The 115,343-nt window shown below is 49.2% G+C and carries 94 protein-coding genes and 3 pseudogenes (2 of these 97 running past the window's edge); 63 read left to right on the forward strand and 34 right to left on the reverse strand.

Features of this window, described 5'->3' with window-relative positions; translation table 11 throughout:
- A protein-coding gene (locus tag ACR9Y8_RS21950) for a helix-turn-helix domain-containing protein (RefSeq protein ID WP_481215402.1) crosses the window boundary here: on the forward strand, positions 1-654 show its 3' portion. 297 nt of this gene lie to the left of the window's left edge; 654 of the gene's 951 nt are visible here — the last part of the coding sequence; the start codon falls outside the window, past its left edge; its stop codon occupies positions 652-654.
- Between the two features lie 86 nt (positions 655-740).
- Positions 741-1,964: an MFS transporter gene (locus ACR9Y8_RS21955; protein WP_481215403.1), complete on the forward strand. Its 1,224-nt coding sequence runs from the start codon at positions 741-743 to the stop codon at positions 1,962-1,964.
- Positions 1,965-2,001: 37 nt separating this feature from the next.
- Here ACR9Y8_RS21955 and ACR9Y8_RS21960 read toward each other — a convergent pair whose 3' ends face one another.
- Genes ACR9Y8_RS21960 through ACR9Y8_RS21970 form a run of 3 tightly spaced genes read right to left on the reverse strand, consistent with a single transcriptional unit; the run spans position 2,002 to position 5,242 of the window.
- Entirely contained in the window at positions 2,002-3,543 is a 1,542-nt protein-coding gene (locus ACR9Y8_RS21960; protein WP_481215404.1) for a YifB family Mg chelatase-like AAA ATPase, read from the reverse strand.
- Between the two features lie 39 nt (positions 3,544-3,582).
- Positions 3,583-4,704 carry a FecR family protein gene (locus ACR9Y8_RS21965; protein ID WP_481215405.1) on the reverse strand — a complete coding sequence of 374 codons (1,122 nt, stop codon included), beginning with the start codon at positions 4,702-4,704 and terminating at the stop codon, positions 3,583-3,585.
- The gene (locus tag ACR9Y8_RS21970; RefSeq protein WP_481215406.1) at positions 4,691-5,242 is read right to left on the reverse strand and encodes an RNA polymerase sigma factor; all 552 of its coding nucleotides are present in this window, start codon (positions 5,240-5,242) and stop codon (positions 4,691-4,693) included. The genes ACR9Y8_RS21965 and ACR9Y8_RS21970 overlap by 14 nt, the downstream gene beginning before the upstream one ends.
- 265 nt (positions 5,243-5,507) lie before the next feature.
- Between ACR9Y8_RS21970 and ACR9Y8_RS21975 the strand changes: the two genes are divergently transcribed.
- From ACR9Y8_RS21975 to ACR9Y8_RS21985, 3 genes are read left to right on the forward strand one after another with little or no spacing between them, the layout of a single operon-like run.
- Positions 5,508-8,939, forward strand: a complete 3,432-nt coding sequence (locus tag ACR9Y8_RS21975; RefSeq protein ID WP_481215407.1) for a SusC/RagA family TonB-linked outer membrane protein — start codon at positions 5,508-5,510, stop codon at positions 8,937-8,939.
- A 17-nt stretch (positions 8,940-8,956) separates the two neighbouring features.
- On the forward strand, positions 8,957-10,315 hold the full coding sequence (locus tag ACR9Y8_RS21980) for a RagB/SusD family nutrient uptake outer membrane protein (protein WP_481215408.1): 1,359 nt from the start codon (positions 8,957-8,959) through the stop codon (positions 10,313-10,315).
- 19 nt (positions 10,316-10,334) lie between these two features.
- Positions 10,335-11,600: a TlpA family protein disulfide reductase gene (locus ACR9Y8_RS21985; protein ID WP_481215409.1), complete on the forward strand. Its 1,266-nt coding sequence runs from the start codon at positions 10,335-10,337 to the stop codon at positions 11,598-11,600.
- 50 nt (positions 11,601-11,650) lie between these two features.
- Here the strand turns inward: ACR9Y8_RS21985 and ACR9Y8_RS21990 are convergent, their stop codons facing one another.
- The 7 genes from ACR9Y8_RS21990 to ubiE form a co-directional block, all read right to left on the reverse strand.
- A complete protein-coding gene (locus ACR9Y8_RS21990) occupies positions 11,651-12,007 on the reverse strand; it encodes a hypothetical protein (RefSeq protein ID WP_481215410.1) in 357 nt (118 codons plus the stop codon).
- Between the two features lie 70 nt (positions 12,008-12,077).
- Positions 12,078-12,506: a MauE/DoxX family redox-associated membrane protein gene (locus ACR9Y8_RS21995; RefSeq protein ID WP_481215411.1), complete on the reverse strand. Its 429-nt coding sequence runs from the start codon at positions 12,504-12,506 to the stop codon at positions 12,078-12,080.
- Between the two features lie 90 nt (positions 12,507-12,596).
- Positions 12,597-13,514: a helix-turn-helix domain-containing protein gene (locus tag ACR9Y8_RS22000; RefSeq protein WP_481215412.1), complete on the reverse strand. Its 918-nt coding sequence runs from the start codon at positions 13,512-13,514 to the stop codon at positions 12,597-12,599.
- Between the two features lie 151 nt (positions 13,515-13,665).
- The gene (locus tag ACR9Y8_RS22005; protein ID WP_481215413.1) at positions 13,666-14,994 is read right to left on the reverse strand and encodes a MutS-related protein; all 1,329 of its coding nucleotides are present in this window, start codon (positions 14,992-14,994) and stop codon (positions 13,666-13,668) included.
- A gap of 176 nt (positions 14,995-15,170) precedes the next feature.
- Positions 15,171-16,517, reverse strand: coding sequence for a dihydroorotase (locus tag ACR9Y8_RS22010; RefSeq protein WP_481215414.1), 1,347 nt, complete (start codon positions 16,515-16,517; stop codon positions 15,171-15,173).
- A 141-nt stretch (positions 16,518-16,658) separates the two neighbouring features.
- A complete protein-coding gene (gene porT, locus ACR9Y8_RS22015; RefSeq protein WP_481215415.1) occupies positions 16,659-17,369 on the reverse strand; it encodes a type IX secretion/gliding motility protein PorT/SprT in 711 nt (236 codons plus the stop codon).
- Complete coding sequence (gene ubiE, locus ACR9Y8_RS22020; RefSeq protein ID WP_481215416.1) at positions 17,342-18,088, reverse strand: bifunctional demethylmenaquinone methyltransferase/2-methoxy-6-polyprenyl-1,4-benzoquinol methylase UbiE; 747 nt, start codon at positions 18,086-18,088, stop codon at positions 17,342-17,344. Before ubiE ends, porT begins: the two co-directional genes overlap by 28 nt.
- Before the next feature lie 55 nt (positions 18,089-18,143).
- On the opposite strand from ubiE, the gene yihA reads away from it, so the two are divergent.
- Positions 18,144-18,752 (forward strand): ribosome biogenesis GTP-binding protein YihA/YsxC, encoded by a 609-nt coding sequence (yihA, locus tag ACR9Y8_RS22025; protein WP_481215417.1) that lies wholly within the window; start codon positions 18,144-18,146, stop codon positions 18,750-18,752.
- On the opposite strand, the gene ACR9Y8_RS22030 is transcribed toward yihA, so the two are convergent.
- From ACR9Y8_RS22030 to ACR9Y8_RS22070, 9 genes are all read right to left on the reverse strand, one after another.
- Complete coding sequence (locus ACR9Y8_RS22030; protein WP_481215418.1) at positions 18,731-18,853, reverse strand: hypothetical protein; 123 nt, start codon at positions 18,851-18,853, stop codon at positions 18,731-18,733. The two genes, yihA and ACR9Y8_RS22030, sit on opposite strands and share 22 nt — an antisense overlap.
- A 158-nt stretch (positions 18,854-19,011) precedes the next feature.
- Positions 19,012-19,488 carry a ribonuclease H-like YkuK family protein gene (locus tag ACR9Y8_RS22035; protein WP_481215419.1) on the reverse strand — a complete coding sequence of 159 codons (477 nt, stop codon included), beginning with the start codon at positions 19,486-19,488 and terminating at the stop codon, positions 19,012-19,014.
- 145 nt (positions 19,489-19,633) lie between these two features.
- Positions 19,634-20,017 (reverse strand): CoA-binding protein, encoded by a 384-nt coding sequence (locus ACR9Y8_RS22040; RefSeq protein ID WP_481215420.1) that lies wholly within the window; start codon positions 20,015-20,017, stop codon positions 19,634-19,636.
- Positions 20,018-20,051: 34 nt separating this feature from the next.
- Entirely contained in the window at positions 20,052-20,996 is a 945-nt protein-coding gene (locus ACR9Y8_RS22045; RefSeq protein WP_481215421.1) for a TIGR01777 family oxidoreductase, read from the reverse strand.
- Between the two features lie 56 nt (positions 20,997-21,052).
- Positions 21,053-21,562: a GbsR/MarR family transcriptional regulator gene (locus tag ACR9Y8_RS22050; protein ID WP_481215422.1), complete on the reverse strand. Its 510-nt coding sequence runs from the start codon at positions 21,560-21,562 to the stop codon at positions 21,053-21,055.
- A 71-nt stretch (positions 21,563-21,633) separates the two neighbouring features.
- The gene (locus tag ACR9Y8_RS22055) at positions 21,634-22,023 is read right to left on the reverse strand and encodes a VOC family protein (RefSeq protein WP_481215423.1); all 390 of its coding nucleotides are present in this window, start codon (positions 22,021-22,023) and stop codon (positions 21,634-21,636) included.
- A gap of 191 nt (positions 22,024-22,214) precedes the next feature.
- Positions 22,215-23,879, reverse strand: a complete 1,665-nt coding sequence (locus tag ACR9Y8_RS22060) for a pyruvate dehydrogenase complex dihydrolipoamide acetyltransferase (RefSeq protein ID WP_481215424.1) — start codon at positions 23,877-23,879, stop codon at positions 22,215-22,217.
- Between the two features lie 158 nt (positions 23,880-24,037).
- Positions 24,038-25,927 (reverse strand): DNA polymerase III subunit gamma/tau, encoded by a 1,890-nt coding sequence (locus tag ACR9Y8_RS22065; protein WP_481215425.1) that lies wholly within the window; start codon positions 25,925-25,927, stop codon positions 24,038-24,040.
- Positions 25,928-26,029: 102 nt separating this feature from the next.
- Positions 26,030-28,102 carry a M48 family metallopeptidase gene (locus ACR9Y8_RS22070; RefSeq protein WP_481215426.1) on the reverse strand — a complete coding sequence of 691 codons (2,073 nt, stop codon included), beginning with the start codon at positions 28,100-28,102 and terminating at the stop codon, positions 26,030-26,032.
- A 330-nt stretch (positions 28,103-28,432) separates the two neighbouring features.
- Between ACR9Y8_RS22070 and ACR9Y8_RS22075 the strand changes: the two genes are divergently transcribed.
- Positions 28,433-30,556, forward strand: coding sequence for an ATP-binding protein (locus ACR9Y8_RS22075; RefSeq protein ID WP_481215427.1), 2,124 nt, complete (start codon positions 28,433-28,435; stop codon positions 30,554-30,556).
- A gap of 147 nt (positions 30,557-30,703) precedes the next feature.
- On the opposite strand, the gene ACR9Y8_RS22080 is transcribed toward ACR9Y8_RS22075, so the two are convergent.
- Positions 30,704-31,861, reverse strand: a complete 1,158-nt coding sequence (locus tag ACR9Y8_RS22080) for a hypothetical protein (RefSeq protein WP_481215428.1) — start codon at positions 31,859-31,861, stop codon at positions 30,704-30,706.
- Between the two features lie 174 nt (positions 31,862-32,035).
- On the opposite strand from ACR9Y8_RS22080, the gene ACR9Y8_RS22085 reads away from it, so the two are divergent.
- Positions 32,036-32,638, forward strand: coding sequence for a hypothetical protein (locus ACR9Y8_RS22085; RefSeq protein ID WP_481215429.1), 603 nt, complete (start codon positions 32,036-32,038; stop codon positions 32,636-32,638).
- A gap of 187 nt (positions 32,639-32,825) precedes the next feature.
- On the opposite strand, the gene ACR9Y8_RS22090 is transcribed toward ACR9Y8_RS22085, so the two are convergent.
- On the reverse strand, positions 32,826-34,160 hold the full coding sequence (locus tag ACR9Y8_RS22090) for a DUF6600 domain-containing protein (RefSeq protein WP_481215430.1): 1,335 nt from the start codon (positions 34,158-34,160) through the stop codon (positions 32,826-32,828).
- Positions 34,161-34,605: 445 nt separating this feature from the next.
- On the opposite strand from ACR9Y8_RS22090, the gene atpD reads away from it, so the two are divergent.
- The 3 genes from atpD to ACR9Y8_RS22105 all read left to right on the forward strand — a co-directional run bounded on the left by atpD (position 34,606) and on the right by ACR9Y8_RS22105 (position 37,560).
- Positions 34,606-36,108 (forward strand): F0F1 ATP synthase subunit beta, encoded by a 1,503-nt coding sequence (atpD, locus tag ACR9Y8_RS22095; RefSeq protein ID WP_481215431.1) that lies wholly within the window; start codon positions 34,606-34,608, stop codon positions 36,106-36,108.
- A gap of 114 nt (positions 36,109-36,222) precedes the next feature.
- Entirely contained in the window at positions 36,223-36,474 is a 252-nt protein-coding gene (gene atpC, locus ACR9Y8_RS22100; RefSeq protein ID WP_298731805.1) for an ATP synthase F1 subunit epsilon, read from the forward strand.
- 840 nt (positions 36,475-37,314) lie between these two features.
- On the forward strand, positions 37,315-37,560 hold the full coding sequence (locus ACR9Y8_RS22105; RefSeq protein WP_481215432.1) for a helix-turn-helix domain-containing protein: 246 nt from the start codon (positions 37,315-37,317) through the stop codon (positions 37,558-37,560).
- A gap of 338 nt (positions 37,561-37,898) precedes the next feature.
- On the opposite strand, the gene ACR9Y8_RS22110 is transcribed toward ACR9Y8_RS22105, so the two are convergent.
- Positions 37,899-38,450: a YqgE/AlgH family protein gene (locus ACR9Y8_RS22110; RefSeq protein ID WP_481215433.1), complete on the reverse strand. Its 552-nt coding sequence runs from the start codon at positions 38,448-38,450 to the stop codon at positions 37,899-37,901.
- Between the two features lie 452 nt (positions 38,451-38,902).
- On the opposite strand from ACR9Y8_RS22110, the gene ACR9Y8_RS22115 reads away from it, so the two are divergent.
- Both ACR9Y8_RS22115 and ACR9Y8_RS22120 read left to right on the forward strand, forming a co-directional pair.
- On the forward strand, positions 38,903-40,264 hold the full coding sequence (locus ACR9Y8_RS22115; RefSeq protein WP_481215434.1) for a sensor histidine kinase: 1,362 nt from the start codon (positions 38,903-38,905) through the stop codon (positions 40,262-40,264).
- Positions 40,265-40,285: 21 nt separating this feature from the next.
- On the forward strand, positions 40,286-41,098 hold the full coding sequence (locus tag ACR9Y8_RS22120; RefSeq protein WP_481215435.1) for a HesA/MoeB/ThiF family protein: 813 nt from the start codon (positions 40,286-40,288) through the stop codon (positions 41,096-41,098).
- Positions 41,099-41,168: 70 nt separating this feature from the next.
- On the opposite strand, the gene ACR9Y8_RS22125 is transcribed toward ACR9Y8_RS22120, so the two are convergent.
- On the reverse strand, positions 41,169-42,074 hold the full coding sequence (locus tag ACR9Y8_RS22125; protein WP_481215436.1) for a S66 peptidase family protein: 906 nt from the start codon (positions 42,072-42,074) through the stop codon (positions 41,169-41,171).
- Between the two features lie 162 nt (positions 42,075-42,236).
- Between ACR9Y8_RS22125 and metG the strand changes: the two are divergent.
- From metG to lpxB, 9 genes and pseudogenes are all read left to right on the forward strand, one after another.
- Positions 42,237-44,339, forward strand: a pseudogene (gene metG, locus ACR9Y8_RS22130) (methionine--tRNA ligase).
- Between the two features lie 108 nt (positions 44,340-44,447).
- Positions 44,448-44,831: a four helix bundle protein gene (locus ACR9Y8_RS22135; RefSeq protein ID WP_481215437.1), complete on the forward strand. Its 384-nt coding sequence runs from the start codon at positions 44,448-44,450 to the stop codon at positions 44,829-44,831.
- Positions 44,832-44,843: 12 nt separating this feature from the next.
- Complete coding sequence (locus ACR9Y8_RS22140) at positions 44,844-47,243, forward strand: 3-hydroxyacyl-CoA dehydrogenase/enoyl-CoA hydratase family protein (protein ID WP_481215438.1); 2,400 nt, start codon at positions 44,844-44,846, stop codon at positions 47,241-47,243.
- 135 nt (positions 47,244-47,378) lie between these two features.
- A pseudogene (locus ACR9Y8_RS22145) lies at positions 47,379-47,697 on the forward strand (ATP-binding cassette domain-containing protein); the annotation flags it as partial.
- Positions 47,683-48,177, forward strand: a complete 495-nt coding sequence (locus ACR9Y8_RS22150) for an AAA family ATPase (protein WP_481216239.1) — start codon at positions 47,683-47,685, stop codon at positions 48,175-48,177. The pseudogene ACR9Y8_RS22145 and the gene ACR9Y8_RS22150, both read left to right, overlap by 15 nt.
- A 5-nt stretch (positions 48,178-48,182) precedes the next feature.
- The gene (locus tag ACR9Y8_RS22155) at positions 48,183-48,962 is read left to right on the forward strand and encodes an ABC transporter permease (RefSeq protein WP_481215439.1); all 780 of its coding nucleotides are present in this window, start codon (positions 48,183-48,185) and stop codon (positions 48,960-48,962) included.
- A 54-nt stretch (positions 48,963-49,016) separates the two neighbouring features.
- Positions 49,017-49,790: a 5'/3'-nucleotidase SurE gene (gene surE, locus ACR9Y8_RS22160; protein ID WP_481215440.1), complete on the forward strand. Its 774-nt coding sequence runs from the start codon at positions 49,017-49,019 to the stop codon at positions 49,788-49,790.
- 35 nt (positions 49,791-49,825) lie between these two features.
- Entirely contained in the window at positions 49,826-50,143 is a 318-nt protein-coding gene (locus ACR9Y8_RS22165; protein ID WP_481215441.1) for a hypothetical protein, read from the forward strand.
- A gap of 105 nt (positions 50,144-50,248) precedes the next feature.
- Positions 50,249-51,352 carry a lipid-A-disaccharide synthase gene (gene lpxB, locus ACR9Y8_RS22170; RefSeq protein WP_481215442.1) on the forward strand — a complete coding sequence of 368 codons (1,104 nt, stop codon included), beginning with the start codon at positions 50,249-50,251 and terminating at the stop codon, positions 51,350-51,352.
- Here the strand turns inward: lpxB and ACR9Y8_RS22175 are convergent.
- Positions 51,341-51,514, reverse strand: coding sequence for a DUF6728 family protein (locus tag ACR9Y8_RS22175; RefSeq protein WP_481215443.1), 174 nt, complete (start codon positions 51,512-51,514; stop codon positions 51,341-51,343). The two genes, lpxB and ACR9Y8_RS22175, sit on opposite strands and share 12 nt — an antisense overlap.
- Before the next feature lie 82 nt (positions 51,515-51,596).
- On the opposite strand from ACR9Y8_RS22175, the gene ACR9Y8_RS22180 reads away from it, so the two are divergent.
- From ACR9Y8_RS22180 to ACR9Y8_RS22210, 7 genes are all read left to right on the forward strand, one after another.
- Positions 51,597-53,030 (forward strand): alpha-L-fucosidase, encoded by a 1,434-nt coding sequence (locus ACR9Y8_RS22180; RefSeq protein ID WP_481215444.1) that lies wholly within the window; start codon positions 51,597-51,599, stop codon positions 53,028-53,030.
- Between the two features lie 205 nt (positions 53,031-53,235).
- A complete protein-coding gene (locus ACR9Y8_RS22185) occupies positions 53,236-53,955 on the forward strand; it encodes a response regulator transcription factor (protein WP_481216240.1) in 720 nt (239 codons plus the stop codon).
- 45 nt (positions 53,956-54,000) lie between these two features.
- Positions 54,001-54,786 carry a 2'-5' RNA ligase family protein gene (locus tag ACR9Y8_RS22190; protein WP_481215445.1) on the forward strand — a complete coding sequence of 262 codons (786 nt, stop codon included), beginning with the start codon at positions 54,001-54,003 and terminating at the stop codon, positions 54,784-54,786.
- Between the two features lie 212 nt (positions 54,787-54,998).
- Positions 54,999-57,242 (forward strand): RelA/SpoT family protein, encoded by a 2,244-nt coding sequence (locus tag ACR9Y8_RS22195; protein ID WP_481215446.1) that lies wholly within the window; start codon positions 54,999-55,001, stop codon positions 57,240-57,242.
- 142 nt (positions 57,243-57,384) lie between these two features.
- Positions 57,385-58,650: an adenylosuccinate synthase gene (locus tag ACR9Y8_RS22200; protein ID WP_481215447.1), complete on the forward strand. Its 1,266-nt coding sequence runs from the start codon at positions 57,385-57,387 to the stop codon at positions 58,648-58,650.
- A 92-nt stretch (positions 58,651-58,742) separates the two neighbouring features.
- Positions 58,743-59,207 (forward strand): hypothetical protein, encoded by a 465-nt coding sequence (locus tag ACR9Y8_RS22205; RefSeq protein ID WP_481215448.1) that lies wholly within the window; start codon positions 58,743-58,745, stop codon positions 59,205-59,207.
- Between the two features lie 72 nt (positions 59,208-59,279).
- A complete protein-coding gene (locus ACR9Y8_RS22210; RefSeq protein WP_481215449.1) occupies positions 59,280-60,533 on the forward strand; it encodes an anthranilate synthase component I family protein in 1,254 nt (417 codons plus the stop codon).
- Here ACR9Y8_RS22210 and ACR9Y8_RS22215 read toward each other — a convergent pair.
- Complete coding sequence (locus ACR9Y8_RS22215; protein ID WP_481215450.1) at positions 60,517-61,452, reverse strand: TIGR01777 family oxidoreductase; 936 nt, start codon at positions 61,450-61,452, stop codon at positions 60,517-60,519. The genes ACR9Y8_RS22210 and ACR9Y8_RS22215 overlap by 17 nt on opposite strands.
- Positions 61,453-61,663: 211 nt before the next feature.
- Between ACR9Y8_RS22215 and ACR9Y8_RS22220 the strand changes: the two genes are divergently transcribed.
- From ACR9Y8_RS22220 to ACR9Y8_RS22240, 5 genes are all read left to right on the forward strand, one after another.
- Positions 61,664-63,178: a hypothetical protein gene (locus ACR9Y8_RS22220; protein WP_481215451.1), complete on the forward strand. Its 1,515-nt coding sequence runs from the start codon at positions 61,664-61,666 to the stop codon at positions 63,176-63,178.
- 15 nt (positions 63,179-63,193) lie between these two features.
- Positions 63,194-64,171: a hypothetical protein gene (locus ACR9Y8_RS22225; RefSeq protein WP_481215452.1), complete on the forward strand. Its 978-nt coding sequence runs from the start codon at positions 63,194-63,196 to the stop codon at positions 64,169-64,171.
- Positions 64,172-64,405: 234 nt separating this feature from the next.
- Complete coding sequence (purQ, locus tag ACR9Y8_RS22230) at positions 64,406-65,098, forward strand: phosphoribosylformylglycinamidine synthase subunit PurQ (protein WP_481215453.1); 693 nt, start codon at positions 64,406-64,408, stop codon at positions 65,096-65,098.
- Positions 65,099-65,156: 58 nt separating this feature from the next.
- Positions 65,157-65,612 carry a protein-disulfide reductase DsbD domain-containing protein gene (locus ACR9Y8_RS22235; protein ID WP_481215454.1) on the forward strand — a complete coding sequence of 152 codons (456 nt, stop codon included), beginning with the start codon at positions 65,157-65,159 and terminating at the stop codon, positions 65,610-65,612.
- A 2-nt stretch (positions 65,613-65,614) separates the two neighbouring features.
- Complete coding sequence (locus ACR9Y8_RS22240) at positions 65,615-67,609, forward strand: protein-disulfide reductase DsbD family protein (protein ID WP_481215455.1); 1,995 nt, start codon at positions 65,615-65,617, stop codon at positions 67,607-67,609.
- A 218-nt stretch (positions 67,610-67,827) separates the two neighbouring features.
- Here the strand turns inward: ACR9Y8_RS22240 and hisS are convergent, their stop codons facing one another.
- Together hisS and ACR9Y8_RS22250 are read right to left on the reverse strand one after the other, a co-directional pair.
- A complete protein-coding gene (gene hisS, locus ACR9Y8_RS22245; protein ID WP_481215456.1) occupies positions 67,828-69,180 on the reverse strand; it encodes a histidine--tRNA ligase in 1,353 nt (450 codons plus the stop codon).
- A 138-nt stretch (positions 69,181-69,318) separates the two neighbouring features.
- Positions 69,319-69,753, reverse strand: a complete 435-nt coding sequence (locus ACR9Y8_RS22250; protein ID WP_481215457.1) for a low molecular weight protein-tyrosine-phosphatase — start codon at positions 69,751-69,753, stop codon at positions 69,319-69,321.
- A gap of 630 nt (positions 69,754-70,383) precedes the next feature.
- Here ACR9Y8_RS22250 and ACR9Y8_RS22255 point away from each other — a divergent pair.
- The 21 genes and pseudogenes from ACR9Y8_RS22255 to ACR9Y8_RS22355 all read left to right on the forward strand — a co-directional run bounded on the left by ACR9Y8_RS22255 (position 70,384) and on the right by ACR9Y8_RS22355 (position 92,746).
- Positions 70,384-71,298, forward strand: a complete 915-nt coding sequence (locus tag ACR9Y8_RS22255) for a PstS family phosphate ABC transporter substrate-binding protein (RefSeq protein WP_481215458.1) — start codon at positions 70,384-70,386, stop codon at positions 71,296-71,298.
- 72 nt (positions 71,299-71,370) lie between these two features.
- Entirely contained in the window at positions 71,371-73,101 is a 1,731-nt protein-coding gene (locus ACR9Y8_RS22260) for a tetratricopeptide repeat protein (RefSeq protein WP_481215459.1), read from the forward strand.
- 160 nt (positions 73,102-73,261) lie between these two features.
- Complete coding sequence (locus tag ACR9Y8_RS22265; protein WP_481215460.1) at positions 73,262-75,019, forward strand: tetratricopeptide repeat protein; 1,758 nt, start codon at positions 73,262-73,264, stop codon at positions 75,017-75,019.
- Between the two features lie 190 nt (positions 75,020-75,209).
- Positions 75,210-75,584, forward strand: a complete 375-nt coding sequence (locus ACR9Y8_RS22270; RefSeq protein ID WP_481215461.1) for an NADH-quinone oxidoreductase subunit A — start codon at positions 75,210-75,212, stop codon at positions 75,582-75,584.
- 52 nt (positions 75,585-75,636) lie between these two features.
- Entirely contained in the window at positions 75,637-76,200 is a 564-nt protein-coding gene (locus tag ACR9Y8_RS22275) for an NADH-quinone oxidoreductase subunit B (RefSeq protein ID WP_481215462.1), read from the forward strand.
- 34 nt (positions 76,201-76,234) lie between these two features.
- On the forward strand, positions 76,235-76,738 hold the full coding sequence (locus ACR9Y8_RS22280) for an NADH-quinone oxidoreductase subunit C (protein WP_481215463.1): 504 nt from the start codon (positions 76,235-76,237) through the stop codon (positions 76,736-76,738).
- Positions 76,739-76,850: 112 nt separating this feature from the next.
- Positions 76,851-78,065, forward strand: coding sequence for an NADH-quinone oxidoreductase subunit D (locus ACR9Y8_RS22285; protein WP_481215464.1), 1,215 nt, complete (start codon positions 76,851-76,853; stop codon positions 78,063-78,065).
- 19 nt (positions 78,066-78,084) lie between these two features.
- The gene (nuoE, locus tag ACR9Y8_RS22290) at positions 78,085-78,576 is read left to right on the forward strand and encodes an NADH-quinone oxidoreductase subunit NuoE (RefSeq protein ID WP_481215465.1); all 492 of its coding nucleotides are present in this window, start codon (positions 78,085-78,087) and stop codon (positions 78,574-78,576) included.
- A gap of 15 nt (positions 78,577-78,591) precedes the next feature.
- Positions 78,592-79,953, forward strand: a complete 1,362-nt coding sequence (gene nuoF, locus ACR9Y8_RS22295) for an NADH-quinone oxidoreductase subunit NuoF (protein WP_481215466.1) — start codon at positions 78,592-78,594, stop codon at positions 79,951-79,953.
- A gap of 24 nt (positions 79,954-79,977) precedes the next feature.
- Positions 79,978-81,075, forward strand: coding sequence for an NADH-quinone oxidoreductase subunit G (locus ACR9Y8_RS22300; protein ID WP_481215467.1), 1,098 nt, complete (start codon positions 79,978-79,980; stop codon positions 81,073-81,075).
- Between the two features lie 108 nt (positions 81,076-81,183).
- Positions 81,184-82,139, forward strand: a pseudogene (gene nuoH / locus ACR9Y8_RS22305) (NADH-quinone oxidoreductase subunit NuoH).
- Between the two features lie 25 nt (positions 82,140-82,164).
- Positions 82,165-82,674 (forward strand): NADH-quinone oxidoreductase subunit NuoI, encoded by a 510-nt coding sequence (gene nuoI / locus ACR9Y8_RS22310; RefSeq protein WP_481215468.1) that lies wholly within the window; start codon positions 82,165-82,167, stop codon positions 82,672-82,674.
- A 7-nt stretch (positions 82,675-82,681) separates the two neighbouring features.
- Positions 82,682-83,179: an NADH-quinone oxidoreductase subunit J family protein gene (locus tag ACR9Y8_RS22315; protein ID WP_481215469.1), complete on the forward strand. Its 498-nt coding sequence runs from the start codon at positions 82,682-82,684 to the stop codon at positions 83,177-83,179.
- 52 nt (positions 83,180-83,231) lie between these two features.
- A complete protein-coding gene (nuoK, locus tag ACR9Y8_RS22320; protein ID WP_149841774.1) occupies positions 83,232-83,549 on the forward strand; it encodes an NADH-quinone oxidoreductase subunit NuoK in 318 nt (105 codons plus the stop codon).
- A gap of 50 nt (positions 83,550-83,599) precedes the next feature.
- Positions 83,600-85,498 carry an NADH-quinone oxidoreductase subunit L gene (gene nuoL / locus ACR9Y8_RS22325; protein ID WP_481215470.1) on the forward strand — a complete coding sequence of 633 codons (1,899 nt, stop codon included), beginning with the start codon at positions 83,600-83,602 and terminating at the stop codon, positions 85,496-85,498.
- A 21-nt stretch (positions 85,499-85,519) separates the two neighbouring features.
- A complete protein-coding gene (locus tag ACR9Y8_RS22330; protein WP_481215471.1) occupies positions 85,520-86,962 on the forward strand; it encodes a complex I subunit 4 family protein in 1,443 nt (480 codons plus the stop codon).
- 133 nt (positions 86,963-87,095) lie between these two features.
- Complete coding sequence (locus tag ACR9Y8_RS22335; protein ID WP_481215472.1) at positions 87,096-88,472, forward strand: NADH-quinone oxidoreductase subunit N; 1,377 nt, start codon at positions 87,096-87,098, stop codon at positions 88,470-88,472.
- A gap of 206 nt (positions 88,473-88,678) precedes the next feature.
- Entirely contained in the window at positions 88,679-89,953 is a 1,275-nt protein-coding gene (locus ACR9Y8_RS22340) for an ABC transporter permease (RefSeq protein ID WP_481215473.1), read from the forward strand.
- A 106-nt stretch (positions 89,954-90,059) separates the two neighbouring features.
- Positions 90,060-90,533: a RidA family protein gene (locus ACR9Y8_RS22345; RefSeq protein ID WP_481215474.1), complete on the forward strand. Its 474-nt coding sequence runs from the start codon at positions 90,060-90,062 to the stop codon at positions 90,531-90,533.
- A 17-nt stretch (positions 90,534-90,550) separates the two neighbouring features.
- Positions 90,551-91,654 (forward strand): D-TA family PLP-dependent enzyme, encoded by a 1,104-nt coding sequence (locus ACR9Y8_RS22350; protein WP_481215475.1) that lies wholly within the window; start codon positions 90,551-90,553, stop codon positions 91,652-91,654.
- An 18-nt stretch (positions 91,655-91,672) separates the two neighbouring features.
- The gene (locus ACR9Y8_RS22355) at positions 91,673-92,746 is read left to right on the forward strand and encodes a dipeptidase (RefSeq protein WP_481215476.1); all 1,074 of its coding nucleotides are present in this window, start codon (positions 91,673-91,675) and stop codon (positions 92,744-92,746) included.
- A 79-nt stretch (positions 92,747-92,825) separates the two neighbouring features.
- Here the strand turns inward: ACR9Y8_RS22355 and rplI are convergent, their stop codons facing one another.
- The 4 genes from rplI to ACR9Y8_RS22375 all read right to left on the reverse strand — a co-directional run bounded on the left by rplI (position 92,826) and on the right by ACR9Y8_RS22375 (position 97,808).
- A complete protein-coding gene (rplI, locus tag ACR9Y8_RS22360; protein WP_298731903.1) occupies positions 92,826-93,272 on the reverse strand; it encodes a 50S ribosomal protein L9 in 447 nt (148 codons plus the stop codon).
- A 9-nt stretch (positions 93,273-93,281) separates the two neighbouring features.
- Positions 93,282-93,548, reverse strand: coding sequence for a 30S ribosomal protein S18 (gene rpsR / locus ACR9Y8_RS22365; protein WP_298731905.1), 267 nt, complete (start codon positions 93,546-93,548; stop codon positions 93,282-93,284).
- 4 nt (positions 93,549-93,552) lie between these two features.
- A complete protein-coding gene (gene rpsF, locus ACR9Y8_RS22370) occupies positions 93,553-93,906 on the reverse strand; it encodes a 30S ribosomal protein S6 (protein ID WP_481215477.1) in 354 nt (117 codons plus the stop codon).
- A 611-nt stretch (positions 93,907-94,517) separates the two neighbouring features.
- Complete coding sequence (locus ACR9Y8_RS22375; protein WP_481215478.1) at positions 94,518-97,808, reverse strand: Ig-like domain-containing protein; 3,291 nt, start codon at positions 97,806-97,808, stop codon at positions 94,518-94,520.
- Between the two features lie 268 nt (positions 97,809-98,076).
- Between ACR9Y8_RS22375 and htpG the strand changes: the two genes are divergently transcribed.
- Together htpG and ACR9Y8_RS22385 are read left to right on the forward strand one after the other, a co-directional pair.
- Complete coding sequence (gene htpG / locus ACR9Y8_RS22380) at positions 98,077-99,924, forward strand: molecular chaperone HtpG (RefSeq protein ID WP_481215479.1); 1,848 nt, start codon at positions 98,077-98,079, stop codon at positions 99,922-99,924.
- Between the two features lie 300 nt (positions 99,925-100,224).
- Positions 100,225-101,022: a carboxylesterase family protein gene (locus tag ACR9Y8_RS22385; RefSeq protein WP_481215480.1), complete on the forward strand. Its 798-nt coding sequence runs from the start codon at positions 100,225-100,227 to the stop codon at positions 101,020-101,022.
- Between the two features lie 121 nt (positions 101,023-101,143).
- Here ACR9Y8_RS22385 and recJ read toward each other — a convergent pair whose 3' ends face one another.
- Complete coding sequence (gene recJ, locus ACR9Y8_RS22390) at positions 101,144-102,856, reverse strand: single-stranded-DNA-specific exonuclease RecJ (RefSeq protein ID WP_481215481.1); 1,713 nt, start codon at positions 102,854-102,856, stop codon at positions 101,144-101,146.
- A 112-nt stretch (positions 102,857-102,968) separates the two neighbouring features.
- Entirely contained in the window at positions 102,969-103,934 is a 966-nt protein-coding gene (locus tag ACR9Y8_RS22395; protein ID WP_481215482.1) for a polyprenyl synthetase family protein, read from the reverse strand.
- A 475-nt stretch (positions 103,935-104,409) separates the two neighbouring features.
- Here ACR9Y8_RS22395 and ACR9Y8_RS22400 point away from each other — a divergent pair, with 475 nt between their 5' ends.
- The 6 genes from ACR9Y8_RS22400 to ACR9Y8_RS22425 all read left to right on the forward strand — a co-directional run bounded on the left by ACR9Y8_RS22400 (position 104,410) and on the right by ACR9Y8_RS22425 (position 115,024).
- Positions 104,410-105,777 (forward strand): OmpA family protein, encoded by a 1,368-nt coding sequence (locus tag ACR9Y8_RS22400; protein WP_481215483.1) that lies wholly within the window; start codon positions 104,410-104,412, stop codon positions 105,775-105,777.
- 131 nt (positions 105,778-105,908) lie between these two features.
- The gene (locus ACR9Y8_RS22405) at positions 105,909-107,864 is read left to right on the forward strand and encodes a KUP/HAK/KT family potassium transporter (RefSeq protein WP_481215484.1); all 1,956 of its coding nucleotides are present in this window, start codon (positions 105,909-105,911) and stop codon (positions 107,862-107,864) included.
- A 176-nt stretch (positions 107,865-108,040) separates the two neighbouring features.
- Positions 108,041-110,503 carry a T9SS type A sorting domain-containing protein gene (locus ACR9Y8_RS22410; RefSeq protein WP_481215485.1) on the forward strand — a complete coding sequence of 821 codons (2,463 nt, stop codon included), beginning with the start codon at positions 108,041-108,043 and terminating at the stop codon, positions 110,501-110,503.
- 12 nt (positions 110,504-110,515) lie between these two features.
- Positions 110,516-111,112, forward strand: a complete 597-nt coding sequence (locus tag ACR9Y8_RS22415) for a Crp/Fnr family transcriptional regulator (protein ID WP_481215486.1) — start codon at positions 110,516-110,518, stop codon at positions 111,110-111,112.
- Positions 111,113-111,138: 26 nt separating this feature from the next.
- The gene (locus ACR9Y8_RS22420; RefSeq protein ID WP_481215487.1) at positions 111,139-113,586 is read left to right on the forward strand and encodes a T9SS type A sorting domain-containing protein; all 2,448 of its coding nucleotides are present in this window, start codon (positions 111,139-111,141) and stop codon (positions 113,584-113,586) included.
- A 304-nt stretch (positions 113,587-113,890) separates the two neighbouring features.
- Positions 113,891-115,024, forward strand: a complete 1,134-nt coding sequence (locus tag ACR9Y8_RS22425) for an oxidoreductase (RefSeq protein WP_481215488.1) — start codon at positions 113,891-113,893, stop codon at positions 115,022-115,024.
- On the opposite strand, the gene ACR9Y8_RS22430 is transcribed toward ACR9Y8_RS22425, so the two are convergent.
- Positions 115,019-115,343, reverse strand: the 3' end of a protein-coding gene (locus ACR9Y8_RS22430) for an acyltransferase family protein (RefSeq protein WP_481215489.1). Its footprint extends 803 nt past the window's final position; 325 of the gene's 1,128 nt are visible here — the last part of the coding sequence; its start codon lies off the right edge, out of view — the gene reads right to left on this strand; it ends in the stop codon at positions 115,019-115,021. The two genes, ACR9Y8_RS22425 and ACR9Y8_RS22430, sit on opposite strands and share 6 nt — an antisense overlap.

Consider the following 115,343-nt stretch of genomic DNA (forward strand, 5'->3'; position numbering starts at 1 on the left):
TCAGGACCGGTGTTCCGCCACTACTGCTTTTTTAATAAACCGTTCATAGAAGGTTATATCCCACCGGACGTGCAATATGCCTGTTCCCTGTTTAATCCTTCCGTGCATCCCGTTATCGTATTGTCGCCCGAAGAAAGGGAACGCATCAGTGTATACTTTAAGGAAATGCAGGCACAGCAGGAGTCCGAATATCCCTTTAAATGGGATATGATCCGCAATATGCTGCAGCTCCTGATCCATGAAGGCATCCGCCTACAGCAAATGCAGCTATCTCAACCCGGTATTATACAAGACCGCCTGGTGAATGCCTTTTTCACCTTGCTGAATCAGCAGTTCCCGGTTGATTCTCCCCGGAACGCACTGAAGTTATTGATGCCTTCGCACTTTGCAGACCTGCTCCATGTGCATGTGAACCATCTTAACAGCGTAATAAAAAAGCACACGGGTAAAACAACCCGTACCATCATCCAGGAGCGTATCATTGCAGAAGCAAAAGCCCTGCTGAGAAATACAGACTGGAACATCGCTGAGATTGCGTACGCCCTTGGTTTTGAATATCCTTCACACTTTAATAAATTCTTTAAGCACTATACTGCAATAGCGCCCATGGAGTTCAGGCTGGGCAGCGTAAGCACCCCTGCTTATCATCTTTGATTTATATAAGGATACCTTTGAACCGTATAATCCGGCGGCGCCTGGGTGAAGTATCTTTGCATTATCACCAACTAAGCGTTTCACAGATGAAAAGAATCAAAGCATCCAGAATAGGTTTGAACACCATTGTTGCACTAGGTTTAATTCCGCTTTCCGGCTTTGCCATGGATATTTTTATTCCATCATTGCCCGATATGGCAGCAAAATTACAGGCTACGCCCTCCGCTATTCAGTTAACACTCTCCCTGTTCATCATCAGTTATGGTGTTTCCCAATTGATCGTGGGAGGTTTGATAGATACCTACGGGCGGTACTGGCCTAATCTTATATCCATGCTGGTATTTAGCATAGCAAGTTTCGTAATAGCCTATTCCTCCAGCTTACAGGTCATTTACGCCATGCGGATCTTACAGGGTTTTACCATTGCGGTGATCGCAGTAAGCAAGCGCGCCTTTTTTCTTGATATGTTTACAGGAGAGCTGTTGAAGAAATATACCAGCATGTTCTCTGTTATCTGGTCTATAGCGCCGATCGTAGCGCCTTTCCTGGGAGGTTTCTTTCAAACAGGCTGGGGCTGGACCTCCAACTTTATCTTCCTGGGTTGTTTTGGCCTGTTCTTCTTTGTAATTGAACTGATCGTAGGAGGAGAATCCCTCAAGGCAGCACAGCCATTTAGTCCGCGTACCATCCTTACCGCTTATGGCAATATGCTGAAAACGCCGGATTTCACCTCCGGGATGATCATACTGGGGCTCACCTATGCGATGGTATTGCTGTATGGAATGTGCAGCCCCTTCCTCATCGAAAACCGGCTGCATCTTGCCCCCACCGTAACAGGTTACTGTTCGCTCTTCTCGGGCGTTTCAGTGATGATCGGCGGCTCGCTTTCAAGAATGCTGATCGACAAACCTTTCATGAGGAAACTGCTGCTGGCCAGTGGGTTGCAGCTGATAACAGTAGCCGTGCTGATACCACTCACGATCTATTATCACAGTTTATGGACCCTGTTGCTTTATGTCTTCCTGCTACATAGCGCAGGCGGATTTATCTTCAACAACCTGATGTCCTATTGCCTGATCCGCTTCCCGCAATATGCAGGTAAAGCCAGCGGACTGGTAGGCGGTGGCTTCGGCATCGTAACTTCCATTTTCAGCTCGCTATTGGTAAACACCGTTAACATCACCAACCAGGCAATGCTCGGCTGTGCTTACACCGTATTAGCTGTGCTCGTGCTGCTGATATTGGTAAAAACAAAATGGAAAGATGCAGAAGAACTGAACCTTAAACCCGCTGTTTCCGGTGGAAAATAAAACTACTGTCAACTGACAACTGACAACTGTCAACTTTCTACATCCCCCAGCTCTCGCGGTCCAGGCTTCTGAACTGTATCGCCTCAGCGATATTCTCTTGCTGAATATGCTCACTGTCTCTCAGGTCTGCAATGGTCCGGCTCACTTTTAGGATCCGGTCATAAGCCCTGGCAGACAGTTTGAGCTTATTGATGGCGTTCTTCAGCAATGTGCCGCTGTCATGATCCAGGCGGCATATTTGTCTTAACAGCTTGCTGTTCATCTGTGCATTGCAGTAAATGCCTTCATATCCCGCAAAGCGTTGTGATTGTATCTCCCTGGCACGTATCACACGCTGTCTGACCGTATCGCTTGATTCTCCCTGGTCCTGCGCATGCAATGCTGTAAAGGATACCGGTGTCACCTCTACGTGAAGATCAATACGATCCAGCAGCGGGCCGGATACCCTGTTCAGGTATTTCTGCACCAGGCCCGGTGCACAGGTACAATCCTTATCCGGATGGTTGTAGTAACCACATGGACAGGGATTCATGGCCGCGATCAACATAAAGCTGGCAGGAAAATCAACAGCGGTTCTCGCCCGCGAGATGGTTACCTTTCTTTCTTCGATCGGCTGCCGCATTACTTCCAGCACTTTCCGTTTGAACTCAGGCAGCTCATCCAGGAATAGTACACCGTTATGCGCCAGTGATATTTCACCTGGCTGCGGAATAGAGCCACCGCCTACCAGCGCTGTATCGCTGATGGTATGATGCGGGTCGCGGAAGGGACGCCTGGCTATCAGCGAAGCATGTTCCGGCAGCTTGCCCGCTACAGAATGGATCTTGGTAGTTTCCAGCGCTTCGTGCAGGCTTAAGGGTGGGAGAATGGTAGCGATCCTTTTGGCCAGCATCGTTTTACCCGCGCCCGGCGGGCCAATCATCAGGGCGTTATGCCCGCCTGCTGCCGCTACTTCCATGGCACGTTTCACCAGGTACTGCCCTTTTACATCGCTGAAGTCTACCTCAAAATCCCGCTGGGCAGCCAGGAATTCCTGGCGGGTATCTACACGAACAGGCTGCAGTGAGCGCGGGTCCTGCAGGAACCCGATCACCTCGCGGATATGCGATACCCCGTATACATCCAGCTCGTTCACCATGGCTGCCTCACGGGCGTTCTGCAAGGGCACTATGAGCCCCTTGAAACCTTCCCGCCTGGCCTGTATGGCAATAGGCAAGGCTCCTTTAATAGGCTGAATGGTGCCGTCAAGCGACAGCTCTCCCATGATGGTATACTGTGATAAGGCTTCGCCTGGCATCTGCCCCGAAGCAGCAATAATGCCAAGGGTAATAGGCAGGTCATAGGCAGAACCGGCCTTCTTAATGTCTGCCGGGGCCATGTTCACTACCGTGCGGAAACGCGGAAAACGGTAGCCCAGGCTGATAATGGTAGATTCAATTCGTTTCTCGCTTTCTTTTACAGCGTTATCAGGCAGCCCCACTATAAAGAAACGGGTGCCTTTCGGGAAAACATTCACTTCGATGGTGATGCTTATTGCCGCAACGCCCTGTACCGCGCTGCCAAAGGTTTTAACAATCATGGATGATGATATGGTTGGTAGGTGACGAAAATAAATGAATTATTTGATATGCAGCACGCTGCCTTTATAATGGAAACGCAGCTCCGAAGTTTTCTGCAGATGTTCCAGTAAAACAGACAAGGGCTTGTTTTTATGGATCACGCCGGAGAAGCGTTTATTAACAATACCGGGGTTATCCAGCACAACGTTTACGCCGTACCAGCGGGGTATTACCCTGGCAATCTCCTGCAGGGGCGTGTCGTGAAAAAGGTACTCATCCTTCAGCCAGGCCAGCACTTCGGTTTTGTCAAATGTCCGTACCTCCATACCCTTCTGCGAATCATACATGGCCTGTTTGCCCGGCTGCAGTGTCCGGACCTCATTACCGGCCTTTATCTTTACGGCTCCTTCCAGGAGGGATACGGTTGTTCGTCCGTCATGGTAAGTGTTTACATTGAAGGTGGTGCCGAGTACTTCTATGACCGACTGCGGCGTGTGTACAATAAAGGGCTGGCCTGCCTTCCGCGCGATCCTGAAGTATGCTTCGCCATTTACCCTGATCTCCCTTTTGTTACCTTTAAACGTGAATGGAAAGCTTAAGGTAGTGGCAGCATTGAGCCGGATCTCTGTCCCCTCCGATAATAGAAGTGTATAACTCTTCCCCGGAGGGATGATCAGCGTATTGATCATTTCATTACCGGCGGCAGTAAATGTCAGCGTATCGTGAATACGCCGCAGATAAGCGTTTTCCAGGCGGATGCTTTGCGGGCTGTTATTACCCAGGCTGATCATCCGGCCATTACCCAGTTGCAGGCGCACTTCCCGGTTGGCGACAGGCACTGGTTCAGGTCCCTGCCGCCGCAGCTCCGGCCAGAGTAAGCAAACACTCAATAGCAGCAATATAACTGCCGCATACCCTATGTCGCAGAATAATTGCTGGCGCCTGTGTTGGCCCCGGTGCAGGGAGACGACCACTTTTTCAATAAATTCCTCATGTCGGGCAGGGTCAAGCGCCTCGCGCCCGGCAGGCGTGGAGAAGGTAGACTGCAGAGAGGCCCAGGTACTGGCAACGGCAGGGTCCTCGCTGATAAGCTTGTCTATAAGCGCTTCGTCAGCTGGACTGATATTGCCGGATATTTTTTCAATTAAGAGGATGTGTATATCTTCACTATTGTATTCCATCGCCCCCAAAACGTTTTCTTAAAATGCTGATCGCACGGGTTAGCTGCGACTTGACGGTATTCACGCTCACGGCCATCTGTGCGGCCACTTCACTTTTCTTTTTATTTTCAATAACGATCATGTGAAACACCCTTGACGCCTGTGGCGGCAGGGCGCTCATATAATAACTTACATTTTTGCCTACAGGCGCCTGGAGGCACTCCGGCAGCGGAGGATGGATGTACTCCTCTCCGTACGCCGCATATTCCCGGGTTTTGCGACTGTATACTTCCTGTTTGTCCAGCGCGTCATTACAACGGTTACGGACAGACTGGTAGAAGAAGTATTTAACAGACCGGTCGATATTGATCCGGTGTCGTTTTTCCCATAATGCCAGAAAGAACTCCTGTACCACATCCTCCGCCAGCTGGAGGTCTTTCAGCCGGAAGTAGGCTTCCGTCCTCAGGGGCATACTGTACTTCTGGAAAAGCGCACGAAACCCCGCTTCCTGGTTGTTTTTCATTTGCTGGAAAAGAAGTTGGTCATTATCTGCAACCATGATCAGACGATTTTAACCGGTCTCCGGATAATATGTACGCGCTTTTGATCACAGTGGTTTTATAAAGGCCTCCTACTAATTGAAAAATCCCGTAAATTTCTTACGTTAACAAGTAATTAACTAGAATGTGGAATTTTTAAATAATCTTCCGGTATGGTGAAAAATGTTAGGTATCCTTACACCCTTTTTGCAAATTGAACCGTCTCATAAATGTCCTGTGAACAAAAGATTTCCATACCCCGGTAAACGGACTAACCTATGGCTGGTGATCTTACTGCTTGCCGGCAGCTTGTCCTGTTCCTATGCCTATGGCTTTTATCAGGCCAAAGATAAAGTAACGGTGTGGGGTGATGATATTGCCCTACGTGAAGTTTTTTCTATCATACAGAAACAGACGGGCTACCATTTTTTCTATTCCGGGGAACACCTGGATAGCCGCGAAAAGATCAGCATCCATGTAAAGGATGTTCCACTGGACAGAGTGCTGCAGTCCCTGTTCAAAGGCAGAGGACTCGAATGGACCTACAGCGAAAACGTAATTCTGATAAGAAAAGCAGCAAAGGCTGACAGGATATTAGCGGAGGGGCGGGACTCCCTCCTGACGATGATCACAGGCAAAGTAACCGATGCAGCTGGCGCTCCCTTGGTGGGCGCCACTGTGTTGGTGAAAGGAACAGGCAGGGGAGGAGTCACCGACGAAGAGGGCAGGTTCTCCCTCCCCCAGGTAAGCACCGGCGCCTCACTGCTCGTTAGCTTCGCGGGGTACCAAACCCGCCAGCTGAAAATAAGCTCGCAGGCAGCGCTGAACATACAGCTGGAAAGGAACATTATCGACATAGCAGGTGTATCGGTGGTGTCTACCGGTTACCAAACGCTTCCCAAAGAAAGAGCTACCGGCTCGTTTGTGAAAATTGGCAATGACCTCCTTAGCAGGAGAGTGAGCACCGGGATACTCGACCGCCTGGAGGGTGTCAGCAGCGGGGTGCTGTTTGACCGCCGTGATCCGGCTAATCCACAGATACAGATCCGTGGCCTTTATACCCTTACCTCTACCATTGCGCAACCTTTGATCGTAGTAGATAATTTTCCTTACGAAGGTGATATCAACAACTTCAATCCGAATGATGTTGAAAGCATCACTATCCTGAAAGATGCTGCGGCAGCCTCCATCTGGGGCGCTAAAGCAGGAAACGGTGTAATAGTGATCTCTACTAAAAAAGGCAGCTTTGAACAACGGCCCGTTATTTCATTCAATTCGAACATAACCATCCTGGATAAACCTGATCTATTTACCCTGCCTCAGATACCCGCTTCGGACTTTATTGATCTGGAGCGGTTTTTATTTGATAAGGGCTTTTATAATAATCAGCTCAGCAGTCCGAGGCGGCCTTTGACACCTGTAGTGGAACTATTGGCAAAACAAAGGAACGGCGAGATCTCCCCCGCAGAGGCAGATGCCGCCATCAATGCCTTACGGAAGGTAGATGTAAGGAATGATTTCGAAAAATATATCTACCGCAAAGGCGTCAACCAGCAATATGCCGCCAGTATCAGTGGAGGCGGTAAAAATGTAAAATATTTCTTTTCAACAGGGTTCGACAGGAACCTTACCACACTTAAAGGAAATGATTACCGGCGTATCACCATCCGTTCAGATAATACCATACAAGCCTTACCCAGGCTGCAGCTGATGGCTGGTGTGCAATACACGCAAAGCGATCAGGCCAGTAACAGCCTTGGGGGATATGGGACCGTGAATTACCGCCTGCTGAACAGGGCCCTGCCTCCTTATGCGCGCCTGGCAGACAACAATGGTAATCCCCTCACAATAGATAACAAGTACAGGACAACCTTTCTCGACACCGTAGGCCATGGTATGCTGCTCGACTGGAGATATCGCCCCCTGGAAGAACTGAACTTGAATGACAATACCACAGATACTAAGCTTTTGCTGGCTAACCTGGGCGCGAAATACGATATCCTTCCTTCGCTCAGCGCTGAAGTAAAGTACCAGTATCAGCGGACAGACAGAAACTCCCGGGTATACCACGATGAGCGTAGCTTCTATACCCGCGATCTGATCAACCGCTTCACACAGCTTGGTAGTGGAAGCCCGGTATATATCGTTCCACGCGGCGGCATTCTTGACCTCGCAAATACCAACCAGGAAGGCCATATGTTAAGAGGCCAGCTGAACTTTGACCACCGCTGGCGCAGTAAACATGAAGTGGCCGCCATCGCCGGAGCCGAGCTGCGGCAGCTCCATACCCTTGGTAACAGCTACCGTGTCTTTGGATCAGACAATCATACCAGCGCAACGAATGTAGATTATGTGAGCCTTTATCCGCTCATTACAGGCGGAATGGACGTCATTCCTTCCTTTGCTGATTTTACCGGCCTGCTGGACCGCTTCGTCTCTCTTTACCTGAATGCCGCTTACACCTATGATGAGAGATACACGGTCTCTGCAAGCACGCGCAAAGACGCTTCCAACCTGTTTGGCGTGGAAACCAACCGCAAAGGAGTGCCGCTCTGGTCTTCCGGTATCGGTTGGAAGATCTCCAATGAACATTTTTACAACTCCTCGCTATTACCGTATCTGAATCTTCGTATCACTTACGGCGCAAGCGGTAACGTGAATAACACGATTACGGCGCTTACTACTATTATGCGCAACTCAGCAGCATCCCAGAATACAAACATTCCTTTTGCCTACGTCGCGAATGTAGCCAATCCAAACCTGCGCTGGGAAAAAGTGAAGACCCTGAATATCGGTCTTGATTTCGCATTGCGGGACAACCGCCTTTCAGGCAGCCTGGAATTTTATCGTAAACAATCTATAGACGTGATCGGCCTGGAGCCGCTGGATCCTACCACCGGTCTGGGTACCATACTTACCAATTCCGCAGATGTGAAAGGGAAAGGCATAGAAGTACAGCTGCACAGCCAGAACATCACAAGCGGTGCTTTCAGATGGCAAACCAGCTTTATTCTCAATTATGCCGACTATAAGGTGGGCCGTTATCTTTCAACGGCGCCTACCAACGGCTTTATCAATGATGGTACTTCTATTAATCCCCTGCCCGGCTATAATCCCTATGTGGTGGTAAGCTACAGATGGGCGGGTCTGGACCCTGCCACCGGCGATCCGCAGGGATATATCGACGGTCACGTAAGTAAAGACTATGACGCGCTTACGCAAACACCCATCAACGAACAGGTGATCCATGGCCCCGCATTGCCGCCGGTTTCAGGGAACCTGTTAAATACATTTACCTGGAAAGGCCTTTCTCTTTCTGCAAACATCACTTACAAGCTGGGATATTATTTCAGAAGGAGCACGATCGCTTATGGCTCCTTGTATGCCTCCGGCACCGGTCACAGTGACTACCTGAAACGCTGGCGCCAGCCCGGCGATGAAAAGTTCACCAACGTTCCTTCCATGATCTATCCCAATCCCAGCTTCAGTCGTGATAACTTCTATACCAATTCCGAGATCACCGTTGAAAAAGGTGATCACATCAGGCTGGAAGATATCCGCCTGAGCTACCGCTATCGGAATTACCAGCTATACGCCTATATGAGCAATCTGAATGCATTGATATGGAAAGCCAACAAAGCAGGGATTGATCCGGACGCGCCCTCCGGCCTCAGGCCACCCCGTACCATTGCACTGGGAGTGAAAGTGGATATTTAATTAAATTATTTGCCAGCATGAAGAGTTATCGCATATTGTCCTTCTGTATCATCACGCTCATCACGTGCAATCTTTCATCCTGTAAAAAGTTCCTGGATGCAAAGCCTGATGACAGGTTGGCTGTGCCCTCTACAATAGCGGACCTGCAGCTGTTGCTGGATGATTATACCCTGAACACGCAATACCCTTATGCACAGGAGCTGGCGGCTGATAATTTCTACTTTACAACAGATGACTGGAAGACCCTGAGCCAGCTGGACCGGGATATTTATAACTGGCAAAAGGACGACCAGACACTCGACCGTTGGGCGGCCGCTTATCAGGCAGTGCTCAAGACGAATGTGGTCCTGGATAATATTGGTGATGTGCAGCACAATGTAAGCGAACAGCCCGCCTGGAACAATGTTAAAGGCTCCGCACTGTTCTTTCGCGCTTTTTACTTTTACGGTGTTGCACAGGTATTCACCTTACCCTATAATAAAAGCAGCGCATCTACCACCATGGGTATACCCTTACGCCTCAACGCAGATTATACGGAAGTGTCTGTAAGGGCCAACCTTGAAGCAACTTACCAGCAGATCATAGCAGACCTGCAGCAGGCCGTACCCCTGCTGCCCTTAACGCCTGCCATTAAAAGCAGGCCCTGTAAGCCAGCTGCTTACGGGCTGCTGGCGCGGGTGTACCTTGATATGCAGGATTATGCGCGGGCGGGGGCCTATGCAGATTCCTGTCTGCAGCTCTATAGCCGGCTGATAGACTACAATACCCTGGATCCTGCTGCAGACGTACCCATTAAGCGTTTCAGCGATGAAGTGATCTTCGAGGCTTTAGCGCCGGTTTCCGACATCGCGGCGTCATTATACAGGATAGATACGACTCTATACGCTACTTACAACGCGAATGATCTTCGCAGGAAAATATATTTTAGTAACAATACTGGCTTTACCACCTTTAAAGGCGACTACAGCGGGCTGGGTACCCTCAGCAACATCAATATTTTTACGGGCATTGTAACCGATGAAATGTACCTGGTAAAAGCAGAATGCAACGCAAGGGCTGCCAATACTGCTGCTGCCATGCAGGCATTGAATGCATTACTGCAAACAAGATGGAGAACAGGCGCCTTTGTTCCCATCACCGCCACAGGTCCGGCAGATGCGTTGCAGAAAATATTAACGGAAAGAAGAAAGGAACTGCTCTTCAGGGGCGCCCGCTGGTCAGACCTGCGCCGCCTGAAAGACGATCCGCAGTTTACAATAAAGCCCGTGCGCATACTCGATGGGCAAAGATATGAGCTGGCTCCCAACAGCCCCCGGTATGCATTACAGCTGCCGCGTTCCGTAATCGAAAAAACGGGAATGCCTCAGAATCCATGATCAGATAACCATATGTGAAATGTTGACAGCGACCTTCTTAAACATGCAACTGCTGTTGCAGGCTATCATCCCTGTGCATCAGCAGGGGCTGAGCGTTGGAGATAAATGTCCCGACCTTGTCATTTCCTCCATCATAAATTACCCCGGCAACAGCGCCCGCCTTTCTGATTTCAAGGGAAAACTGGTGATACTCGACTTCTGGTCTACCTGGTGTCTTCCCTGTGTAGCGGCCTTGCCTAAAATGGACTCACTCCAAAAGGTTTTTGGCGATAACCTGGTTATCCTGCCCGTCACCGCTCAGAAAAAGGAAATGATAGCAACTTTCTGGAAAGCCAACCGCTACACCAAATCACTTTCCATTCCTTCGGTGGTGGAAGACACTGCCTTAAGTGCATCCTTTCCGCACGATGGTGTACCGCATGAAGTATGGATAGATGGCGACGGCATTGTGCGCGGCATCACCACTGAGCAATATGTGAATGCTGCTAACATTCAACGCCTGCTGAACGGCGAAGCGGTCAACTGGCCTGTAAACAGCACCAACTATGATTTCCGTTACGAGGCTCCGCTGCTCATGCCCGCTGATAACGGCCCCGCCACACCGGGAAGTGTATACTATTCCGCTATTACAGCATACCTGCCATCTGGTCTCAGATCCATGTCTGAATTCAGTACAGACAGCGCCAACAGGTATGTACGCTATTACGCCATTAATCAGCCCATTATCGGTCTTTATAAGCAAGCCCTGAAGTACACTGCGCTTTACGGACATCATAACCGCTTCATAGTAGAAACAGGAGATTCCGCCCGCTTCTTTTACGATCCCGGTAAATACTATTACGAAGAGTGGATGGCGCGCAACGCTTACACTTATGAAGCCCGCATGCCGTTGCATACATCGGAAAAAGCCATGCTGACCGCCATGCTCGCAGATCTCGACAGGTACCTTGGGCTACGTGGACGATTTGAGCAAAGGCGGATGCATTGCCTGCGATTGGTGAAAAAGAAAAACGGTCTTCTCCCGGCACTAAGTGCGAATGCGCCTCCGCAGAGTAAAAGAGGCATCCTCCTGTTCTCCGGCATAGATGAAATGGTGTTGTCCCTCAACCTGACAGAAGGCATTCCGCCGGTCATCAATGAAACAAACATAAAAACGCCCGTAGTGCTAAGCCTCAACGGGTCATTGCTCAAAGATCTGCCAGGCCTTCGTGCGGCCTTGCAGGCTTACGGGCTTGACCTGCTGCCTGCACTGCGTGAAATGGAAGTGTTCGTGCTCTCAGAATAAAAAAGTCACCCCAATTGCTTGCGAGGTGACCTTAACGCGGCTATCGGCCTTCATGGTTTCTCCTTTAGCAGGCTGCCAACGCTTGAGCCGCCAGTATTGAAATAAGTTACAAGCTGATTGTCGAGGGTAGTGCCCTGGGTGATCACCGGCAGGCTGCCACTGGTTTCCGCCTGGATAGCACAGAGGCGTACGTTACTGCTGCACTCAAAAGGTGCGGTAGCGCCTGCTGCAATATAATTATTCACGTTCCTTGCTTCAGTAATGTTGGACGCAATATCGTCGCCTCCATCAGAATAAAGGAACCATTGCACGGCAAATGTGCCACGCACTTTTTTACTGGCCTTGGTATAGGTTACTGCTCCTACCGCAAGAACAACGGCTGATAAGCCAATACCAAATTTTTTCATACAACAAAAAGGTTTAAGGATTATGCAAAACGCCTACTTTTTTATACAGGTTTTCGGCACTGCCTGTTTATTATAAGGATAAACTGGTGCGCCGTGCTTCCCGGCTAAGCCGGATACCTGCTAAAGCGAGCAGGGTAAAGGCGATATTGAATACCAGGTGCTGTTGCCACGTTAGCCGGCTGATCACTCCCCCGCATGAGCAGGGCAGCTGCGCAGTAAAGCAGATCATATAAGCCAGGTACAACGTGAAGATCAGCATCAGCAGAAATGCTGCATACAGGCCCACGCGCCGGGTGCCTGGTATGAATAGCAGTAAGGAAACCAGTATTTCGCTGACAGGTATCAATATAGACACGAGATTTGCATAACCCGAGATCAGCGGTGAGCTGCGAAGTACAAGACGGAAAAGAGCAATTTCACTGAGCTTGCTCAGGGCCGTGTAAAGAAATAGCAATATAAACAGGCCCCCGATAATTTCTGCAATGAGTTTTCTGGACATAGGAGTAGTTTAAGGCTCCGTGCCTGCAATTTTGTTGCAGGCAGGACGCGCTTCTCTAACGTTGGCTACATTTCAGGTGTCGCCGTAAAGCTACTGCAAAAATCCTTTTCCTGCCATACTAACTCCATTAGTTCTGTGCACCCGGGGAGGATATCCGTAGAATTTTTTAAAGTCCCGGGTAAAATTGGTCGGCATATATCCCAGCTCTGCTGCAATATCCGACACGCTTTTGTTGCTCTGCAACAACAGCTGCATGCTCTTCTCCATCCGTTGTTTGTGGTGGTAATTCCAAACGGTGGTCATGTAGTATTTCTTAAAACCCTGTTTCAGTTTTGACTGGCTGATACAGAAGTTGCGGGCCAGCTGGGCAAGGTCTGGCCTGGTATCCAGGCGGTTACAGAGATAGGCGCGGATGGTCTCGAACAAACGGCTGTTGGCATCGCCCGCCGGACGGCTTTCCCTTTCCATCTCATCCAGCACCAGCGCCTGTATTTCAAGCAACTTGCTGTAGAGCTGGATCTCCGTCGTTTTTCTATCTGGCGCAATGTGGATCACTTCGTGGATGAGCTGGTAGAGTTTATTACGGATGATACCCGAAAGAGGCGGTAATACATCCGGTCCGTCAATACCCCAGGAAGCGTACAAACCGGGATTTAACTGAATCTCATGCGTGGCATTACGCAGTTGCAGTAAATTATACTGCCCCTGGTACAACCGTTGTGGCCGGGCGCCGTTGATGCGGCAATCCACACTGCCCTGCAGCATGCAAAAAAGAATAGCGCCCTTATCCTCAGACGAAAGCCGCAGTTTTACAGGTCCTTTCACAAAGATCCAGTGGTGTGAGAGCGTGTAGTTCCTGATCGTAACTTTCTGTTCAAGGATCACTGCTACAGGAGTGGAAGATAACAGGCTTTTTGCAAAAGGGTACTGGTAGCTCTTATAGGGGGCCGGTATCTCATCACTTGTATTGATCAAATGCGCCGGCACATCGGGAAAAGAGTACTTCATGAGTGCGTGATTTTGGTTAACATGATGATTATAAAACGGTATAGTTGTTGGCAGGCCGGGTTTTTCATAGCATTGGGTAATGCCTGAAATTAAAAAACGCCACTGCAAGACAAGTGCAGTGGCGTTAAAAATATTAGTAATACAAATTTGTCTATTTTATCTCTTTCAGCAGGTCCAGTACTTTCTCGCGCTTTAGTATCAGGTAGCCTATTTTCTCTTTTGCAATACCGTCTTTCAACTGGTAGGTGAAATGCAGGTTGTCTGCTATCACTTCAGATTCAAAATATTTAAAGCGGATATTAGGCTCGTCCTGCAAGGCTTCCGCCAGTTCATACAGGTGAGTGGAAAGAATGAAGAGACAGTTGCTGCTGCGCAGTAAGCCCTGTATAACGGCCAGCGAACAGTTCTTGGCGTCTTCCACATTGGTGCCCTTGAACATCTCATCTATCAGCACCAGCCAATGCTTACCGTTGCTGATCTTGATGATCGTGTTCTTGATGCGTTGCACTTCGCTGTAGAAATAGCTTTCTCCTTTGAAAATATTATCCTGCACCTGTATGTTACTGAAGATGCCATGGAAGAAGCTGAGCCGCATTTGCTGTGCAGGCACGCCCATACCAATGTGCGCCAGGAATACCGCTACCCCCACCGCTTTGATGAAAGTGGTCTTGCCCGCCATATTGGCCCCGGTAAGGAAGAGAAAATGCGCGCTCGGGTCCAGGTTGATATCATAGGATACAGGCGATTGCAGTATCATGTGGTATAGTTGCCTGGCATGCACAAACGGATGTGCGGTATCCTCAAACTCGGGGAACTGCAGTTTGTAATGCTTTATGGCTTTGGCCATTGCATAATAGGCATCCAGTTTCTGGTACAGTTCCAGCAATTCCCAAAGGTGTTTTTTCTGGCGGTTGCGTATCAGGTTATCGTAGCGCAGTATGTGGATAAAGCTCAGCCGCTCCGGTTCAGTGATCGCCAAGAGGTCGGCAAATTCGCGCTGGTGTAAGAGGTGTTGCGCCCTGTCCAGCAGCTGTTTTAAAACAAGCGGTGTCTGGTCTGAGTTGAATGATTGTACCAGTGAGCGGAAACCTTTTACAAGGTTCAGCAGCTGTGTAAAGGAGAATTTAATAAAGCCGTAGTCAGGTGCGTAAATGGTTTTGGTGATCACTGCATTGAACAGCAATCCCGGGCCGCTGGTATTGGAGATAGGCGAGATCTGCGCTTCGAGATAATTCTCTACCACCACAATGGTGCCGTTGGTGATGATCTCTGGCCAGGCTGCTTCCTTCTCTAATATATACCGTAATGCATCCTGTCTTTGCTGAATGGCTGCAATATTTGGTAAAGGCGTGCTGAACAGCTGCCGGAGGTATTCCCTTCCTCCTGCAGTAGTGGTAAAATCCAGCCGGTGAAATAAGGAATATTCCTCGTCCCGGTTAAAGATAGATAGGTCATAATAGGTCGTCTTGTCCAGCTCCATTTATAAACAATTAGTTGTCAGTTATTAGTTGTTAGTTGTCAGTAATTGACGCAACGCAGTTATTTATTATTTGTACAGATGCAGTATACGCTGAATTCCATAATACCACAAGCGCTTATTGTTACAAAAGGTATAAAATATTTCGCGTCAATCACTGACAACTGACAACCGTCAACTTACGACTGAAATAATAAACGCTGTCCCTGCCTGCTTTCATCGAACACGCCGTTCTGCCAGGCCAGGTGGCCGCTTACGAAAGTATGGGTGATTGCCGCAGGGAAAGTATGTTCCTCAAACGGGCTCCAGTTACATTTATAGAAGATATTGTCCTTGTCTACGGTAGTGGCTTGCTGCAGGTCAACGATCACGCAGTCTGCAAAATATCCCTCGCGCAGGTAACCTCTTTCGCGGATGCGGAAACATGCTGCGGGGGCATGGCACATTTTCTCCACCATTTTTTCCAATGTGAGGTTACCCTTGCTTACATGCTCCAGCATCATCAGCAGGCTGTGCTGCACCAATGGTACACCGGAGGGCGCCTGCAGGTAGGGCTGTTGTTTTTCTTCCCAGGTATGCGGGGCGTGGTCGGTGGCAATAATATCCAGCCGGTCATCCAGCAGTCCTTTCCACAGCGCGTGCTTGTTATGTTCCGCTTTAATGGCCGGGTTGCATTTGATGAGGTTCCCGTAGCGCACATAGTCATCAGCGGTAAAGTAGAGGTGATGCACACATACCTCTGCGGTTATACGTTTTTCAGAGAGCGGCAGCATATTGCTGAACAGCTGCAGTTCCTTCTCCGTGGAAATATGCAGGATATGCAGGCGGGAATTATGTTTCTGTGCAAACTGGATGGCCACCAGGGAAGATTCAAAACAGGCTTCCTCGTTACGGATCAGCGGATGGTCCGCTGCGGTCAGGTGTTCTTCTCCTTTTTCCGCTTTAAAGCGGGCCATGTTCTCGCGAATGATCTTTTCGTCTTCGCAGTGGGTGGCGATGAGCAATTCGCTTTCGGAGAAGATCTTTTCCAAGGTAAGGTAATTGTCCACCAGCATGTTACCGGTAGAGGAGCCCATGAATATTTTTACACCGCAAACGCGGTCTTTTTTGGCGTTTGTTTTCAGTACTTCTTCTGCATTATCATTGGCCACGCCCATAAAGAAGGAGTAATTGGCCAGGGAATTGGCGCGGGCGATCTCATATTTATCTTCCAGTCTTTCCTGGGTAATAGCCTCAGGTTTGGTATTGGGCATTTCCATGAAGCTGGTTACCCCACCGGCTACGGCTGCACGAGCTTCGGTATAGATCGTGGCTTTATGGGTAAGGCCCGGCTCGCGGAAGTGTACCTGGTCGTCAATCACACCGGGCAGCAGGTGTTTGCCTTCCCCGTTTATTTCCGTGTAATTGCCTTCAATGCTGATCTGCGGAGCTATCTTTTCAATACGGTCGTTGCGGATCCATACGTCCTGTACGGTAGTCTTCCCTTCATTTACCACCGCAATATTTCTGATGAGGTAATTTTGCATGAAGCAAAGATAGGGAGTTGTAAGTTGACAGTCATCAGTTGTCAGTTGTCAGTGGTCAGTGGTCAGTGATTGAAGCGTCCATAGTCTCCGCGTTGATCACCGACGACTGACCACTGACCACTGACAACTCTCAACTGTCAATTATCCTTCCAGATGTATCGAGAACACGATCATCCTCGACTGCAGCTTCTCGATCACATTCGAATACCGCAGGTTCGGATCTTTCACATGCACATTGCCAAAGCCATTGCTGATCTTGAACTCAGGGGAGAAAATGAAGCTCTCGAAATAGAACTCAAAGCCGGCGCCCAGCTCATAGCCATAGTCCCCCGTTCTCACCTTCACCAGCTGATCATCACGGCGGGCGCGTGCATTGGCGGCCAGGTCATAGTCGTATTTCAGACCGGCGATCGTGTATACCCGCATGTTACCAATGCGGTCAGATTTGAATTTGATCTGTATCGGAAAGCTCAGCAGGATGGATTCGATCTTTTTATCGGTTTCCGGCGTCTCCTGGTAGTTTTCCCGGTAGTAGAGGTTCTTGGAAGCAAATACCAGCTGCGGGTTAAAGCGCAGGTCAAAGTAGGTGCTCAAACGGGCGTTGGCCAAAAGCCCCAGGTTGAAGCCCATGGTCTTCAACGGCTCTACCACCATGATGGAATCCTGTTTCAGGAAAACCGGCGCCTGGTGCAGTTTAAAAGCAGATTGATTGGCAGCCAGCGTAATACCGAAGTAGTAAGGTTTGGCATCATGTTCCAGCATGTTCATCATTTGCTGGGCATGAACCGTAGCAGGCTTCCATAGGATCGTCAATAGGGATAAGGTTAGCGCGTTGCGCAATAAATTGAACATATGCCGAAAGTGAGCGTTTTGCATGTAACCGACTGGAAACCAGTATTAGTTAAAATATTACACATTACCGGTCCCTGGGGGAAAGCCTTTACAGAATCCGGCAGATAACTGTAGGCCGCCTGGCTTTTCGCAATCCATTTCCCTAACAGGGGAGTTATATAACGAAAATACAAATTATATATTTGTTTAATGGGAAAAACTGTTGGATTGGAGAATTCCAGTATCACCAGTTTCCCACCTGGCTTTAACACCCTTCGCATCTCAGACAGTCCTTTTTCCAGGTGCTCAAAGTTCCGGACGCCAAAGGCAACCGTTATCGCATCAAACGTCTGGTCAGGAAAACTTATTGTTTCACTGTCACCTGTCTGCAGGGTTATTTTATTGTCAAGCGCCAGCTTTTCGATCTTTTTACGGCCCACAGCCAGCATGCCTTCAGAAATATCAATACCGGTAATATGGTCGGGTTGTAAGAGGCGGCTGGCCATGATGGCGAAATCACCGGTACCGGTGGCCACGTCCAGCATTTGTTTGGGTTGGAGGGTTTTCAGCTGTTTTAAGGCCTTTTTACGCCAGATCACATCAATGCCCAGCGACATGAAATGATTCAGGAAGTCATAGCGGAAAGCGATATTATTGAACATGTCCGCTATTTGCTCCTTCTTACTTAATTTTGACCCCACGTAGGGAACTACCTTCTGAACATTGACTTTGTCTGACATAGGGGGCAAAGTTAGGTAAATGTCCAGGAAAGGAATGCAGTAAATTATTAAGACGATGATCATTAAATCAGCTGAATATCTTATCAGTAATGCCGATTGGGACAAATGCCCCAAGCCCAATCTTCCGGAATATGCATTTATAGGACGCTCCAATGTGGGCAAGTCCTCCCTGATAAATATGCTGGCTAACAACGAGAAACTGGCCAAAACTTCCGGTACGCCCGGTAAAACCCAGCTGATCAACCACTTCCTCATCAACCAGGCCTGGTACCTGGTAGATCTACCCGGCTATGGCTTTGCCAAAGTTAGCCAGTCGCAGCGCCGCCGCTGGGAGCAGATGATAGAGAACTACCTGCGCAAAAGGGAAAACCTGGTCAACGTATTTGTACTGATAGACAGCCGCCATACCCCCCAGAAGCTGGACCTTGAGTTCATTGACCAGCTGGGCGAGTGGCAGGTACCTTTTAACCTGGTGTTCACCAAAGCCGATAAGAACACACAGGTAGAGACCAGCCGCAATGTAAAAGCCTTTCTCAACCGGCTGAAGGAGAACTGGGAGTTCCTGCCAGCTCACTTTGTTACATCTACAGTCAAGAAGACCGGCCGCGATGCCATACTGGGTTTTATAGATGTAATGAATGCTCAGTTCCGGGCAATAGCGTAAGGCCTTAGTTTAGATACAGGGGCAAGATCATCATGGTGTTTTTTACAGGAGGCCAGCAGTAATCCTAAAGCAGCTAACAGTATGTAGATGGCATGTTTCATGAACAGGGGATTTAGGTATAAATAAGAGGGAGAAACATGCTTATATGTTACAGGAAGTAGAAAAATGTGGGTATGCGATAGGGGAGACAAAGCTACCGGACGTGTGGGCCACATCCTGTTGAATGTTTTTGGGGGATCAGCAGATTACGCTGTCAGGCTCAGTTCACCACCTTATTGGCACAGCTGCTGCTTGCAAAAGCTTCAGGTTTGGCCTTAAAGGCAAAGCCCATACCCAGTATATAACCCATTGCTTCGCGCAGCGCCAGGTTACTCTTGAACTGGGGATTGGTGTTAATGTCTGCATGCACTTCCATATCCACGTCGTATTCCGTGAACAGGTCACAAAGCTCATAGGCGATCTCAATGCTCTTGGCCACTTCGATCAGCATACGCTCCTTAATGGAATAGGAATCGCGTGTTTTTTCATTGTGGATGAACATAAAACCTCCATGGCCTTCACGCAGAAAAACGATCACCGTAGCAAATTCGGTTTCTGCACCTTTTACCTGTGAATCAGTGCCGATGCACACCTTCAGTTTGAACCCCCGGGCGCTTTCCCGGATGATGGCTTCCCGTACTTCATCCTTGATCGGCAGATGAATGGGGTCGCCATTGAATCTTCTCCATTTTAACATATGTATGTATAATTAAGAGTGAATAGGCGTCTCAGTTAATACGCTATCAATCTGTTGGAGAAAAGCCAATCGGTATCTGTAGCCAGCCAAGATCGGGGTGGATGGATAGAAAGAAATTTACCGAATATACGAAAAAAGCGGCAGATCAGTACTGCCCGGTGCTCAGTAATACCAGGGTACAGGCCTCAACGGGCTTGATACCATGCCGGGATGCCAGTTGCTCCAGCTCTTCATTCTCCGTACCGGGATTGAAGATGATGCGTTTAGGACGCAGTTGGAGGATGTAATCATAATACTCCTGCTGCCTTTGCGGGTTCAGGTACAGTGTAACCGTATCCACATTTTCAACAGCAGGATGCTCTTTTATTACAGGCGTATCGGCAATCTGCGCTTCGCGCTTGCCGATGGCCACCACCGGGTGCCCGTGTGCTTTTAGCCGCGACACCGCCAGGTAACTGTACCGCGTCGGATTTGGAGAGGCGCCCAGCACCACCGTTAATTTCTTATCACCATTGATCGAGGTTTCCATTACCACTAAAATAAGCCATTTTACTGAAACCGGATCAGAACAGGTGATATTGCTGCCGTGGCAACTGCTGCAGTATCTGCTCAAATGCGCCCTGCAGATGTGGGTACTGGAACCTGAAACCTTCCCGGGTAATGCGGGTAGGCAACACCCAGCGGCTCTTCAGCAGCAGTTCTGTTTCCGTACCTATCAGGCGGGCGCCCATGGCCAGCAGCCAGGCGGGAGCAGGGAGGCCCATTACATGCCCGCTCACTTTCCGCAGCGTTGCCATAAAAGTATTGTTCGGTACCGGGTAAGGTGCACTGCAGTTGAATGTGCCGTCCAGCCCGGGATGCGCCTGTAACCAGGCGATCATTCGGCACAGGTCGGTAATATGTACCCAGCTGAACATCTGCTCCCCATTGCCCTGGCGGCCGCCCAGTCCGTACTTTAGCAGGTTCAGGTAAGGCGGTATCACACCGCCCTGCGGTCCAAGCGTAACGGCTATACGTAAGATCACTTTCCGTGTATGCGGTAATGTTATATCATTAAAGGTCTGTTCCCAGCGTTTGCATACCTGTACAGAAAAGTCGTTGGCTATCTCTCCTGTAAATTCATCCATAGGGCGGTCTTCCGCGTGACGGTATATCGTGGCGGATGCTGCGTTGATCCATAGCTGCGGCGGGTTTACCAGGCGGCTGATCGCTTCGCCCAATACGGCCGTGGCTTTGGTGCGGCTGTCGAAGATCTCTTTTTTGTTCCTTTCTGTATAACGGCAGTTCACGCTTTTACCTGCCAGGTTGATAAGCAGGTCTGCATTTTCCAGATGGCTTTCCCAGCCGTTCAGGCTTGCTCCGTCCCAGTATACATAACGGATACGCCCCTTATTGATCCTGGGATGACGAGTAAGGATCACAATATCATTCCGGTCTCCAAAGTGGTCTATCAGGCCCTGGCCTATAAAGCCGGTACCCCCGGCAATCACTATTTTTTTGTTTTTCATGGTCTGTAGTATTTCAATACTTTCAATAATTATTGAAACATAAAGAGAAAAAAATATTACTTGAAGATCTTCATCAGGGTACCATAGAACCAGCTTTCCTCAGCTTTAACGAAAGAAGTGATGGTCTTGTCTGTCTGGTGGGCAAACTTGTTGATGTTATGAATCGAGTCCCTGAAGGCTTTTACGTATTTGTCTTTCTGATCCCCTTCCACATCCTGCAGCTGGTTCAATACTTTCATGATGGGGTCCAGCTCGCGCTTTTTCCTTTCCCTGGCAATTAAGGTGGCCACTTTCCAGATATCTTTTTCAGCGGTAAAGAACTCGCGGCGTTCCCCGGGCACCAACACCCGCTCTACCAGTCCCCAGTTGATCAACTCCCGCACGTTCATGTTGGTATTGCCCCTGGAAATGTTCAGTTCCTGCATGATCTCGTCAGCACTTAGCGGATCAGGCATCACCATTAACAGTGCATGGATCTGCGCCATGGTACGGTTAATGCCCCACTGGGCGCCCAGTGAGCCCCAGGTCTGAATAAACTGTGCTTTTGCCTCCGCTAATTTCATCATGTTAAAGATAGGGAAACTTATTGAAGTTTCAAAATACATTGAAAGGTAATAGGGGGTTTATATCATCCGTTTCAATGCATAGAATGTAGAGCAATATGGTTTCCTTCAGAGTCGCGTATAATAGCATAATACCCGAGTGATTGCTCTTCCGATACCAGGGCTTTTTCCTGGATGATCTTTCCGCCTGCATCTGTTACGCGCGCCAGCACAATGCTCAGGTCATCACCTGCATTAAGATATACCAAACATCCGCGCTGACTGGGAATATAATCCGGGCCCTGCACAATAGCGCCGCCAATGCCGCCGCCTTGCTGGTCATGGGGCAAAAATCCCCTGCGGTTAGGTCCCGCCAGCGCATCTTGCATCTCGTAGTCAAACAGCCGGCTGTAGAATTGCCTGGCCCTTTCAAAATCATTTACGGGTATCTCGAACCAGTTAAGTGTATTCACGGGAGGTTTCATGACAGGATAATTATCAGGATGATGATCAGGATTATTATTTTGGGGGATGGTTACTAATTTACGAATTATAAGCGAATTGATTTACAAATTAGCATTCACCTTATCATGTTCACATTAAAATGATCGATAAAAAAAGAGCGAAACCGTACAGGCTTCGCTCTTCATATAACTGTTATTGTTAGCTCTTAATATTACACCAGCATAGTCACGGGGTTTTCCAGGAACCCTTTCAGGGTAGCCAGGAAACGTGCGCCAACCGCGCCGTCTACCACACGGTGGTCGCAGCTCAGGGTCAGCTTCATGATGTTCTCCACCTTGAACTGGCCTTTATCTGATACCACGGTTTCTTTGATATTACCAACAGCCAGGATCGCGGAGTTCGGCGGGTTGATGATCGCAGTGAACTCGTCGATACCCAGCATGCCCAGGTTGGAGATGCTGAAGGTGCTACCGCTGAATTCCTGTGGCTGTAGCTTTTTATTCTTGGCTTTGTCGTACAGTTCCTTTGCTTCGCCTGCTATCTGGCTCAGGGATTTCTGATCGGCAAAACGGATCACCGGTACGATCAGGCCTTCGTCAATAGCAACGGCAGAGCCGATATGGATATGCTGGTTCTGACGGATCACATCACCCATCCAGCTGCTGTTCACAAACGGATGCTGACGCAGCGCCAGTGCGGCAGCTTTGATCACCATATCATTAAAGGAAACTTTTACGGGAGAGATCTCATTGATGGTTTTGCGGGACTCCATGGCTTTATCCATGTTCACATCAATCTTGAGATAGAAGTGGGGTGCAGTGAATTTGCTTTCGCTGAGGCGGCGTGCTATTGCTTTACGCATCTGGCTCACCTCGATATCCTGGAAACCTTCCTGTCCAGCCGGTACAAACGCAGGAGCGGCGGCTTTTTGTGCTGCCGGTGCAGTTGCTGCGGCAGCCGCAGGTTTCGCGCCCGGTACAAAGCTGTCAACATCCTTCTTCACGATCCTGCCACCATCACCGCTGCCGGTTACCTGGCTAATGTCAATACCTTTTTCTTCTGCCAGCTTCTTCGCAAGGGGAGAAGCCTTTACCCTGCCGCCATTCACCGCAGGGGCCGCTTCTGCCACAGGCGCCGCCGGAGCTGCGTTGGCCGCAGGTTTGCTTTCTCCTGCAGGAGCCGCCGCCGCGGGGGCAGGGCCGCCTTTTTCTGCAGCCAGGATGGCATCGACATTGGTGCCCTTCTTGCCTACAATAGCGATAATATCGTTTACTTTGGCAGCATTGCCTTCTTTTACGCCCACATATAACAGTTCGCCGTCCGCATACCCGATCACTTCCATGGTAGCCTTATCGGTTTCCACTTCAGCCAGCACATCATCACTCTTCACGGTATCGCCCACCTTTTTGTTCCAGGCTACTATCTTGCCTTCTGTCATGGTATCGCTCAGCAGCGGCATACGGATCACGGTTGCATTCTTCAGCGCTTCCTGTGCGGCGGCTGCGTCTCCGTTAGACGCTGCAGGGGCCGGAGCCGCTGCGGGAGCGCTGGCCTGTTGCGCAGGCGCGCTGTCAGCCTTGCCATTGGCCGGAGCCGCGGCAGCTGCACCGCCTTCCAGCAGGGACTTGTAATCTTCCCCGGGTTTACCCACTATAGCAATGATCTCATTTACTTTGGCAGCCTTCCCTTTTTCAACACCTACATATAATAGAGTGCCGTCTACATATCCTATAACCTCCATGGTAGCCTTGTCGGTTTCCACTTCAGCTATTACGTCGTCTGATTTTACGGTATCACCCACCTTTTTATGCCATTCCGCAATCACCCCTTCTGTCATCGTATCGCTTAAAAGGGGCATTCTGATAACTTCTGCCATAATATTTACTCAAAATTTTGCCCAAACCTACAAAAGAAAGACGAAAAAATTAATAATGAATAATGAATAATTAATAATACGGGTGCCATGTGTACCTGGGTAAAACGCAAGCAAGCGCTGTGGGCATTATTAATTATTCATTCTTAATTATTAATTCTTTAAAAGTCCAGTTCCATGTTTAATTTATCCTTCAGCTCTTTTACCAAGGGATATTTGTCTATCATGGCCTGGAATTGTTCACGGCTGCTCATCGGCGCAGGCCCGATATCCTGCGTTTGCTGGGTCTCATCCAGCTGCAGCGTGAGGATGATAGCGGGATTATTGAACTTCTTCTTGAAAAACTCTGAAATAGCCAGCTTCTCCTCTTCCATAAAGCGGAACTGCACAATGTTCCGGCTCACAATGCCGATCTCCTCCGGAGCCAACAGGTTCACTACTGCCAGCTGCAGGTTACTTACCACCGTCATCTTATTGGCCTGCCGGAAAATATCAATGAACTCTTCCCAATACACTGCCAGGGCCCCTGCAGTAATGGGAATCGTTTGCTGCACCACGGTGGTTTGCTGCCTGGCAGCCAGCGCTTCCTTCATCGCGGCCAGCCCGGTAAGCTTGTTGCCTGTGGCGGCGGCTGTTTTTGCTGCCGGTGTTGCCGTTGGGCGCGGAGCTGTATTTACAGGAGCAGCAGGTGTAACCGCCAGCTGTGCCACCGGGGGCGGCGGCGCAGGAGTGGGAGCTGCGACCGGTGTACCCTTGGCCGCGGGGGCAGCCGTGGTCTCTATAGTAAGACGGGCCGATTCATTTTGTGCGATAGACGCCGCTGTAGCAGGTTTGCCCGCGCTACGGGGCGGGGCGGCCTGGGCAAACGGTGCTCTTAACTGCTGCGGGGTGGCCCCGTCAGGTACTAACTTTTTTTTTAACACTTCGCCGCTCTGGTCATCGCTCACCAGGGTCACCGCCTGTTGCAGGTAACACAGCTTGATCAGCGCCATTTCCACGTGCAGGCGTTTATTGCGGGCCAGGCGGTAATTGATCTCCGTTTCATTCAACAGGTGGAGGGCCGTGATCAGCCAGGCCGGGCTTATCTTTCCGGACAATTGCTTATAACGGTCCTTCAGGTTGCCCGATACCTCCAGCAGGTGTAATACCTTTTCTTCCTTACACATCAGCAGGTTGCGCAGGAACTCTGCCCAGCCGTTCAGGAAATTATCCCCCTCAAAACCTTTCTGCAGGATCTCGTCAAAGATCAGCAGTGCATTGGCAATGTCCTGTTGCAGCACGGCGTCCATCACCCGGAAGAAATAATCGTAATCAAGTATGTTGAGGTGCTCCAGTGTATTCTGGTAGGTAAGATGGCCGCCGGTAAAGCTCACGATCTTATCCAGCGTACTTAAGGAGTCGCGCATGCAACCGTCTGTCTTCTGCGCCACCAGGTGCAGGGCATCGGCTTCCGCCTGTATATGTTCTTTCTGGCAGATCTCCTGCAGATGGTCTACCGTATCCTGGATGGTGATACGCTTGAAGTCGAATATCTGGCATCGGCTCAGGATCGTAGGTAAGATCTTGTGCTTCTCCGTGGTGGCCAGTATGAAAATAGCATAGGAGGGAGGTTCCTCCAGTGTTTTCAGGAAAGCGTTAAAAGCCGAGGAGCTGAGCATGTGCACCTCATCTATGATATAGATCTTGTATTTACCTGCCTGGGGAGCAAACCGCACCTGCTCTACCAGCGTGCGGATATCATCCACCGAGTTGTTCGAGGCAGCATCCAGCTCATGGATATTGAAAGAGCTGCCTTCGTTGAACGACTTACAGGAATGGCACTCGTTACAGGCCTCTCCATCCGGCTGCAGGTTCTCGCAGTTAATGGTTTTGGCCAGGATACGCGCACAGGTGGTTTTTCCTACCCCCCTGGGACCGCAGAACAGGAAGGCGTGCGCCAACTGGTTATTGCGGATCGCATTTTTGAGGGTAGTGGTAATGTGGGATTGTCCTACTACGGTCGAAAAATTCTGAGGACGGTACTTCCGGGCCGAAACGATAAAATTCTCCATATTCTTCAATATTCCAGTAAAGAGTGCAGACAGTGCGTTTTTTCAATCAATCGACAACTCCTTATACAAGGCATTCGCAAAGATCGAAAGTACATAATTTCTTTAATACTCATGGACAATGACCTGCGGACTCAGCTCCAGCGCCAGGTCCAGGTAAGCTTTCCTGATCAGCGCCACGTAGTTATCATATTGATTCAGTACTTGTGTGCCCAGCTCTTCGACGCTCAATGTAGGCCGCTCATGTATAAAATCCGTCACTTTTCCCTGCAATTCCACATCCCAACGGCTCACCACATCCGGGTACTGACAAAGTATTTTGATCAGCGCCCTGAAACGGCGCTGGTCAGCTTTCAGGATCTCATCCAGGGCATCCATATATTCCACCGTCTCCTGGTGGGCGTTAAACAGCATTGCATGGTGATCAACAGTGCCCGTAACCACTTCACCGAGTTGCTCCGCCATTTCCTGGTGCAGCACCACCTGTTCATATAACTGCAGCATGTTTTGTGCCTGCTGTGTTCCTTTCTCCAGCGCCCGGGTATAATGATAACGGAAAGCAAGACTATCATGCGCATGCAGCCAGGATTCCTCCTGCGCTACAGCGGCGCTGAGCGCTGTCATCAGCTGCGCTGCCTGCGCTGCGTCGTAAGTTTGTCCGTCAAATTCAAAATGGCTCACCGGGATCTGTCTTTCTGCGATCGCCTCCAGTGTTTCAAGGTCCTGGCGGTCCCGGAAATAGCGTTTGATCCTGATGGTATTGGCAGGATTATATAATGTATCAAAAGTGTATACCGCCTTCTCCTCATTTGTCATGGGCTGTTTCCAGGCATATTCCAGCTGCGTAAAGAGCCGGTTGTCATAGTATCCTGAAAACGCCGCCGGAGCAGCATACTGCCGTTCCTGTTGTTCCAGCCCGGCGATGAATGCCTGTATAGTATGCCACTGCTGGTTTTCTCCCGGCGCTTCACCATACTGCAGTGCCGTCATATCTTCCTGCACGCGAACCTGGTTATTGAACAGCTCCCAGGCGCTGACCCTTTCTCCTGTATCCCGGGCGGTGATGGCCCTGACGTGCTGCGTTCTTTCATCCAGCCCCGGTTGCGAAGCGCCCTGCCGTCTGAACTGTACCCTGCTTTTCACAAATGTTTGCAGGTAGGTATCCGTGATCAGCGGGAGACCGGCTGCATCTGCGCTGAGATAATTGCGCTCTGCATAACGCTGTATCAATGCGCTTTGTGCCTCGTACAGGTTGCGGAACCGCAGGCCCTGGGCGTCCAATCCGGGAAGCTCGTCCAGGCAGCGTTCCATGCAATGGCTGCCTATCTCTGCGCGGTGCAGCGCCGAAACGGCAGTCTGGCTGCCTGCCACCTGCGCGCCTACAGCGTCTGCATAGAACTCCATCTCCCGGCTTACAGGAATGTATGCACGGTTCACCAGCGCAAACAGTTCCGTCAGTAAATATTGTATGCCATTGGCGATACCCATCGTAACCTGGCTGAAAGGCCGCAACAGGTAACTGCGGCCCAGCCGCCGGATAATAATGATATGCAGGCCCTCGCTTTCGTATAAACGCTGATAGATCCATTGATGCAGGCGGGATACATAATTGCCCAGCCGCATGCCTGGCACGGAAAACCTCGCCAGCGTATGCGCCAGCATCATTCTGAGCTCGCTGATATTAAGGCTGTTCACCAGGCCCAGCCCGATCTCCAGCCGGCTTCCGGCAAGCCGCAGATTCCCCGGTCCATGAAATACTGCTGCCGTTAGGCCTGGCACGGCAAACACTTTACCACGAAACCGTGTACTTGTAGCCGTCGATAATTCTGTAATGAAATGGAATAAACGGGGATGCTCCGCAGGTTGCAGCAAGGTACGCAGCTGACGGCCTCCTTTCCTGCGGCTGAAAAGAGAGCCGCCCAGGAAAAACAGCAGCATTGCACCCAGCAACACCAGCCCTGACGCGAAAACGACAGGCAATACCTGCCGAAGGCTCATCAGCAGCAGGATACCGCCTGCCATACAGGCTGCCGCCAGCGCAGTGGTGAGTATCAGTAACAGCGTATATGCAGTAAAGAACAGTAAAATAAGGCCGGACGCTTTTATTACCTGCCTTTTGAAAAGCGGCGGGAATGTAGGATGAACCGGTGCGTGGTTAACCGGATTATCGTTGGGCATAGTACATACAGGTTAGAGAAAATGAAGTCGGATAGTTAAGTTCCACCCCTCCAAGGGTTCGCAACCCCTGGAGGGGTCCAACCCCTTGGAGGGGTTAAAGAACCTTAAATTTAAATTAAAATAATGTAAGTAAAAATCTCATTGGAGAAAATAGTAATGCATTAAACCAGCGCTAGTGCCGGGCTCGCAACTAATACCTTGAATGTCTGTAAATTTCTTTACCTTACGGGAATGGTACCCAAATAATTTGATTCCAGGAAAAGATCCCAGTTAATCCAGGCTAACCAAATAACCAGGCACAACCCATTAAATTAAATTCAATCTGCTGAAATGAATCGTTCAGTTGTTCTACGTATTATCGTACCCGTATTGTTTGTCATCACCATCCTGCTTGGTATTAAAACCTTCAATGAGCATCGCTCGGGCGAGCTCCGTTTGCAGACTGCCATTGACACCCTGAAACAGGACCGTCCGGGCCTCCGGCTGATAGATTCAGCCCTTGTCACATTCAATGCGGCAGAAAGTAATTTCCGTTTGTATACCGTGCTGTATGCACCCGCCTACCTGCAAACCTTTCGCCTCCAGCTCGATACGGTGACTCTCCTGCTCGGTGGTCAGCTGGCCGATCTGATGCGTGGAAAAGAAGGCCTGGAAGAGAAAATAGCCGGTATCAAGCGTACTACAGACGAACTGCTGGCGCGATCTGTTAACGATGACAGGATTGAAAAGATGTTGAGCGCTATTCCACCTTATGTCGCCAGCCGTATCCCGGATGAGAAAGTGACGATGGATACCCTTGGCAGTGATGAGTTAAAAGCCGCTAAGAAAGGACTGTTCAAACGCCTGGGACAAGCCATCGCCAACAGGCATGATACCCTCAAATCAAAACAGACCATCTTCGTCAGAACAAAAGACGGCAAAGTGATGTCGCAGGACGCGTATGAAGCCCGGCGCATACAACGGATGCTGGCGGATGTGAATAGTTACTATAAGAATGTATTGCGGCAGCAATTGCAGGGTCGTACGGAGATCAACCTGGCGGAACAATCGCTTGCGCTCACCAACCTTAGCTTGCTGGCTGATCTGAAAAAGATCATACAAACACTCCGGGCACAGGCGCTCAGGGATGAAACAGATCAGAAGTTCCGCGCAGGGCTTAACACCGCAGAAAATATCAGCCGGATGGCAGCCAACTTTATATGGTTGTTCATTTTCTTCCTGCTCACCAGTATTGGCGGCGTGTTCCTCTACCGCGAATATCGCCGTAAGGCAAAACTGCTGGCCATCGAGAAAGCAAAAGCGCTGGAAGAAGCCCGTGCCCGTTCTGTTTTCCTGGCCAATATGAGCCACGAGATCCGTACTCCGCTCAATTCACTCATAGGCTTTACAGAACAGCTGGATCATACCCCGCTGCACGAAGAACAACGCGAACTGCTGCGTGCAATAGCGCTTTCCGCTGATATGCTGATGGAGGTGGTCAATGATGTACTGGATTTTTCAAAGCTGGAGAGCGATTATATCTCCATCCAGCGGCAACCCTTCACGCTGTACCAGGCCATGCTGGACGTGATCAACGCCATGCGGGTGCAGGCGGTGCGCAAACAGCTGGAGCTGCATTTTTATTTTGAAGGCGATCAGCATCAGCATGTACAGGGCGATATGTTCCGACTTAAGCAAATCCTCATTAACCTCATTGGCAATGCCATTAAATACACAGAAACAGGAGGTATAACGGTAAAGGGTAAACTGGAGCAGGAGGGCAGGCACCGCGGCCTCTTCACTTTCTCTGTAACAGATACGGGGCCCGGCATGCCGCCGGAAGCGCTGCCCCGGATCTTTGAACGCTTCTACCAGGCGCGTTCTCCCCGGCTGGATATAAAAGGCACCGGTCTCGGGCTGGCCATCACCCAGCGCCTGGTAAGGTTGCATGGTGGTGATATTTACGCGGAAAGTGAAGTAGGCAAAGGTTCTGTCTTTACCGCTCACATCCCCTATGAGCTGGCGCATCCGCCCCAGACCATGGTGGTTACCCGGCAGGATCTCGAACAGCTGAACGGCAACCACCTGGAAGGCCTCTACGTGCTGATCGCAGACGACCAGGAGATGAACCTCCTGCTGTTGAAAATAATGCTGACCCGCTGGAAATGTCGCTTTGATATGGCTAAAGATGGCGCCATTGCTTATGAAATGTTCAAAACAAACAATTACGACCTGGTGCTGCTTGACCTCCAGATGCCCCAGCTCAGTGGCATAGAGGTGGTAGGCCGTATCAGAACAGACACCGACACCCGGAAAGCAACGGTCCCCGTTATAGTATTAACGGCAGACATCACCCGTCAGGACGAGGAAAACTTCCGCAAAGCCGGCTTTAACGACTGGCTGCTGAAACCCTTCCGGGAAAAAGAGATCTACAGGATGATAGTGAAGCATCTGTCTAAAACAATTAAGGTTTAAAGTTTGAGGTTTGAGGTTTGAGGTTCGTTGAAGGTGGAATGTTCATGACTACTACTCCTGCCTGAACAAGATCATTGTCATGAACCTCTAACATTTAACGAACCTCAAACCTCAAACCTCAAACTTTAAACCTGAAATCTCAAACCTTTAAACCATCGGATGTCTTTTAAACTCCTTCGTCCTGTCAAACAGATAACGATAGGTAGTCAGCTTGCGGCTGGGGTAAGTGCCCAGGCTTTCGGCGATATTGATCATTTTAGGGTTCCAGTCGCCTATCCATTGCATCTCGTAATCATCATATTGGTGGCCCTGTATGGTCTTCGCGCCTTCTACGATCATATAAGCGTCTGCGCCTTTGCCCTGGAACTCCGGCACCACGCCAAATACGATACCGGTAATTTTTCGGCACCTGTGCGTAAATTTCAGCCAGAGCAACAGCAATTTTTGCAGCAGTCCGAATTTTCCGTTCATATGTTTGAAGAACTGGTTCAGCTCAGGGAGGTTCAGCCAGCAGGCAATAGGTTCATTGTTGTAATAAACAAACCATATTATTTTTTCATCCATGACCGGCTTCATTTTTTGGAAGATGCGCAGCGCCTGTGCGGGAGATATCTCTTTGCCGCCGTCATGCCCCGCCCAGGCTTTATTGTAAACGATGGAGAAGTCAGTGGCATATTTCTCAAGATCATGCTTCTGCAGATGCCTGGCAGAAAAGCCCGGGTCTTGCGATAGCTGCTCGTGGCGTTTGAGGAACTTATCCTGTAATGGTTCCCTTGCCTTCATGGCAAAGCATAACTGGTGAAAGAAGGGCTGAAAACCGTAATGTTCCAGCAGGTCTTTATAGTAGGGCGGGTTATAGTTCATGCAGTACAGGGGCTCATGGAAACCTTCTACCAGCAGTCCCCACCAGCGGTCCCTTTCCCCAAAGTTGATCGGGCCGTCCATCGCTTCCATGCCCCTTTCTTCCAGCCATTGTTTGGCGGTGTCCAGCAGCAGGTTGGCCGCAGCCTGGTCATTGATGCAGTCAAAGAAGCCGATACCGCCGGTAGCCTGGGAATCGCCCTTGGTCTTGTACTTTTTATTGACAAAAGCGGCAATACGCCCTATCCAGGCGCCCTCCCCGTTGCGCAGCAGCCATCGCTCACATTCTCCGAATTTGAAGGTCTTGTTCTTCTCCGGGTCAAATACTTCTGCTATATCTTTATCCAGGGGACGGATCCAGTTAGGATACTGTTTGTTAAGATCTGCATGTACCTGTATAAACAGCTGGGCCGTTTTTGCGTTATCTACTTTGACAAGCTCCATAAGGAAGCAAAAATAATCATTTACGCAGAACGCCAAACGCCGGAGGCAAAACGTCGGGGCATTGCACAGGCAGCGTTCAGCAGTAAGCATTTAGCATTCAGTGTAAATGGCACTATTTTTTCTGAGGAGCAGTGACAGTAACAAAAATTTTAAGGGACAGCCAAGCGTAACCATATGAAAAGAGCTTCACTTTATACGATCATTTGCTTCTTTATCGCCGTGCTCCTGGGGGTAGAATACTTCCGCCAGCAGCAAAGGGTAAAGAAGATCCTCTCGCAGAACGAGCGCTTGCTGAATGAGAACCGCGACCTCAGGGAAAGCCTCACTTCCGTAAGCGGAACCGCCCAGCAGATCGCGGAGAGAAAAGAGCAGCAACAGCGTGTTGAGGGCAAATTTGTAGAACGCCGCGCCTACTACCGCCGCAACTGGCAGCAGTTCATCGCCGTGAGCACCAACGATTACCGCACCGGTTTCCTGGGCGGCATCAAGAACCTGGAGCTGATTGTGCGCAACCAGACAGAATACCCGCTGGATAACGTAGTGGTCACCGTGCAATATCTCCGTAGCAGCGGAGAGGTTTTCAAAACAGAACCATATACCATCAATGAAATACCCGCCAAAGGTACCCGCTCTGTAGAAGCTGCAGGCAGTCGTAAAGGCATGAAAGTGCAGCTGAAGCTGATGAGCATTACCAGCCAGGCCATGAATTTCTGTTGGTCTTACGACAAAAAAGCCCCAGCCGGTAATCCAGATCCTTTCCAGTGCTCCGAACAGTAATGATACTATTTTGGCAGTCTTCTCCTTGTGTTCTCCTTGTCTTCTCCTTGTGTTCTCCTTGCAATATCGTTGCAGCAGACCGGTTTGGTTAAAATAGTATCACAAAAAAAGGGCTGCCCGCTACTAACGGACAGCCCTGGTTCACACTTCACAATTATCCTCGTGCTTTTATATATAAACTATCCCCTTAATGAACCCGCCTCGGAACATTGTTGTCGTTACTGCGTTGTTGAGGTGCAGGTTGCGGGCGCGGGGATGAGGGTTGCGGCTGTGGGCTCGGGCTGGAAAATGTTCGCTGCGGCATGCTGCGCTGCGGTGTTGGCGCCGGGTTCACCCTTTGCTGTGGCTGAGGCGCATTATACTGCGGTCTTGGCTGAGGCTGAGGTGCGGGCCTGTTTTCCGGCTGGCTGAACGTACGCCTGGGCATTGTCCGCTCTGGTGCTGGCCTGTTGTTATTATTGAAGTTATTGTCGGGCACGGGCGCCGGTCGGTTATCCGGCTGGTCAAATGTGCGCCTTGGTATCCTGTCAGGAGCAGGGTTGTTGTCAGGCCTGTTACCAGGCGCTGGCGTTGGTGTTACAGGACGGTTATCCGGGTTGTTGAAGATTCGCCTGGGCGCTGTATTATTGTTGTTGCTGGGATTATTGTCATTGTCAAAATCTCTCCTGATGGTCCGGCCCGGCTGACCAGGCTGTGTTACGCTATTGTTAGGCGCAGGGCTGATCCGGCGATTATTGTCGTTGATCCTCCTGGGTGTATTATCGGCCAGCGGACGGCGCAGCTCTTCTCCCTGCGGCCTGAAGATACGCAGCTGGTTGTTAGACAGCGAGCTGCCAGGACGGTCGCTGTTCACCACCCTTACCGGTCTTACTTCAGAACGGGTTACACGAGACACGTCCCTCGCCTCAGGACCGTAGTAATAACGGGTATTCCGGTTCACCGTACGCACGTTGTTGATAACGGTGGTATTGTTGATGATGGTCACGTTCCGGCTACGGTCAATGTAGTAATTATGGATATTCGGGCTGGTGATATAGCGGCAGGGCACAAACGACCAGTAGGATGTAGGCACATTGAAACTAACGCCCACACTTATACCCGGCGTCAGTGGCGCCCATCCGTAATAGTCGCTGCTGTTCCTCCAGCTTACCCATGCAGGGCCCCATTCTTCGCCAGGTACCCATACCCATCCGTAATAGTTGTCATATGTCCATCTTCCGTAGTGGAATGGCGCCCAGCCCCAGGGGTAGTCAGACATCCAGGTCCAGCCATAGTCTGTATATACCCAGTGACCGTTGGTATAGTAAGGCCTGAAGTCCTGTCCCGCATCCGGCACCCACACCTGGCCATAATTGCCGTAGCTGACCCATTGGCCATAGGGACTCAAGGCATCATAAAAAGCGGAGAAAGATACATTTGCCTGAACCTGCTGCGGTCTGGCCGTTACACAGCTGCTGCCAAACGCAGTGAGGAAAAGGCAGGTGATCAATACGCTCGCATAAAGGGATACTTTACTTTTCATAACTCTAACTTTTAAATTGTATCAGGAAATCCTCTCGCTCATTTCCTAAAAAATCATAACGCTTATATAAATGCGATTATCGTACCAGAGCTGATCCGTAGGCGCCGTCTTAACGCTATTTAACGTTTTCGCACAGTGTTTTAACTAATTTTTAGCTTCCTGTTCTCCCTTCGCCTTATTGCGAGGCCTGCAAGGCCCTTGCGGGTGGCCGGGGCCGAAGCAATCTCCCAGGGGCGAGGCACGGTTACGTTTACTGCTTACTGTTTGCCTCCTCACTCCCCACTTCACTTAAACAGAGCCACTTCAATATTAAACAGAACCCTAATTTGACGCTCCGCCCACTATTCCCCCGGTTTATTTGAATTTTACCCCTTTAACCATTACCTTTGCGGCAAATTTTATAAACCGCTCATTTTAATTAAGTATTTATAAACCTCTTTAAAATATGCCTAACACAGGTAAGATCAAGCAAATTATCGGTCCCGTAGTGGACGTGCATTTTGAAGGCAAATTACCCGAGATCTACAACGCCCTGGAAATAACACGTGATAATGGACAGAAGGTAGTGCTGGAAGTACAGCAACACCTGGGTGAAGACAGCGTTCGTTGCGTGGCAATGGACTCTACTGACGGTTTTGTAAGGGGTATGGCAGTAGAAGACAAAGGCACTCCTATCAAAATGCCAATTGGTGACCAGATTAAAGGACGCTTGTTCAACGTGGTAGGTGAGGCAATCGACGGCCTTGGCAATATCGAAACTACCAACGGTTATCCTATCCACCGTCAGCCGCCCAGGTTTGAAGACCTGGCTACTGATACAGAAGTACTGTACACTGGTATTAAAGTGATCGACCTGATTGAGCCCTACGCAAAAGGTGGTAAGATCGGTCTGTTCGGTGGTGCAGGTGTAGGTAAAACGGTATTGATCCAGGAGCTGATCAACAACATCGCTAAAGGTTACGAAGGTCTGTCTGTATTCGCTGGTGTAGGTGAGCGTACCCGTGAAGGAAATGATCTGATGCGTGAAATGATCGAAGCCGGTATCGTAAAATACGGCGAGAAGTTCCTTGAGTCCATGGAACATGGCGGATGGGAGCTGGGCGCTGTAGATATGCAGGAACTGAAGAAATCCCAGGCAACCTTTATATTCGGCCAGATGAATGAACCCCCCGGCGCCCGTGCCCGTGTTGCGCTCTCTGGTCTGACGATCGCAGAATATTTCCGTGATGGCGACGGTTCCGCTGCAGGTGGCCGCGACATCCTGTTCTTCGTTGACAACATCTTCCGTTTCACCCAGGCAGGTTCCGAAGTATCCGCACTGTTAGGCCGTATGCCTTCTGCGGTGGGTTATCAGCCTACACTGGCCACTGAAATGGGTCTGATGCAGGAGCGTATCACTTCTACCAAGAATGGTTCTATCACCTCCGTACAGGCGGTATATGTACCTGCGGATGACTTGACCGACCCTGCTCCGGCTACTACCTTCGCCCACCTGGATGCTACCACCGTACTGGATCGTAAGATCTCCGACCTTGGTATCTATCCTGCTGTGAGCCCGCTGGATTCAACTTCCCGTATCCTTACTCCTGCTGTTGTGGGTGAGGCGCACTACAACTGCGCACAGCGTGTGAAGATGATCCTGCAGCGTTATAAAGAGTTACAGGACATCATCGCCATCCTCGGTATGGACGAGCTGAGCGACGAAGATAAACTTACTGTTAGCCGCGCACGCCGCGTACAGCGTTTCCTGTCACAACCTTTCCACGTGGCAGAACAGTTCACCGGTCTGAAAGGCGTACTGGTACCCATCGAAGAAACGATCCGTGGCTTTAACATGATCATGGATGGCGAAGTAGATGAGTATCCTGAAGCAGCATTCAACCTGGTAGGTACTATCGATGACGCTATCGAGAAAGGAAAGAAACTCCTGGAAGCAGCGAAGAATTAATAAAATAGTTTGAAGTTTGAAGTTTGAGGTTTGAAGTTCAGGGCAGATTGCTGTCATTAACTTCAAACCTTAAACAAACCTCAAACTTCAAACCTCAAACTTCAAACTATACATATGTTATTAGAAGTATTAACACCTGAAAGGAAACTGTACTCCGGCGAAGTATACGGCGTACAGCTGCCTGGAATCGATGGCTCATTCGAAGTGCTGGACAAACACGCGCCGCTGATCGCAGCCCTTGGTAAAGGCAAAATGAAGGTGCTGAAAGATAAAGTGCAGGCAGAGTTTTACCAGATCGAAGGAGGCTTTGTGGAAGTGTTACGCAATAAAGCTACTGTGCTGGTTGAAGGAGCATCTGCGATTTAATTCCGCCAGCTGGCGGACACACAAATAATTAGGCCGGGTATGAATACCCGGCCTTTTTTTTGTCCTAACTATTCCAATCTAAGAAGACCCCGTTAAAGCGCAGTAAGATTACTGGCCGGGTTATTCTACGAGCAGGTTATCGCCGTTATGATAATAAACAAAGTTATTATCATGCAGCTGGCATATAACCCTATTCCTATGAAAATGAATATGTTTAAAGCGCTCCTGTAAGGTGGCCGCCTGCCAGGAGAGCAAAGAGATTTTTAAATAAGTTTCAGGGTTTGTTTCTTGTTAATTTGTTTTTGTTTTTCCAGTCCCCAAAAAAGAGCCTGTATTTATATTGTTCTCATAGGTTTAGCTTTCATAGCTATAACGCGCTCGATGCATCTGCTCTCCACAAGTGTAAATAGGTTTACAAAACACTCATTGGTTGATCCTACCGTAACTATTTTACATTAGCAAGATATTTAAATTGTTTTGAAAAACCTTGCTCCGTTTAGTCATTTTTGTTAGGAAAAACATATGGGACTACCTTAGTCGTTGGACTTCAAAGCATACGCATTAAAAAAAATTTTCAACATTCTTTGTGCACATCTATATGGTAAAAACTCTCCTGTTTTCATTTAACAACAGTGAATATTTGATCAAAGAAATTGAAAATACATGCATTACGTGCATAGTAGTACGTAATGCTGCAATGCCTGTAGCAGCTGGTGTTACAACTCCTATTAACATCTCGTTAACATCTCATTAAGAATTCCCGGATAAGGAAAACACTAACTTACTGAACGTGAAAATCCCCAATATACCCATGTCCACTATTCCCAAATCGCCAATCTTATGTACCAGAAAACCGTCTCGCTTGAGCATATACAGCGAGTAACCGAAACACTCAGGCTATTACGCCGAAAAATGGAATATTCGCAGGAGTACATGGCCTTTATGCTGAATATCTCCCAGAACGCATACAGCCGCCTGGAAAACGGCAAAACACCCTTAACCGTTAATCGTCTCTTTGAAATATGCACCCTGCTGAAAATAAGCCCCGGAGAGCTGTTGGAGGCTGATCCTGATACGATTGTTTAAGGGAGAACTATAAGAGCAAAGACCGGAGCGCCGGTCTTTGTCTGGTTGCATCATAGGATGGTTACAGCAATAATGTGAGCCATCTGCCTGCGCATAACCTGCAGGGATGGCGTTGCAGCTAAGTGTCACGGCGGCGTGCCGAATATGGATATTTTGGGGGCACAGCAAATATTTTAGGCTATATAAAGTTGACATTTATTTCACCGTTCTCCTAAACCCCTGATGGATAAATTATTCCCGTAAAGTTTGAGATCATTGAGTAAGAACCTAAAAAAAATGACATAGCGGCAAGCTATGTCATTTGTATATTGTATAGATATCATCAATAGTTGAGCACGTCAGTTCAGCGACGGGTCTATCGGGAAATTTGCCATAATAGCGAAGTTATTGCCCAGGTTTTTCAGCGACTGCTGCCAGATGTTCTGCTCCTTTTCATCGAAGATAAGTCCGGCATCGCTCTCAGAAAGGATCCATGATTTTTCATTGAATTCATTTTCCAGTTGTCCGCTGCTCCAGCCGCTGTAACCGATAAAGAACTTGATCTTATTCATGTCCAGCCGGCCTTGATTGATCAGCTCTACCACACTTTCAAAACGCCCGCCCCAGTAAATGCCTGAAATGATTTCAAAACCACCCTCTATCAGCTCAGGTTGCTGATGCACAAAATGGATCGTATCCATCTGTACCGGACCTCCGAAAAATACAGGGATATTGTTCACCAGCACTTCCGGTACCAGTTCATCAAGAGATTGATCGAACAGCTTGTTGATAACAAAACCAAAACTACCTTTTTCCTGGTGTTCGCAAAGTAGTACAACTGTACGCGCAAAATTCGGGTCTTTGAGAAAAGGATCAGCAATGAGTAATATACCGGGAGCCAGGGAAACCATACGCCATCAATTTTGATCGTATCCAAATTTAACCAATTTTGATTGTCATTGTATTGCATGCAGGTAAAAAGGCAAATAAAAAAGGAGGCTAGACAGCCCCCTTACCATTTTATCAACCAAAATCTAAATCGCTTATGGAACGAAATCCACGTCGATGTATGTAGAAAGTTTAATTTGCTTTTTTATCGTCACTGGTGATCTATCAAAATTAGTACCAGTTTCTAAGGCAAAGGTAAGCAAAGTCACAATAAAAAAATCAGCCCGCCGCCGTTAAAATTACGTTAAAGTGATATTCTTTTGTTAAAATTAGACTGGTTAACGGTTTGAGGAGTCTAATTTTGTATCATTGTTGCTATAGCAAGAATTGAATTTGACAGATTTTAAAGGCTGGAATCTTATCTTAGAAGGTTATAAACAACAAAGGCGATTTATTTAAGATTTTTACAAAATACATGCTACCGTTAAAGAAGACATTCCCAATCATAGTCGTACTCATCACCTTATCATTACTGGGTATCATAGCCATCCAGGTCAGCTGGATCCGTAATGCAGCCATCCTTCGGAAAGAACAGCAAGAGCAGCGCTTTGTCAGCGTAACAGATGCTGTCCGCAACGAAATGGTACGTCGCCAGGCCCCGCCTATTCGCTTTAAAATGGGTGGCACCACCATCACCAAAGGAGCGGATAACAGCTTCAACCTGGAGAAATATGAGCTCAGTAATATCACCGTAGGCGTAAGCGACCGCTTTACCACCGATGAAGTACAGCACCTGATAGACAGTACTTTGCGGAAGCAGAAGCTCAATACCAAGTTTGAGTTCGGTATTATTGGCAGAAGCACCTTCAGCAATGACAACATCATCAAGATGCAGTCTGCCAGTTTCGGACGATTATTCGATATGGCTGTCAAAGACACAGTTAATTACTCCATACAGACCGTACCGCTCGTTACCAGCTTCGAGTTCATGAACGACCAGATGGAAGTGCTGCACATTGTGTTTCACAACAGCAGTTCACTAATGATGAGTTGGTTGAGTTGGGTCATCGCCGTGTGCGTGGTCTTTACCATTATCATCGTTACGGCCTTTGCACTCACTATACGTACATTACTGAACCAGAAAAAACTCTCCGAAATAAAATCCGATTTCATCAACAACATGACGCATGAGCTGAAAACACCCCTGGCCACTATTTCGCTGGCCATCGATGCGATCGGCAACAAGAAGGTGATGGAAAAGCCCGAGAAGATCCAATACTTTTCCGGCATCATCAAGGAAGAGAACAAGCGCATGAACAAACAGGTGGAAAGCATCCTGCAATCCGCATTGCTTGAGAAGAATGAAATAGGATTGAACCTGCAGGTGATTGATGCACACCAGGTGATACAGCATTCCGTGGAGAACATACAATTACAGCTGGCCGCTAAAGACGGCAAGGTAGAGCTGCGGCTGGATGCTATCAATCCCATTGTTAAAGCAGATGATGTGCATTTCTCAAATGTAGTTTTCAACCTGCTGGACAATGCTATCAAGTACTCCAAACAGAACCTGGAGATCGTGATCAGCACTTACAATACCCGCAAGCATCTCAACATTACCATTTCAGATAACGGTATAGGCATGAGCCGTGATACGATTTCGCGTATCTTTGAAAAGTTCTACCGCGCACACACAGGCAACGTGCACAACGTAAAAGGTTTCGGCCTTGGGCTGAGCTATGTGAAGGCCATCGTGGAAGCGCATAAGGGCAGAATAAAAGTGGAAAGTGCCGTAGGCAAGGGCAGTAAGTTTACACTTGAATTTCCACAGGAGTAGGAGGTATAAATCATCTTTGGAATGGTACTAACGGATAAAGAACTACAGCATTTTAAATTTCCCATAGCCGTGCCCGGTATGGGAGTAGCCATGCAGGAAAAACTAAAGCAGGCCAGGATTTTGGTGATAGGCGCAGGCGGCTTAGGCTGCCCGGTTATACAATATCTCAGCGCCAGCGGTGTAGGCGTGATCGGTATAGCGGACTATGGTGTGATCACAGATGAGGATATGCACCGCCAACCCATCTACCAGGTGCAGGACCTGCGCAAGCATAAAGCTAAAATGGCCTCCAGCCGTTTATGGGCCAGTAATCCTTTTACAAAGCATTATCCGCTGTTGGTGCAGATAAAACCCGATAATGTGGCGCAGCTGCTAACCGAAATGGACCTCGTGATAGATTGCTCTCAGCACCTGCCTACCCACCTGGTGGTAAACGATGCCTGTATTGTGCACAATAAACCTTTTGTAATAGGAGAGGTGCATAATTGGATCGCCTGGTGGGCCGGTTTCAATATTTCCCAGCAGGATGGGAGCGTATCCGCTTCTTACCGCTGCAGTCTCGCAGTCACAGAAGAATACCGCAATTTCGACACCGGCGCCATGGGCGTTACCCACGGGGCTACCGGCCTGCTGATGGTGAATGAGATCCTGAAATACCTGGTGGCAGTGCCCGATGGGCTCGTGAACAAATGCTACAGCATGGATTACCTGCATAACCAGTTCCGGGCCCATACATTGAGCCCGGATCCGGCTGTTATCGCTGAAACAAAGGCAAACGGTATTTTAACGGCAGAAGAATACGGGCTGGAGATCGTTCCGGATGTAGAGGACTAGCCCCTTCGCGTATTCATTGCGAGGACGCACTAAGGGGCCAGAGCGCGGCGCGACGAAGCAATCTCCCAAATTAATTGGCCAAAACGCCTCCTTTAGGCCCAACTTTCAATTGGTGTTTAACCCCCAACTTTAGTGAGTAGTTTTGCACCTGGTGGCCGGAAGGGAAGTTGTAGCACACCGGGTAATCATAGTCTTTTACAGTATTGGCAATGATCTCAAATTCGGTCTGTCCGAAAGGCGTATCCGTCTCCTTGCCATCTGTAAAGGCGCCTACCACAAGGCCTGCCAGTTTGTCCAGCCAGCCGGCGCGTTTCAGGTTGTACATCATGCGGTCCACATTATAACGGTATTCGCCGATATCTTCCAGCAGCAGGATCTTACCTTTGGTATCCGGCTGCGACTTGGTGCCTGACAGGTTGGCGAGTAATGAGAGGTTGCCGCCTATCAGTACCCCGCTGGCTTGTCCCTCCCTGTTCAGGGAGTGCGCTTCAGCGGAATATTTGTAGGATTTACCCCGCAGCAGCTGCCGCAGGCTTTCAACATATTCATTTTCTGCTGTTTCCGGGCGGATACCGCTGCACATCAGGGAATGGATGGTGGGAATGCCGTAACGGGCCTGTATATGTGTATGAAGGGTGGTAATATCGCTGTAGCCACAGAGCCATTTGGGATGTTTGCGGAAACGGCTGAAGTCCAGCTGATCCAGCAGGCATACCATGCCGTAGCCGCCACGGCCAAATATAATAGCTTTGATGTCGGGATCGTCCAGCATGTCCTGCAGCTCTTCCAGTCTCAGTTCGTCGGGAGCGGAAAAATTGTGAAAGCTGGTGCCCACGGTGATGCCCAAATGCACAGCGTATCCCCAGGAACTGATCACACCGGCCGCGTATTCGGCCGCTGCCAGCTCCATTTTACTGCTGCTGCAGGTAATACCGATCAGGTCACCTTTTTTGAGATATGGCGGAATTTTTATCATTCTAGTACGCTTTATTTACCTTTGCGGATTAGTTCACCGTTTATTTGTTCCGGCCTCGCCGTATTATTGGGAAACAAGTCCAACAAACTTTGAGACCAAAATAAATCAATAAACCAAGTAAACTAGCAAAAGCCCAAACTTTTAAGTATTGTTTAAACAGATATGGCAAAATTTAATAGATATTTAATAACGGCTGCGTTACCCTACGCCAACGGGCCCGTGCACATCGGGCACCTGGCCGGCTGTTATTTACCATCGGATATTTATGTGCGCTACCTGCGTGCAAAGAAAGCAGATGTGAAATTCATCGGCGGCACGGATGAACATGGAGTTCCCATTACCATCAAGGCCATGCAGGAAAACGTATCCCCCAGGATATCGTAGATAAATACTACAAGATCATCAGCGAGAGCTTTGAAGCGATGGGCATCTCTTTCGATATATTTTCCCGCACTTCAAGGCAGATACACCATGAAACAGCTGCAGACTTCTTCCTGAAGATGTACAACGACGGCCGTTTCGAAGAGAAGGAATCCGAACAATACTTCGATGAAGTAAAGCAGGTGTTCCTGGCAGACCGTTACATCATCGGTACCTGTCCCAACTGCGGCAATGAAAAGGCCTATGGTGATCAGTGTGAACGCTGCGGTACTTCACTGAGCCCGGAAGAGCTGATCAACCCGCGTTCCGCCCTGAGCGACGCTGTTCCAGTAAAACGCAAGACCAAACACTGGTACATGCCCTTACAGGAATACGAGCCCTGGCTGAAAGAGTGGTTGCTGGAAGGCCACAAAGAGTGGAAGAATAATGTATACGGACAATGTAAAAGCTGGATCGACAACGGCCTGCAAAGCCGCGCCATGACACGCGACAGCAACTGGGGCATCAAAGTGCCGCTGCCCAACGCAGAAGGTAAAGTGCTGTACGTATGGTTTGATGCGCCTATCGGTTACATCTCTGCCACAAAAGAGCTGACGCCTGACTGGGCCGACTACTGGTGCAAGGAAGATACTAAACTGGTGCACTTCATCGGGAAAGATAATATCGTATTTCACTGTATCATCTTCCCGGCGATGTTGAAAGCGCACGGTGGCTTTGTGTTGCCGGAGAACGTGCCTGCCAACGAGTTTCTCAACATTGAAGGAGAAAGTATCCACTTCCCGTAACTGGGCGGTATGGGTACACGATTATGTAAAAGACTTCCCCGATCAGCAGGATGTACTGCGCTATGTGCTGTGCAGCACCGCACCAGAAACAAAGGACAACGACTTCACCTGGAAAGATTTCCAGGATCGTAATAACAATGAGCTGGTAGCTATCTTCGGCAATTTCATCAACCGTACCATGGTGCTCATGCACAAGCTGTGCAAGGGCAAGGTGCCGCCGTTCCACGTCGATGTGAAGGATGATAAGGATGATGCCGTAGCAACTATGCTGCAGGGCGCAAAACAAAAGATTGAGGAGGCGCTGGAGAATTTCCGCTTCCGCGATGCGCTGCAGGAAATGATGAACGTTGCCCGCGAAGGTAACCGCTACCTCCAGGAAAAGCAGCCCTGGATCCTGGCTAAAACACCTGAGCTGCAGGAACAGCACCAGGCCCTGATCGATAACTGCCTGCACCTGTGTCTGCAGATCACCGCCAACCTGGCTATTTTCTGTAATCCGTTCCTGCCTTTCACTGCGAAGAAGATCTCCCACATGCTCAAAGTGGTAGACCGTATGTTGGAGTGGGAGAACGCTGGCAGTCTCAAATTGCTGAGCGTAGGTTATTCATTGCGTCCGCCAGAATTGCTGTTCAAAAAAGTAGAAGATGAACAGGTAAAAGCCCAGGTAGATAAACTGCATTCCGGCTTGAAACCATCTGCTGCAGCAAGTGCGCCTGCTGTACCCACTGCAACTGCCGCTCCTGCAGGTGAGCCCAAACCAGAAGCTGCCCCTAAAGCTGAGATCCAGTATGATGATTTTGCTAAACTGGATCTTCGCGTAGGGACTATTCTGCATGCAGAAAAAGTAGAAAAGGCAGATAAGCTGTTAAAGCTGACAGTAGATATCGGCACAGAAAAACGTACAGTCGTTTCAGGTATAGCCATGCATTTTAAACCTGAAGATATCATAGGCAAACAAGTAACATTAGTGGCTAACCTGGCTCCGCGTAAGATGCGTGGTATAGAAAGCCAGGGAATGATCCTGATGGCGGAAGATAATGGTAAACTGGTATTTGTGAATCCGAATGAGCAGGTGAGCCCGGGTAGCGGGGTGAGCTGAATTTTTAAGCTGCTAGCTACTAGCTATTAGCTTTTAGCCATAGAAAGAGCCAATGCAACAATGTTGTGTTGGCTTTTTTGTTACCTTCATTCAAAGCCCCGTTGTCTAATGAGAAATTTCAAGAACTTGATGGTTTGGCAAAAATCAATGAGTCTGGCCGAAGAGATGTATAAATTAACCCGGTTATTCCCATCAGAGGAAAAATTTGGGCTTATTACCCAATTAAGAAGAGCCAGCGTTTCAATTGCCAGTAATATCGCAGAAGGATGTGCAACATCGACCGTCGCTCATTTTAAAAAGTTTCTGGAAAATGCCATTGGCTCTGCATTTGAAATAGAAACTCAGTTATTGATAGCAGCAAGAGTGTATGTCGGTTTAAAAGAAAATATAGAAAAAATCCTCCCAGTGATAAACGAAGTACAAAAAATGCTAAATTCATTAATCGAAAAGCTGAAAATGGATTCGCATAAATGGCTAACAGCCAACGGCTAAAAGCTAAAAGCTATGAAAAGACACATCAATAAAGTTACCGTCCTTGGATCAGGAGTAATGGGCTCCCGTATTGCATGTCACTTCGCCGGAATAGGCATACAGGTTTTACTGTTAGACATCGCCCCGAAGGAGTTAAATGAAACCGAAAAGGCAAAGAAACTTACCCTCGACAGCCCCGCCGTTAAAAACCGCATCGTCAACGATGCCTTGCAGGCAGCCATTAAATCCAATCCCTCACCGGTATTCACCAAAGATGTGGTAAAACGCATCCAGACAGGCAACTTTACCGATGACATGCCCCGTATAGCAGATAGCGACTGGATCATAGAAGTAGTAGTAGAGAACCTGGATGTTAAACGCACCGTATTTGACCAGGTGGAGAAATACCGCAAACCCGGTACCTTCATCACCTCCAATACTTCCGGTATTCCCATCCACCTCATGACGGAAGGCCGTAGCGATGATTTTAAAAAATACTTCTGCGGCACCCACTTCTTCAACCCGCCGCGTTACCTGCGCCTGCTGGAGATCATCCCTACTCCACATACAGATCCCGAAGTAGTGGATTTCCTCATGCACTACGGCGATCTCTACCTAGGTAAAACAACGGTGCTGTGTAAGGATACACCCGCCTTTATCGCCAACCGCATAGGCGTGTTCTCCATCATGGCCATCTTCCATATCATGCAGGAAATGAGCCTGAGCATCGATGAGATCGATGCGCTCACCGGTCCAGCTATCGGCCGTCCTAAATCCGCCACCTTCCGTACAGCAGACGTGGTAGGGATAGACACGCTCGTAAAAGTGGCCAAAGGCGTGGCAGACAATTGCCCGAACGACGAGGCCCGCAAGATCTTCGAAATTCCCCCCTTCCTGCAAAAGGTAGTAGAGAATAACTGGTTGGGCGACAAAACAGGTCAGGGCTTCTACAAAAAAACCAAAGGCGAAGGTGGTAAAGAAATATTAACGCTGAACCTCCAGACTATGGAGTACGGCCCCAAACAGAAAGCGAAGTTTGCCAGCATTGAAGCAGGTAAACAAGTGGAAGACCTGAAGCAGCGCATCAGGATGCTGGCTGCCGCCAACGATAAAGCCGGGCAATTCTACCAGCTCTTCCATGCCCACCTGTTTTCGTATATATCTCACCGTATCCCGGAAATTGCAGATGATATCTACAAAGTAGACGACGCCATGAAAGCTGGCTTCGGCTGGGAAATAGGCGCCTTCGAAAGCTGGGACCTCCTGGGGGTAGAAACCTCCGTAAAAGCCATGGAAGAAAAAGGCTTCGCACCCGCCGCCTGGGTAAAAGATATGCTGGGCAAAGGCATCAAGAGCTTCTACAAAGTAGACAACGGGAAGAAATACTATTACGACCTTGCCTCCGGCGATTATAAACTGGTGCCAGGCGCAGATACGTTCATTATCCTCGAGAACCGCAGCAACAACGTGGTGTGGAAGAACAGCGCCTGCAACCTCTCCGATATCGGCGACGGCGTTGTGTGCTTAGACTGGAAAACCAAGATGAACACCATCGGCGGCGAAGTGCTCGAAGGCGTGAACAAAGCTATAGACCGCGCAGAGAAAGATTTCCGCGGCCTCGTTATCGGTAACGATGGCGCTAACTTCTCCGCCGGCGCCAATGTAGGCATGATCTTCATGTTCGCTGCAGAACAGGAATACGATGAACTGGACATGGCCGTACGCATGTTCCAGAAAACCACTATGCGTCTCCGTTATTCCTCTATTCCGGTAGTAGTAGCGCCGCACGCACTGACATTGGGCGGCGGTTGCGAAATGTGCCTGCACGCAGATAAAGTACAGGCAGCTGCGGAAACTTATATCGGACTGGTGGAAATGGGCGTCGGACTGATCCCAGGCGGCGGCGGCACCAAAGAAATGACCCTTCGCGCCAGTGACGAGTTCAAGGAAGGCCGCATCGAGGAAGAACCACTGAAAGACCTCTTCATGACCATCGCCATGGCTAAAGTGGCTACTTCCGCCCATGAAGGATTTGACCTGGGTATCCTTCGCCCGGGCAGGGATGAGATCACCATGAACCAGCAACGCCTGATCGCCGATGCTAAACGCAGCGTGATAGAACTGGCCGATGACGGATATACCCGTCCCCTGGAAAGAAAAGATGTAAAAGTGCTGGGCCGTACTGCCCTGGGTACCCTGCTGACAGGCATTAACGCCATGCTGGTAGGTAAATATATCTCGGAGCACGATGCCAAAATTGCCAGCAAACTGGCCTATGTCATGTGCGGCGGCGATCTCAGTGAATCCACCCTGGTGAGCGAACAATACCTGCTCGACCTGGAACGGGAAGCATTCCTAAGCCTTGCCACTGAACGCAAAACACTGGAGCGGCTGCAGAGCGTTATTAAAACAGGTAAGCCTATTCGTAACTAAAGGCACTTGATCCTTAATTATTCATTTTTAATTATTAATTCTTACTTGTCTATTCTATCCCTTCAAAACATTTCCAAGCGCTACGGCGCTATACAGGCATTATCAGGCGTGAGCTTCGAGGTGCCCCGCGGCGCGGTGTTTGGCATTCTCGGCCCCAATGGCAGCGGTAAAACCACCTTGCTGGGTATTGTTACCGATGTGCTGAAGGCAGACGAGGGCACTTACCGTCTCTTTGATGAAACTCCTACCGCTGCTCAGCGGCGGCAGATCAGGCACCTTGCTGGAAACACCTAATTTCTATCATTACCTGAGCGCATACCGCAACCTGCAAGTGGTGGCCTCTATCAAACAGCGCCCGGAAGAGGATATCAGCCGGGTACTGCAGATCGCGGGGCTCACCGCCCGCCAGCACTCCCGTTTCAAGACCTACTCCCTGGGCATGAAACAGCGGCTGGCCATCGCCTCCGCCTTACTCGGCGACCCCGACGTGCTGATCCTGGACGAGCCCACTAACGGCCTCGATCCCGCTGGCATTGCAGAAGTAAGACAGCTCATCCTGGAATTGGCCCGTAGTGGTAAAACCATCATACTGGCCAGTCACCTGCTGGATGAAGTAGAAAAAGTATGCAGCCACGTAGCCATCCTCCAGAAAGGAAAACTGTTATTGTCGGGGTCCGTGGCAGAAGTGCTGGTCCGGGAAGATTATGTGGAACTATCCTGCAGTAACAATGAAGCACTTGAAAAGCTCATTGTCCGCCATCCTGCATTTGATCATATCCTGCATCGCGGCGATCACCTGCAGGTGGTGTTCCGTCAGCCGGTAGACCTGGCCGCACTGAACGCCTGGTGCGCCGGGGAAGGCATCTGGCTGAACCATTTACATATCCGGAAGCAGAGCCTCGAGAAAGCCTTCCTGCAAATCACCAATAACTGACACCTATGCTGCAGATCATCCGCACAGAATGGCTTAAAGTGAAGTCCTACCGCACCTTTTGGGTACTGCTGATCCTGGCCGTGGTCAGTATTCCCGCAGCCAACTCCATAGTGGCAGAGATCACCGACACGATCCGGGAGCAGTCCCAGAACAAGATCCCGGTCAATCTCTATGATTTTCCACTGGTGTGGCAAACCATGAGCTGGATCAACAGCTTTATGACAGCAGCTTTCGGTTTCCCGCTCCTGATCCTGGTCACCAACGAGTTCACTTATAAGACACATCGCCAGAATGTTATCGACGGTTGGCGGCGGCAGGACTTTGTGCTGGCCAAGGTATTCTGGTGGCTCGCCTTCGGCATACTGGCCCTCGTGGTCACGGTTGTGTCGGGTACGATCCTGGGACTGGCCTATGCCGCTCGTCCCTTCAGCTTCGAAGACAGCCGCTTCCTGCTCTATTATTTCCTGCAGGTAGAAGTGTCTATGGCCATCGCCTTACTGATCGCAGTACTGGTACGCAGGGCGGGACTGGCGATAGTGCTGTACCTGGCCTACATCACACTGCTGGACCAGCTGCTGGTGCTGGTCATCAAACGCAATGTCGGAAAGATCGGAGGTCTGCTGCCCATGCAGGCGGCCGATGAGCTGATCCCTTTCCCGATCGTAGATAAATTTATCCCGAATACCAACAGCTATGACGATTCCGTTTATTTGATGATGTTACTTGTATACATTGCAGTAATGATCTTCCTGGTTTTCCGCAAAATGCTGAAAACGGATTATTAATATAAAATGTATGCAATACATGCTAAATTTGTAACAAGTAAAAATTGGATGGCGATGACTGATGAAAGGATTATACTGGTCACAAATGACGACGGCATAACGGCCCCGGGCATACGTGCGCTCATAGAAGCGGTAAGCCCACTGGGTAAGATAGTAGTGGTAGCGCCCGACAGTCCCCAGTCTGGCAAAGGACACGCCATCACCATCGGAGTGCCCTTACGGCTTGATCAGGTGGATATTTTCGAGGGGATAGAGGCCTGGCAATGCTCCGGCACACCGGTAGATTGCGTAAAGCTGGCCCGTGACAAGATCCTGCACCGTAAACCGGATATCTGCGTGAGCGGTATCAACCATGGCGCCAATCATTCCATAAACATCATTTATTCCGGTACCATGTCTGCCGCCATGGAAGCAGCCATCGAAGGGATTCCCTCCATTGGCTTTTCTTACCTGGACTATAGTTTTGGCGCCGATTTCAGTTTGCCCAAACGCGTGGCGGCCCAGGTCACCGCGAAAGTGCTGGAAGGCGGCCTGCCTGCCGGTACCTTGTTCAATGTGAACATTCCCATCGTCAATGACGGCAAGGAATTTAAAGGCATCAAGATCTGTCGTCAGGCCAATGCCAAATGGGTGGAAGAATTTGACGAGCGCAGGGATCCCCGCGGCAGAAAGTACTATTGGCTGACAGGCGAATTTAAGAATATGGACCAGGGGCAAGATACAGACGTATGGGCCCTGGAAAATAATTATGCATCACTGGTGCCCGTTCAGTTTGATCTCACGCATTATAAGCTCAGGGATCAGCTGGAAGCAGCATGGAAATTTTAAATGATGCGCATATTTGCAAATCCGCACATTCGCATATGAATTACGTTATGTTCAAGAAAGACAACCTACCCCTGGGTATCATGCTGGGGCTGCTGACACCTGTTGTTGGTTTCTTTTTATGTTACCTGCTGATGTTTTTACCTAAGCTGCATATCGGCCTGGGAGAATTCTTCAAGCTCCTGGCTTCCAACCGTCAAATGATCCCCAAGATCATCAGCATCTGCCTGCTGGCCAACGGGTTGGTATTTTACCTGTATACCCGGCAGCGAAAAGACATTACCGCCAAAGGGATCTTCCTGGTCACAATGCTGTACGCCATCACCATCCTGCTTTTAAAACTCATACACGGCTAATACTAATAGTTAAAAGCTAACACCCAATAGCTATTTAATCTACTTTTGCCAGCTAAAGCCTTTGACAATAGTTAAAGGCTAAAAGCTAACAGCTAATAGCTCAATATGAAGTATTATCTGATTGCCGGCGAAGCCTCCGGCGACCTCCATGGCAGTAACCTGATCAAACAACTGAAGCAGCTGGATACAGATGCAACCATACGTTGCTGGGGTGGAGATATGATGCAGCAGGCAGGCGGCCAGGTGGTAAAGCACTACCGCGAACTGGCTTTTATGGGATTTCTGGAAGTGGTCATGAACCTGCGCACCATTCTTCGTAACATGGATTTCTGCAAGCAGGATATAGCAGCTTTTAATCCGGATGTGCTCGTGCTGATAGATTATCCGGGTTTCAACCTGCGCATCGCAGAATGGGCCAAAAAACAGGGATACCGTGTGGTGTACTACATCTCTCCCCAGGTATGGGCCTGGAAAGAAAGTCGCGTAAAAAAGATAAAGGAATGTGTGGACAGGATGTTATGTATCCTCCCTTTCGAGCAGGACTTCTACCACAAATGGCAATATGAAGTAGAATACGTAGGTCACCCCCTGGTGGAAGTGATCCGCGCCGCCAAAGAGAAACCCGCCGATCCGCCTTTCTCTGATAAACCCGTGATCGCTGTGCTGCCTGGAAGCCGGCGGCAGGAGGTCAGCGTAAAGTTGCCCATCATGTTAACCATGGCCAGGCACTTCCCCGATCACCAGTTTGTGGTGGCCCAGGCGCCCAGCCTGGACGATGATTTTATGCAGGGCCTCATCGGTCAGCATTCAAACGTATCTACGGTAAAAGGACAAACCTATGCCCTGCTGCGCCAGGCTACCGCCGCCTTGGTAACCTCTGGTACCGCTACCCTGGAAACCGCCCTCTTCGGCGTGCCCGAAGTAGTATGCTACAAAGGCAGTCCGGTTTCTTATTTCTTCGCAAAACGCCTCATCAAGGTAAAATACATTGCACTGGTTAACCTCGTGATGGATAAGCCTGTGGTGAAAGAACTGATCCAGCACGATCTCACAGAAGAGAACCTGCTGAAGGAACTAAAGTTGCTGCTCAACGATACAGCCACCCGTGAAAGGATGAAGGCAGACTATGCTGAATTATGGAACAGGTTGGGAGAGAGGAACGCATCCCGCCTGGCGGCAGAGATCATCTATAACGAATCAGTGCTTTAACTTCAACAGTCTGATCAGCATAATGATCAGCGCAATGACAAACAGGATAATAGAGATCCTGTTCATGCCGTGCATCATATACACGTAGCGGGTTTTGGGCGCATTCGGATCTTTCTTCCGGATATACAGGTATCGTAAGATTTGCTGCCAGATACTTTTCATATTACAAAGATAGTAAGCAGTGTGAATTTCCTGGATAAAACGTATTTTGTCATGGTATTTCCTATACTCAATAATTGACACCATGCGTAAAATCTGGATCTTACTGTGCGCATTGCTGGCGCTGCAGGTAGTTAAAGCTCAGGAAAAGGAAGAACAGCCCTATGTGCCCGAAACCGATCAGGCGGTATTGCAAAAGCTGGATGACTGGCAGGACTGGAAATTCGGAATGATCATACACTGGGGCCCCTATTCTCAGTGGGGAGTAGTGGAGTCCTGGAGTATTTGTCCTGAAGATGAAGGCTGGACACAGCGCAAACCTTACGGCATCCCGTATTACGAATACCTGAAAAAATATGAAGCCCTAGGCAATACTTTCAACCCAACAAAGTTCAATCCTTCCAAATGGGCAAAGGCTGCTAAAGGAGCCGGTATGAAATACGTAGTGTTCACTACCAAACATCACGATGGCTTCTGTATGTTCGATACGAAACAGACAGACTATCGGGTAACAGGCCCCAACTGCGCTTTCAGCAAAGATCCCCGCGCCAATGTCGCCAAAGAGGTGTTTAACGCTTTCCGCCAGGAAGGCATTCATGCCGGGGCTTATTTCTCTAAGCCTGACTGGCATACGGAATACTACTGGTGGTCTTACTTTCCGCCTAAAGACCGCAACGTGAACTATGACGTAAAGAAGTATGCGGACCGCTGGGAGAAGTTTAAAAAATATACTTACGATCAGATAGAAGAGCTGATGACCGGCTACGGTAAAATAGAGATCCTCTGGCTGGATGGGGGATGGGTGCGTCCCCGTAAAACACAAACCAAAGAATCCCTTTCCTGGAGCAAAACCCCACCCCAGGACCAGGATATCGATATGCCGGGCATCACCGCCATGGCGCGTAAACACCAACCCGGCCTGATCGTGGTAGACCGCAGCGTGCACGGCCCCTTCGAGAACTACCGCACGCCCGAACAGCAGATCCCTGATAAGCCCCTTAGCTATCCCTGGGAAACCTGCATGACAATGGGCAGCTCCTGGTCATATGTGCCCGACGACAAGTACAAATCCGTTACACGGATCGTGCATAATCTGGTAGACATTGTGGCGAAAGGGGGCAATTACCTCTTGAACGTGGGGCCAGGCCCCGATGGCGAATTGCACGAAGCAGCCTATACCACCATGGAAGGCATTGGCAGCTGGATGCAGGTCAATGGCGATGCCATCTACAGTACGCGCGCAGTGGCGCCCTATAAAGACGGCAAGGTTTGCTTTACCCGTAAAAAAGATGGCAGTATATATGCTATATATTTACTGGATCAGGAGGAAAAGCTGCCTGCCAAAATCTCCTTTAAAGGGATCACTCCTGCGAAGGGCGCCCGCGTATCTATGTTAGGGGCAAAAGAAAAACTGAACTGGAAAAACACCGGCGACCAGGTGGAGATCAGCATCCCGGCCAGCCTGCAGCAGAAAAACTGGCAGCATGCAGTAGCCATAAAGATAGATCGTGTGTCATGATAAAACAGCCATTCCCGAAGCTTAACTGGATTTGAAGCACAGCTAAAATTTAGCTTAATAACGAATTATTAACTCGAAGAAAACGATAATTTGACAATATTGCAGGGGTTACTATTCCTGTTATGAAGACCTGTTTGTAGTTTACTATCAGCCAAAAGCGAAAAACCGCAACAACTAAAGCTTTAACCATATCCCGTTGTTCAAGATGATTCGTAAAACACAAATATTACTGGTTGACGATGATTATCATTTTGGGGGAATTGTAAAAAAACATCTGGAACTGGAGGGGTTTGATGTAGTGCATTGTTTTGATGGGGAGATTGCGTGGAAAAGATTTCTGAAAGACGATTTTGACATTATCCTGCTGGATGTGATGATGCCCAAGAAAGATGGCTTCACACTCGCACAGGACATCCGGAAAAAGAATGGGCTCATACCTATCCTCTTCATCACTTCCAGGAAGCTGGATGAAGATCGTCTCGAAGGCTTCCGCATAGGCGGGGATGATTACATCACCAAACCGTTCAGTATGCAGGAACTGATAGCCAGAATAAGAGTATTCCTGAAAAGAACCTTACCCCGGGCACACAATGAAAAGCGCGAATTCACCTTAGGAAAGCTTACTTTTAATGTAGAATACCTGAATGTAAAAGACGAGAACGGAACGATCATCGGAGAAATTACCCCAAGAGAAGTTGAGCTTATCCGGTACTTTAAGGAAAATGCCAACCAGATACTGAAGCGGGAAGAGATCCTGCTTAACGTCTGGGGAAAAGACGGTTTTTTCAGCGGCAGGAGTATGGACGTTTTTATTACCCGGATGCGTAAGCATTTCAGAGCAGACCCCCAAATACAGCTTGAAACCTTGCACAATGTTGGATTCCGGTTAAATATCCCCGTTGATGGACAGAACAATGAACATTAAATCACCTCAACAATAAGTGTTAAACCCACTGTTAATTACTTTGTCATGAACATTGATAGACGAGATCAGCCCAGTCGTCTGAAAACGGGCAATAACCGAACATCCGGCTATGGCGGTGGTTATGGTAACCAGGACAATCGGAACAGGGAAGGCTACAACAGGAGCAACGATGGCAATTATCAGCGCGGCGGCAGATTTAACCAGGGAAACAGGCCCGCCCCCAGACCCAAAAAGAAATTCAACAAGCCCCAGCCGCCCAAACGGGAGAACAAGATCTACTTTATTGCGTTGCTGCCCACCGCGGAAGCTGGCAAAGAGATCATCCGCCTTAAACAGGAATTTGCAGAAAAATATGGCGCCCGGCATGCCGTAAAGGTACTGCCGCATATTACCTTGCAGGTGCCCTTTACGGCAGACCCCCTGCTGGAGAAGACCATCACCGGTGAGCTCACAGAATTTGCAGCGACCCTTTCACCCTTCGAAGTAACCCTGAACGGCTTCGGCGCTTATCCGCATAAAGAACAGAAAGTGCTGTATATCAATGTGGAAAAAGGCCCCGCCATCATGGAAACGCATCGTAAGCTCATGAGCTTCCTGCGAAAAGAGTTCGGGTTCAGTAATATGCTGGCCCGCGATAATTTTAATCCCCACATCACCGTGGCGTTTAAAGATCTTACGCCCGAACAGTTCCAGGCAGCCTGGCCCGAATACGAGCATCGCAGCTTCCGCCTCTCCTTTAAGGTCAATAACCTCTACTTCCTCCGCCATAACGGCGTGTCCTGGGAGGTTTTGCATAAATGCAGGTTGGGAGTTGTTAGTCATAAGTCGTAAGTCGTAAGTCATTAGTCGTAAGTCATTAGTTGTCAGTGGTAGTTGTCAGTTGTCAGTTGTCAGTGGAAAAGACGTCATATTAGCTTTCCACTTACGACTAATGACTGACGACTCACGACTGACAACTGTCAACTGACAACTGTCAACTGACAACTGTCAACTCCGCAACCTGTCAACTCCCAACTGCCAATTATTTCGTATTTTTAGGTTCGATGGAAACAGTGGCAGTTCAAAAATATAATCTCGACGAAGAACAGGAGAAAAAGGAGATCGTCCGGCATTACCGCGCATTACTGAGGGCCCTCAAACCCCGCCTTAAAAAAGGCGACCGCGAGTTAGTACGTACCGCCTTTGAAATGGCAGCCGATGCGCATAAAGAAATGCGCCGTAAATCGGGAGAGCCCTATATCCTGCATCCCCTGGCCGTTGCACAGATCTGTGTAGAAGAGATCGGCCTCGGGGTACGCTCCGCTTTGTGTGCGCTCCTGCACGATACCGTGGAAGACACGGAAGTAACACTCGAAGACGTGGAAAGGGAATTTGGCATTGAGATCGCCCACATCGTGGACGGCCTCACCAAAATATCCACCGTTATTGATTCCAGCACCAGCACCGCACAGGCAGAGAATTTCAAGAAAATACTCCTCACCCTGGCAGACGATCCCCGCGTGATCCTGATCAAGCTGGCAGACCGCCTGCATAACATGCGCACGCTCGATAGCATGAGCAGGGAAAAACAGCTGAAAATAGCCTCGGAAACGGTATTTATCTATGCGCCCCTGGCTCACCGCCTCGGATTATATAATATCAAATCCGAGATGGAAGACCTGGCCATGAAGTATACCGAACAGGATACCTACCGGGATATAGCCAGAAGGCTGAAAGAGACCAAACGGGAGCGTACCCGCTATATCAACGAGTTCATAAAACCGATCAAGGAGGTATTGCAGGAGGAAGGCTTTGATTTCGAGATCTACGGCCGTCCCAAGTCTATTCACTCCATCTACAATAAGATCAAGACCAAGGGCGTCACCTTCGAAGAAGTGTACGACCTCTTCGCCATCCGCATTATCATGAATTCCCCGCTGGAAAAGGAGAAAGCCGATTGCTGGAAAGTATATTCCATCATCACCGATTTCTACCATCCCAGCCCGGAGCGTACCCGCGACTGGCTCAGCAATCCCAAGTCAAACGGCTATGAAGCCCTGCACGTCACCGTAATGGGGCCCCAGGGTAAATGGGTGGAAGTACAGATCCGGTCCAAACGCATGAACGACTATGCGGAAAAAGGCCTGGCCGCCCACTGGCGCTATAAGGAAGGCAACCAGGCCTCCAGCCAGGAGTCCAAGTTCGACCTCTGGTTCAGCCAGATCCGGGAGATCCTGAACAACCCGGACTCCAATACGCTCGACTTCCTGGCAGATTTCAAAAGCAACCTCTTTACCGAGGAGATCTACGTATACACCCCCAAAGGCGACCTCAAGATCCTGCCTGTAGGCTCTACGGCACTGGATTTTGCCTATTCTATCCACAGCGCCATCGGTAACAAGTGTATCGGCGCCAAGGTGAACTACAAGCTGGTGCCCCTTAGCCATAAGCTGCGCAGCGGAGACCAGGTGGAGATTATTACCTCCAACAAGCAGAAGCCTTCTGAAGACTGGCTCAACTTTGTGCTCACCGCCAAGGCAAAGTCCAAGATCAAAGACGCCCTCAAGGAGGAGAAGCGGAAGATCGCCATGGACGGTAAAGCCGCCCTTGAACGCAAGCTCGACAGCTTGAAGATATCCGCCAGCCAGCATAACATCAATGAGCTGGTGCAGTTTTATAAACAGCCTTCGCCGCTGGATCTCTACTACCAGATAGCTATTAAGAATATAGACCTGAAAGAGCTCAAGCAGTTCAACGTGCTGGGCGATAAGCTGGAGGCCCCCAAACCGGTCAAACAGCCGGAGCACACCCCCGAAGACCTGCTGAAGCATCACCAGCTGCCCGCTAAAAAGGATGCGGAGCTGATTATCTTCGGCGAAAGCTCTGATAAGATAGCCTATAAGCTGGCCAACTGCTGCCGCCCGATCCCCGGCGATGACGTGTTTGGCTTTGTTACCGCCAGTGAAGGCCTGAAGATCCACCGTACCAACTGTCCTAACGCTGCCCAGCTCCTGGCCAATTACGGCCACCGGGTAGTGAAGACCAAATGGGTCAAGAACCGTGAAATATCCTTCCTTACAGGCCTGCGCATAGTAGGAATGGACGACGTAGGCGTTATTCACAAGATCACCAATATCATTTCCGGTGAGCTCAAGATCAATATCGCCGCCCTTACCATCGAATCCCGGGAAGGGCTGTTCGAAGGCCTGATCAAGGTATTCGTACACGATAAGGAGGAACTGGATGAGCTGGTGGAACGCCTGTACAAGCTGGATGGAATAAAATCTGTACACAGGCTCGAAGAATAGTCGTCAGTTGACAGTCGCCAGTTGACAGTGATCGGGGCGGATACGCCTAATTTTTAATAAAATTCAATCACTGACAACTGACAACTAACAACTGACAACTTTTTGCTTAATTTTGCCCTTCTTTTCTAAACTTACACAAATTATGGTAGATGTTTTGTTAGGCCTGCAATGGGGTGATGAGGGCAAGGGAAAGATCGTGGACTACTTTGCAGGTAAATATGACGTGATAGCCCGCTTCCAGGGTGGGCCTAACGCCGGGCACACTTTGTATATTCAAGACAAGAAGGTGGTACTCCATACCATCCCTTCTGGTGTGTTCCACAAAAACACCATTAACCTGATCGGCAATGGCGTAGTACTGGATCCCGTAACCTTCCGCCGGGAATGCGGGGAAGTAGCTGCCTTCGGGATAGACCTGAAGCAGAACCTGTTCATTGCTGAAAGGACCCATATTATCGTTCCTACCCACCGTGCGCTGGACAAAGCCTCAGAGGCAGCCAAAGGGCACGAAAAGATCGGTTCTACACTGAAAGGCATCGGCCCTGCTTACATGGATAAAACCGGCCGTAACGGCCTGCGTGTAGGTGATGTGCTCCTGCCCGATTTCAGGGAAAGATATGAGAAGCTGAAAGAAAAGCATCAGCACCTGCTGGATGGCTATAATTTCAATGAGGATATCTCTGCATGGGAAGAAGAGTTCTTCTCTGCGGTAGAGTTCCTCAAATCCATGAATATCGTCAACGGAGAATACTTCCTGAACGAGAAGCTGCAGGCCGGAAAACAAGTGCTGGCCGAAGGCGCACAGGGAAGCATGCTCGACGTCGACTTCGGCACCTATCCCTTCGTTACTTCTTCCAGTACTATTTCTGCTGGTGTTTGCACAGGTCTGGGCATCGCTCCCAAATGGATCCGTGAAGTTATCGGCGTTACAAAAGCCTATTGTACCCGCGTAGGCAGCGGTCCCTTCCCCACAGAACTGCACGACGCCACCGGTGAAAAGCTGCGTGAAATAGGCCGCGAATTTGGCGCCACTACCGGTCGTCCCCGCCGCTGCGGATGGATAGACCTGGTTGCCCTGGATTATACCTGCATGCTCAGCGGCGTTACCCAGCTGGTAATGACCAAGAGCGATGTGCTGGATGCCTTCGATGAAGTGTACGCCTGTACTGCATATGAAGTCGATGGTCAACAAACCCGTCAGATGCCTTTTCAGCTGAATGGCCTGACAGTAAAGCCTATATGGGAAAAGCATAAAGGATGGAGTGATGAAGCTGCGGCCAACAGTAAGCAATACAACGAGTTACCCTCCGAAATGAAAGCATTCGTAACTGCCGTGGAAGGATATTTGAAAGTTCCTGTGAAATTCGTTTCCAACGGGCCTGGCAGAGATCAGATACTGGAAAAATAAACTCAAAAAATTACTAAAAAAAGAGAGAAAAAAAATTTGGCGAATAAAAAAAACTGTTAAAACTTTACGCTCAAGAAATAAGTGAACCTATTATGAAATCGAAATCTGATAAAGAAAAAGAGACCAAAAAAACTACTTCTGCCAAATCAACCAAAGGCGCTCCCCCAAAAGCTGCAAGCAAGCCTAAGAAAGAAGTAGATGACGAGGATGAGGAAGATGATGAGGAGGAAACTCCCCGTAAATCTGGTGTTTCTAAAAAATCAGATGCGGCAGCACCCTCAAAAGGCAAACGTAAAGGCGACGACGATGATGATGATGACGATGTAGATGATGACAGCGATGTAGACGAGGACGATGACGCGTGGGAGAAAGGCGACCAGGACGAAAACTACGATCCTGACTTCGAAGAGTTCGACATGCCTAAGCCGAAAGCCAGGCGTGGCCGCCCCGGTAAGAAAACCGGCGACGACGATGATGATCTGGGCTTTGACGATGAGTTCAAAGACATGGATCTGTTCAACGACAGGGGCTTCGATGACGACGATGATGATTTCTAAGCTTTAAAACAAAGCATTATCAGGATATTTCACGATTTCCCAGTAGTAAATCATAAGATTTTTAAACAGCAAATGTTGAATTGGTCTAACCAGTTCAACATTTGTTGTTTTTTAGACAATAACGGGTATCCCTCACCCTATAACCGTTACGAGGCACTTTTGGCCGTAGACGCGCTCGAATATCTCTCACTGCCCGCAGGCTCCGCCTTCACATCATTACAGCAATTCCATGATACCCGCCACGACTGGCTGTTTGGTCACCTTGCCTATGATCTTAACTGTGAGACCGCAGGCATGGCCCCTTCCGCACATCCGGACGGTATTGGTTTTCCTGATCTGTATTTCTTCCGTCCGCGCATCGTTATGCTGCTGCAGCCGCATGCGGTGCAGATAGGAGGAGAGGAGTTGACCCGCGATCACGCAAAGGAAATGTATGACGCTTGTCTGCAAATGGCAGAGCAGGTAGAACAAAGCTCCGCTGCTGCATCTGCCGCTTCCCCGCAGGGCCGCATCTCCCGGGAAGATTATCTCACGGCGGTGAAAGCCTTACAGGATCACATCCACCGCGGTGATTGTTATGAAGTGAATTTTTGCCGCGAAAATTACATCACGGATATCCACGTTCGCCCATTAACGTTATTTGATCAGCTGAACCGTTTATCCCCTTCGCCTTTTGCCGCTTACTACCGCGTAAACGATCGGTACCTGCTCTGTTCCAGCCCCGAACGCTTTCTGCAGCAGCAGGGTAATACCATCATCTCACAGCCTATCAAAGGAACTGCACGACGCCTCGCAGACACAGCCGCCGATGAACAGGCGCGCAGCAATCTTTATAACAGCGCTAAGGAACGCGCAGAAAATGTTATGGTGGTAGACCTTGTGCGCAATGATCTGGCCCATGCCGCCAGTTCCGGTAGTGTAGCCGTAGAAGAGCTGTTCGGTATTTATTCATTTGCACAGGTGCACCACATGATCTCTACAGTAAAAGCGATCCGTGAACCGGGCACTCCTTTCACAGCCGCCATACGGCATGCTTTTCCAATGGGCTCTATGACGGGCGCACCCAAGCACCGGGTAATGCAGTTAATTGAACAGTACGAGCAAACCCGCCGTGGGCTTTTCTCCGGCGCGCTCGGCTACATCACGCCGGAAGGAGATTTCGACCTCAATGTGGTGATCAGGAGTATATTGTACAATGCATCCAACGCTTACCTGTCCTTCCCCACCGGCTCTGCTATTACGTTCTACAGCGATCCCGTTAGAGAATGGGAAGAATGCCTGCTGAAAGCGGAAGCTATGATGAAAGTGATTATGACGGTTGCTTAAACAGCTGTTCCATCGCTGTTTGTATATCAGGATAGGAGAACACGAAACCGGTGTGCTCTATTTTTTGAGAAGATACCCGGACGCTCTTCAGCACTTCTACGCTCATTTCTCCAAGCGCCAGCTTTAATGCAAAGGAAGGTACATAAGCGGGGATAAAGCTTTTGCCTTTGGCCGCCCTGGCCATGGTCAGGATGAGTTCCTTATGATGAACAGGCTGCGGCGCTACAGCGTTAAAGGTGCCCTGCAGCTGGGGATTCACAATGGCATTGAAATACAGGCGCACCACATCCTGCAGGTGAATCCAGCTCACCCATTGCTCTCCGTTGCCCAGTATGGTGGCAAACCCGAATTGCAATGGTTTGTAGAATTCTTTAAGCGCGCCGCCCTTTTTGCTCAGTACAATGCCAGTGCGGAAGATGATCACTTGCTTACCCAGGCTTTCCACTTGCCGTACGCTGTTTTCCCAGGCCTGGCAGGTAGTGCCCAGGAAATCGCCCGCTGCAGGCGAGGTTTCTGTGAACGGGCTTTTATTGTTGTCATAATTCCCGTAATAGCCGGTGGCCGAAGCGCTAATGAATTTTTTAACCTTATTGGGATGTTGCTGTAAGGCGTTGAATAACAGCTGGCTGCTGAGGGTGCGGCTTTCCAGTATCTCTTTCTTGTATGCAGCCGTCCATCTTCTGCCGCCCACATTGGCCCCTGCAAGATGCACAATATGGTCTGCCGCTGCCAGGGCGTCGGTATCAACGGTCTGGCGCCGTACATCCCACCCGGCATAGGTAACCAGGCTGTTTCCGGTATTTTTGTCCGCGTGTGGCTGGCGGCTCAGGATGATCACCTGATAACCGTGGTCTGTAAGCAGTTGTGTAAGCGCTTGTCCTATTAATCCTGTGCCACCGGTAATTAACACTGTTTCCATCAGGCTAAGAACGGTTCAATATAAAATTTAGTTAAATGTACAGAATTAAGTCCATAGTGCGTGTTTATGACGATATCCAGGTATTGATTCCTCTTTGCGAAACGCAAATTTTCGTGTAGGTTTGACTGGTAAAATTTTAACAGGTCACGGCCCTCAGCCTACAACAATATTAGACGAATTTACGTTACCACATTATTTAAAACACATACTAATGCTATACCGATTATCTCTCCTGGTTTGCCTGCTTTTTTGTGGAGGATCCCTGATGGCCCAGAAGATTACCTATTCAGAACCGGAGCGTGACGACTATAAAAGCACTGAATTTGAGATCATTGGCCGGGTAGGCGGCAATATCCTGGTATACAAGAGCGATCGGGGTGATAATGCCGTGTCCGTATATGATAACGCCATGCAGTTGAAGGAAAGGGTAAAGTTGGATTTCCTGCCCAGGAAAGTGATCAGCGTCGACTTTGTAGCCTATCCCGGTAAAGTATACATGATATACCAGTTCCAGCGCAAGGATGCCGTTTACAGCGTTTGCGCCACCATGAACCCGGAAGGAAAGTTTGACCAGGCCCCCGTTGTGATAGATTCTACCCGCATCGGTTTCTACTCCAAGGAAAACAAGGTGTACTCCGTAGAATATTCAGAGGATAAAGGCCGGATCATGATCTACAAGATCAACCAGGATAAGGAAGACAACAACGTGTTCTACACCTTTCAGTACGACAGTTCCTTCAATTTCGTGAATAACAGCCGTCTTTCCCTGCCCATGGAAAAGAAAGCTATTCTGAGCAATTTTAACCTTTCCAATGCCGGCGACCTGGTATTTAACCGCCTGGAACGCACCAGCAACCGGGATTACACCATAAAGGCAGACGTGATCATCAAACGCTCTGCAGCAGATTCCTTTGAGGTAACGTCTTTGCAATTGCAGCAGCAGATGCTGGATGAAGTGAAGATGAAGCTGGACAACAACTCCAACACCGCGCTGGTGACCGCCTTTTACTATAAACAGAAAAGAGGGAATGTGGAAGGCATGTATATCGCCAAATACGATTTTGGCCAGAAACAGCTGGTATATGAAAGGCTTAGCCCCTTTACGCCTGAGCTGAAAATGAACGCCAGGGGAGAGTCCTCTACCAATGCGGCGTTCAACGACTACTTCATCAAAAAGATCATCAATACCAAAGACGGCGGCTTCCTGATCACGGCAGAATCTTTCTATACCACTTCCCGTTATCAGCCCTGGAACCGCTGGAACTATATGTACGGTCCCTACGGCATGTCCTATCCGTATTCCTACTATTATTCTCCTTACTCCCCCTGGTATTACAGCCCCTGGGGATGGAACAACTCACAGGGTAACCGCTATCACTACGATAATGTGGCCATCCTGTCCTTTGATCCGGAAGGCAAGCTCCAGTGGAGCAACTTCGTGCGCAAAAGCCAGTTTGACGACGGCGCAGACCTGTACCTGTCTTACATGATGGTGAATATTGGCAGCGAGCTGCGTTTCCTGTATAACGACCTGGATCGCAGAAGCTATATCCTGACAGACAACAGCATCACCCCGGATGGAAAGATCAGCCGTATGCCCACCCTGCGTAACCTGGATAAAGGGTTTACCTGGATGCCCCGCTACGGTAAGCAGATCAGCGGCCGCTCGGTGTTGATTCCCTGCATATACAGGAATTATATTTGCTTTGCAAAAATTGACTTTTAATCACACCTTTGCATCGTGGTAAGATTTTTTCGTTCAGGCAATCCGCTAACGGTATTGCTGTTGTTACTATATACCTTACTGGTTAAGTTCTATTACCTGATCCACCCGTCCACCTTCGTGGCCGACGGGTCCGAAGGTTTGCTGTATCAATTGCTGGTGAACTGGCTGCAGATGCTGGTGGGTAAAAGCCCTTTCTTTTTTACCTCCATGGCCATCCTGGTACTGTTCCTGCAAACCTTGCTGCTGACCAGGATTGCCAACCACCACCGCCTCTTTCCCAAAGCCACTTACCTCCCGGCAATGAGTTACCTCCTGTTCACATCCTTGTGGCAGGGCTGGAACCTATTCTCCCCCGCGCTGCTGGTGAACCTGATCATGCTGTGGGTATTTTCCAGTATTACGGAACTGTATACACGCACCTCCGCCCGCGATGTGGTGTTCAATATAGGCTTCGCCCTGGGCGTGGCCGGTTTATTTTATTTTCCGGCCATAGTTTTTTGCCTGTTGCTGCTGCTTAGCCTTCTCATCATGCGGGCTTTTCGCCTGGCAGAATGGATCATCGCGTTGCTGGGGCTTTTCTGTCCGCTATACCTGCTGGGCACCTACCTGTTCCTGACAGACCAGTGGAACCAGATCGAAAAGATCCCCCGTATGGGTATCAGCCTGCCCCTGATCAGCCATTACAAGGTATGGGGCGCCCTCATCGTCAGTGTTTTCTTCTTTGTGCTGGGATGGTTGCTGCTGCAACGCCCGCTTAAAAAGATGCTGATCCAGGTACGTAAAACATGGGCGGTGCTCATTGTATATGTCATAGTGGCCATGTTCGTGCCCTTCTTTAACGTGCATTTCTCACCAGACTACTGGCTGCTGGCCATCCTGCCCATTTCCATGTTCGTAGCCAATGTATACTGGACCTTCACCAATGAAACAATAGCCAGCATCATCCATTTTATCACCCTGGGCTATGTGATCGTGATGCAGTACTTCAGCTAAAATGTTAAAATTATTGGCAGAACGGGGTTAGCAGTTATACGTATATAGCTAATTTTCAATTGTTAGCGAGTCAGCACGGGAGCACCGTCACACATTGGTACAGGCGGCCGCTAAAATATGCGGGCGGTTCGGTAATTTTGCACTTTACTATTATTATTGATCAAGAAATATAAGCACATGAAACCGAGTTTTTGACGAGGTTCCATGAGGCAGTTAAAAAACAAACATTCACTCATGAAATTCGGTGTTGTCACCTTTCCCGGCTCTAACTGCGATCACGATATGATCGATTCCCTGCGCTACGATCTTGGCCAGGAGGTAATTGAACTTTGGCACAAGGATAAAGACCTGAGCGCTTTCGGCACACAGGACTGTATCGTCCTCCCCGGCGGCTTTTCCTATGGCGATTACCTGCGCTGCGGCGCCATCGCCAGGTTCAGTCCTATGATGCAGAGCGTGATCGAGTTTGCCAACAAAGGTGGTCGTGTAATTGGCGTATGTAATGGTTTCCAGATCCTCTGCGAGGCAGGCCTGCTGCCGGGGATCCTGCTGCGTAACCAGAACCAGCAGTTCGTATGTAAGAATGTGTACCTGAAAAGCGAAAATACAGCCACGGCGCTCACTAAAGATGTAACGGGCCGTCCGCTGATGATCCCTGTTGCCCATGGCGAAGGTCGTTACTATGCAGATGATGCAACGCTGGACAGCCTGTTTAAGAACAACCAGGTGCTGTTCCGCTATTGCGACGAGTTCGGCAATATAGTTGACGCGGCTAATCCTAACGGAGCCATGAGGAATATCGCAGGTATCTCTAATAAGGAAAAGAACGTCTTTGGTATGATGCCTCACCCTGAGCGCGCTACCAGCCGGGCTTTAAATAATACGGATGGTCAGCTTATATTCCAGAGCCTGATCATCAATAATTGATTCCGGACCTTTCCGGAAAGAATCAAACCACCAACCATTTTAAAAAAGAGGAATGAGTATGAAAAAACTGTTAACAGCATTGTTTCTGTTCGCATTGCCCGTGTTGGCCAGTGCGCAGATCGAAAATCCCGTAAAGTGGAACTTTTCGTCCAAGAAGATCAATGACAAGACCTATGAAGTGCACATTACCGCCACCATAGAGCCGGGTTGGCACCTGTACGCGCAGGATGCCGGGGAAGGCCCCGTGCCCACCTCTTTCAAGTTCTCCAAGAACCCGCTGGTAGCCACCAACGGTAAAGTAAAGGAGAATGGTAAGCTGCATAAGGCTTTTGACAAAAACTTTGATTCCGAACTGAAATACTACGAGAACCAGGTAAACTTTGTACAGACGGTTACTGTAAAAGGTAAAGCCGCTACCAAAGTGAAAGGCTCTGTAGAATATATGGTGTGCGATGATCACCAATGCCTGCCACCGAAAGAAGTTGAATTCGCAATCGGTGTGGGAGGGAAGTGATCATGAAACAATTTTTTGCATTTCTGATAGCAGTCCTGGCAGCCTTTAGCGCTGCCCAGGCACAGGATACCGCCACCACCCCCCAGGTGGCCAAATGGCAATATACCGCTGAAAAGAAGAACGATGGAGAATACGTGCTCCATTTTAAAGGCGCCATCGATAAGGGCTGGCAGCTGTTCTCCACTACCATGAGCGATGACGATCCCAATACCCGCGTGGTGCTCGACACCGCATCCGCCGGGGCGGAGCTCCTTGGTATCAAAGAGAACGGAAAGCTGGACAGCCGGAAAGAACCGCTGTTCGACAATCTCCAGATCAAATATTTTGAAAATGAAGTAGAGCTGCTGGCCACCGTGAAAGTTAAGCCCGGCGCTAATAAAGTAGCCGGCAGCGTTAATTACATGGCGCTGAAAGGCGAAGAAGTGGTAGGCCCAGAAGAAGTACCCTTCAAATTCAATGTAGATGCATCCGGTAACCTCGTAAGCGTAGCCGCCGGTTTGCAGGAATCTGGCGCCGCCGCCAGCTCGCTCAAACGCAGTGATATTATACTGGACAGCCCGGTGAATAGCTGCGGCGGAATTGGACAGGAAGCTAAAGGTCTTTGGGGGATCTTTATAGTGGGTATGCTGGGCGGTTTCATTGCATTGGTGACGCCCTGCGTATTTCCCATGATTCCACTTACTGTATCCTTCTTTACCAAGAAATCGAACGACAAGCGCAAAGGGATCATGAACGCTTTCCTTTACGGGTTCTTCATCTTCCTCGTGTACGTACTGCTAAGCCTGCCCTTCCATTTCCTGGGCCTTAGCGGTGATATTTTGAATAATATTTCGACCAACGTATGGTTGAACCTTTTCTTCTTTGTGATCTTCATCGTATTTGCCCTTTCGTTTTTCGGGCTTTTCGAGATCACCTTGCCCAGCAGCCTCGCCAGCAAGGCAGATGCCAAAACAAGCGTAGGCGGAATAGCAGGCATTTTCTTCATGGCGCTGACCCTGGCCTTGGTTTCATTCTCCTGTACAGGTCCCATTCTGGGATCTTTATTGGCAGGAGCCCTGACCTCAAACGGTGGCCCTATGCAGCTTACTGCAGGAATGGCTGGTTTCGGATTGGCCCTGGCCCTACCCTTTGCAGTGTTTGCCCTGTTTCCGCAATGGCTGAACTCCCTGCCCAAATCGGGTGGATGGCTGGGATCCGTAAAAGTGGTGCTGGGTTTCATTGAGGTGGGAATGGCTATCAAGTTCCTGTCCAACGCCGACCTTGTAACACACTGGGGAATCCTGAAAAGAGAAGTATTCTTCGCGGTATGGATCATCATCGGTATCTGCATAGTATTGTATCTCCTGGGCAAGATCCGTTTCCCGCACGACGCCCCGCTGAAGAAGCTGAGCAGGCCCCGCCTGGTATTTATCCTGGTCTTCCTGGCTCTGACATTGTACCTGGTGCCCGGGGTAACCAATACGAAATACGCCAACCGGTCCCTTATCAGCGGTTTTCCGCCACCCCTGACCTACAGCATTTACGGCGAAGAGGCCGCTAAAGGAAAAGGAGTGGAAGCCAACGTGGTAAATGACTATGAAAAGGCGCTCGCCCTGGCCAAAGCCCAAGGGAAGCCCCTGCTGATAGATTTTACCGGCTGGGCCTGCGTAAACTGTCGTAAAATGGAAGAAAACGTTTGGACCCAACCAGCGGTAAAAACCCTGATCCAAAAAGACTATATACTGGTATCATTATACGTGGACGACAGAAAGAAGCTGCCTGAAGAGGCCCAATTCCTGTTCACCTCCCGCAATGGCAATAAGAAGGAGATCAGGACCGTAGGGGACAAGTTCGCCACCATGCAAACGGAGAACTTCAGCAATAATTCCCAGCCTTTCTACGTGCTGATCAGTCCTGACGAAAAGTTGCTGACCAGGCCCGTAGGTTACACTCCGGACGAAAACGCATACGCCAACTGGCTGAAATGCGGGTTAGATGCCTTCAAAGGATTGAATTAAACGTAATAGCTATAAAGAAAAAGCCCCTGGCATCGCGCCAGGGGCTTTTTCTTTATGATAAGTACTCGTTTTATCCTCGTCTTACCTTAGTCTTCTCCTCGTTCTACCCCGGTGCACCTTGGGTGCAAGCTGAGTGTAACCTTAGTCCTACCCGTAGTAAAAGCGCATGCAAGCTTAGGTAAAAGCGCATATACTGCTATTAAAAGCGTATATAGCCCTTACTGGAACTGATAATTCGTCAATTCCGCGGCGCCTATTTTCTCCTGTTGTCCCGTTTGCAGGTTCTTAATGCTCATATTATTCTCCTGCAGCTCACTCTCACCAATGATCACCACATAGGGGATATCCCTTTTATCTGCATACTTAAACTGTTTATCCATCTTGGCGGCCTCGTGGAAGATTTCCGCTGCAATACCCTTTTCGCGCAGCTGCATCATATAGTTAAAGGCCACGGGCACGCTCTGTTCGCCCATATTAAGGAACAGCACACGGGTAGACTGCTGGGCAGTGGCAGGGAACAGCTGCAGCTCTTCCAGCACATCGTATATACGATCGACACCGAAGGAGATCCCCACGCCTGACAGGCCGGGTAAACCAAACAGGCCGGTGAGATCGTCGTAACGGCCACCGCCGCCAATACTACCCATTTTCACGGAAGGCGGCGCCTTGGCTTCTACGATCATACCAGTATAATAGTTCAATCCGCGGGCCAGGGTCACGTCCACGATGGGAGCGGACTTAAAAGTGGCCAGGCCGCTGTTCAGTACAAATGATAACTCTTCAATGCCTTTTTGTGCAGTCACGGAAGCCTGCAACAACACCTGCAATTGCTGTAGCTTTTCATCGTTGCTTCCATCAATACGGAGAAAATTGTTGACAATCTCCACATCTTGCTGGCTGAGTCCGCGATTCAATAACTCTTGTTGTACGCCTTCAATACCTATTTTATCCAGCTTATCAATGGAGATGGTAATGTCCGTCAACAGTTCGGGTTTTCCGATCAGTTCTGCCAGTCCGCTTAGTATCTTACGGTTGTTCACACGTACTTCGTAGCCCTGCAGGCCCAGCTTAGAAAATACCCGGTCGTAGATCATCAGCAGCTCCACTTCATTCAGCAAGGAATTGCTGCCCACCACATCTGCATCACATTGATAGAACTCACGGTAGCGGCCTCTTTGCGGGTTGTCTGCCCTCCATACCGGCTGCATCTGGTAGCGCTTGAAAGGCAGGGCCAGTTCATGCTGCTTCATCACCACAAAGCGGGCAAAGGGTATGGTAAGGTCATAGCGCAGGGCCTTCTCACATATCAGGGTGGCCAGCTCTTTGCTGTCCTTGGCCATCTGGGCCTGGCCCAGTATATCGCCGTTGTTCAGTATTTTAAAGATCAGTTTATCGCCTTCTTCTCCATATTTTCCGGTCAGTGTGCTCAGGTTCTCCATGGCTGGTGTTTCCAGCGGCTGGAAGCCAAAGAGCTCAAATGTTTCGCGGATGGTCTGGAAGATGTAGTTCCGTTTTCTTACCACCGCTGGTCCGAAATCGCGTGTACCCTTGGGAATGCTGGGTTTTATCATAATTAATAATTAACAATTAATAGTTAATAATACAGGAAGCATCCAATAAATAATGAATAACAGGAAAATAATTGGTGGCGCTCAGTACACCAGAAACGGCAACATTTGTCAGCAAGACACTCAATTATTAATGCTTAATTATTCATTATTAATTATGGCAGCGCATGCCTTGTATATCATATTATATACCGGTTCAAACAATGCATCATCATACCAGGGATCCGGTACTTCCTGCTGGTTGGCCAGCAGCAGCTGCACTTTCTGTTTGTCGGCTTCACTACGGGCTTTTCGCAGCACGTCGCGGTAATTGTCCAGGTCCATTACATAGATCCTGTCAAAATTATCAAAGTCTGCTGTGGAGAATTGCCGTCCCCGCAGTTGGGAAATATCCACCCCATGACGTTTGCCCACCTTTACAGAGCGATGGTCCGGCGGATCGCCGATATGCCAGCTCCCGGTGCCAGCTGAATCAATTTGCCAGTCTAATCCTTTCTGTTGCGCCAGGTGCCGTAAAATACCCTCTGCCAACGGAGAGCGGCAGATATTACCCAGGCATACCATTAATATTCTCATCGTATATGTTTGTTGCCCGGCTCAGGCAAGAGGCCATTACTGTCCGCACCGGCCATACCGGGACCGCAAACCTACAAGATTTTTACGGGAACTGCATATATGGAAAATAGACTGGTGAAGCATCTATATAATCAAACAGCTGCAAGTAAAGCTGCTTCATTAACAGTATCTTAACAACTCCGTTAACGACTGATAAATATATGATCCAGGAAATATTACGGAAAGTTGCAGGGCTGAAGAAGCGGCAGCACAGGCTGTTTGAGCATACCTGTCCACTGTTTTTTTAACATTCTTCTAAGTTCAGGTATGCAAGATTGAAGAATTTTTTTTTTATACTTGTAATTTACTAACAATGCTAATGCAACAGGAAAGGTCAAGCAAGCGACGGATAGCGGTACAATACCGTCCGCTGGGGGAATTGATAAGAGGAATATTCTTTGTGCTCTTTGGACTATTTGCGTTCTTTGGTGAAAAACTGGGGTTAGGCAATTTTCAAATGTCTCCTCTGGTGATGAGTATCTTTGGTGGAATACTGATAGCATATGGGTTGTTTCGTATATACAGGGGCGTTAGACATTTAACAACAGACAAACGAACAACAGACGATTAACTAACCGGAGGAGCTACACCATGTTATCAAAACTCGTAAACCACAAGGCGGCGTGGCTGCTATTGCTGACTATAGGCTTGTTCTCATGTAAGAGCGGCAGTCAGGATCAGTCCTATGATACGCCCACATCAGGAACAATTCGTATCAGTGTAGACGAAACCTTTGAGCCGCTCATAGAGGCGGAGATCAAGGTGTTCCAGTCCCTGTATCCTAAAACACACATCATTGCGGAATACAAACCGGAATCAGAATGTTTTAAGGATCTGTTGAATGACAGTGCACGACTCGTGATCGTGACACGCAGCTTCAACGATAAGGAGAAGGAGTATTTCAAACAGCTCAAGATCGCTCCGCAGAGTATGCTGCTGGCCTGGGACGCGGCGGCGCTTATTGTCAATCATGAAAATGCCGACTCTATACTTACTATGGACCAGGTACGGCATATTATGGATGGCACCGATAAGGAACGTAACTGGCAGCTGGTATTCGACAACGAAAATTCCAGCACAGTAAGGTTCATACGTGATTCCATTAACAAAGGAAAACCATTGCCTGCCAACACCATGGCGGCAAAGACCAATCCTGAAGTAGTGGATTATGTAACAAAGAATAAAAGCGCTATTGGTGTGATCGGCGTGAACTGGATCTCCGATCCGGAAGATTCTACCAGTATCGAATTCACCAGCAAGGTGAGCGTGGTGAAGGTACGCGCCGACTACGGATCAGAATTTGTAAAGCCTTACCAGGCATATATCGCCACTGGCTCTTACCCGCTCAAGAGAGGGGTGTTCTTTTGCCTGAAAGAGCCATACCGGGGGTTAGGCACAGGATTTGTAACCTTCCTCGGCAGTTATGAAGGCCAATTGGTGATTAAAAAGTTCAGGCTCTTCCCTGCAAGGATCAACGCCGTGTTCAGGGAAGCAAAGTTGCAATAAGATTATTGCAACAGGAATAACATAGCAAAAAACAACACAACACATAACAACACAACTAAAACCAGATTGCTCATGAACAGACGGAAAAGCTTAATTGTAGCATTGCTGTGCGTCGCGAATGGCGTTATGGCCCAATCTGTAGAAGATGGATTAAAAGACATGTATTATGGCAAGTACCAATCTGCCAAGCAAACTTTTGAGAAAGTGATCGCATCCAAACCGGATGATAGAGCATATTATTACCTGGGTCTGGCTGAGCTGAACCTGGAAAATAAAGATGCCGCTGCTGCTACCTTCCAGAAAGGTCTGACAGCTGTACCGAACTCTCCTTTGCTGCAGGCTGCGATGGGTCGTATAGACCTGATCAACGGGAATGCCGCCGCTGCAAAGCAGAAATTTGAAGCAGCCAGCACTGCTACCGAAGGCCGTAATGGCGACGTAGCCCGTGCCATCGCAGACGCCAACACCTCAATAAAAGGCGGTGACCGCGGTTATGCGTTGACGGTAATGGAGAAACTGCTGAACAACGAAGGCCGTAAAAAGAAAGAACAGTATACTGCTACCGCAGCAGACTATATTGAACTGGGCGACGCTTACCGCGTACTGGGTGGCGAGAACGGAGGTAAAGCCATCACCACCTACGAAAAAGCCCTGGAACTGGAACCCAACAACGCAGAAGCTATTATGAAGCAAGGTTTGGTGAATTACAACGCCAAACTGTTACAGGAAGCTGTAACCGACTGGACCAAAGCAGTAACCACCGACCCGAAATATGCTCCCGCATATTTTGAGCTGTTCGAGTTCTACATCACTCCCAAGAAGAACCAACTCTCCTGGGATAAAGCAGCCGAGTACCTCCAGAAATATATGGAAGTAGGCGATCCTGCCGACAAACTGAAAAATGAATACTACCTGGCTGCTATCTCTTTCTACAAGAAAGACTACGATGCAGCCATCAATAAAGCTAAATCAGTAATGCCCCAGGCTACTGACGAAGCTAACAAAGGCAAGTTTACCCGCCTGTTAGCCGATGCTTATCTGCAGAAAGGCGATTCCCTGAACGCTAAAACAACTATGGACGAGTATGTGAAAGGCGTTGGTGATGCCAAGCTGCAGCCTAATGACTTCAAGCTGCTGAGCGAGATCTATGGCCGTCTGAAGATCAAAGATTCCGCCCAGGCTGCCGTGAATGATTCTTTGGCTTCTTACTACCTGGAGAAATATGCTTCGCTGGACACTACCAAAGACGTAGACCACTACCGCGAAGTAGCCGATAAATTCAAATCACTGCGCGATTATGACCGCGCTGCTGAATGGTACGGCAAGCTCACTACTGATTTCACTGATGAGCAGAACAGCGGTAAGATCCAGGACTATTTCTGGAAAGGCACCATGGAGATCTATGCTAACAAACCTAAAGACGCAGACTCTACCTTCGGTACTTTCGTACAGAAATATCCTAACCAGGAAGCGCTGGGCTTATACTGGAGAGGCCGCGCCAACATGCTGAACGATAAGGAAGCTAAAGAAGGCGCTGCAGTGCCTTACTTCCAGAAATTCTTCGAAGTAGGCGGCGAATCAAAAGTGAAACCCAACCTGCTGATGTATCCTTATCAATACATGATGATATATTACTATAACAAAGAAGATAAGGATAACCTGAAAACCTGGATGGACAAGGTACTGTCCCTGAATCCTAACGATCCTGCTGCCAAGCAGATCCAGGAGAACCTGGCCAGCACCGCTAAAAGTGCTCCTAAAGCAGGCGCTAAGTCCGGCGGCCAGAACCAGAATAAGAAATAAGCTATTCTCAGCAATAAACCTGGAAGGGGAGTGCTCTATGAGCGCTCCCCTTTTTATTTAACGTTTTAATAGTTCCGGATCATGCGAATTTTCGGTATATTTAGTATAAGTGCAAAAAGAAAAAGGGACAAACTGGTTATTCTAAAAAATCAGAAAGCGCATGAGACAGTTAATCATGATTGCAGCCTTGCTTGGCATTGCAAATGGCTTATTGGCCCAATCCATTGAAGATGGTTTGAAAGACCTCTACTACGACAAATATCAATCCGCCAAGCAGACTTTCGAAAAGATCGTTGCTTCCAAACCCGATGAAAGGGCATATTACTACCTCGGTATGGCAGAACTGGGCCTGGAAAACACCGCCGGCGCAGCTGCCGCCTTCCAGAAAGGCATGCAGGCATTACCTTCTTCCCCCTTATTGCAGGTGGGAATGGGGCGTATAGACCTGATCAACGGCAATGCAGCAGCAGCTAAACAGAAATTCGAATCCGCCAGCCTGGCTACCCAGGGCACCAACGCCGAGGTGGCCCGCGCCATTGCAGACGCCAATACCGAAGTGAAAGGCGGTGATCGCGGATACGCGTTAAGCGTTATGCAGAAACTGCTGAATCTGAACGGCGACACTAAGGCGAAAAAGAAATACACACCCGTTGCAGCAGACTATATCGAACTAGGCGATGCCTATCGCCTGCTGGGAGGAGAAAATGGCGGTAAAGCCATCTCCACTTACGAAAAAGCACTGGAGCTGGAACCCAACCGTGCTGAGGCTGTTATGAAACAAGGGCTGGTGAACTACAATGCCAGGTTGCTGCAGGAAGCAGTGAACGACTGGACAAAGGCTACCACCATGGACCCCAACTACGGCCCCGCATATTACGAGCTGTACCAGTTCTATATCACCCCCACCAAGAACACCTTCTCCCTTGAAAACGCTGCCAAATTCCTGCAGCGTTACATGGAAGTGGTGGGTACAGGCGCCGGTCAGCTGGAAAATGAATATAACCTGGCAGCCATCTCCTTCTATAAGAAGGATTATGACGCGGCCATCAATAAAGCCCAAAGCGTAATACCGCAGGCAAATGATGCCTATAAAGGCAAATTCACCCGCCTTATAGCAGATGCTTACCTGCAGAAGGGTGATTCCCTGAACGCCCGGAAGACCATGGATGATTATGTAAAGACAGTACCGCCCGAAAAACTGGAGCTGAACGACTATAAGATGTTAAGTAACATCTACACCCGTTTAAAATCCTCAGATTCTGCCCAGCAGGCCGCCATCAATAAACAGGGACTGGTGTACCTGGAGAAATATGCAGAAGCAGATACCACCAGGGACGTGACCCGCTACGAAGACGTGGCCAAGGCCTATGCCAATGCAGAAGCCTTTGATAAGGCTGCCGACTGGTATAAGCGCGTGATCGACATCAAGACCGAGATGAAGGAAACGCCCACTGCGGTAGACTATTATAACGTAGGTCAGAACTATTTCCGGGCAGCTGGTAGCCAGGCTCCGCTGGACACAGTAATGCTGAACAAGGCTGATTCTGCCTTTGGCGTCCTTGCGGAGAAGTTTCCTGACATTACGACGGGGCATTACTGGCGGGGCTACGTGAACGCCGCCAAGGACGAATTGGCGAAAACAGGGGCTGCCGTCCCTTATTTTGAGAAATACCTGGCCATGGCAGAAGGAGACCCGGGCAAGAACAAAGTAGGCCTGGTAAGGGCTTATACCTACATTATGGTGTATTACTATAATAAAGACGATAAAACCAACCTGCAGACCTACATGAACAAGCTGCTGGCCATTGATCCCAGCAACCAGACGGTAAAACAGATCAAGGAAAACCTGTCAAATAGTAATAAATCGCAGTCCAAACCGGGCTCTGGCGGCCGCTCAAACCAGAATAACCGCCAATAGCAGGCATATTTTAACGATATTATAACAGTTACTAACCCCGGTATACCACCGGGGTTTTTTAATTCCCGTCTGGTAAAAAAAGATAATATTTTAGCGCTTCATAGATTTGTATTTTGCCGTTTGTTACAGTATTTTTGCACATTCGCGAGAACGTTTTATTGGGAAGCTTATGTTTTTAGACACTGAACTTTTGTCAGCAACTACCACTCCTTTTAGTTATTTCCCTATTGTATTGCAGCTGATCGCTGCGCTGGGATTTGTTGGCATTACGATGGTGGCCACCCACTATCTGGGCCCGAAACGCAAAACCAGCGACAAACTTATTAACTTTGAAAGCGGAATTGAACAGGTCGGGAATGCAAGGCAACCCGTTGCCATCAAATATTTCCTGACTGCCATTTTGTTTGTTCTGTTCGACGTGGAGGTGATCTTCTTCTATCCTTATGCGGTTAATTTTAAGGAATTGGGATGGGACGGATTCCTGGCCATGCTGATGTTTGTGGCATTCTTTATGGGTGGTTTCTTCTATATCATCAAAAAGGGCGCCCTGAAGTGGGAAGATTAGGGAGCAGCATGCTGCTATTGTAAACGTATAAAATACTTTGGAGGCTTAATATATGGCACGTCCGGTTCAATTTAATGAGAAGGTGAAGATGGTGGAAGTACCGAAAGGTTATTCCGGTGAGGGGTTCTTTGCCACTACTTTCGACAAGGCGATTGGCGCCGCGCGGAAGAACTCTATCTGGCCCTTGCCATTCGCTACTTCCTGCTGTGGTATCGAATTCATGGCTACAGCAGCATCCCACTATGACCTGGCCAGGTTTGGCGCTGAGCGTATGGCGTTTACGCCCCGCCAGTGTGACCTGCTGATGGTAATGGGAACGATCGCTAAGAAAATGGGCCCTGTACTGCGCCAGGTATACCTGCAAATGGCTGAGCCCCGCTGGGTGATCGCCGTTGGCGCCTGCGCTTGTAGCGGTGGTGTATTTGATACTTATTCCGTATTACAGGGTATCGACCAGGTAATACCGGTGGATGTTTACGTTCCAGGTTGCCCTCCCAGGCCGGAAGCAATCCTGGACGGGTTTATGAGGATACAGGAGCTGGTAGGCCAGGAAAGCCTGCGCCGCCGCCACTCCGAGAGGTACAAGGACTTGATGAACAGTTACGGTATCCAGTAATCGCCCACAACATAAAATTTAAACTAAAATCGTGATGTCTTTGACAAACGACTATATAAAGCAAAGATTGGTTGAAAAGTTTGGAGAGGAATTGACCAGTTTCGAAGAACCGTTTGGAATATTGTCCTTTGCCGCACCGGCCGCCCTCAACCTGAAAGTAATGCAGTTCCTGTACGATGATGAGGAACTGCAATTCCGTTTTCTGACCGACCTTACTGCCGTGCACTACCCCCACCAGGCGGGTGCTGAGCTGGCAGTAGTTTACCACCTTTATAACTTCCGCGAAAAAGTAAGGCTGCGTTTGAAGATCTTCGTCCCTGTTGCAGCCCCTAAGGTATTTACAGCAACTAAATTATTTGAGTCTGCCAACTGGATGGAAAGAGAAACCTACGACTTCTTTGGTGTTGAATTCGTAGGCCACCCTAACCTGAAACGTATCCTGAACGTAGATGAAATGACATATTTCCCGATGCGTAAGGAATTTCCGCTGGAAGACCAGACCCGCGTTGACAAGGATGACGAGATGTTTGGACGCTAAATAAATTAACAATTAATAATTAATAATTAAGTAATTGGCAAATCAGGCAGGCATACCACTGGCATACAGGCTGTCCAATTATTAATTATTAATTCTTCATTACTCATTGACAATGGAGCAGCCACATATAAACCTGCCGCAAGGCTCTATAGAAAAGCAAACCACCACGCTGAACCTGGGTCCTACACACCCTGCTACCCACGGTGTGTTCCAGAATATCCTGGAAATGGACGGAGAACGTGTGGTGAATTCCGAATCTACCGTAGGGTACATTCACCGCGCATTTGAAAAAATAGCGGAACGCCGTCCCTACTACCAGATCACACCTTTAACAGACCGTCTTAACTACTGCTCTGCCCCCATCAACAATATGGGCTGGCATCTGACAGTGGAAAAGCTGTTGGGCATCAAAACACCCAAGCGTGTTGACTATCTCCGTGTGATCATCATGGAGCTGGCCCGCATTACAGATCACCTGATCTGTAATGGTGTGGTAGGGGTAGATACCGGCGCTTTTACGGGCTTCCTCTACCTGATGCAATTCCGCGAGCTGGCATATGAGATCTACGAAGAAGTGTGCGGTTCCCGCTTAACAACTAACATTGGGCGTATCGGCGGTTTTGAAAGAAATTTCACGCCTGCTGCCTTCCAGAAAATAGAGAAATTCCTGGACGGGTTTCCCAAAGCGCTGAAAGAGTTTGAAACACTGATGACGCGTAACCGCATCTTCGTGGAAAGAACCACCGGCGTAGGTCCCATCAGTGCTGAAAGAGCGATGAGCTACGGCTTCACAGGTCCTAACCTGCGTGCTGCAGGCGTGGATTACGATGTACGCGTAGCGCATCCTTACAGCTCTTATGAGGATTTCGAGTTCACGATCCCTGTAGGCTCTACCGGCGATTGTTACGACCGTTATCTGGTGCGTAACGCCGAAATGTGGCAAAGCCTCAGCATCATCCGCCAGGCAATGGACAAGCTGAAAAGCCTGCCTGATGATGTATACCACGCAGATGTACCTGCTTATTACCTGCCGGAAAAGCAGGATGTATATACGAAAATGGAAGCGCTCATCTATCACTTCAAGATCATCATGGGCGAATCTGATATACTGCCGGGTGAGCTGTACAACGCTGTAGAAGGCGCCAACGGCGAGCTGGGTTTCTACCTCATCAGCGATGGCGGCCGCAGCCCGTACCGCCTGCATTTCAGGCGCCCCTGCTTCATATACTATCAGGCCTATCCTGAACTGGTGAAAGGCGCCATGCTGAGCGATGCCATTATTTGTCTGAGCAGCCTGAATTTGATAGCCGGAGAGCTGGACGCATAAAGAAGAATAAAGAACTGTTATGATTCAATTTTCAGAAGAGAAACTGAATAAAGTAAAAGAGATCATCGCACGCTATCCCGACGGGAAACAGAAAAGCGCGCTGATACCGCTGCTGCACCTGGCGCAGGAGGAGTTTGGGGGCTGGCTCAGCCCGGAGACCATGGACTACGTGGCCTCCCTGCTGCAGATCACGCCGATTGAAGTGTATGAGGTAGCAACCTTTTACAGCATGTTCAACATGAAGCCTGTGGGCAAATACCTGTTCGAGGTTTGCCAGACTGGCCCCTGTATGCTGAACGGCTCCGATCAGATCATTGAATATATAAAGAAGAAACTGGGTATTGGAGTGGGAGAGACCACCGCCGACGGCCTCTTTACCCTTAAAACGGTAGAATGCCTTGGCGCCTGCGGATACGCCCCCATGATGCAGTTAGGCAAACATTTCCGCGAACATCTGACCCCTGAAAAGGTAGACGCGATCATTGCCGAATGCAGGGCGAAAGCTAACTAACCAACCTGAATAACTATGGGACGCAAACTACTTTTAGACAAAGCACATATTGAGAATATCCGGTATTACAATACATACCGGGCTAATGGAGGTTATGCCGCAGCAGAGAAGGTGTTCAAAAGCATGAGCCCTGAGCAGGTGGTAGAAGAGGTGAAGAAGAGCGGTCTTCGTGGCCGTGGAGGCGCAGGCTTCCCCACCGGTATGAAATGGAGCTTCCTGGCTAAACCCGAAGGAGTGCCCCGCTACCTGGTATGCAACGCAGATGAATCAGAACCGGGTACTTTCAAAGACCGTTACCTCATGGAGTTCCTGCCCCATCTGCTGATAGAAGGGTTGCTGATCTCCAGCTTCGCACTAGGGTCAAACCGTACTTACATCTACATCCGCGGCGAATACGCCTGGATCCCCGATATACTGGAAGAAGCCATCGCAGAAGCCAAACAGAACGGCTGGCTGGGTAAGAACATCCAGGGCACCGGCTTCGACCTGGAAATATATGTACAACGCGGCGCCGGCGCTTATATCTGCGGTGAAGAAACTGCATTGATAGAATCGCTGGAAGGTAAACGCGGTAATCCCCGTATCAAGCCTCCTTTCCCCGCTGTAAAAGGTTTGTGGCAATGCCCTACTGTGGTGAACAACGTGGAAACACTGGCTGCCGTAGTGCCTATCATCAATATAGGCGGCGAGGAATACGCCAAAATTGGTATCGGTAAATCAACCGGTACCAAGCTCATTTCCGCCTGCGGCAACATCAACAAGCCGGGCGTATATGAGATCGAAATGAACATCACTGTAGAAGAATTCATTTATTCTGACGAATATTGCGGCGGCATCGCCAATGGCAAACGCCTGAAAGCCTGCATCCCCGGCGGATCTTCCGTACCCATCCTGCCCACTAACCTGCTGCTGAAAACAGCGAAAGGTGAAGCCCGTATGATGACCTACGAAGGATTGAACGACGGCGGTTTTGCTACCGGCTCTATGATGGGCTCCGGCGGCTTTATCGTGCTGGATGAAGATCAGTGCGTGGTACGCCATACCTTGTCACTGGCCCGCTTCTATCATCATGAAAGCTGTGGACAGTGTAGCCCTTGCCGTGAGGGCACCGGCTGGATGAAACGCGTGCTGACCAATATTGAGAATGGCAAAGGAAAAATGAGTGATATAGACCTGCTGTGGGATATACAACGTAAGATCGAAGGTAACACCATCTGTCCGCTGGGCGATGCTGCGGCCTGGCCAGTGGCAGCCGCCATCCGTCACTTCCGTGACGAATTCGAATGGCATGTGCTGAACCCGGACGAGTGTCTGAAACGTAATTATGGAATTGCACATTACGCAGATCCCTTACCAGTGGCTGCCGCTGCAGTATAATGCCACAGCTCTAAAAAAATAAACATGGCTGAAGAAAAGAAACTATTCAAGGTCAAGATCGATAATATCTCTGTGGAAGTGGAGCCCGGCACCACCATCCTCAATGCTGCCCGTCAGATAGGAGGAGATATTGTGCCGCCGGCGATGTGCTATTATTCGAAATTACAGGGCAGCGGTGGTAAATGCCGTACCTGCCTGGTGAAAGTTACCAAAGGCTCTGAGGCAGATCCCCGCCCTATGCCCAAACTGGTGGCCAGCTGCCGTACTACCGTAATGGATGGTATGGAAGTGGCCAACATCACTTCTCCCGAAGTACAGGATGCACGCAAAGGTGTAGTGGAATTCCTGCTGCTGAACCATCCGCTGGATTGCCCCATCTGCGATCAGGCAGGCGAATGCTCCCTGCAGGACCTGGGCTATGAGCACGGTGCAGACGGTACCCGCTACGAATTCAAACGCCGCACTTTCGACCAGATAGATATTGGCGATAATATCAAGCTGCACATGACGCGTTGCATTCTCTGCTACCGTTGCGTGTACACCGCTGATCAGCTGACCAACAGGCGCGAGCACGGTGTGCTGGGCCGTGGTGAGCATGCGGAGATAGGCACTTATATCCAGAAGGCGCTGGACAATGACTTCATCGGTAACGTGATCGATGTATGCCCCGTAGGCGCCCTGACTGATAGAACATTCCGTTTCAAGAACCGTGTATGGTTCCTGAAACCAGTGGACGCACATCGTCATTGCGACAAATGCTGCGGTAAGACCGTACTGTGGATGCGTGGCGACGAGATCTTCCGCGTAACCGCCCGTAAGGACAAATACGGTGAAGTAGAAGAGTTCATCTGCGATACCTGCCGCTTCGATACCAAAGAGGTAAAAGACTGGACCATCGAAGGCCCCCGTAAGATAGACCGCCACAGCGTTATCTCACAGGGTCACTACGTGGGCACCGTGAAGCCGAAAGAAACCATCACAGAAGTACTGGATGGCCGTCAGCCGAAACTGCTGATGGACATACACAGCGTCAGTGAAGTGAACCGGCCGGGCATAGAACTGTCTAAAATAGACGGGCCTGCGCATTCGGATGATTTTAAAGTTAATGGGCAACATTCGTAATTGATTAATTCGTAATTCCTAATAGAAGATATGGCTATAGACTGGTTCTTTATACTGGAAAAGCTGGTGCTGATCTCAGGCGTGCTGGCGCTGTCGCTGATAGTGGCAATGTACTCCACCTGGGGAGAAAGAAAGGTAGCAGCCATCATACAGGACAGGCGCGGTCCTAACCGGGCAGGTTTTATGGGGCTTTTACAACCGCTGGCAGATGGCGGCAAGCTCTTTTTCAAAGAAGGATCATCCCCGGTACCGCTAACCGTTTCCTGTTTATTATGGGCCCCTCGCTCGCCATGCTGGTGGCCTGTATGACCAGCGCCGTAATACCCTGGGGCGATACCCTTACCATTGCAGGTAAAGAGATCTCCCTGCAGGTGGCAGATATCAATATAGGCATCCTGTATATTTTCGGTGTAGTGAGCCTCGGCGTTTATGGCATCATGCTGGGCGGATGGGCTTCCAACAACAAGTATTCATTGCTGGCTTCCGTACGCGCCGCTTCCCAGATCATTTCCTACGAACTGGCGATGGGCCTTTCACTGATAGCCCTGCTGATGCTCACCGGTTCTCTGAGCCTGAAAGACATCGTAGAGCAGCAACGCCATGGCCTCTGGAACATCGTGTACCAGCCCCTTGGCTTCCTCATCTTCATGGTGTGCGCCTTTGCAGAATGTAACCGTACTCCTTTTGACCTTCCCGAAGCAGAGAATGAGCTGAACGGTGGTTATCACCTGGAATACTCTTCCATGAAGCTGGGCTTCTACCTGTTTGCGGAATACATTAACATGTTTATCAGCTCGGCGCTGATGGCAAGCCTCTACTTCGGCGGTTACAGCTTCCCCGGTATGGATAGCCTGGGACTGAGCCCCAACCTGGTGACAATTCTGGGCTTCCTGGCCCTGTTTATAAAGATCATTTGCTTCCTGTTTTTCTTTATGTGGGTACGCTGGACCATACCAAGGTTCCGCTATGACCAGCTGATGCGCCTGGGTTGGAACATTATGATCCCCCTCGCACTGCTGAATATGTTGATTACCGGCGCTATTGTATTATACCGTCAGGGATAGAATAGGAACAATCAAACTAATTATCATGCAAGCATTAACAAACAGAGTTCAACCGGTAGACCGCAAGCCACTGACATTGTGGGAGAGAATGTACCTACCGGCTATTTTTAAAGGGATGCTTATCACGTTCAAGCATATCTTCCAGAAGAAAGCTACCGTGAGCTATCCCGAAGAAAAGCGTCCCTTCAGCCCCGTATTCCGTGGGCTTCATATATTGAACCGTGATGAGGAAGGCCGCGAAAGGTGCACTGCCTGCGGATTATGCGCAGTTGCCTGCCCTGCAGAAGCCATCACCATGGAAGCAGCCGAAAGGAAACCCGGCGAAGAAAACCTGTACCGCGAAGAAAAATACGCGGCCCGGTATGAGATCAATATGCTGCGTTGCATATTCTGCGGATTTTGTGAAGAAGCATGCCCCAAAGACGCCATCTACCTGACAGAAACATTTGCGCCGGCTAACTACCAGCGTAAAGGCTTTATATATGGCAAGGATGACCTGCTGATCCCGGATCCCAAAGCAAAACAAACTGTTTAAAACGCTTATGAGTACGCAACAAATCATTTTCCTGGTCCTCTCGGTAATATCCCTCGTATGCGCCATGGGCGTAATACTGAGTAAGAACCCGGTGTCCAGCGTGTTATGCCTGATACTTACCTTCTTTACAATAGCAGGGCATTATGTAATGCTGAATGCACAGTTCCTCGCAGTAGTGCATATCATCGTATATGCAGGTGCGATCATGGTACTGTTCCTTTTCGTGATCATGTTGATGAACCTGAACGCCGATATTGAACCGCAGAAACGCAACTGGCTGAAATATGCAGGCGCCATCAGTGGCGGTACCCTGCTGGTGATACTGGTAGCCGCTCTTCGCGATGCCAGCATGCCTTCCCTGCAGCGCGGCGCTACTGAAATAGGATTGATCGGCAACCTGGGTAAAACGCTGTTCAACCAATACGTAGTGCCTTTCGAAGTAAGCAGCGTATTGTTCCTGAGTGCAATGGTAGGCGCCGTTGTAATCGGAAAGAAAGAGCACTAACCATCAACGGCTCTTAATTATTAATTCTTAATTATTAATTATTCATTGATACATGCCTGTTCAATACTACATATTCCTTAGCATTGCTTTATTCTGTATAGGTGTAATGGGAGTGCTTATGCGCAGGAACGCCATTATTATCTTCATGTGCATCGAGCTGATGCTGAATGCCGTGAACCTGCTGCTGGTTGCATTCTCGAAAATGTGGGCAGATGCTGGCCGCATAGATGCGGCCGCCGCTCAGATCTTTGTGTTCTTTATCATGGTGGTGGCAGCGGCAGAAGTAGCAGTAGGACTGGCCATTATCGTGATGGTATACAGGAACACGCATTCTGTGGATATCAATATCCTGAACAGACTGAAAAACTGATGCGTTATATAGCAAATCTTAATTTGTAATTCGTAATTCGTAATTCATAAATGATCAATCTCGTTTGGCTGGTACCATTTTTACCATTATTAGGATTCCTGATTAATGGATTAGGAAGGCGATATTTATCGAAATCCCAGGTGGGTATTGTAGGCAGCGGCGTTATACTGGCGGCGTTTGTAGTGAGCCTGCTCATATTCCTGGAGGTAAGGCAGCCCGGATTCGGCGGACAGACAATAGAACTGTTCGACTTTATCTCAGCCGGCAGTCTGCATATACCATTTGCTTTCCAGGTAGACCAGCTGAGTGCACTGTTTCTCCTGATCATTACCGGCGTTGGTTCACTGATCCATATCTACTCCACCGCCTATATGCACGATGAAAGCAATGAAGGCTTCGCCCGTTACTTTGCTTATCTCAACCTCTTCGTGTTCTCCATGCTGTTACTGGTGCTGGGCGCCAACTATGTGCTGATGTTCATTGGATGGGAAGGCGTAGGGCTCTGCTCTTACCTGCTGATCGGGTTCTGGTTCAAGAATACATCTTATAATAATGCTGCCAAGAAAGCCTTTATCATGAACCGTATTGGTAACCTGGGCTTCCTGCTCGGCATTTTCTTCATGATAGTGAATTTTAACAGCGTTACCTTCTCTCATGTATTTGGCGGAGCAAAAGCCATGGGCCTTAACAACGCTACAGTAGCCGCTATCGCCATCTTACTGTTCGTAGGCGCTATGGGTAAATCAGCCCAGATCCCTTTATACACCTGGCTGCCTGATGCGATGGCGGGCCCTACTCCGGTATCTGCGCTGATCCACGCTGCTACGATGGTGACAGCTGGTATCTATATGGTGGCCCGCAGCAATGTGTTGTATTCCCTGGTGCCGCATATCCAGACCGTAGTGGCGATTATTGGCCTGGTGACTGCCCTGCTGGCGGCTTCCATTGCCCTCAAGCAGAATGATATTAAAAAAGTGCTGGCCTATTCTACTGTAAGCCAGCTCGGTTATATGTTCCTGGCCCTGGGCGTAGGCGCTTATACAGCGGCCGTGTTCCACGTAATGACACACGCTTTCTTCAAAGCCCTGTTGTTCCTTGGTTCCGGTTCTGTGATCCACGCGATGGGCGGAGAGCAGGACATCCGTAAGATGGGTGGACTGAAGAAATACATGCCTACCACTCACTGGACATTCCTGGTAGGTTGCCTGGCAATCGCGGGTATCCCTGGTCTGTCTGGCTTCTTCTCTAAAGATGAGATCCTGGCCCACACCTTTGCTGCGAATAAGGTCATGTATGTATTGGCCCTGGCTGGTGCATTGATGACCGCTTTCTATATGTTCCGTTTATACTACATCACTTTCAGCGGCAGCTTCAGAGGTCCGCATGAGCAGGAGCATCATCTGCATGAAAGTCCTGCTGCGATGACCATCCCGCTGGTAATACTGGCCCTGCTGTCTATCGTAGGTGGTTATATCGGCCTGCCGGAAGTGTTTGGGGTAAAACATATGCTGGCAGAATACCTGTCGCCTGTGTTTGCGGGTTCTGCGCCTTTTGCAGAAGCGCATCACCTGGAGCACAGCATGGAATGGATCCTGATGGGCCTCAGCAGCGTGCTGGTGATCATCTTTATATTCATTGCCCGCAGTCAATATGCAAAATATACAGATACAGGTAAAGAGAACACCGGTCTGGCCAAAGTGCTGGAAAACAAGTGGTATGTGGATGAACTGTATGATGCGGTGATCGTAAAGCCCCTGGGCATGTTATCCCGCTTTTTCCAGGATGCACTGGAGAGAAGTGGTATAGACAGGCTGGTGAACGGCGCAGGTCGCGGCGTAACCTGGGGCAGCCAGCAAGCCCGCCGCCTGCAGAACGGCCAGGTAGGCTTCTATGTATTTGCCATGGTAATAGGTATTATCGTATTATTTGTGATAGGATTGTTGTTATAATAGACAAGCGAACGAAAAATTATGTTGACAGTTTTACTAATATTGATCCCTTTGATAACCGGCCTGCTTACGTTTGGCCTTAAGGGATCAGGACCTAAAGTGCTGGGCCTGATATCATCCCTGGCGTCTTTAGCAGTAGTGGCAGGCGCCTTGGTACAGTTCCAGACCGCTCCTGAAGCTTTGCAGCTGAGCGTTCCCTGGATCCCGCAGCTGGGAGCCCGCTTCCAGGTTGGCCTGGATGGCATGGGCGCCATGCTTTGTTTGCTGACGGCTATTGCTTTTCTCCTGGTCTTTATCACGATCTACAACCGTAATTACGAAAAGCCGGGCAGCTTCTACGGATTGATGCTGTTATCCCAGGCAGGGCTGGTAGGGGTATTCACTGCCTATGACGCTATGCTCTTCTACGTTTTCTGGGAACTGGCGCTGATCCCGGTATACTTCCTCTGCTCTATGTGGGGCGGCGAAAAACGTATACCCGTTACCTTTAAATTCTTCATCTATACTTTTACAGGATCGCTGCTGATGCTGGTGGGTATCATCTACCTCTACCTGCAGTCTCCTGATAAATCTTTCAGCTACACCTCCTTCACCAATCTGAACCTGCCTGCGCAGGAGCAGTCCTGGTTATTCTGGCTGCTGTTTGTGGCCTTCGCCATCAAGATGCCGATCTTCCCTTTCCATACCTGGCAGCCGGATACTTACGAGCAGTCTCCCACGCCGGTGACCATGATCCTTTCCGGGGTGATGGTGAAAATGGGCCTCTTCGGGATCATCCGTTGGCTACTGCCCGTACTGCCGCAGGGCGCATATATGTGGTCTGATGTAGCGATCGTATTATCTGTGATCGGTATTATTTACGCCTCCTGCATTGCCATTGTGCAAACAGATCTTAAAAGGCTGATCGCTTACTCCTCTATCGCGCACATCGGCCTGATGAGCGCTTCCATCTTTGCACATAATGATCAGAGCCTGCAGGGTTTGCAGGTACAGATGTTCAACCACGGTATAAACATCATCGGTTTGTGGATCGTAGTGGAGATCATCCAGCAAAGACTGAACATTAAGAACATGGAAGAGATGGGCGGTATTGCCTCCTATGCGCCGCGTATGGCCATCTTCCTGGTGATCATCGCCCTGGCGAATATTGCGCTGCCGCTCACGAATGGTTTTATAGGAGAGTTCCTGATGTTCAGCGGCTTGTTCCAGTATAATGTATGGGTAATGGCGGTAGCTGGTCTGGGTATCATACTGGCTGCTGTGTATACACTGAATATGCTGCAGAAAGTGATCTTCGGGCAAAGCAATACGCTTACGTCTACCGTTACCGATCTGCAGAATACAGAGCTGGTAGCGCTCAGCCTTGTTGTGGTAGTGATCCTGTTCCTGGGTTTTTATCCGAAGCCTATGCTGGAGCTGGTGAACAATACTTCGCAAATGTTGCTGGCTAATATTGTTAAGTAAAAAGTCCATAGTCCATGGTCCGTAGTCCATGGCCTGTCAGGACGTATAGTAAACTTTGAAGGGATACTTGTAAATAAGGAATATGCTATGGACCATGGCCTATCGACCATGGACTATTAACTAACAAAGAAATATGAACGCATTAATTTCTACTGCTTTATCGGGTGTTGTGATGATGTTTGCGGGGTTGTTTATACAGAAGAAGCAGCACATTAAATATGTCGCAATTGCAGCATTGCTGGTCTCTTTTGTGGCCAATCTGCTGGAGATCAGCACCGTACAGGCAGGCAGCCATACGCTGTACAACATGATCGAGGTAAGCAGGTTCAGCATCCTGTTCAATGCAGTGATCCTGGGCGCTACTTTGCTGTACTTCATGTTGTCTGGCAGTGAGTTTGAAAAGGTAGGCGAGCATGTGGCAGATTATTTTGCGCTCATATTCTTCATCCTGTCTGGTATTATGCTGGCTACCAGCTTCAGTAATCTGCTGATGCTGTTCCTGGCCATCGAGATCATGTCCATTCCCCAGTATATCCTGGCTGGCTCAGATAAAAGAAACCTGAAAAGCAACGAGGCTTCCCTGAAGTATTTCCTGATGGGATCTTTCTCTACCGGTGTTTTGCTCATGGGCATCACGCTGATCTATGGTGCTGCGGGAACCTTTAACGTGAATGAGCTGGGACTCGGTAGCGGCGATGTACATCCGCTGTCTATCAGCGGTATCATGCTGCTGATCTTTGCTTTGTCCTTCAAGGTATCAGCGGTGCCCTTCCATTTCTGGACACCTGACGTATACGACGGTTCACCCACCGTTTTCACTTCTTTTATGGCTACCGTGGTAAAGGCAGGTGGTTTTATCGCTTTCCTGCGCCTCTTCCATGTAAGCTTTACCGGCGGCGCGCTGAGCGGACACTGGCTGCTGGTACTGGCCCTGATAGCTGCGGGCACCCTCGTGCTGGGCAACCTGACGGCAGTATTCCAGCAGAGCGTAAAACGTATGTTGGCCTACTCCAGTATCGCGCAGGCAGGTTTCATGCTGCTGGCGGTGATCGCCCTGAATGAAACGGCCACCCAGGGTATTGTACTGTATGCAGCTGCCTATAGCGTAGCTACCATCGGTATGTTTGCCATATTAATGAAAGTAAAGGACTACACTTTTGAAGGGTTTAACGGCCTGGCACGCAAACAGCCTTTACTGGCGCTGTCGGCCACCGTTTTCCTGTTCTCCCTGGCTGGTATACCTTTAACGGCTGGGTTCTTTGCAAAATATTTCGTGCTGGCTGCCGCCGTGCAGCAGGGACAGCTCCTGTGGCTGGTGATCCTGGCTGTTGTTTGCGCAGCTGTCAGCATTTACTACTATTTCCGCGTGATCATGGCCATGTATTTCAAGGCCGGCGAACCGGAAGTAGAGCCCTTCTCTCCCGCATTCAAAACTGTGCTGGTAGTAGCGGTGATCATTGTGATAGCATTAGGGGTATATCCCGGGTTGCTGCTGCACTTCATTGCATAGTTTGAAGTTTGAAGTTTGAAGTTTGAGGTTTGAGGTTTGAGGTTTGAGGTTTGAGGTTTGAGGTTTGAAGTTAGTTCCAGGTTCGAGGTTCAGGATAAATATGCTGTAAAAGCTTATTTGTCCTGAACCTCAAACGTTTAACGAACCTCAAACTTCAAACCTCAAACCTCAAACTTTTATATTAACTTTATGTTGAACCCTTTACTATGCGATTCCGTGATATATTCTCCCTGGCGTACCGTTCTATCAGCGCCAACCGTTTGCGAACCGGTCTTACAGTAGCCATCATCGCTTTTGGTATTATGGCCCTGGTAGGCATCCTTACCGCTATAGACAGCATCAAGGGCAGCCTGTACGACAGCTTTGCCAGCATGGGCGCCAATAGCTTCTCCATCCGCAACCGGGAGATGATGCTGCGCATGGGTGGTGGCGATAAAGCTACCAAGGGAAATAAACGCACCGCCAAAGTAAAGGCCTCCAACCGCAACAAGCGGATCTCCTATGACGAGGCAGTGGAGTTCAAGAACCGCTTCAGTTTTCCCGCTGTTGTCAGCATCTCTTTCAACGCTTCCGGTATTGCAACCGCTTATAAAGACGATAAGAAAACAAATCCGAACGTGCAGGTCATAGGCGGGGATGAGAACTATGTACGGCTTTCCAACTACACCATAGAAAAGGGGCGCAATTTCACGGAAGCAGAAGTAACGTCCGGTCATAATGTAGCGCTGCTGGGACATGATGTAGCGGTGAAGCTCTTTGGCCGTAACCTGAAAAATGTAGTGAACAATACCATACGCGTAGGCGATGTGCGCTACCGCGTGATAGGCCTGCTGGCCGCCAAGGGCAGCAGCAATATCATGAGTGCAGACAATATCGTATTAACAACAGTGAACAATACACGCCGCGTATTTAATCGCCCCAATGCATCTTACCAGATAGGTGTCTCTGTCAACAATGTAGCGCAGATGGATGCCGCCGTAGCGGAGGCCACCGGTCTGTTCCGTATTGTACGCCACCTGGAGCTGCGGGAAGATGATAATTTTTACATCAGCAAAAGCGACAGCCTTGCAGAAATGTTGTTCAGCAGCCTGAGTACCGTCACTTTTGCGGCAGCGGTGATCGGCTTTATCACGCTGTTCGGTTCGGCTATCGGGCTCATGAACATCATGTTGGTATCTGTGGCAGAGCGCACCCGTGAAATAGGTGTGAACAAGGCATTAGGCGCTACTGCTCCTACTATCCGCAGGCAGTTTATTTACGAAGCTATTATTATCAGTGTAATGGGTGGTCTCCTGGGTGTTATACTAGGTATGATCGTGGGCAACCTCATGTCACTGGTATTAAACACCAGCTTTGTAGTGCCCTGGCTCTGGATCACATTGGGTATATTACTCTGCGCATCCGTAGGGCTGGTATCCGGTATTTATCCCGCTATCAAGGCTTCCCGCCTTGATCCTATAGTAGCGCTGCGCTACGAATAAGAGATTATATTTTTGTTGTTTATCATGCAGGTGGTTAAATAAACCTGCATGAATATATTTTTATTCCATAGCTTTAATACATCGGTAACTATAAAATTATTAGATCGTGGGATTAGCAACTGAAAATTTCAAAGCATTGGGCCTGAACCTGCCGCCAGCGCCAACTCCTTTAGGCGTATACAAACCATTTTTAATTGATGGCAAGCATGTATATGTTTCCGGTCACGGTCCCGTGCAGGACGACAAGAGCCTGATCATCGGCCGTATAGGAGAAGAGCTGGATATCGAGCAGGGCAAGCTGGCCGCGCGCCAGGTAGGCCTAACAATTCTGTCTACACTGATGGCTAACCTGGGCAGCCTGGATAAAATAAAACGCGTGGTAAAAGTACTGGGTATGGTAAACGCTACATCCGACTTTGGACGCCATCCCTATGTGATCAATGGCTGCAGCGAACTGTTTGCAAAGATCTGGGGAGAAGACAATGGTATCGGCGTGCGCAGTGCAGTAGGCATGGGATCATTGCCGGATAATATCCCCGTTGAAATTGAAGCGCTCTTTGAATTGCATGAAGAGCTGTAAACATCAAACCGACAGTCGTGTGGTATACTATCAATAATGTTGATCAGATCGATTCTCCTGCCTTACTGGTGTATCCGGTGAGGGTACGGGAAAATATAGATGCGGCAAAGGCTGCTATAGATGATGTGCAACGTTTACGCCCCCACGTAAAAACCAATAAGACAGCAGAGGTAGTACAGCTGATGCAGGACGCGGGCATACAGAAATTCAAATGCGCCACTATTGCAGAAGCCGAGATGCTGGGAAAGGTACATGCAGCAGACGCATTGCTGGCCTATCAGCCGGTAGGCGCTAAGATAGAGCGGCTGGCAGCGTTGGTACGTGCATATCCTCATACAAAGTTCTCCTGCCTGGTAGATGATCTGCAGGCCGCTACTTCGATCTCTAATCATTTTTCAGGGCTGCATCAGCCGCTGTCTGTATGGCTGGATCTGAACCTGGGACAAAACCGTACGGGCATAGCGCCTGGTCCTGCCGCACTGGATCTGTATGCGCAGCTGCATACGCTCCCGGGCCTCGCTCCCGAGGGCCTGCATGCATACGATGGTCATTTGCACGATGATGATTTCGAAGTACGCACGGCGCGTTGTAATGCGGCTTATGAGCAGGTAACTGCATTAGCGGAGGCCATCACTGCTAAAGGGCTGCCTCAGCCAAAGATCGTGGCAGGCGGCACGCCTACGTTTCCCATACATGCAAAGCGTAAGGAGATCGACTGCAGTCCCGGTACTTTTGTATTCTGGGACTGGGGATATCAGCAACACCTGGCGGAACAAAGCTATCAATATGCCGCGCTGTTACTGGCCAGGGTGATCTCTCATCCGGGGGATGACCTGCTCTGCCTCGACCTGGGGCATAAATCCGTAGCGGCAGAGAACCCGTTGCCGCGCCGCGTGCATTTCCTGAACGCGCCCGAAGCAGCACCCGTATCGCAGAGCGAAGAGCACCTGGTGGTCAAAGTGCCGGATACATCCGCATACCCCATAGGAACCGTATTTTACGGAGTGCCTTACCACATATGCCCTACAGTAGCACTGTATGATAAAGCATATACCATAGTAGACAATGCTTACGCCGGAACCTGGGAGGTGATCGCGAGGAACAGAAGCATAATAATTTGAGCAACAAAAATTAATACCGTGTTTATCATAGATGCACACCTCGACCTGAGCATGAATGCCATGGAATGGAACCGTAACTTACGGTTACCAGTAAACGAAATCAGAGCAAGAGAAAAAGGACAAACAGATAAACCGGACCGTGGCCGCGGGGTTGTTGCCCTGCCTGAGTTGCGTAAAGGTAATATCGGCCTCGTAGTAGCTACGCAGATAGCACGCTTTGTAGCCCCCGATAATCCACTGCCGGGCTGGTTCTCTCCGGAACAGGCCTGGGCGCAGACACAGGGACAGCTGGCCTGGTACCAGGCCATGGAAGAAGCCGGAGAAATGGTAGCTATTACAGATCTCGCTTCGCTCGACCGTCACCTGGCCGTGTGGAATAACGGAAAGCCAAATGATCAGAAACCCATAGGATACATCCTTAGCCTGGAAGGCGCTGATTCTATCGTAGATACTTACTACCTGCAATGGGCATACGAATATGGTCTGCGGGCAGTAGGCCCTGCCCATTATGGTCCCGGGCGCTATGCACAAGGCACTGATGCTACGGGTAAGATGACCCCGCAGGGACATGAGCTGCTGAAAGAAATGGAACGGCTCAATATCATCCTCGATGCTACTCATCTTTGTGATGACAGTTTCTGGGACGCCATGGATCATTTTAACGGTCCCGTATGGGCCAGTCATAACAACTGCCGTGCACTGGTGAATCACAACCGCCAGTTCAGCGATGAGCAGATCAGGGAGCTGATCGCCCGTAATGCGGTAATAGGCGGCGCCCTGGATGCCTGGATGATGGTGCCGGGATGGGAGAGAGGCGTATCTGATCCGCAGGCCATGAACTGTTCACTGGAAGTAATGATCGATCACCTGGACCATATCTGCCAGCTGGCGGGTAATGCCTTGCATGTAGGCATCGGCTCTGACCTGGACGGTGCATTTGGTAAGGAACAATGCCCTTATGATCTTGAAACCATTGCAGACCTGCAGAAAGTAAGCACGCTGCTGGAGAAACGTGGATATTCTGCAGCAGATATCGAGAACGTAATGCACGGTAACTGGCTGCGCTTCCTGCGCAACGCATGGAGTAAATAAAAAGTAAAAAGAAAAAATAAAAAAAGCGCGAAGGATGATCTTCGCGCTTTTTATTTTTTACTTTTTCTTTTTTACTTGATTACTCGGCTACTACTTCGAATTCCAGTTCAGCTTCGTTGCCTTTACCGAAATCGATCTTAGCTTTGTAAGTGCCTAATTCCTTTACATCATCGAGGATGTGGATACGGCGGCGGTCAATTTCGTAACCTTTCTGCTCTTTAATAGCGCGTGCAATCTGCACACCAGTTACGCTACCGAATATTTTGCCGGAAGTACCAGTCTTAGCGCCAATTTTAACAGGGGCAGCTTTCAGGACTTCCACCACTTTCGCGATTTCAGACAGCAGCTTTTCTTCCTTCACTTTCTGCACTTTCAGGCGCTCCTGAAGCTGCTTCATGTTGGAAGGGCTGGCTTCAACTGCAAATTTCTGGGGGATCAGAAAATTCCTGGCGTAACCGTTCTTCACGCTTACCAGTTCATTTTTCTGGCCCAGGTTATCAACGTCTTGTATTAAGATGATCTGCATAACTTTTTCTTACTTTAAAAGGTCAGTAACATAAGGCAATAAAGCCATTTGACGAGCTTTCTTAATAGCCTGGGCTACTTTACGCTGAAATTTCAGAGAGTTACCCGTAATACGGCGGGGCAGCATTTTACCCTGATCATTGAGGAACTTCTTCAGGAATTCCGCGTCTTTATAATCCACGTACTTGATGCCCATTTTCTTGAAACGGCAGTATTTCTTCTGACGTTTCTCCTGTTTAACGGCGGTTAAGTACTTAATTTCTTGTTTTACTGCCATAACTTTAAGCTTCTACGGTTTTAGAATCAGCACTCACGCCATGTCTCTTTCTGCCGTTGTATTCAACAGCATACTTGTCCAGCGCAGTGATCATGTGGCGTAATACATTTTCATCGCGGTTCAGCTGAATCTTCAGCTTCTCATTGAGGTCGGATGGCGCCTTGTACTCCAGAACCAGGTACATGCCCGTGGTTTTTTTCTGGATTGGGTACGCCAGTGATCTTAATCCCCAGGGATTTTCGTGCGTTACTTCTCCGCCGTTCTCTTTAATGAGATCAGCGAATTTTTTCTGAGCGGCTTTGTAGTCGTCTTCAGAAAGCACAGGGGTAAAGATCACCATCAATTCGTAATTGTTCATTTTCCCTGTTTTAAAAATTTGTGAATGATTAATTTATCCCCAATAAAATTGGGAGTGCAAAGATACAATTCCTAATTCAATTCCCAAGCGTACAATCAGCCCTGTGGTGTTAATTTTCGGGGGATTTTTGGGACGAGGGGCGGGTTAATACAGGTTTTTGGTGGGAGGCGAGGTTTTTGTTAATTGTAAACGGCTGGTATTCATTTCTCTAACGGATATCAGGGTCTTCCGTTCCGTCATTGCGAGGCACCGAAGGGCCCTGCGGGGAGCGGGGCCGAAGCAATCTTTTCAAATAGCTTCGTGAAGATCAGTGTAGGAATTGTGTGAAAAGATTGCTTCGTCGCCCCACGCTCCGGGCTTTAAAGCTCCTCGCAATGACGGAACGGAAGACACGTCTGTTGTGGCCCGCGGATGAAGACCGATTTGCTCCCTGCAACGGGGCAGATCCCATACTATTTTACCCCTCTTCTCCTTACGTTATCCTTGCAGTATCCTTGCTCTATCCTTGCAGTTTCCTTACTCCCCGCATTTTGTTAAAATACTATCATAAAAAATAAGGGCCGTCCGCTAACCCACGGACGACCCCTAATTCAGGCTTATTCAGTAAAGATCTAGTGGGCAACAAATATCTTGCTCACCTGGGATCCTTCCCTGGTTTGTACTTTCAACAGGTAAATACCGTTCGGTAACCTGCTGATATCCATTTCTTTATAATTACGTCCTTTTACCAGGTTCATAGTACCCTGGGCGCGTACCCGTCCCTGCAGATCTATCAGCTGCAGTACAGCCGGACCGCTGCCCGTCTTATCCGCATCTACCCAAACCTGTAAGTGTTGACCAATGATACACCAGATCAGGCGCCACAGGAGGTCTTTCAGATCCACGTTCACGCTCTGTACCTGGCTGTATTTAACGGCGCCGTCCAGGCCCACCAGCTTCAGGCGGTAGTAAGACCTGCCGAACCACGGAGAGTAATCGGCTGATTTATAGTTGCCGGGCAGGGTGGTAGTACCCTGGGCCGCTACCGTATCTATCGCGTTGTAGTCGCGCTGGTTGCGGGACCTTTCCACGATAAAGCGGGCAGTATTGGTCTCGTAAGGAGTGCGCCAGCTCAGTTTCACGATACCGCTGTCAACTACCGCCCTGAAGTTCTCGATCGGGTTGCGGTTAGCCAATACATGCAGGTTATAACGGCTGATCACCGGGTAGTGGTCTGTAGTGGTGGTGCCATAGCTGCTTACCAGCTGCGCAGCCTGGGTGTAGATAGCGGCAGAGCCGGGCAGATAGGCCTGGGCCATTTCATTGGAAGCCATTACGTTGTCTATCACGCTGGCAAAAGAAACGGTGGACCTTTGTCCTGCAAGGGCTAAGGGCAGGGTCAGCAGTTTATAATCTGCCGTATCATTTACGAAATCAATATAAGAAGTGGTAGTATCCGGGGCCATTTCGGTGGTGATGGTCTTATTGAACGCATCGTTAAAATCGCCCAGTACAACGAAATTGCTGTACGGATACTGCGCATCCAGGCTGTCTTTCAGCTCTTTAGCCCCATCCTTGCGGCGGTGCCAGGACTCGATTTTGTCAGAAGCGCTGCCCGTATTGGCTTTGGAGTGCAGCAGTACAAACTGGATGCGGGCGCTGTCGCCGTTCAGCTTAGCCGTTGTCTCAAACAGGTAGGGGAAGCGGCCCGAAGACCAGTTATAATAGGCGCTGTCGCTGCCGCCGCGGCGGAGCACTCCGTAAGAACGGATACCTTTAATAATAGCTGTTTTGTATACGAAGGCCAGTTTCTGGGCGCTGGTGTAATCCGGGTCGCCGATGCTGTCTGCATAGGAGCCGAAGTCGGATATTACATAGCTGTAGCCTGGTAGCTGGCTTACTACCGCTGTGAAGCGGGCGGTATCCACCACTTCTGCCAGGGCGAAGATATCGGCATCCAGTTTTTTGAGCACGGTGGTGACGTTGGCCTGTTGCAGGTCGTCGTTGGACGGGTCCTGGGCGGGGCTGCCAAACCACTCGATGTTCCAGTTCACCACTTTCAGGGAGCGGAGGGAAGTACCGCTTACCCGTACCCTGCCAGTGCTCATTAAACCGGTAATAAACTGCAGGCTGTCGCTGAAGTTCTGGTCGGCCAGGTTGGGCACAAATTTCACCCATACGGTTTGCGGCCCTGCATCGCGATCTGCGTAGCCGAGGAAGCTGCCATAGGGGCCTGCACTGTCCCTGGCTACCAGGAAGGCGTTGGGTGCCTGGAGCCACAGCGTATCTGTCAGGTCGTTAGCCCAGAAAGTAAAATGCTGCGGGGTAGATTGCTGGGATACCGGTACATAATCAAAATCAAGTGCATTAGTGCTGAGCGTCAGGCTGGGCTGGGGCGCAACCGGGCTGTTAAACACGCTGACGTCGTCCAGGGTCCAGCGGGCGGCGTTCAGGGTAGGAGAGGAGATATATACGAAGGCGATATACACGCTGTCCTCCAGTACGGAGCCCAGGCTGATGCTGTCAGACAGCTGCCATGCGTCAGAACCTTCCGCAGGGAAGCGGCCGTTCAGCAGTGTCCAGCTGGCGGTATGCGGGTCGCTGTGACCATCGTAGTCAGTGCTCACAAACAGCTGGAGAGAAGGTCCCGCGAAGGCGGTGCGGCTGGAGAAGCGCAGCAGCGGGTGGTTAAAGCCGCTGAGATCAAAGGCAGGCGAAATGAGCCAGTCTTCATTTTCTTGCGGGCCGCCGCTGAATCCATTGATCTGAACACCATTGCTGCTGTTCTGCCCAAAGGTGGTACAGCCCCAGCGCTGGGAACCGCTAACGCTGTATTGAATGAAGCCGCCGGAGATGTTGCTGCTGCCACTGGGGGTACAATCGTTAAAGTTAAAGCTCAGCTGTTGTTGCGCCGTGCGGAAGAACCAGTCGGTCACGCCGCTGATCCCTGCAAAGGCATTGCCGGATAGATCGGTCACAGCAGCGCTGTCGATAGTGATATAGTAGTTCCGCAGGGGCTGCAGTGAGGCGCTCAGTGTGAGGGTATTGGCGCTGATGCTTACAGCCGGGCTGTTAATGGCAAATACCTGCTGAGTGCCATTGGTGGCGTTATGCAATACGATATTGCCAGCTCCCGCTTTGATGTTCTCTGAGAAAGTGATCTGCGGACGGGTAGCCGGAGAAACAGACGAGTCGCCGCTGGCAGGCAGCAGGGCACTGATGGCCGGGGCAGTAGTGTCGCCGCCGCTGCCAGCTGCCAGGATATTATCTACCGCAAAACTGGGCCTGGAGCCAGCGCCGCTGATCTGGCGGTTTACCCAGCGCAGTTGTACCAAGGACTGGTTGCTGCATTCCGGGGGCAGGGTCACTGCAATATTGACAAGGCGCTGCGGCGTGGTAATGCCGGAGCCGCTTTGATTAGTGGTATCGTTCTGGTAAAGCGTACCGGGCACATTGGTAAAGGTACCGGTGCTGCCGATGCGGTATTGCAGCGTTACCTCGTTGATGCGGGTATTGCTGCCGCCATCATAGGGGTTACGCAGGGTCATCACATCATAACTGAGGGAGACGTTCAGCTGTCCGCTGGTATTAAGGGCCAGCGCCAGGGAGTTATCCACGGAACCGCTGTTCAGGAAGCCCAATTTACCGTTATAGTTGTAAGCGCCGTTGGTAGTGGAAGATGCACTGCCATTGGCCAACAAGGCTTTATCACTCGCCGGGGCAGCCGTGTTGAAGCTGCCGGAGGGAGCACCGCTCAAGGCCCATCCCTGCCAGCCGGCGGGGTAGGAAGTGGAGCTGGGCGCAAGGGCATCAAAATTCTGTTGATAGGGCAAAGCCTGCGGTGCAGGTTGTGTCTGGGCCCATAACTGGGAACTGGAAAACAAGGCGCTTACCAGTAATAAAGGGTGTAGAAATCTATGCATACGCATTTCGGGATTTTCCGGGTTTAAGATTAGGATTCTCTCGGGGAATTTGCCGGGGCAAAATACAAATTGTGAACGTGCTTTATGGCAACCGGTTAATGATCTATTTGTTAATTCATAAATATATACATTTTCCTGTTATGGAGGGCAGGGGTATATGAAGGTATGTGGAGGGTATATGGAAGCTAGGGATCCGGACAGTTTGTCAGCCGTTTCTCCGCTGGCACGGGCTTTGGAAACGCAAAAAGGTCAAAAAACTAGTTTACTCATGCAGAAAGGTGCAATACGCGTACAAACAGAAAACATCTTCCCCATTATTAAAAAGTTTCTCTACTCTGATCATGAGATATTTATCCGCGAGCTGGTGAGCAACGCCGTGGACGCCACGCAGAAGCTCAAAACCCTGGCCAGTGTAGGCGAATTTAAAGGAGAACTGGGATCCCTCGAAATCAACATTAAGCTTGACAAAGAGAAAAAGACACTCACCATTTCCGACCGTGGTGTAGGCATGACTGCTGAAGAGGTGGATAAATACATCAACCAGGTGGCTTTTTCCGGTGCAGAAGAATTCCTGAAAAAATATAAAGGCCAGAACGAAGGCACCAATATCATCGGGCATTTCGGTCTGGGTTTCTACTCTTCCTTCATGGTGAGCGACCAGGTAGAGATCTTTACCCGCTCCTGGAGGCCTGAATCCACTGCGGTGCGCTGGGAATGCGACGGCAGCCCGGAATACCAGCTGGAGGAGACCACTAAGGAAGAAAGGGGCACTGATATTGTGCTGCACATCAACGAGGAAAGCGCAGAGTTCCTGGACGAGAGCCGCATCCGCAACATCCTGGAAAAATTCTGTAAGTTCCTGCCCGTTCCCATCAAATACGAAGATCAGCAGATTAACGATACAACTCCTGTGTGGACACGCAAGCCTTCAGAACTGACGGCCCAGGACTACCAGGATTTCTATAAGAAATTATATCCCTTCTCAGAAGCGCCGCTGTTCTGGATCCACCTGAATGTGGACTATCCCTTCAACCTCACCGGTGTGCTGTACTTCCCAAAGATCACCAAGAGCTACGAGATCCAGAAAGACAAGATCAACCTGTACTCCAACCAGGTGTATGTAACGGATGAAGTAAAAGACATTGTACCGGAATTCCTGATGCTGCTGCACGGTGTGATAGACAGCCCGGATATTCCCCTGAACGTGAGCCGCAGCTACCTGCAGGGTGATCCCAACGTGAAGAAGATCAATGCACACATCACGAAGAAAGTGGCAGACAAGCTGGATGAAATGTTCCGTAACGACCGCAAAGGCTTTGAAGAAAAGTGGGAATCCATCGGCCTGTTCGCGAAGTATGGTATGATGACGGATGATAAATTCCTGGAGAAGGCCAATAAGTTCCATATCATGGAAAGCGTGGAGGGCGGCAAGTTCTATACGCTGGAAGAGTATCGCCAGGAAGCGCAGGCGCTGCAGAACAACAAGGAAAACAAACTGGTGATCCTGTATGCGACCAACCCGGTACAGCAGGACAGCTATATCCAGGCCGCCAAAGCAAAAGGCTACCTGGTAGTGAAGCTGGAAACGATTGTGGATGCTGCCTTTATCAACAACATGGAAATGAAATGGGAGAACGTACAGTTCACCCGTGTGGATGCTGATATTGCAGACAACCTGATAGACAAGGATGAGAAGAATGAACACGTGCTGACACAAGACCAGGAAACTAAACTGAAAGATCTCTTCGGTGCACAGGTAACGCAACCCAATATCAAAGTAGAGCTGAAAGGCCTGAGCGCAGAGGGTTTGCCGGTGATCGTCACCCGTTCAGAATTCATGCGCCGTATGAAGGATATGGCTTCCATGGGCGGCGGCATGAGCTGGTACGCTAACATGCCGGACGAGATTACGATGACGGTGAATGCCAATCACCCCATTTACCAGCAGGTGCTCGATGAAAAAGACGGCGACAAACAACAGAAGCTGGTGCGTAACCTCGCTGACCTGGCGCTGCTTTCTCAGAACCTGCTTACAGGCGCGGATCTCACCGCATTTGTTAATCGCAGCGTAGAGCTCTTAGGTGGCGATAAGAAGAGCAGGATCATACTACAATAAAAGCCTGTATTTTATCGTTAGAGGTATAATTGGTTTAAAACTTCAAACGATAATTTAATGTCATAGTCTCGTTCGGGCATAGCTTGAACGAGACTTTTTATTTTAAATACACGGGGTATGATAAGATGCTAAAACAAGCTATCAGCCGCTAACAGAAAGAAAAACAATATTATTCTATAATAAAGAATCGTAACTTACGGCCCTCAGTATCCAGTTTCAAACTTTTTTATGTAATCTATCACCGTCTCGTTGGGAGCAAGCCCGGCGGGACTTTTTTGTTTACCTTAAAAACAGAAACATATGGAAAAGAGGACATTTAAAAATTTTATCCATGTCTTAGTATTTGGTTCATTGCTGGCTGTCTCATGTTCCAAAGAGCATGAACCTACTCCGGCCACACAGGCAGGCAAGCAAAGAAGCGCTGCCACCGAATTAACTACATTATCTTTTACACCGCAAACGCTGGGTATTACAGCAAAGTCGGTATCCGGCACCATCGGGAATATCAAGCAGTATTTGCTGTACATTCCCAGTACCTACAATCAAAAACCTGCCTACAAATGGCCGGTGATCATTTTTCTCCACGGCATCGGTGAGATAGGCACCGACGTGAACATACTCAGAAATGTAGCGCTGCCCAAAGTGATCATGGGTAAGCCCTTTGTAATGTTGGCCCCTCAATGTACTAGTGGTTGGTGGAGCACAAGCGTGCTGCAGAAATTTTTGCAGCAGGTGAAAACGAAGTATAATATCGACACTAACCGCATTTGTATCACAGGATTAAGCATGGGCGGCTACGGCACCTGGGACTGGAGTGAACATTACCCCAAGCAGTTCTCCTCAGTAGTGCCGATCTGCGGTGGCGGCACGGTAAGCCTCGCTTGCAACCTGAAGTATGTGCCCGTGTGGGCGTTCCACAACACTTATGATCCTACTGTAAGTGTGCAGCTCTCCCGCGATATGGTGAACGCGATAAAAGCCTGTGGCGGCAAGCTGGTAAAGTTAACGGAGTACCCGCTTCGTTCGCATAACGCGTGGACAAGAGCTTATGCAGATACAGCTTTGTATAGTTGGATGCTGAAACAACGAAGGATTTAGTCGTTAGTCGTTAGTCATTAGTCATTAGTCGTTAGTCATTAGTCATTAGTCGTTAGTCATTAGTCGTTAGATGTAGGGCTGCATCATTAGTAGCCGGTCACTATCGACTAATGACTAACGACTAACGACTAATAGCCGGCCTGATATCGATCACTTTGAACTGCAACATTGTTTTGCCGTTCCATTCATTTTCATCTACGGTGTAAACCATATCAAAGGGCTGACGGTTATCCATCACCTCAAACTTGCTGGCCAGGAAGAAGCCGATACCGGAGAATACGGGTCCGTATTTGTCTTGCCTGATGGAGAATTTAATATGCTCATCTTTCACGATCCTGGAAAAACCAGTATCCGTTACGTTGCGCGAAAGAAAGATGGGACGCAGATTTTCAGGGCCCAGGGGTTCAAACTGTTTGAGGATATTGTAGAACTGTTTATGCACATCGGCGAAGCTGATCTCTGTATCGATCACGATCTCCGGGATCAGTAATTCAGGATCGATGGTGGTAGCTACCACTTCCTCAAATTTCTGCCGGAACGCTTCTACGTTCTCGGGTTTCAGCGTCATGCCCGCGGCGTAGAAATGCCCGCCGTAATTCTCCAGCAGGTCTTTACACTGGTGAATGGCTTCATATACATTAAACCCTGTAACAGAACGGGCGGAGCCGGCTACCTGGTCGTTGCTTTGGGTTAAGATGATGGTAGGGCGGTAAAAGTATTTATCAATCAGGCGGGAGGCAACAATGCCTACTACGCCCTTGTGCCAGTCTGGTTTGAACAGCACCGTGCTTTTGCGGGTAGCGAGGGTAGCGTCGTTCTGGATCAGGGCTACGGCTTCTTTGGTGATGTTATTGTCGATCTCTTTCCGGTCGAAATTGTCTGCATGCAGTACAGCCGCTATTTCCATGGCTTTATCGAGATCGTTCTCGATGAAGAGGTTTACGGCTTTGCGCGCGTCATCCATTCTGCCTGCGGCATTTACGCGTGGCGCAATCACAAATACGAGGTTGGAGATAGTAAGCGTTTCTTTCAGCGCGCTGAGCTGGATCAATGCTTTTATACCTGGCAGCGGATCTTCATTCACTTTCTTCAGGCCATGATAGGCGAGTGTTCTGTTCTCTCCCGTCATGGGCACAATATCCGCGGCAATGCTGGTGGCTACCAGGTCGAGATAGCGGAGCGACTGTTGCTCGGGAATCCCGAGTTTTTGTCCGAGTGCGGTGATCAGCTTAAAGCCGATACCGCATCCGCTCAGCTCTTTATAAGGGTATGGGCAGTCGTATTGCTTCGGGTTGAGGATGGCTACTGCGGGCGGCAGTATGGCATCCGGCAGGTGGTGATCACAGATAATGAAATCAATACCTTTTTCTTTTGCTGCGGCGATATGGGCGATGGATTTGATGCCGCAGTCCAGCGTTATCACCAGGCTGAATTCATTTTCAATGGCATAGGCAATGCCTGCTTCGGAGACGCCATATCCTTCGCGGTAGCGATGGGGGATATAATATTCTATTTTCGGGTAGATGCGTTGCAGGAAATCAAATACGGTGGCTACAGCGGTGGTGCCGTCTACGTCGTAATCGCCGTAGACCAGTATTTTTTCCTGGCGGAAGAAGGCCTGTTCGATGCGTGTGATGGCCTTGTCCATATCCTTCATGCACCATGGATCGTGCAGATCAGCCAGGGAGGGGCGGAAGAACTGCTTGGCGGCTTCATAGGTATGTAGCCCGCGTTGTACCAGCAACCGGCATAACAAAGGATGTATGCCCAGCGCTTGTCGCAGCACTGCCTCTTCTTTTGGTTGATAAGATTTAACCGTCCAGCGTTTCTGCATGAAAAGATATTTTCGGTTTGAGGTTTGAAGTTTGATGTTTGAGGTACGGGACAAGTATACTGACCTGGGCACTGCCTTGAACTTCAAACATCAAACTTCAAACCTCAAACTTTTAAAACGTTCTATCTGTTGTAAAACGTACTAATTGTTCCAATCCGTTCCTGATATCATTTTCAGGAAAGCTGTATAGTACTTCCAGCGCTTCGTCCCTGTACTGGAACATTTTATCTCGGGTATAGTCGATACCGCCGGAGCTTTTCACCAGGCCTATCACTTCCGCCACCTTATCCTTATCGGTATTGTGGTTTTTGACGATATAGATGATACGGCGACGGGTTTCCGGGTCGGCATGCTGCAGGGTATAGATGAGGGGGAGGGTAAGTTTTTTCTCCCTGATATCTATCCCGGTAGGTTTGCCGATCTTGTCTGCCCCGTAATCAAACAGGTCGTCTTTGATCTGGAAGGCAATGCCTACTTTTTCTCCGAAGAGGCGCATTTTTTCGGTGGCGTCATCCAGTCCGGTAGTGCTCCAGGCGCCGGCGGCACATGCGGCGGCGAGCAGGGAGGCTGTTTTACGGCGGATGATCTCAAAATAAACATCTTCGCGGATATTGAGCTTACGGGTTTTTTCCATCTGGAGGAGCTCCCCTTCGCTCATTTCCTTTACGGCCTCGGTCAGTATCTGTAAAGTTCTGTAATCATGATTGTTAAGTGACAGCAGCAGGCCTTTAGACAGGAGGTAATCGCCTACGAGTACAGCTATCTTGTTCTTCCACAATGCGTTAATAGAAAAAAAGCCTCTTCTTTCGTTGGCGTCGTCTACCACGTCGTCATGTACCAGGGTAGCGGTATGCAGCAGTTCTACCAGTGCGGCTGCGCGGTAGGTGCTTTCCTGGATGTCCGGTCCGAAGAGACGGGCGGAAAGCAATACGAACATTGGCCTGATCTGTTTCCCTTTCCGTTTTACGATATAGTGCATGATCCTGTCCAGCAATGGGACATGGCTTTTTACAGAATCCGCAAACTTATCCTCGAAATCATGTAATTCCTTACTGATCAGGTGTTTAATTTCGTCCATGTATATCTAAAAAAGATTGCTAAGCTATGCTTAAAATACCAAAGTTTTAACAATTTGGCCCTTAATTTGTATATACCCGTGTAACATAACGTTAACAATACGTTTGTGATACGATAACAAATTAGCAAATTAAGGTATAACAATTGTTTTACCTAAGCTTTGTTATTGAAGTAGTTATCAATACAAATAATATTGTAAGAAAAATTTGAATATTCATTTATGATTTTTACCTTTGCTGGGTAAAAAACGGGTTATTAGTAAATCTTTAACAGTTTTTAAATAGAAAACAATTATGGCAAGCAAAAAGTACTTATTACTGGCAGGCGCTATGAGTCTTCTAGCGGCGTCGACCAGTTTTGCACAAGTTCAGCCTTACTACGATGTCCTGGATTCCTCTAAGGTTCCGGCATCTAGGGCGGCTCAACAGAACAATTTCAGTAACCACCAGTACGATTATCCCGCTAAACCCCGTGACATGTGGGAAATTGGGTTCCACGGCGGTTATCACTTTATCAGGGGTGATGTAGATGCCAGACCAGGTTTCGGTGGCGGTATCTCCGTGAGAAAATCTTTAGGTCACACTTTCTCAATCAGGGCTGAATATACTGGTTCCTTTGATCGTGGCCTGGACTATCAGCTGCGTCCGGCTAACTTCGCTGGCGGCACACTGTCCTGGCAGCCTACTGCTGCACGTAACGGTGGTATGATCGTACCGAACTACAAAACCGCTACTCACCAGGCATCTATCGACATGATCGCTTCCCTGAGCAACATCCTGTTCTACAAATCTCAGCCTAAAGTTAACTGGTATGTATTAGCTGGTTACAGCCTGGTACTGGCCGACGTAGACGTTGACGCTGTAGACGCTTCCGGTAATGGTTACGACTTCTCTGGCGTAAACTTCCTCGGCAAACGTAAAGATATTAAAGATCAGATCAAGAACATCCTGGATGGTGATTATGAGTCTAACGCTCCTTCTCAGGGCAACAGGGCTCAGATCGGCCGTAAAAGTGACAACCAACTGCTGCGTCACGCTGTTGACTTCGGTACTGGTATCGCTTTCAAAGTTTCTAAGCGTTTCAACATCGGCGTAGAGCAGAAATTCACTATGCCGTTTGAAGACTACTTAGACGGTTATAATTCAGGTGCTTACGATGCCAGCAAGGACTTCTTCTCCTACACCAGCATCCGCCTGAACTTCAACATCGGTAGCACTGCTAAACGCGTAGAGCCGCTGTGGTGGCTGAATCCTCTGGATTACTCCTACAACGAGCTGAGCTCTCCCCGTCACATGAAGCTGCCTACTCCGGTTCTGCCTGATGCTGATGGCGACGGTGTAACCGACCAGTTCGACCGCGAGCCGAACACTCCTGCAGGCGCTCCTGTAGACGTTCACGGTGTAGCTAAAGATACTGACGGTGACGGTGTTCCTGACTTCAAGGACAAACAGCTGATCACTCCGACTTATTGCCAGCCTGTTGACGCTGATGGCGTTGGTAAATGCCCGGATCCTGAGTGCTGCAAAAACATCAAAACTCAGACTTGCGCTACTCTGGTATTCCCGAGCGTAGCTTTCAAAGGTAGCTCTACCAAGATCTCTTCTGACAACGAAGCTATCCTGGCCAGCGTTGCCGCTACTCTGAAGAGCAATCCTGAGTGTAATGTACTGGTTACCGGCCACGCTGGTGCCAAAGGCAAAAAAGGTGGTGTTGACCTGAGCAGCCGCAGGGTTGACGCTGTGATCGACTACCTGGCCGATAAACAAGCTATCGACAGGGGCCGTTTCATCAAACAAAACACTCCTGGTGAGTCCAGCACTGTTGACTTAGCTCCTGCTAACTAATACAGTGGTGTATCACACTAGATGATATTGCAGAGAGTCCTCCGTCTTAGACGGGGGACTTTCTCTTTTAGGCACTTCCTATTGAATATTGCTGTAATTTTGATGCGCCTTTTAACCAATTACTTTTAAGAGTGAGAATAGATATTAACAAGGTCAGCCTGGCTGGATTTGTAGTTGCACTGGGTATTATATACGGTGACATAGGCACCTCGCCCTTGTACGTTTTCAAAGCGATCATGGGTACTAATCCTGTCAGCGACCTGCTCGTAATAGGAGGGATCTCCTGTATTATCTGGACCTTAACCCTGCAAACCACCATTAAATATGTAATACTGACCTTGCAGGCAGACAATAAGGGCGAAGGAGGGATCTTCTCGCTGTATGCCCTTGTAAGACGGCATGCCAAATGGGCCGTTATCTTTGGTATGATAGGTGGCGCCGCCCTGCTGGCAGACGGCATTATCACCCCTCCCATCACCGTTACCTCCGCCATTGAAGGTCTCCGTACCCTTGAAGTGTTCAGAGACCTGGACCAGTGGACCATCGTGAAGATTGTCCTGATCATCATAGCCGGCCTCTTTTTCATGCAGCAGTTCGGTACCGTCTCTATCGGCCGGCTGTTCGGCCCTATCATGGTGATCTGGTTCTCCATGCTGGGCGTATTAGGCCTCACGCACATCGCTGATGACGTGATGGTACTGAAGGCTTTCAGCCCCCATTACGCCATAGAACTGTTAACCACCTACCCGAAAGGGTTCCTGATATTAGGCGCCGTATTCCTGTGTACCACAGGGGCCGAAGCGCTGTATTCTGACCTGGGCCACTGCGGCCGGGGCAACATCCGCGTCTCCTGGATCTTTGTAAAGGCCTGCCTGATCCTCAATTACCTGGGGCAGGGCGCCTGGCTGCTCACCCAGCGCGGCCAGATATTGCCGAAAGACCAGAATCCCTTCTTTACCATCATGCCCGAGTGGTTTGTGATATTTGGCGTGCTGATAGCCACCATGGCTTCCATCATCGCCAGCCAGGCCCTGATCTCGGGGTCCTTTACCCTTATTTCAGAAGCTATGCGCCTGAACCTGTGGCCCAAGCTGAAGATCAACTATCCCACTGAAATGAGAGGCCAGCTGTTCATCCCAGGCATCAATGTCATGCTGTTTGTAGGATGTACGGCCATCGTGCTTATTTTCCGGGAATCCAGCGCCATGGAGGCGGCTTACGGGCTGTCTATCACGATCTGTATGCTCATGACCTCCTGCCTGTTTGCCTTTTATCTATATACGCGGCGGGTGCGCGTATCCTGGGTATTACTGTACCTGGTGATCTACCTGACCATTGAATTCTCCTTCCTGTTTGCCAACCTGGTAAAATTCATGCACGGCGGTTACGTTACCGTAATCGTGGCCGGCGGCTTGTTTGCAGTGATGCTGGTATGGTTCAAATCGCGCAAGATCAAGAACCGTTACGTGGAATTTGTGCGCCTGGAAGATTACCTGCCCATATTACAGGAGCTCAGCAACGATACCTCTATCCCTAAACATGCCACTCACCTGGTATATATGAGCAGTGCGGATAATCCGAAGGAGATAGAACATAAGATTATTTATTCTATCCTTAATAAGAAGCCCAAACGCGCAGATATCTATTGGTTTGTGCACGTAGATGTGGTAGACGAGCCTTATCTCAGCGAATACTCGGTGCAGACTATCATCCCCAATGAAGTGATCCGGGTAGAATTCCGCCTCGGGTTCAAAGTGGAACAGCGTATCAATCTCATGTTCCGCATGGTGGTGGAAGACATGGTGCGCAATAAGGAAGTGAACATTACCAGCCGTTACGAATCGCTCAGCAAGAATAACGTGGTGGGAGATTTCCAGTTCATTGTAATGGAAAAATTCCTCTCTCATGATAATGACCTGCCTTTGTATGAAAGAATGGTAATGCGGATGTATTTCTTCCTGAAAAAGATCAGCCTTTCAGAAGAGCGCGGCTTCGGACTGGATTCAAGCTATGTGACGATCGAGAAGTATCCGCTGGTGGTGGCGCCGGTTACGAATCTGCAATTAAAAAGGATTATACCATCTTAATATAAATATCATCCCTCCAAGGGTTCCAAACCCTTGGAGGGATATCCAATTACCTTACTGCAACTCTCTCGCAGCAAGGCTTTCAGCTAGATAATTTATACATAAACATACTGAAACGAGTATAAAATAATAACAGCAAAATTGTTATTATTCATATCGTTAAAACCATGTCGTGTATGAGTAGACATCTACTTTTGTTAACTTTCCTCTTAAGCCCCTGCTTTGTTTTCTCCCAGAACATTTCCTTTTATTTTCCAGGCGGCGGCGTACCTGCTAACAACAGTGTATGGACAGATACTGTAATTAGTATATCCGTGCAGGTATATGCGCCTGCTCAGCTTAGTACAGTAACTGCATCTGCTGGAGGAAGGCAGATCAATCTAAGCGGTTCGGGCGCAAGTTTTTATGGCCAGCTTTCACTGGCAGGCCTGCCAGGCGATACTTTTGTATTGGTGGTGTCGGCGAAAGACGCTCAGAATAATGTGGGAGATACTGCTTTCACATTTATCTACCGTCCGTTGAATGACCCTGCAGTGCCGCTCACTATTAATTCCCTGGCAGATTCATCGGCCGTAAAATCTTCGTTGCCTTTACAGGCACGGTCGCCGGGCAATAACATTTCCGTTTATTATGTAGTGCCTCAATTAGCAGACCGCTTGTTGGTGAGCGGAAGGGACAGCATTCCGTCGGTAGATCTTTCAACATATAACGGTCAGCGTATACAGCTGAAGGTGATCGCTACTGACAGTATCGGAAGAACTGGCAGAGCGCAACTGACAGCTTTTATTGATAACAGTCCGTACCTGACAGAATTTCTTACTGTCAATGGCAGAATGCTGGACTTCCGGAATAACAAGGCACTGGTGGCAACGAGAGGCAGCAGCTATCCTGTATTGGTAGATGTGCCCACCGGCCAGGAAAGCGCGCCCCTGGCCAATGTACCGCTTATTGGCGTTGAGTCGTCGGGGTTCGTAACACCAGTGGGGGCCATGTTCAGGAACCCGCAAGGCCTTTATGAATGGCAGAACGGACAGCTTACCGCGCATGGTGTTACCCGCACTTTTGATGTATCGGGTAATTATGCGGTGTGGCAGGGCCCATCTTTTTCATTGATCCGGAAACAGCTGCAAACAGGTGTTTCAGATACGATACGAACAGGCGCGGTGATATATGCCGATGTTGCTGAAAACGGTATGGCGGTTTTCAGTACCACCTCGGACCAGTTTAACAGGTTCGTTGCTAAATATGAAAACGGCGAGCGGGGCTCGATCACGGATAGCCTGAGCGAGTATAATGTTTATGATTATCCCCTCACAGACGGATATAATGCCATATTTATGTCGTCTGCATCAGATATAGCTGACCTCTATTTCTATAATGGGAAAACAAAGATGGCTGTCTGGCTTGGCGCTACCGGCGGTGTTTTTATACCATCCAAGCCGCGACTGGATTACCAATTGAATAATAAATATGCAGCGTTCCTGCGAGACGGCGAGGTTATCTTAAGGGATACACTGGGCAACCTGCGGCAGGTCAGCAATTTTAATTTTTGCCCCTCCTGCACCAACCGTGGTGTGATAGACCTGTTGAACGATAAAGGTGAACTGATGATATCGAGTCCGGACAGCGGACGTTATTTTGTTAATGCGGCTGGTCTGCGCAAACGGATCACTACCATACCCGTAAGAAGAGATGTGAACGGCGACCTGCTGAGCCGGTCCTTCTACGAAAATGGCACCTGGTATGTGCTGATTGGCAGAACCCTGTTTAAAGTGAACCTGGATAGCGTGCCGCTGACAGTACCGCAGCCAATAGTATCAGGTTTGTTAAGTAGTTATTGTATCGCGGCAGATAGTCAGCAGGTGAGGATCGCCAATCTCCCTGCGGCGGGTTCCGGTATAACAGTAAAGGTAGTGCTGGATAGTACTGTATTAAGCGTAAAAGCAGACAGCACTTTTGCGATCCATCCATCGGCCTTAACAGCAGGGAAGCATAATATCACTGTTACGTTCTCGCGTGATACCATTCAGCGGCAGCTGGCATTGTCATTTAATATAACACCGGCGGTAAGTCCGGCGCTGGATGTAACCGTTAATGTAAATCCTATCACTACAGACAGTATTCCGGTGGTGATCACCGCTACGAGCGTTAGTGGCGGTGGTAAACAGCCGCTGTATACTTTCGCGTGGGACCGTGACTTTATTAACCAGCTGCAACTGGAAGGGGCTAATAATGCTGTAACCGTGGATCCTGCTTCATTCAAGCTCGGGGATAACTGGGTGTATGTCCGCGTAAGGACGAGCGATCAGTGTTATACTTCGCAAACAGGTATAGATAGTATTAAGATCAATAAAACAAATATCACGGCGGTAGTAGATGTAGACAACCCGGACAAGCCGGTGATCATCTACCCAAATCCTTTCCGCGACCAGATCAGCGTAAATGGTTTACAGCCTGCTAAAATATATGTGCTTTCACTGTACGATGTGCAGGGCAAGCTGCTGCTGCATCAGCGGGTGGTGAATCAAACAAAGGCTGTGATCAATCCGCCAGCAGGAACAGGTGGCATCTATATCCTGCGGGTGTATGATGAAAAGACGAAAAGGCTCCTGGGCGCCCAGAAGTTGGTGGGGTATTAGTAATATTGTGGCATGGAACCCATTCATCAGCAAATTCTGGCGCATATAGCGCAACATGTATCGCTTACTACGGCTGAGCAGGAATTGTTCACTTCCCTGCTCAGCATCAGGCGGCTGTTACGTAAACAGTTCCTGCTGCAGGCAGGTGATGTATGCCGCTATGAAAGCTATGTGCTGGAAGGATGTTTACGCTCCTTTTACGTGGATGATAAAGGAGATGAACATACCCTGCACTTCGCGCTGGAAGACTGGTGGATCACTGACCTCGAAAGTTTTTTACATCAAACAGCCGCGCAGGTAAATATAGAAGCGCTGACACCCGTAACGGTATTGCAGCTGGATAAACCATCACTGGAACGCCTGTATGCAGAAGTGCCGCTTTTTGAGCGGTTCTTCCGTATACTGCATCAAAACGCGTACCTGGCACAGAACAGGCGTATCCTGAATAATATCAGTATGAGCGGGGAAGCCCGTTACATTGATCTGCTGCAACGTTATCCTCAACTGGTACAGCGCGTACCTCAAAAGTATATTGCCTCCTACCTGGGCATTACGCCGGTGTTCCTGAGCCAGATCAGGGCGCGGCTGGGCCATCGGGAAGGGGACTGACAATTGGACCCATAAACCATATCGACATGAAACAAATTGTACTATTACTGGCTTTAGTATTAAGCCCCTGTTTTCTTTTTGCCCAGGTGGTATCGTTCTCATTTACACCTGGCTATGATGTTCCGACTGAGAACAGTATCGTGAAAGACACTTTTGTCCACGCAATTGTAATGGTATATGCACCGGGACCGATTGCAGCCGTTACAGCATCGGCAGGCGGAAGACAAGTAAACATGAAACCTTATGGTGCACCCAACAAGTATTCCGGTGTGCTGAGCTTAGCCGGTTTGCCGGGAGATACCCTTTCACTGGTGCTGGCAGCCAGGGATTCGCTGGGCAATAGCGGCGATACTGCTATTTCATTTATTTACCGGCCTTTGGTAGATCCGGCGGTGACTTTAACGATAGACAGCCTGGCGGATCAATCTGTGGCCAGGCCCTCGCTTTTCTTAGGCGCCAGGTCTGTCGGCAACACTATACGGGTGTACGACCAGAATGTTTACGCCGGACCGGCGATCTTTACGGCGCAGGACAGTTTACCCGTGCTGGACCTTTCTGCTTATGACGGCAAGCGGGTAAGACTTAAGCTGGTGGCTACCGACAGCGTTGGCAGAACCACCCAGGCATTCCTTTCCGCTTTTGTTGAAAGCAGCCGGTATATCACACCTGTGTTAAACGCTCATGAAACGATCGTGGACGTTCGGTACGGCAAAGCGCTTGTAACCGATAAGGCTAGTGGCTACCCCGTGCTGGTAGATCTTTCCAGCGGGCAGCGGAGTGCTCCATTGATCAATCAGCAATTTTCTACACGTTCTTATGTTACGAAGGAAGGCGCTGTGTTGAGCCGGCTCGACTCCGTGTACGAATGGCGCAACGGACAGGTTGTTTTTCAGTCGCGCGGTGAAGACCTGAAAGTAGCCGGCGATTATATGGCGTGGATCAAGTCTGGTCCTGACAAGTCAGATACGATAGTGCGCAGGAACATGCTTACGGGAGTGAAGGATAGTGTCGCGCTATTGAACTACCGTGGAGACATCGATCTTGGGCCTAATGGTATTGCCGTTTACAGTATACAGAATGCTACTTACCAGTCGAATATTTTCAGGTATGACAACGGCAAGTCCAATGCCTTATCGCCGTCCATATCAAACCGCTATAAAGAGGCGCCGCTGACAGATGGCGTGGATGTAGTGTACAGTGTAAGCAGCCATTATGATGGGGACCGCAGTGTGTACTATTACAACCGCAAAAGTAATACGGATGTACAGCTGTTAAACGTCGGCAAGAGCCCTTACACGGGCTATCAGCTGAATAACGGGTACATGGCTTTTGTAAGGGGACAGGTAGCATTGCGGGACAGCACCGGAAACCTGCGGGATGTAACGAAACTGCCTGTTGGATTTATAGAGATAGATCTTTTGAATGACAAGGGAGAGCTGATGGTCACTACTCCCGACAGTGGCCGTTTTTATGTACAAAGCAGTGGCGTGCAGAAAAAAGTGGGATCCCTGACGGTAACTGATCAATCGGGACTTGTCAGCAAATCCTTTTATGATAATGGAGCCTGGTACCTGCTGGTAGGTAAAACTTTATTTAAGGTAAATGTAGACGGCAGCGATAGTACGGTAACAGTACCACAGCCCGTGGTGACCGGCTTATTAAGCAGCTATTGTGCAGCTGCGGATAGTCAGCGTGTGAAGATCGCTAACCTGCCTGCTGCGAATTCAGGAATAGCGGCAAAAGTATTGCTGGATAGTACACGGGTATTAGCAGTAGCGGCAGACAGTACGTTTACTATCAACCCTGCTGTGCTGAGTGTTGGCAGGCACACCCTAAGTGTAACTTTTTCATATGATACTATTCAAAGGCAGCTGTCATTATCCTTTATGGTAACACCTGCAGTGACGCCTTCGCTGGATGTGATGGTGAATGTAAATCCTATTACTACCGATAGTATCCCGGTAGTAATTACGGCTACCAACGTAACTGGCGGAGGTAAACAGCCGCTGTATACTTTTGCGTGGGACAGGAACTTCATTAACCAGTTGCAGCTGGAAAGCAATAGCAATTCCGTAACGGTGGACCCTGCTGAGTTTAAGCTGGGAAATAATGTGGTATACTCACGTGTAAGGACGAGCGACCAGTGTTACACTTCGCAGACTGGCATTGATAGTATCACGATCAATAAAACAAATATTACTGCGGTAGTAGATGTAGATAATCCTGGTCAGCCGGTGGTCATCTACCCGAATCCCTTCCGTGAGCAGATCACTGTAAATGGCCTGCAGGCAACGAAGGCGTATATGCTTTCCCTGTATGATATACAAGGGAAATTATTACTGCATCAGCGGGTGGTGAATAAAACAAAGACTGAGATCAGACCGCCAGCAGTGGGTGGCAGTATGTATATTCTGCGCATCTATGATGAAAAGGCGCAGAAACTGGTCGGGTCACAGAAGCTAGTAGGATATTAGGCAATGATGCCCTCCGTCATCTCCAGGCTGGTAGTAAACGAACAGGGGTTACAAACTTCGTTTACCTGCGAGCCTGGAGTTGACTTGAGTTGGGCCGTTATGAGATATTATCACAATTATTTTGGGGTTAACTACTAACTAAAACTAATTGCTAAGAGCAACAATGTAAAGGTAGGATCACGCAGCGTAGTGTATTTGCGTTGCGAAATGGTGGGTTTTGTTAAACTATTTTAATCGTATTTATTAAATTAATTTAACCGGTTCCGGTTTTGTCTGTAGCAATTTTGTGTACATAAAAATGGATATGATGTACACGAATTATGAATTCACTTCCCTGGCTTTTAATGCACTCAATTTAAGTCATCACCGGCTCAGGAACAGGCTGGCAGTCGCCCCTATGTCGCGGGTAAGCGCAGGTTTTGATGGCGTTCCTACCGCTAACATGCAAACCTATTATGAAGCTTTTGCTTTGGGTGGTTTTAGCCTGATCATTACAGAAGGTATTTATACAGATGCTATAGCAGCGCAGGCTTATCCGCAGCAGCCTGGTTTGGTAACGACAGCACAGCAACAGGGATGGAAGCAGTTAACTGAGCGTGTAAAACAGCACGGGGCTGTTTTTATTGCACAGTTGATGCATGCGGGCGCTCTGTCACAGCATCTGTCAACTACCTGGGCGCCGTTTGCAGTACTGCCGCTTGGAAAAAAGATGCCTGAATATGGCGGAGGTGAGGGGCCTTTCCCTTTACCGCATGCCATGACGGTGGCAGAAATTGAGATTACCAAACAAGGCTTTGTGCAATCAGCGCTGCATGCATATAGTGCTGGCTTTGATGGGGTGGAACTGCATGCTGCCAATGGTTATTTGCTGGATCAGTTCATGACTGATTATATTAACCCGCGAACGGATCTTTATGGTGGAAATATTTCTAACCGTTTTCGTATAATAAAGGAGATCATTGAAGCAATAAGGGCAGTGCTGCCTGCTGGTTTTATCATCGGTCTTCGTTTGTCAGAAGGAAAAGTAAATAACCTGCATTATCGCTGGCAGGATGGCGCTGCAACAGCACGCGCAATACTGGCAGAAGTGGCTGCCGTAAAACCTGATTACGTTCATATTGCAGCGGAGGCGGGTAACTGGGCAGCAGAAGCCACTTATCCTGACGGCACTTCCTATACAGGCTTAGCCAAACAGATCACGGGAGTACCTGTAATCGCCAATGGCGGGCTACATCAACCCGAACTGGCAAAGCAGGTACTGGAAGACGGGCATGCCGATCTTTTAGCAATAGGGAAAGCAGCGATGGCCAACCCCGATTGGCCGCTGCGGATCCAACGTGGTGAAAGCATCATTCCTTTTCATCCACGCATGATCAAGCCTCACGCAAACATAGAGCACACCTGGAAAGTGCTTACTGAAGCAGTTGCGCCGCTATAAATATTTTTTGACGAGCGGGTGCTTTCTGATCAGGTGACTCAATATCCAGCTGCCAGCTAATGCAACAATAAAGGTGATGATGAACTTGATGAAAGCAGGCGCTGAGATGGATAGCAAAGCATACTGGCACCAGACCACGAAAATGTAGTGCAGTAGGTAAATGCTGTAAGCGTTGGCAGAAAGGGAATTCCACCAGGTTTTCGGTGAATGGATCCATGCTTTGAAAGTTGTAACAAAAGCGATGCAGCTGAACGTACAGGACAGCACGTATACAGTGTAATAGATCAGCCACCCTGCCAGTGAAGGTAGTTTACCATCT

It is taken from the genome of Chitinophaga sp. SVR4-12A (assembly GCF_056754765.1).

Excerpts from the sequence above, each read along its gene's own strand:
- ACR9Y8_RS22190 (WP_481215445.1), top strand. The coding sequence starts at position 54,001 with ATGAACATTGATAGACGAGATCAGCCCAGTCGTCTGAAAACGGGCAAT.
- ACR9Y8_RS22425 (WP_481215488.1), top strand. The coding sequence starts at position 113,891 with ATGATGTACACGAATTATGAATTCACTTCCCTGGCTTTTAATGCACTC.
- ACR9Y8_RS22255 (WP_481215458.1), top strand. The coding sequence starts at position 70,384 with ATGTTATCAAAACTCGTAAACCACAAGGCGGCGTGGCTGCTATTGCTG.
- surE (WP_481215440.1), top strand. The coding sequence starts at position 49,017 with ATGACTGATGAAAGGATTATACTGGTCACAAATGACGACGGCATAACG.
- rplI (WP_298731903.1), bottom strand. The coding sequence starts at position 93,272 with ATGCAGATCATCTTAATACAAGACGTTGATAACCTGGGCCAGAAAAAT.
- atpC (WP_298731805.1), top strand. The coding sequence starts at position 36,223 with ATGTTATTAGAAGTATTAACACCTGAAAGGAAACTGTACTCCGGCGAA.
- hisS (WP_481215456.1), bottom strand. The coding sequence starts at position 69,180 with ATGATAAAACCCAGCATTCCCAAGGGTACACGCGATTTCGGACCAGCG.
- ACR9Y8_RS22010 (WP_481215414.1), bottom strand. The coding sequence starts at position 16,517 with ATGCAAAATTACCTCATCAGAAATATTGCGGTGGTAAATGAAGGGAAG.
- ACR9Y8_RS22030 (WP_481215418.1), bottom strand. The coding sequence starts at position 18,853 with ATGAAACATGCCATCTACATACTGTTAGCTGCTTTAGGATTACTGCTG.
- ACR9Y8_RS22060 (WP_481215424.1), bottom strand. The coding sequence starts at position 23,879 with ATGGCAGAAGTTATCAGAATGCCCCTTTTAAGCGATACGATGACAGAA.
- ACR9Y8_RS22215 (WP_481215450.1), bottom strand. The coding sequence starts at position 61,452 with ATGGAAACAGTGTTAATTACCGGTGGCACAGGATTAATAGGACAAGCG.
- ubiE (WP_481215416.1), bottom strand. The coding sequence starts at position 18,088 with ATGTCAGACAAAGTCAATGTTCAGAAGGTAGTTCCCTACGTGGGGTCA.
- ACR9Y8_RS22055 (WP_481215423.1), bottom strand. The coding sequence starts at position 22,023 with ATGAAACCTCCCGTGAATACACTTAACTGGTTCGAGATACCCGTAAAT.
- ACR9Y8_RS22395 (WP_481215482.1), bottom strand. The coding sequence starts at position 103,934 with ATGGACGAAATTAAACACCTGATCAGTAAGGAATTACATGATTTCGAG.
- yihA (WP_481215417.1), top strand. The coding sequence starts at position 18,144 with ATGATCATTAAATCAGCTGAATATCTTATCAGTAATGCCGATTGGGAC.
- purQ (WP_481215453.1), top strand. The coding sequence starts at position 64,406 with ATGAAATTCGGTGTTGTCACCTTTCCCGGCTCTAACTGCGATCACGAT.
- ACR9Y8_RS22075 (WP_481215427.1), top strand. The coding sequence starts at position 28,433 with ATGAATCGTTCAGTTGTTCTACGTATTATCGTACCCGTATTGTTTGTC.
- htpG (WP_481215479.1), top strand. The coding sequence starts at position 98,077 with ATGCAGAAAGGTGCAATACGCGTACAAACAGAAAACATCTTCCCCATT.
- ACR9Y8_RS22205 (WP_481215448.1), top strand. The coding sequence starts at position 58,743 with ATGAAATCGAAATCTGATAAAGAAAAAGAGACCAAAAAAACTACTTCT.
- rpsF (WP_481215477.1), bottom strand. The coding sequence starts at position 93,906 with ATGAACAATTACGAATTGATGGTGATCTTTACCCCTGTGCTTTCTGAA.
- ACR9Y8_RS22200 (WP_481215447.1), top strand. The coding sequence starts at position 57,385 with ATGGTAGATGTTTTGTTAGGCCTGCAATGGGGTGATGAGGGCAAGGGA.
- ACR9Y8_RS22415 (WP_481215486.1), top strand. The coding sequence starts at position 110,516 with ATGGAACCCATTCATCAGCAAATTCTGGCGCATATAGCGCAACATGTA.
- ACR9Y8_RS22035 (WP_481215419.1), bottom strand. The coding sequence starts at position 19,488 with ATGTTAAAATGGAGAAGATTCAATGGCGACCCCATTCATCTGCCGATC.
- ACR9Y8_RS22045 (WP_481215421.1), bottom strand. The coding sequence starts at position 20,996 with ATGAAAAACAAAAAAATAGTGATTGCCGGGGGTACCGGCTTTATAGGC.
- ACR9Y8_RS21965 (WP_481215405.1), bottom strand. The coding sequence starts at position 4,704 with ATGGAATACAATAGTGAAGATATACACATCCTCTTAATTGAAAAAATA.
- ACR9Y8_RS22040 (WP_481215420.1), bottom strand. The coding sequence starts at position 20,017 with ATGGAAACCTCGATCAATGGTGATAAGAAATTAACGGTGGTGCTGGGC.
- ACR9Y8_RS22220 (WP_481215451.1), top strand. The coding sequence starts at position 61,664 with ATGCTATACCGATTATCTCTCCTGGTTTGCCTGCTTTTTTGTGGAGGA.
- ACR9Y8_RS22065 (WP_481215425.1), bottom strand. The coding sequence starts at position 25,927 with ATGGAGAATTTTATCGTTTCGGCCCGGAAGTACCGTCCTCAGAATTTT.
- ACR9Y8_RS22140 (WP_481215438.1), top strand. The coding sequence starts at position 44,844 with ATGAAAAGACACATCAATAAAGTTACCGTCCTTGGATCAGGAGTAATG.
- ACR9Y8_RS22330 (WP_481215471.1), top strand. The coding sequence starts at position 85,520 with ATGTTGACAGTTTTACTAATATTGATCCCTTTGATAACCGGCCTGCTT.
- ACR9Y8_RS22080 (WP_481215428.1), bottom strand. The coding sequence starts at position 31,861 with ATGGAGCTTGTCAAAGTAGATAACGCAAAAACGGCCCAGCTGTTTATA.
- lpxB (WP_481215442.1), top strand. The coding sequence starts at position 50,249 with ATGAAGTATTATCTGATTGCCGGCGAAGCCTCCGGCGACCTCCATGGC.
- nuoI (WP_481215468.1), top strand. The coding sequence starts at position 82,165 with ATGCAAGCATTAACAAACAGAGTTCAACCGGTAGACCGCAAGCCACTG.
- ACR9Y8_RS22150 (WP_481216239.1), top strand. The coding sequence starts at position 47,683 with ATGAAACAGCGGCTGGCCATCGCCTCCGCCTTACTCGGCGACCCCGAC.
- ACR9Y8_RS22315 (WP_481215469.1), top strand. The coding sequence starts at position 82,682 with ATGAGTACGCAACAAATCATTTTCCTGGTCCTCTCGGTAATATCCCTC.
- ACR9Y8_RS22385 (WP_481215480.1), top strand. The coding sequence starts at position 100,225 with ATGGAAAAGAGGACATTTAAAAATTTTATCCATGTCTTAGTATTTGGT.
- recJ (WP_481215481.1), bottom strand. The coding sequence starts at position 102,856 with ATGCAGAAACGCTGGACGGTTAAATCTTATCAACCAAAAGAAGAGGCA.
- ACR9Y8_RS22175 (WP_481215443.1), bottom strand. The coding sequence starts at position 51,514 with ATGAAAAGTATCTGGCAGCAAATCTTACGATACCTGTATATCCGGAAG.
- ACR9Y8_RS22285 (WP_481215464.1), top strand. The coding sequence starts at position 76,851 with ATGGAGCAGCCACATATAAACCTGCCGCAAGGCTCTATAGAAAAGCAA.
- ACR9Y8_RS22090 (WP_481215430.1), bottom strand. The coding sequence starts at position 34,160 with ATGAAAAGTAAAGTATCCCTTTATGCGAGCGTATTGATCACCTGCCTT.
- ACR9Y8_RS22235 (WP_481215454.1), top strand. The coding sequence starts at position 65,157 with ATGAAAAAACTGTTAACAGCATTGTTTCTGTTCGCATTGCCCGTGTTG.
- ACR9Y8_RS22050 (WP_481215422.1), bottom strand. The coding sequence starts at position 21,562 with ATGATGAAATTAGCGGAGGCAAAAGCACAGTTTATTCAGACCTGGGGC.
- nuoE (WP_481215465.1), top strand. The coding sequence starts at position 78,085 with ATGATTCAATTTTCAGAAGAGAAACTGAATAAAGTAAAAGAGATCATC.
- ACR9Y8_RS21985 (WP_481215409.1), top strand. The coding sequence starts at position 10,335 with ATGTTGACAGCGACCTTCTTAAACATGCAACTGCTGTTGCAGGCTATC.
- rpsR (WP_298731905.1), bottom strand. The coding sequence starts at position 93,548 with ATGGCAGTAAAACAAGAAATTAAGTACTTAACCGCCGTTAAACAGGAG.
- ACR9Y8_RS22340 (WP_481215473.1), top strand. The coding sequence starts at position 88,679 with ATGCGATTCCGTGATATATTCTCCCTGGCGTACCGTTCTATCAGCGCC.
- ACR9Y8_RS22000 (WP_481215412.1), bottom strand. The coding sequence starts at position 13,514 with ATGAAGTACTCTTTTCCCGATGTGCCGGCGCATTTGATCAATACAAGT.
- ACR9Y8_RS22300 (WP_481215467.1), top strand. The coding sequence starts at position 79,978 with ATGGCTGAAGAAAAGAAACTATTCAAGGTCAAGATCGATAATATCTCT.
- ACR9Y8_RS22115 (WP_481215434.1), top strand. The coding sequence starts at position 38,903 with ATGCTACCGTTAAAGAAGACATTCCCAATCATAGTCGTACTCATCACC.
- ACR9Y8_RS22110 (WP_481215433.1), bottom strand. The coding sequence starts at position 38,450 with ATGGTTTCCCTGGCTCCCGGTATATTACTCATTGCTGATCCTTTTCTC.
- ACR9Y8_RS21955 (WP_481215403.1), top strand. The coding sequence starts at position 741 with ATGAAAAGAATCAAAGCATCCAGAATAGGTTTGAACACCATTGTTGCA.
- ACR9Y8_RS22125 (WP_481215436.1), bottom strand. The coding sequence starts at position 42,074 with ATGATAAAAATTCCGCCATATCTCAAAAAAGGTGACCTGATCGGTATT.
- porT (WP_481215415.1), bottom strand. The coding sequence starts at position 17,369 with ATGTTCAATTTATTGCGCAACGCGCTAACCTTATCCCTATTGACGATC.
- ACR9Y8_RS22120 (WP_481215435.1), top strand. The coding sequence starts at position 40,286 with ATGGTACTAACGGATAAAGAACTACAGCATTTTAAATTTCCCATAGCC.
- ACR9Y8_RS22085 (WP_481215429.1), top strand. The coding sequence starts at position 32,036 with ATGAAAAGAGCTTCACTTTATACGATCATTTGCTTCTTTATCGCCGTG.
- ACR9Y8_RS22195 (WP_481215446.1), top strand. The coding sequence starts at position 54,999 with ATGGAAACAGTGGCAGTTCAAAAATATAATCTCGACGAAGAACAGGAG.
- atpD (WP_481215431.1), top strand. The coding sequence starts at position 34,606 with ATGCCTAACACAGGTAAGATCAAGCAAATTATCGGTCCCGTAGTGGAC.
- ACR9Y8_RS22155 (WP_481215439.1), top strand. The coding sequence starts at position 48,183 with ATGCTGCAGATCATCCGCACAGAATGGCTTAAAGTGAAGTCCTACCGC.
- ACR9Y8_RS22210 (WP_481215449.1), top strand. The coding sequence starts at position 59,280 with ATGTTGAATTGGTCTAACCAGTTCAACATTTGTTGTTTTTTAGACAAT.
- ACR9Y8_RS22375 (WP_481215478.1), bottom strand. The coding sequence starts at position 97,808 with ATGCATAGATTTCTACACCCTTTATTACTGGTAAGCGCCTTGTTTTCC.
- ACR9Y8_RS22105 (WP_481215432.1), top strand. The coding sequence starts at position 37,315 with ATGTACCAGAAAACCGTCTCGCTTGAGCATATACAGCGAGTAACCGAA.
- ACR9Y8_RS22420 (WP_481215487.1), top strand. The coding sequence starts at position 111,139 with ATGAAACAAATTGTACTATTACTGGCTTTAGTATTAAGCCCCTGTTTT.
- nuoK (WP_149841774.1), top strand. The coding sequence starts at position 83,232 with ATGCCTGTTCAATACTACATATTCCTTAGCATTGCTTTATTCTGTATA.
- ACR9Y8_RS21990 (WP_481215410.1), bottom strand. The coding sequence starts at position 12,007 with ATGAAAAAATTTGGTATTGGCTTATCAGCCGTTGTTCTTGCGGTAGGA.
- nuoF (WP_481215466.1), top strand. The coding sequence starts at position 78,592 with ATGGGACGCAAACTACTTTTAGACAAAGCACATATTGAGAATATCCGG.
- ACR9Y8_RS22280 (WP_481215463.1), top strand. The coding sequence starts at position 76,235 with ATGTCTTTGACAAACGACTATATAAAGCAAAGATTGGTTGAAAAGTTT.
- ACR9Y8_RS22260 (WP_481215459.1), top strand. The coding sequence starts at position 71,371 with ATGAACAGACGGAAAAGCTTAATTGTAGCATTGCTGTGCGTCGCGAAT.
- ACR9Y8_RS22250 (WP_481215457.1), bottom strand. The coding sequence starts at position 69,753 with ATGAGAATATTAATGGTATGCCTGGGTAATATCTGCCGCTCTCCGTTG.
- ACR9Y8_RS21995 (WP_481215411.1), bottom strand. The coding sequence starts at position 12,506 with ATGTCCAGAAAACTCATTGCAGAAATTATCGGGGGCCTGTTTATATTG.
- ACR9Y8_RS21960 (WP_481215404.1), bottom strand. The coding sequence starts at position 3,543 with ATGATTGTTAAAACCTTTGGCAGCGCGGTACAGGGCGTTGCGGCAATA.
- ACR9Y8_RS22165 (WP_481215441.1), top strand. The coding sequence starts at position 49,826 with ATGAATTACGTTATGTTCAAGAAAGACAACCTACCCCTGGGTATCATG.
- ACR9Y8_RS22135 (WP_481215437.1), top strand. The coding sequence starts at position 44,448 with ATGAGAAATTTCAAGAACTTGATGGTTTGGCAAAAATCAATGAGTCTG.
- nuoL (WP_481215470.1), top strand. The coding sequence starts at position 83,600 with ATGATCAATCTCGTTTGGCTGGTACCATTTTTACCATTATTAGGATTC.
- ACR9Y8_RS22400 (WP_481215483.1), top strand. The coding sequence starts at position 104,410 with ATGTGGGAAATTGGGTTCCACGGCGGTTATCACTTTATCAGGGGTGAT.
- ACR9Y8_RS22005 (WP_481215413.1), bottom strand. The coding sequence starts at position 14,994 with ATGGAGCTGGACAAGACGACCTATTATGACCTATCTATCTTTAACCGG.
- ACR9Y8_RS21980 (WP_481215408.1), top strand. The coding sequence starts at position 8,957 with ATGAAGAGTTATCGCATATTGTCCTTCTGTATCATCACGCTCATCACG.
- ACR9Y8_RS21970 (WP_481215406.1), bottom strand. The coding sequence starts at position 5,242 with ATGGTTGCAGATAATGACCAACTTCTTTTCCAGCAAATGAAAAACAAC.
- ACR9Y8_RS22335 (WP_481215472.1), top strand. The coding sequence starts at position 87,096 with ATGAACGCATTAATTTCTACTGCTTTATCGGGTGTTGTGATGATGTTT.
- ACR9Y8_RS22180 (WP_481215444.1), top strand. The coding sequence starts at position 51,597 with ATGCGTAAAATCTGGATCTTACTGTGCGCATTGCTGGCGCTGCAGGTA.
- ACR9Y8_RS22275 (WP_481215462.1), top strand. The coding sequence starts at position 75,637 with ATGGCACGTCCGGTTCAATTTAATGAGAAGGTGAAGATGGTGGAAGTA.
- ACR9Y8_RS22410 (WP_481215485.1), top strand. The coding sequence starts at position 108,041 with ATGAGTAGACATCTACTTTTGTTAACTTTCCTCTTAAGCCCCTGCTTT.
- ACR9Y8_RS22185 (WP_481216240.1), top strand. The coding sequence starts at position 53,236 with ATGATTCGTAAAACACAAATATTACTGGTTGACGATGATTATCATTTT.
- ACR9Y8_RS22240 (WP_481215455.1), top strand. The coding sequence starts at position 65,615 with ATGAAACAATTTTTTGCATTTCTGATAGCAGTCCTGGCAGCCTTTAGC.
- ACR9Y8_RS22265 (WP_481215460.1), top strand. The coding sequence starts at position 73,262 with ATGAGACAGTTAATCATGATTGCAGCCTTGCTTGGCATTGCAAATGGC.
- ACR9Y8_RS22070 (WP_481215426.1), bottom strand. The coding sequence starts at position 28,102 with ATGCCCAACGATAATCCGGTTAACCACGCACCGGTTCATCCTACATTC.